Raw genomic sequence first — 115,343 nt, 5'->3', positions numbered from 1 at the left:
GGGGCTTTACGAAACCCGCCGGAATTTCCTCGGACTCTCGGCGCGCACATCGCAACGGTTCGACCAGACCTTCGCCCTCATCCAGCGCACGCAGATGATGGAAAAGACCCTGCGCTCGCAGCTCTCACCGCAGATGTCGGCGGCGCTCAGATTCTCGCGCACGCTCAACCAGCAGGTCCAGTAGGGGCGGGCGAGGGCGATGCTCGAGGTCTTCACCGTCGGGGGCGGCGAGTATCTCGTCAACACCTTCAACGCGATCGCTGCCTGGACCGGCTCGGGCGGATTCAAGGCGCTGATCCGCGTCTGCATGGTCATGGGGCTGATCTACGCCCTGCTGATCACCGCGATGGATCTCGACTGGCGCGCGTGGTTTCGCTGGTTCGTCCAGTCGACACTGATCTACCTCGTGCTCATGGTGCCGACCGTCACGGTCAAGGTCACCGACCGTATCAATCCCGGCCTTGCGCCCGCGACGGTCGCCAACGTGCCGATTGGCCTGGGGGTCATGGCCTCGTTCACCAGCCAGGTAAGCGATTACCTCACGCGCACCGCCGAGACGGTCTTTGTCATGCCCGCCGCGCTCAACTATTCGACAGGCGGGTTCGTCTATGGCGCGCGGCTGTGGGACAAGGTGCGCGGCTTCGAGATCCGCGACCCCATCTTCAAGGCGAACCTTGACGGCTATCTCAAGCAATGCGCCTACTACGACATCCTGCTCGGCACCAAGAGCCTTCGGCTCCTTTCCGAATCCAATGATCTCTGGGCCGACCTCGGGGTCAATGCCGCCACCAACCGCGGTATGAAATTCCTCACCGATACCGGGGGCGGGGCGGTCGATATCGAGGGGAGGACCTGCGCCGAGGCCTGGGTGCTGCTCGACGCGCAGTGGGATGGGGCGATCAACGCCTATGCGCTGCCGTTCGCCCATTCGATGTATCCCAAGCTCACCCAGGCGGCAGCCGGCGCACGGCTTGCCGCCGACGTGCCCGTGGTCGCACAATTGCTCACGGGTACCGCCATGACCCGGAACCAGTTCTTCAAGCAAAAGAGCATGGTCGATGCCTTCGAGGCGGCCCAGCTTGATTTCGGCAATGCCGATGCCGACGCCTTCGCCCTGCAGCGCGCCGATGCTCAGACCCGCAATGCGATGACCACGGCTGCCGAGCAGGGGCTGATCTGGATACCGGTTCTGGGCGTCGTGCTCACGCTCGTCTTCTACGCGCTGTTCCCGGTGGTGTTTCCGCTGTTGCTGTTCCCGCGCACCGGCATCGCGACGCTCAAGGGCTATTTCGCGGGGTTCTTCTACCTCGCCGCCTGGGGCCCGCTCTACGTCCTCATTCACATGTTCATCATGGACCGGCTCGCCAGCCAGACCGTTGCCAGCACCGCTGGCGGGGTGAGCCTTGTCACCTGGGCCGGGATCGACGCTGTCAACCAGGACGTGGCGACGATGGCCGGGTTCCTGATGATGTCGGTGCCGGTCCTTGCGCTGATGGTCATGCGCGGCACGCTCTCGGTCGCGCACAACATGGGCGCGCTGCTGTCGCCCGCACAAGGCGCGGCCGATGCCGCCGCGCTCGAACGAACCACCGGCAATTATGCGTTCGGCGATGTCAGCTACGGCAACCTCAACGCCGAGAACCGGCAGATGGCGCAGTGGAACCTTGCTCCCAATCTCATGGCGGGGGCGCCGCAGGCGAGCCTGCGCGGCGAGGACGGACGCATGTACCGCACCTATGGCGATGCGCACACGGTAATCGATGCAAGCGGCGCGATTTCGCAGCTGCCGTTCAAGGCGACGATGACGCGTGGTTATGCCAGCGACTTGCGCAACCAGGGCCAGTGGTATCTCAACGAGGCCGACCGGATCGAGAACGGCACGTCGACGACCTGGTCCAGTTCGCGCGGCCGGTTCGGCAGCGAAGTCACCGCATCGAGCCAGGTCACCGGGTCGCGCAGCGAAAGCGGCTCGCGCGCCTCCGACACGCACAATGTCGGCGGCAATGTCCTCATCGAAGGGTCGTCGGGCAAGTCGACCCGCGAGGTCACCAATGATGACCTGATCTTGCGGCAGGGAAATAGTCGTTCAAGTAGCGACTTTGCCAACCGGGTGTTTGGCTCCAGTGTGTCCCTGACCGGCACCGGAACGATCGGAACGCCGATGCAGGATGCCGCTGGAAGTGGACTCGCTGCATCTTTGTCGGCAGCCATGTCCGGGCGCAAGGAAACTGGTGATAGCGCGAGCGCCGGAACTGAACGTTCTGCCACGAACCAGGTTACCCGTGGCACCGACAAGTCCGAGGATGTCGGCAGCCGGGTCGTCATCAGCGGCAATGCGGGCGATGTGCAATCGAGCGGCACCTACAGTCAGGATTCGGACTACTCCGATGCGAGCCAGTCGCGCACCAGCAGTGGCGGGACCGACTGGCGGGTCGCCGAGGCGGAGGAACGCCGCGCCGCCGCTGCGCGCTACCGCGAGATCGGCGGTCGCATGATGTCGGAAGCGAGCTATGCCGAGAGCCATGGCTTCCAGGTCTCGAGCGACATGTCCAACCTCATCCAGGAACGCTACGAGACGCTGCAGCGCGAACATCCCGAGTGGCACTTGCCCGACATCTCCAATCCCCGCCTCGACTATCGCGATATCGCCCGGCGCGACCAGGCGATCAGCTTCATCATGGACGACCTGATGAGCGACTTGCGCAGCCGCCGGATCGACGAACTGGCCGATGTCGCGAAGATTGCGGGGCAGGGCTCTCTCGGCTCGGCTGCCGATCTTGGGACCCCCGCAGGCGTGCCGCTGCCAACGGGAAGCTTGAGCGAGAGCAGGTTGATCACGCAAGAGTTTGCAGGACCGGTTGATGGGGCCACCATAGCGCGCGAGCTCGGACTTGGGATCAAACGCGGCGCGCGGCTCGACCGGATGGACGGATCGCTGGTCCCGGCGATGAGTGCGGCCGCGGAAGAGGCGAGGGCGCTTGGCCTGCCAAGGCCGGTGGTCACCTCAGGGAACGACAGCAGCCAGCATGTCTCTGGCTCTGCGCACTATGCCAATCGCGCGCTCGACTTCAGGGGCAACAACATTTCCGACCAGCAGGGCGAGCAATGGGCCGCGCGGGTGCGCGAGCGCCTCGGACCATCCTATGCCGTCAATTTCGAGCGGTTCCCCGACAATCCAGCGCGCGATCACCTGCATGTGGCCAGGCGGTCGAACTAAGGACAAGTCAGCCAATCAGATTGGACATATACGCCAAGAAGACCGCCACGATGCACATGACTACGGCGAGAGCGATCGTGAGAGGGCCTGTTGAGCGACCGTTCGTCCCCTCAAATGTCGGGAGAGGTTGCCCGGTCACATAGTCGAAATGACCCGGTCGGGGATGGATCGGATGTCCATCGAGTCCGTAGCGATCATGGTCCATGGCGGGTCTTCCTTATCCCCACATGGATAGCCCGATCGGGCTCGATTTTCAATCGCATGGCCGGGCAAATCAGCGCCCCACGCCCCTGCCGCTCCATCCTCCTCCCGCAGCGCGCATGCGCTGGATTGCAGCGTTTGGACGCCAACGGCAAAGCCCGACATTCCACCTGCTGTTCCCTGAGCAGGCACTCTCAATGTCAATTTAACCTTGCAATCGTGGAGTTAAACTCCATAAATGCAAGGATGATTGACCGGCGAATTCAGGAAGAACTGCTCGAACGCCTTGGCGAAAGCCCGGTAGTAGCATTACTTGGACCGCGCCAGGTCGGCAAGACAACGCTCGCACATGAAATCGGCGAGCGAATGCCCTCGATCTATCTCGATCTCGAATCCGACGCCGATCGTGCACGTCTTGCGGAGCCTGAACTCTACCTTGAAGGACACGCAGACAAACTCGTTATCCTCGACGAAGTCCACCGATTGCCAGGCCTGTTCCAGAACCTGCGCGGCCTCGTCGATCGAGGCCGCAAGCGAGGACAACGCGCCGGCAGATTCCTGCTGCTGGGCTCAGCCTCGCTTGATCTGATGCGCCAGTCAGGAGAAAGTCTGGCTGGCCGGATTTCCTATCTGGAAATGACGCCGCTTGATATCCTCGAAAGCGGTGCTGACACGCAGGACGAACTCTGGGTGAAGGGCGGCTTTCCGGACAGCTTTCTGGCATCAAGCGACAGGGCCAGCGGACGCTGGCGCAAGGATTTCATCAAGACCTATCTGGAGCGCGATATTCCGCAATTGGGGCCACGCATCGCCGCTGAAACGCTGCGCCGGTTCTGGACCATGCTCGCACATCATCAGTCAGGCCTGCTGAATGCAGCAGATTTTGCACGATCCCTGGGCGTCGATGGCAAGACGGTCGCGACATATCTGGACCTGATGGTCGACCTGCTGCTGGTGCGCCGACTGCCCCCCTGGCACGCCAATGTCGGAAAACGCCTCGTCAAATCGCCTCGGATTTACGTGCGCGACAGCGGTCTCGTGCACAGTCTGCTGGATATCGCCAACCTCGAAGCCTTACTTGCTCACCCCGTGGCGGGGGCAAGTTGGGAAGGATTCGTGATTGAAAACCTCATTGGCGCTGCACCGGAACGGACACTTGCAAACTTCTATCGAACATCGGCCGGCGCTGAAGTCGATTTGCTGCTCACTTTGCCGTCAGGCAAAGTCTGGGCCGTCGAAATCAAGCGCAGCCTGACACCGAAAGTGGGCAGAGGCTTTCACAACGCCTGCGAGGACATCGGGCCGGCACGGAAACTCATCGTCTATCCCGGAACGGAAAAGTTCCCATATGCGGACGATATCGACGTAATCCCGCTTCACGACCTCGCAAGCGAACTGATCTCATCCTGAGACCCAGATTGTATACTCAGCTCGGCGAATGAGTTGAGTTGGCCTTGTCGTTTCTTGATGCAGGTGGCTCTGAAATCGCCATCAACCACCGCCATCCAATCGCTCCCAGTACTCGACCTCGATCCGGTCGAGATCGACGACCTTCCCGCGAATACTTACCCTGCCTTCGAGATCCTCGGGCACCTGATCATCGACGAACCCGAGGCGCCAGACGACACCTTCGTCATCGCGCAAGAGCGGCCCGCGCGGTGAAGCCTCGATTGTTCCGACATGGACATTGGCGGCGCGCGATTTCGGTTGGTGCATGGTCTTGTTCATAACGATTGGAGAATGACACGCGCCCGGAAACGGCGAGTCACGGCTCTTCTAGGGCTGAAGCACCATCGACGCCACCCTTTGAACGAGAAGGGCGAAGCACACCCTACGCGATCCGAAGCGAGCATTACGCGATTCTCTCCACCGCCCCGCCCGGTCGGCACGGCCCGGTGGGAGGCGACCCGGACCGCGCCGTTCCGGTCAGGCGCGGCGCAAGGCCTGCCGGGCGGAAGAGGTTGGGGAAAGAAACGCGCATCAGAAGAACCCGGTACGCCGCCCATAGGAGAGGTCGCTCGGCGCTGAATCGCCAAGCGCTGAACGGCGCACGCTGAGCGTCACGCTGCGCTCACCGCGGGCGCGCAGATGCAGGTCGCGCAGCTCCAGGCCATTGCGCTCGGCCCAATCGCGCGCGTCGGCCTCGCTGGCAAAATCGCCGATTTCCTGGTGGTCGTAGGACATGGCTTGAGGTCTCCTTGGTAGGTAGGGGGATTTGGGGGCAGGGGCGAATCTCACAGGTCGAGCCCCAGCGATTTTTCGGGAACGGGAAGCTGGTGCACTTGCGGTTCGGGCCGGGGACCGAGCACCGCATCGAGCTTGGCTTTGAGCTCCGGGCTCATCTTCAGGTCCGGCAGTTGCCGGGCATCGGTCGGGTTCGCGGGCGGCTTGTCGACGTCGATCCGGCCTGTTGCCTCGAGCGCCGAAGTCTTGTTGCCCGGCGTGCGGTCGAGCTGGAATTTGAGCGCAGCCAGGTCATTGGTGACGACATGCATATCGTCGGTGGCGCGCGTGTTGAGGACGTTCTGCGTGCGCTGAGTGGCGAGGTTGCGCTGGCTTGAGGATATGACTTCGATCGCCCGCGCCATGGTCACGCCCTGCGCCATATGGGCATTCAGGGCATAGCCAAGGTCAAGGCGGCGCAGCATCGGATCGCCGGCGGGCAGGGTGACCTGCTGCCTGTCGCCAAGCTCCAGCGTGACCGCATCCTTCGTTGCTGCCAGCACCGTGGCATAAGTCGACTTGGCAATGTCACGGCTCGCATCCTTGTCGCGCCAGAACACGGTATCGCCGTCGTGCAGCCTCAGGTCTTTCTGCTCGTAGAGCCCGAGCCGGTCGAAGCGGTGCTGCGGATCGAGCCGATCGGGATCGATGAGCTTTCTTGCGTTTCCGCGCTCGAGCAGAACCTTGCCGTCGCGGCGCACTTCGCGGACGGTGTATTCGCCTTTGCCCAGCCCGAGCTCGCGCACCTCCATGCGCGCTTCGAGCACCTGCCCCGCGCGGTAGGTCGAGGCAAAGCGCATTTCCTCGCGGGTGGTGTTGGCGCTTTGCAGCACCTTGAGCGCCACGCCTTCGCCCTTGAGCGTGCCTTCATTCAGCAGGCCGGCCTGGACCAGCGTATTGATTAGCGCGCGATCGTCACGCCCGGCAGTGAAAATAGCGGTCTGCGCGCGCTGACCGGGCGGCAGGGAGAGCCAGAGATCGGCTGCCGCCGTGACATGGTCCTTGCCCGCTTCGGTGACCTTGCCGTGCGATGCCAGGAGGTCGAGTGCAAGGCTGGCATGACCTTCGTTCGACAATCCCGCGACCGCGAGCAGCAGCGGCGAGTTCTTCTGGCGAATGTTCTCGTCCATCCGCACCGTCGTCTGTCCGGCGCTTTGCGAGACCGCGAACATCTTGCCCTGTTCAATCGCCGACAATTGCTGACGGTCGCCCATGAACGGCGCCTTGGCGAGATCGAGCCGCTCGGCGATAGCGATGACCGAGAGCATGTCGCGCGAGGAGACCATCGAGGACTCGTCGGTTATAATGACCGTGTCCTTCAGTTCAGCCTTCGCCGCCTCAAATCGCTCGCCTTCGCCGCGCGCTGCGGCCGAACCATAGGTGCTGACGAACCGCGCGATCGTATAGGCCTCGATGCCGGCCGCCTGCATCTCGTCGACCGACATGGCCTGCGAACCGCCGCCGCGCAGGTCAGCAACCATCTTGTTCTGGAAGGCCAGGCCGACAAGGCGTACCCCGTCTTCGGCCAGCACCTTCGCCACTGCACCAAGCAGGGTCGACTTGCCCGCGCCGGCCACGCCCTGGATGTTGAGAAACCGGTCCTCGCCCGACAGAACCGCCACCCCCGCCGCCAGCTGCCCGGCATTGAGTTGCCAGTCCTCGGCCCCTGCGCGTTCCATTCCGAGGTCACGCGCGGCCATTTGCAAGCGTTCGACCGCCACGTCGGGCGCCATGAACGCGCAGCCCTGTCCGGCCCCGGCATCGATGCGGTCGAGGATCTGCTGCTCGCGCGCCAGCGCTTCAGGCGTCGTCACGAGATCAAAATGCCCGTCGAGACGGTCGGACTTGCCGGGAATGAGGTGACCGCTGTCGATCAGCTGCCCGATGCGCTCGATCACCGCCTCGCCTTCGAGCCCCCTGATCTGGAAGCCCAGCGCGGCGGAGAGTATCGCATGCGGACTGAACGCCGCCTCGCGTTCGGAAAGGTGCCGGATCGCCGAGGCGGTCGCATGCTGCGCCTTGATTGTCTCTGCCGACAGAAACAGCGCGGCGGGGCCGGATGCAGCAAGGTCGCTGGGCGGCCTTAGAGCAGCCGATATGCGCGTCGTGACTTCGGCAAAGGCCTGGCTTGCGGTCTCGCGCATGGTGGGGCGAGCTTGCGTTGCAGCGCGCTCCTGCGCTGCGGCAACCAGCGGCTTGCCATCGAACCCAAGTTCCGCCGCGCGCGCCTGCCAGCCCTCGACCAACGCTTGTCGGTCAGTGACAGCGAGCTTCGGCTCGCGGGTGTAAAGTGTGATCTGTTTCTTCGTGGCGAGCCTCGTTGCGCCTGTCTCCGCGATCTTCGCCTCGATCTCGGCAGTACGCGTAGAGAATGCCTTGATGACCTCTTTGGGCACCCCCTTGATCTCGAACGCGCCGTGCTTGCCCGAGGCCTCGGTCTCGTAACCCAGCTTCTGCAACCGGGCGCGAAAGGCGGCGTGGTAGAACTGCCCGATAGTGGTGTTGTTCTTCCAGATCTCGCCGTTCCACAGCGCCTTCCAGTTGCCCTTCAGATCGCGCGTCAGGTTGGCAACGACGGCGTGGACATGGCCTTGCGGATCGAGTGCGCGGCTCGTGTCGTGAGCGAACAGGGCATAGACAAGATTGCCGGTCTTTTCCGGTTCGCCATTGCGGTTGCGCTCGTAGTTGCGCGCTTCGGCGAGGCGCTTTTCGACAAGCGCGCTCATCGTCGATTTGACGGCTGTAAGATGCGCACCGAGGATACGCTTGTCGCCGGTCACCAACGCCAGGATCGAGGCGGACTTGGGCATCGAGAAGGTGAGATCGAGTCCCAGCCTGCGCCCCTCGACCTGCCCCACCATTTGGCCGCTGGGCAGCCGGCCACCGAGGATTGCCTCGAACGCATCTCGCCCAACTTCGCCCACAAGCCCGAGCAGGCGCGCGCCTTCGCCGCCCCAGACCCCGCTTTCCGCGTTCTCTTCAGCCGTGTAGTAATTGTCGTTCGCGAAATAGTCGGCAGCGCCGCCCGCCGAGCGAACCGGTGCGATCGAATGCATGGCCCTTAGAACCCAAGGTCGTCATCGGCGTCGAGGCCGGGCAATTGGGCTTCGCCCGGACCGCCTGCGGAACGTTCAACGCTGCGCTGTGGTTCGAGCGCCTCGGAGAGCTCGCGCGCCGTTTGCGAGACCTGCTTGCCCTTGGCGTGCGGCTTCACATTCATGGGTGAGCGGGGGGCGGTCTCATCGCCGCGCTGCGTCGCGGACGGTTCAGCATCCGGCGCGCCCGGACGATAGCTCATCGCGCGCGACAGGCTGCTGGCAACAGGTGCATTCGCGCCGCTGTCCTGGCTTCCCAATTGGGCCGGTTCGTCCTCGTCCGCGCTCGAATCACGGACTGGCTCGCGGTGGTCGTCCGGTTCCATCTCCGGCTCGGGTTCGGGCGCATCGCGGGTCTCGCGCCCGCCGGCTTCCGGATCGGCTGCGTCCTCCTCTTCGGCCTCTTCAGCAAATTCGATCGGCTCGACATTTTCGCGCAGCACATAGCCTTCGGCGACGGTCGGGTAATCCTTCCAGGCAAGCCTGATCCGTGCCGCATCGAAGCCTTCGGGGAAGACCAGGAAACCGCGCAACGACGGCAGCTTCATGATGTCGTCAGGTAGCACCAGAGGCTGGACTTCGCTGCGCGGGGTGATCGTCGCGGCATCGCGAATGTTCGAATATCCGTAGCTGTATGCCTCATCCATCATGCGCACTTCGCGGTGGCCGATGAAATCCGAACAATGCTCGGCTGTGTCGCGATCGGCGGCGGCAAGGATGAGCTTGGTGCGCGCGAGCGATGCAAGGTTCTGTGCGCCTTCCTTGCCATAGGTTTCGGCAAGCTTGGCGAAGCTGTGGATGCCAAGCACGAAGGCCCCTCCGAACCCGCGCGCGGTCTGCAGGCCGTCCTCGATCGCAGGCAGGCGGTGGAGCGCATGGACCTCGTCGAAGAAGAACCAGGTGCGCAAATCGCGCGTGCGCGGCAAGCGCATCAGCGTGTGCACGGCAAGGTTCATCCAGAGCGAGAGGAGCGCGCGATTGAGGACCAGTTCGTTGTGCGAGGAAGTGATGAACAGGATCGATCCGGGCTGGTCGTAATCGCGGATCCAGTCGCAAATCGAGAAGGGTTCCTTGCCTTCAGGAAGGAACCGCAAAGCCTGCGCATTGGTGTTGAACACCGCGCGGATCGATTCCGCCATCTTCGCCGCTTCGGGCGCGGTCAGCGGATCGGCGACGGTATTCTCGAGCAGCTTGTGGACCGCCTTGAGGTCGGCCATCATCAGTCGGCTCGCGAGCGCCTGGTTGGTCGCCTTACCCAGCTTGATAAGGCGCATGCAGGTCTCGACGAAAAGCGTGCGCGCAGCCAGCATCCAGAAGGGTTCCGCTCCGCCGCCATCGGCGGGCAGAAGCGCGGCGGCAATGCCGGTAAAGTCGGCATGGTTCTTCGCTTCGGCAAAGACCGACCAGGACGGGCAGCGCTCGTCCATAGGATTGAGGATCGTGTCGGTCTCGGGGTTGTAGAAGGCCTCGACATAGGCGCCGGTGAGATCGAAGACGACGGCCCGGTCGCGGCGCTTGCGCATCTGCGCGATCAGCGCGCGCATCTGCGTCGTCTTGCCGGTTCCGGTCGAGCCGATCATCATCGTGTGCGCCTGTTCGGTGCGCCAGGGGAAGGGCACACCGGCGAGCGAATAGGCATGATGGATGCCCGCTGCCTTGCGCTCGACAAGCGGCATAGCAAGCACCTCGTCCATGGTCCTTCTCGGCAAGCGTTCGGCGACTTCCTGAGCGAGCGCGGCGCGGTTGTGATCGTTGATGACGGATGCAAGATCGGTCGCATCGACGAGCATCGCGCCGCGCTGATGGCGCTCCTCGAGGATCGACTTTCCGCGCCGCCGGGAGAAGTCGACGAACCACACCGCAATCGGCACGGCGACGAAAAGCGAGATAAACAGCGAGCCCCATATCGCGCGCATCATCCTCTCCCAGGCGACGACGACATCGGGGTGCGAGGCGACCATGCCGATGGGTGCGGGAATGACCTCTCCCGAGGGCAGGGTGAGGTTGATCACCTTGGCATTGGAGAACTCCATGAACTGCCATCCGGCAGCATAGATCCGCATGCCAATCATCTGAATTTCGTGTTCGTGAAGCCGCAGCGCCAGGACCACCGAAAGCACTGCGAGGAAGGTGAAGAACCAGACGAGAAACGGCAGCCGCGCGGAGGCGAACCACATCAGGAATTCGTGCGTGATGAGCTGCGATCCTCGGGTAAAATCGCCGGCATTGCGCGGCATGTTGCCGCGCGCAGAATGATGCTGCAGCTTGCCCGGGCGGCGGCGGTCGGACCAGGTGTCAGGCCGCGCCACAAAGCGCCTCCATCCTGGCTTCGGCTTCGGCGAGAAGTTCGCCGTGCACGTCGGCGTATTGCCGCTGGATGATGAGGTCGAGCGCGAGGAAGAGATACTCGAGCGAGAACTGCCTCCGCCGGTCCAGTTCGGAAGCGCCCGCGACGCCATCGAGAAAATGCTCAAGCGCGATTCGCACGAGATTGGACCGGGAAGTCTTTTGCGCTTCGGCAGCGGCCTTGGCCGCCTCGGCAATCGGCTGCGGCAACCGCACCGAAATCAGAACCGTATCTGTCATCGCCAACCCCTTCGAAAAGGGCCTGGCGGGAATTGCGCGACTAGGAATTTAGGCTATCGCAAAGGGGGTGGCAAGCGAAAGGTCACAGGTAGCGGGCGTATCACATCGTATTACGCCCGAAATGGCGGAGTTCAGCCGCTTACGGTTGTGTCGGCCAGATTGTAATACGCCAGAATACAAGCCATACCGTGCGTAAACATGCCGATTTCTGCCATTCCCACAACGGCAAGGCCGTGTACGGTCTGCAAAACATCCAATCAATCCCACCCATGCCGTCGCTCGCGGGGTTGTCAGCACTTATGAGGATATGGGGAGGGGCCTTCACGGCAAGAAATGGCGCTGGCACCGGCGTAGTTTACTTCGCCAGTTCGCCGGAAATTTGCGCCTCATGATGCACAAGGGCTTGCCAAAGGCACAAGCCCGGGCAAGGCTTGTGGTCGGGAGGTTTCAGCACCACCCAGGAGTATGATCATGGCCAGAAGAGGAAGCCTTGAAGCCGAACGTCAAGCCATTGCAAAGGATCGCGACGCGCTGGCTGCGCGTGAAGCGAAACTGCGCGATAACGAGCAAAAGGCGAGCATCGAGCTGATGCGCAAGAGCCCGCTTGGCAAGGCGCCGTTCGAGCGGGTCGAAGCGTTCTTCGCAACGCTCGGCAAGCTCGGGCTCGACGAGGCGGAAAAGCGTTTGTCGGCAAGCTGAAACCGGTCTCGGCAAGAGACCAGCGCCGCCGGGCACTCGATGTGTCCGGCGGCGCTTTTGCTTCCCGAAAACGAACAAGCCGGAGAGACCCACATTGGATCCCTCCGGCTTGATCGCGATCGGTGCATCAGAACGGGCAGTCATCGTCCCAGTCGGCGTCCATCAGAACGCTCATGAAGCTGGCGGCGCGCGCGATGTTCTCCTCGTCGAAGTCGTCGGCCATCTGGCCCTGGACCGTATGGACGATGCGGTCGATGAGGTGCATCGGCAGCGCGTTGTAATCGCCTTCCTCGACAACGCGGAACGAGCCGTCTGCGTCCTCGATCACGTGGCAGTCGAAGAAGCTGTGCGCGGCGCGCATGGTTGCGGTGCGAATGGCAGCGTCGTAACCAAAATGATCGAATTCCGGAATTTCGAAACGGGAAACGAGAGCGTTCATAAAAACCTCCTCTGAAAGAGACGTTGAAAAGAGGTCTCGAGGCAGGATGATCGCGCTTGGCGCGGGTCACGGAACGGGCCGCAGGACCGCCGCGCCAGCGGGGGTGGGGGAGCCGATTTTTTCGGGTTCAAGGCGTAGCCGCAGGGGCCCGTGAAAATTGGGGGAACCGCCCTTCTTGACGCGTGCCAATGGCGGTCATCACGCTTGGAAGTCTGCGAGAAGGAATACCCCCCTATCCATCCAGTCCGGCCGATGCGAGCCATGCCGTCCCGCCAGCAGGCCATAGGCCGTCACTGGCGGGGCCAGCATGCGAGCGAGCCGGGCAGGGGAGAGCTCAACCGACAGCAGAAAAGGGCATCCGGCGGTGAGGCCGGACACCCTTTTACGAGAACCGTGGAGTTGATGGGTCGGTCGCTCAGAACGGCGGGAGATCGTCCCCATTGGCGACCCGCTTTGCGGTTTGCTGTCCGCCTTGCGCCGCGACCTTCGCCTGGCGCTGCACGGGTTCATTATCGGCACCCACTTCGCGCACGATATGGAGCGGAATGCGTGCCTCGCGCAGACGGTCGGCAAGGTTCGCCTGGATACCGCCGCCGCTGCAGACAATCGCCTCGACCGGCTTGAACGCGAGCATTCGGGCGTTGCGCTGATAGGGCGCGGAAGCACCGCGCGATGCATCGGGCTTGCACAGGATCACCGGCACGCCCCGACGCGATGCCCAGGAAGCCGCGATGACATCGGCGCCCTTGTTCTGCGCGGTGGTCGCCAGCACCATCGACGGGATACGTTCATGCACTGCATCGAGGTAGTCGCGCACCTGGCCGATATCAGCAAATTGCTGTCCGCCCGAGAACACCACGACCGGACCCGAGGGCGCAAACTGCTCGCGGCGCTGTGCGCGCTGAGAGGCAAGGTAATCGCGCGCTTCGATCATCGAGGCGTTGTTTTTCATCGAGACCCGCGAACCACGCACCGGCGAGAAGGGACGGCCGGTTTCGACAAGATAGATCGAAGCGGCATGATCGCGCATGCACTCCATCGCGTCGCGGCACTCGGCCAGGCTCCTGGCCTGCATGGTAAGGTCTTCGACGTCGGTGGCGTAAACCTCGCTGGGATCGTATTCGCGAAGCTTCTCCTGGAGCTTTTTCGCCATGGCATCCTCACGGTCGTCGAGGCGTTTCGCCACTACATGAAAGCTGTTGGCGATGCCCCAGGCGACTTCGCTCGCGAAGTCCTCCATGCGGGTGTCGCGAAACAGGTCGAAGACCGTTGCCAGCATCATCTCGATCGCCGCCTGTGCGGCATCCGGATCGGGCATTTCGGCCGAGCTGGGTTCGTCTGCGACCGATAGCCGGGAGAGCTCGGCCTGCTCCATGAAGGCCCGGGCATAGTCAGGCGTTGCGATCTCTCGCGCATAGTGTTCGGCAAGATCGGAAAAGTTCGAGAAACGAGTTGTCATGATATCCTCCGAAGGATCGATCTCTCTCATCACCGCGATGAAAGATGTGCCTTGAAGGACGCCGGAGTCAGGCAGTCACAGGACGGCGGGGCTTGGGCCACGCCGCCGCGAGCAGCGGGCGTGGGGGGAGCCGGTTTTGTGGCGCACAAGGCGCACGCCGCAGGGCACGCAAAATCGGGGGGCACCCGCGATCCTTGACGGCCGCCAGCTCCCAGGCGTCATGCTTTGGCGATGCCGATTTCGCTCGGCCACCGAGATGAGAGAGTGGGAAGGTTTTGCCCCCGAACCGCGCGCGCGTTCGGGGTGAACGGCAAAACACCGCATCGACTGCGACCCGCCTTTCAGGCCTCCCACAGGGCGCCTATGTGCCCGCTCGGTGGAGGCAGGCGGGATCGCCCTGGCCAGCGCCGACGACGGCGCGGCCAGCAACAAGGGACGGACCCCTTGCCGGAGCAAGTCCGTCGTCTCGCGGGCCCCGTGCTTGTCACGGGTGCGGGACGGCGACGGAGCCGGAGGCAAGAGTGCCGGCGGCCCAATACGGGAAGCGCCGCACCCGCAGGAGCGCGGCTGCAAGGCGCGCGGGACCGAGTGCGGCAATCTTGACAGGGCCGCTCAACTTTGTCGAAGCAGACGCATGGAATTTGACGATCAGATGCGGCGGTTCTTCGGGACAGAGGACCTTGGGAATGTTTCCGCCGATGCGATGGCGAGCGGGATCGAGCGCATGCAGGTCGAGTTCGGGCTGGAGGCCGACAAGGGACGCAGGTTCGCCATGTGGTCGCTGCTCTACATGCTGGGCTCGGCGCCTGATCTCGATGCGGCCTTCGCGGACGCTGGCGACCGCGATGCGGCACGGCGGTTCATGGACCTGCTCGATCAGGCAAATGCTGGCGAGGAGAGCTGATTGCATCCCGTGCAGATCAGGTTTGAGGCCGATTTACCCTGCGACTGAGCGAGTGCGGGGATTTGCAGGGTAAACGCCGTATTCCAGATGGGTCGCTTCGGACGACACTGGTTGGCTCAATTGCCATGCCGAGGCGAGATTAGCCGCTCGTAGGTCTTGAGGAGGTGAGCATCAGTCATCGAGGCGACGTAGTCAGCAAGACGGCATAATTGCGATATCTAGGTAGCTACACCAAGCACGAAGCGGGCACGCTCGCGGCGCAGCATCTCATATCGCGAGACGCAGGTTATCCCGAGCCCGATACACGCATTCGGGATCTTGATCTTGCGTACCGATTCCGAAGGCACCTCGTGGGTCACCACGATGAATTCGTGAGCCCTTGCATGGGCGATAAGCCAGTAGTCTGCAACCTGGAGGAAGGTGGCGATTGCAGCTGGTTCGTAATTCTGTCCCGTCGCCCAGGCTGACACTTCGCCCAGGGCAGGCAAGACCACATCATCCGGGGCGAGAAAGAACGGTCGGCCTCGCGCGGTTGCCCAGTCGGCAAGTTCGTCGCCCGCGCCTACCAATTCGTCGCTGACTTTCTCGATGCTTGCGACGACGCCCGCTTGATTTTGCTCGACAAGCCAGTCCCAGAAGGCCGGGCAGAAGTCGAAACCGTAGTGAAGGTTCTTGCCCTGGATGAAGACATTGGCGTCCAGGAGGTAGCGGCTCAAGGCAACACCCCCACTTCATGGCCGATATTGTTGAATGTCTCAGTCTTGGCGACACCCAGCATACGGAAGGCATCGCGATAGAGGGTCTGTCCTTCGAGCGTGCTCTCAACGAGTGCGCGCGCGAAGCGCCGGCTGACGCGCGAAAGGGTTGTGCGATAGAAATCGCCGCCGCCGCCGCCCCGCTCCGCAATAGCGCGCAACCGCGCTCGCTCTGCCGCCCAGGCCGCATCGTACGCGTCCCGCGTCAACCAATTCGCATCAAGCAGACGTCGCAGGATGACGAGACTGCTGACCTTGTATCGGCGTGCAAGACGGGAGATTGCATGCTCGAGCGGTTCGTCTGCAACCAGATCGGCGCGCAGCACAGCCAGCGGAACAAGAAGTTCTGCGGCAACGGCATTGCACCAGACTTCCTCGCGTCGAAATCCAGCGACCGGTGCGGCACTGGCATTGGAGATGGCAGAAGCGCCGAGCCAGAGGTGCGCCAACTCGTGGGCAAGCGTGAACATCTGCGCAGACTTGCTGTCCGAGCCGTTGATGAAAACAAGCGGTGCCTGGGGATCGACGAGGGCAAAGCCCCGGAATTCCTCAGGGTCGAGTCGCCGGTTGTTGTTGCTCAGAACAACTCCGCTAACCATGACCAACGCGCCGATGCTATCAGCGTGCCCGATGAACAGGCGCAAGGCGTCTTCCCAGGTTCGACAAGCCGCTCGCGCTTCAAGATCGAATGCAAGTGCCTCGGCCATGCGAGCGGCGACTGCAGCGGGTCGCTCGTTCAGCGTGGCGCTGCCGACAAACGCCAGTTCAGGCAGACGCACCGTCCGGGCATAGTCCTTGAACCAACCCTGCCGTTCCTGGCACGCGTAGACCATGTCGATGAGGTTTGGGCTCGGGCGGTGCACACCACGACCGTCAATGGTCCGAAAATCCGGAATAGGCAGTTGTTCCTGCGGGGGAGCAGGCAAAAAGAGGTAACCTACGGGGACATGTACTGCGGCAGCGAAGGATTGCAGCTGCTTGATCGTGGGTTGAGCCTCACCAGATTCCCACAATGCCAGTTTTGGGAAGCGGTGATCCAAATCCTCAACGCTCAAGCCGGCACGCTCTCGCGCCCATGTGAAAAGTTCTGGATGAACTGGCGCCCGCGTCATAGTGACTTAGTAGTCCTGCATCGGAGGCCACCGCAAGGCGGCATCGGATTGCATCGGATCACCTGATGACCGTGACGGTTACGCCGGCAGCGTCGGCGACCGTGCGCCACTGCTTGTCGGCGGTGAGGGCGGGAAGTGCGTCACGATGCGCGAGCGCCAGGCAAAAGCGATCGCCAAGCGACAGGCCGGCCTCGGCCGTCGCCGCGCGTAGCCGTCCGGCGATCGTGGCAAGCGCCTGATCGGCTTCGACGATCGCCATCGGCAATGGCCTCAGCATGTCGTCGACTTGATCGGCTGGCATGCCTACGTGAATGAAGTGGCTGACGACCTCGGCGTAATTGACGCTCGACATCCGCGCGTCTGCGATGGTTTCAGCAACCTTGCCCGCGCCCGGCTCATCACGGAGCAGGGCGAGCAAAGCCGATGCGTCGAGCACGACATCGCTCATTCGCCGGATTCCTCACGCCGACGGGCGAGAAAAGCGTCGACCGAAGCGTCGACATTTTTTCCGGTATACTTCTTCGCCAGAGCCTGTGCGTGCGCGATCGACTGCGCGACCGTTCTCAAGATCACACCGTCTTCGGTTTCCTCGACGAGCAACGCACCGCCGCCAGCAAGACCGAGGCGCTTGCGGATATCGGCCGGAAGGCTCATCCGACCGTTGGGAGTGATCATCACTTGCACTGTCATGGCACTACTCCTTATCAGCCCTCAGCCGGGACCAGACCGTAGAATTAGGGCACTTGTCGCACTTTATGCCATAATTAGAAAAATGTGTCATGCCGTTTCCTGTAGGTCAGGCTTGCCCTGCGTGTGTCGGCCATTGAACCCATTTACCCCATAATCAGATGATGGCTCGGCTTGCATTATATATGAGGTATATATCTTGATTCGTTCATAATTGCCTAGTATATCGTGCAAATGTTGGATCTGGCCACTCTCGGAAAATTGATCGCGCAGCACCGCAGCACGCAGCGGCTGACACAGGCCGAGCTTGCCCGGCGCGCGCGTATTGGGCGATCGACGCTCGATGCGCTGGAAAATGGCCGCTTGGCGGAACTGGGATTCGGCAAGATCGCACGAATTCTGTCCGCGCTTGGGCTGACCTTGAAGCTGGGTGAAGCCAATCGGGGACGGCCAACCCTCGAGGACCTTCTCTCCGAAACGGATGATCAGGCATGACGATCAAGGTCTGGACCGATGGCCGAGGGGCAGGTCTGCTCGGGGCCAAGGGGGCAAGGGGAACGGCGTTCGCCTATGCCTCCGGGGCCGGGTCGGCAGACGCGGTGTCAATCACCATGCCGGTGCGCCTTGCCTCATGGGACAGCGAGTTCGGACTTGCCCCGATATTCGAGATGAACCTGCCCGAAGGCGTGCTGCGGGAGCGGCTGCGCATGGCTTTCGCAAAAGCCACCGGGACATTCGACGACCTCGACCTGCTTGCGATCGTGGGGCGCTCGCAGGTGGGCCGGCTGCGCTACACGGACGAGCATGCCGAACTGGATCAGGCCGTCCCGTTCCAGTCGGTCGACGAGCTTCTGGCCAGTCGCCGGGACGGCAACCTGTTCCAGTATCTCCTTGAGCGGTTTGCAGCCTATTCGGGCGTGAGCGGAGTACAGCCCAAGCTGCTCATCCGCGACGAGGTCGCCTGGGGGGCAGGGCCCGAGGCAGGCGAGCGCACGAGCATTCAGGGCGCGACGCACATCGTCAAATTCTGGGAAGACCAGTATCCACAGCTCGCTGCGAACGAGTTCTTCTGCCTCAAGGCCGCAGAACGTTGCGGCCTGCCGGTTCCACGTTTCCAGCTTTCGGACGACGGGCGCGCGCTCGTCATCGATCGGTTCGATCTGCGCAGCGACGGGCGATACCGCGGTTTCGAGGATTTTTGCGTCCTCAACGCACGGGCGACAGCCGAGAAATATCGCGGCTCTTACGAAACCGCTGTCCTCAAGCGGTTTCGCGAATTTGCCTCGCCCGACCAGGTCGCGACGGGTTCGGAAACGATCTTCCGGATGATCGCGCTCAATGCAGCGTTGCGCAACGGCGACGCGCACCTCAAGAACTTCGGGATCGTCTACGACGATATCGAAGGAGAGGTGGCGCTGGCGCCGGTCTACGACCTTGTCACCACCACGGCATATATTCAGGCTGACCAGATGGCGCTGACGCTCGACGGTTCGACCAGGTGGCCAACGGAGAAGCAATTGCTGGTATTCGGCACGAACCGGCAGATTGGATCGCCCGCAGCGATCAAGGCCATGCTGGGCGCGATCGCCGAAGCAGTGTTCGAGACAATGGCGCAACTGAAGCGTCACATGCATGCGGAGCCGGAATTCGAGGAGATTGGCACCCGGATGCTGGCGCAGTGGGAAGAAGGAATCCGGACCAGTTTGGTCGTCTAGCAGTTAGCTACATCGGTGGGTTGCCCGCTAGTGCAGGGTTTCGCCATCGCGGTTCTGTGCAGGTTCCTTGGTCATTTGCTCGCCCAGCCATTCGATCGAACCTGGGGCACGAAGCCATGCAAAGCCTAGCCTCTCGGCGTACCACGCCGCTTCGCTCTCTTGCCTTGGCGAGTAGTAGTCTGACAGCGCGTACCACGATTTTTGGTCAGCAAGGTACCGCGCTACATGGCGGTTTGAGAGAATGGCAGTGGCGGCGGACTTCCGGGCGGTCTCGCTGTCGCCATTCTCCTTGAAGGCGAGCAGCACGCGGGTGAATTCCAAGAACGTCGAAGTCTCTTGCCCGTGTTCGACGAGCAAACGGCGGGCGGCGGCATCATCGTCCATCCACATCAGCCAGGTCAGAAGAAGGTAACGCAGGCCTTGATTGTCGTTCGGGTTGAGTTCGAGCATTTCGTGCAAGTGGCCAATTGCTTCGTCGCGCGAACCGGAGAACCAGAGGTCCTCGGCTAGGGCATAGCGTGCTCGCATATAGGGCCGGGTCTCCAGAACGAGCCAAAAGTTGCCTTTGTCCTCGGCGAAGCTGCGCTCGCCGATGGCGAGTTCTCCTGCACAAACCGCACGCATGAGATATTCGCGACGCGCTTCCGGGCTCAGATTGCGCAGATTGGAGAGTTCGAGCCAAGCGTCAGCGCAAAGCGGAGAAATGCCGAGCGCCTTGCGCGCAAACATATTTCGGCGTGCTCGGTCAGGTTCCTCGACAGCGTCATAGGCAAGTTCTTGTGCCTGATAGAGCTCCTCGCGGGAACTGCCTTTGGCGCCCGTGCGGACGAGTTCACGCATTCCCTCGCAATCTGGAAATCGGACGAGGTCCGGTCCGGACGATGATTTTGCCCTGCGCTCATTCAAGGTTGCCACAACCCCAATGCATACATCTTGTCAGAGTAAGTCAATCAGATAGTTCCGACAAACGGGCGAAGTCGTCTTGTGATTCCAAGAGACCGGAAGAGCCCCTGCCGAGGTGCCGGCACTAGATTGATAATACTTCTTATGTTAAATATCAACGGGTTATGCCCGCGAGCCGTGCTGGAGAAGCCGGCGTTCCAGCAAACTGGCGAAGTCGCGGCGGCTGTCGGCAACAACCGCAATCGTAACCAGATCACCTTGGGCCGTATAGATGATGCGATATGGCCAGACCGAGAGCTGCCGCCAGTCAGTCATCCCCAGCGCGTCCAGTTCCGGTGGGACTGGCCCACGCAAGGGATACTCGATCAGGCTCTCGATGGCATCGTAGAGCGTGTCGAGAATCGCATCGGCTCCGTCCGGACCGCCGGCCCCGCGCTGCTTCAGACGGTGATTGTAGATCGCCTGCAGGTCGCCTTCGGCTTCTGCCGCCAGCTGAATGCGGATTGGCGTCGACATCAGCGCGCCGCGCGCGCCCGAATCCGATCCTTGAGGCCTTCGAGCGGCTGAACGCGGCCTTGCGCCATATCGTCGCGCGCCATCGCGAGAAGCTTGAGGAGCGCCAGCAGTTCCTGGGTTTCCGCATAGCTCGCGACATCCTGCAGGACCGCTTTTGCCTCGCCATTCTGCGTGATCACAAGCGGCGGTGCGCCGTCGGCAAGGTCACGCATGACTTCGGCGCTGTGGGCTTTCAGATAGCTGATCGGCTTGACGCGGGTTTCGAGGCCCATTGCCCACTCCATACCATATTCAGTCTAAATATAGTCCAACATCTGCAAAACGCAAGCTGTGCTGCCGTCACGCGTTGCTACGCAAGGTCAGGTAAATCCAGCGGCGGCAGTCCGGTCGAGATAGCATTGGACCCGATGGCTATATCCATGCCGGACGAGCTCTTCAGCCGTGGCGTCGCCGAACGAAGGCAGAGCTTGCGATCGGTACCAGGCATAGGCTGCCTGAACGCTCCCGGCCCATGGAACGGCCCTGTCGATAATCCCGCACATTTCGGCGAGGCGTGTTTGCTCTGTGATCCCACGCGCAAAGGCATGTGGCGGAAGTCCAGAAACAGCAGCCAGTTCGGACATGGTGATCCGAAGCGCAGCCGAGAGTCTGCCGGGCGAGACACCATGTTCGTCGGAAACTTCACTCAGAAAGGCCGACGTGCTCATGAATTTTCCCGAACTCCGGCTATAAGCGGCCTGCAACGCGAGCCGCGCGATGATAGTTGGGGGAAGGATATGGCCAAGTCCGTCGAAAGCAGGGGTCGCCCGGTCTCGATCCGGATGACCGACCACGACTTCGCACTCATCGATCGCGCCGCCAGCTTGCGAAACTGTTCGCGAGCCGATTTCGTTCGGGAAGCAGCGGTACGTGCGGCCGAAGACGCGCTGATGGAACAGCGACTCATCCGGATGAGCAACAGAGGATTTGGCGCGTTCGTCGCAGAGCTCGCTCGGCCAGCGCAAGCGGTTCCGCAGCTTGTAGAGATACTCAAGAGACCGGCACCTTGGGACAAACGTTGAGGATAATCGCACTGATCGAATGACCCCGGAAGCGCCGGAAGCTGTAGCCGAAAATCACGCCGCAAATAGCTCACCCTGTCGCGGCATCCGTGATGGCGAAACCGTCGGCGCCGATGCGGGCCTACGCAGCAGGCGCAGCACGGCGGGCTTGACCACATAGACCGCATGGCGCCCGCCGCCGCGGTTCTTGTGGTTGGTCGCATAACCCGCATAGTGGCGCGTTACGAGACCGGCGCGCACGAGATCCGATGTCGCCCGGCTGACATTGGCGCGGCCAACCGAGAGGACCTGTTCCTCGACCGCAGCCTCGATATGAGGTTCGTCGATCTCGGGCCGACCTGTCAGCTCGTCCTTGAGGCCCGCCTCGACGCGCTCTCGCAGCGCAGCGCGTCGCGCGGGCTGCTCGCTCATCGGCAGGAGCTGGGTGCAAAGCCAGTCGCGCAGCAGGACCGGCTCCCCTGCCCCGGCGCTAGACGGACCGGCCACGAAGGGACCCGCCTGCCCTCGCCCGTCGGCCACTTCGGCAATGAGCTGGAGAACCAGGAAGGCATAGCGCGGCCGGTTCGATGCCTCGGCCAGGACCGCGTAGATGCCTCCAACGCCTGAAATCTGTGCCTGTCGTTCCATGGATCAGTATTGAGCACAAAACGTGAATCCTGTGAATCCCTCTTGACCCGAAAGATGTCGTTTGTCGCTTGTGACACTTTGCCTGCGGGCGCGCAGGAAGTCTCGCCAACCGGGTGGAAATTCCTATCATGCCCCAGGAGATTCGAATTTGGGGCATTCCGTGGCCAAGACAACGACCCGCTGGACTGTTCGAAATTCATCGAGGAAGCCGTCATCTGGCGGCTGTTCGATCTGACACTCGACGAAGCAAGGACAGGCTTCGCCGATATCGACCCTGAAAGTCTTGAGACTCTGATCGATGAGGCAGTATTCGCTGCCCGTGGTCGTCCCTGACACTCTATCCGCGGGCAAAGTGTCACGAATGACAGCGCCGGTCTCACCACACCGGTCAGGCAAGAAAAAGGGGGCCGACTTGCGCCGGCCCCCGTGGAAAGTTTGGGAGAGGATGCCTGAAAGGCAGGGCCAATATGGGTTGCACCCTGCAATGCTGCAAGTGCGAAAACATCGCGCGCTATTGAATATTGCGTACACGGCTGAAGCGGCGCTGCCCGAAGGACAGCGCCGCCTCCTGGCCTGGCGTCAGAGGAAAAGGACTTCCTCGGCGACGATCTCGACCGCGTAGCGCTCGATGCCTTCCTTGTCGGTCCACTTCGAGTAGTGGAGGCGGCCCTGGACTTCGACCAGATCGCCCTTCTTCTTGTGCTTGGCGACCGAGGCCCCGAGCCCGTTGAAAGCCGTGATGCGGTGGAATTCGGCGAGGGTTTCGGTGTAGCCCGCTTCGTTCTTGACCGTCTTGCCATCGACCAGCTTGGGGCGATCGGTGACCAGCGTGAAGCCGGTGATTTCGGTCTCGCCGGCATGGCGGGTTTCGGGCTGGCTGGCGATGCGGCCGATCAGAATGACGAGGTTCTTCATGGGTAATCTCCTGCTTGAATTCGGCGGAACCGCCCGCCGATGAACACGATCGGCGGCGCGCAAAGGCCCGGGCTGCACCGAGCGCCAAGCATCGCGCAGGCGTGAGGGAAACCGGCAAAAGCGAGGAGTGGTGCGGCAAGCCCGCAAGGGCTTCACGGTCCGCTGCCTTTCCGGTTGCCGGCCGGGACGGGCGCCGCAGGGTTCATCGGCAAGGAAGGGCGGTTTGCGCCAGTTCAGGCAGGTTGGAGGACGGACATGCAGCTTCGTTTCTGATCGGGCACGTTCTTGCCTACCCCTGCCCCCAAGGGGACAGGGCCGGTCACGGCTGCGTGGTCGCGCATTTTGAGTTGGCGAGGCGCGCGGGAGAAAAGATCGGTGCGGGCCCAACCCCCACCGCTTCCCACCGCGCTGGCGCGGCCAGCCGGGGGATGTCGCTTCCAGGGCCCGATGGCGGTCTGGTTAGAGGTCCAGCCTGCCGACACATCGACAGAGAACCGTTCGAGGGAACGCAAGGCCGTGATGGAAGTCGCAGGAGTCAGCTCCATGATGGCGGCGACGGCGGCATTGCCCACGGGTAGCGCTGCTCCTGCAAGCAAGCCCCCTACCCTGCGTCCAACCGTACAGACAGCATGCCACGTCTGCCCCACGCTCCCTGGCCCCGATCGTCACCCGAAGGGCCGGCATCCATGCCGGCGAGCTTGGGCGGGCGGCGGCGCGCCCAGCGTCGACGCGCGCCCTAGCGAGTAGAGTGGGTCGCCCCCAGCCCGCGCGGGGCGCGGGCGCCGGGGTGCCCCTCCCCCTGCCCTGTCTCGATCCGCATTCCTGACATCAGCGGCCAGAGCACAAGATCTTCCCCTTCGCATTCCGCGCTAGCGGAACCGCTGCACCGCAGGACACCAGAGAATCGTCCGGAGCGTCAGGCTCGACGCCCTGGCGGGCACAGGGTAGATTGCCGCGGAGCGGAAAGGACCCCTCGGGGCCGATTCCGGGCAGTGAACCCCGACAGGAACGAGACAGATGGCAAACGATCCTCCCATGCCCACTGCGCTGCAGGTCGCCGAGGCCGTCGCCAGGGTGCTCGGCGCAAAGCTCGCTGACCTCTCGGCGGAGCGGATCGACCTCGACCGCGAGGAAGCCGCGCTGTGTCTGGGGCTCGCCGAAGGCGTGATTGACAGTCTCAAGGCCGAAGCCGACGACGCGGAAACTGCGTGAACCGGCAATCGCCCAGCCCTTTATGGGCACTGCCGGAGGCAGGCCTCCCAAGGCTTGCCGCCGAGCAAGCGTGGGCATAAACTGAACCCGGCGGGTCCATGCGGGATCCGCATAACCAACAAAGGAGATGCGCGAGAGGTCGAACGGGCAGCGTCGATCGCGAGGAATTGGAGAACTCACCCATGATCCAGCGATACCGTGTGCTCGGGCAAGTCGTTCCCGAGGAAGAACGCCTGCAGCCCCTTCTGGCCGAAGCCTATGCGCGCAAGCTGCCGGTGCTGTGCGAATGCCGGCCCGGAACCGAGCTTCCGCTCTACATAGCCCACCGCAATGAGCGCTACGTACTCGCGCGCTGGCCCGGCTCGGGCGCGCGCCACGCCACCGCCTGCGACCATTACGAAGCCCCCGATCACCTCACCGGCATGGGCCAGGTGCGCGGAAGCGCCGTGATCGACGACGAGAAGAGCGGCGAGACCAGCCTCAAGCTTGGGTTCCCGCTCTCGCGCGGTGCAGCACGGCTTGCGCCCGCCGCGCTCACCAACGACAAGCCGACGGTCAAATCGACCGGGCAGAAGCTCACCATGCGCGGGCTGCTGCATGTGCTGTGGGACCGCGCTGAGCTCACCCACTGGCATCCGAAGATGGCGGGCAAGCGTAGCTGGTTCATCGTGCGCCGCGCGCTTGTCGAAGCCGCCACCGGCTGCAAGGCGAAGCAGGAGGCGCTGCCCCATATGCTGTTCGTCCCTGAGACCTTCCGGCTCGAGGACAAGGAGGACATCCGCGCCCGCCGCCGCGCGGCGCTCGAGCGGGTCTACCGCTCACCCGACGAAATGATGGTGGTGATCGGCGAGATCAAGGAGATCGTGCCCGGCCATGGCGCCGAGCGCATCGTCCTGCGCCATGTCGGCGACATGCCCTTCGTCATGAACCCGGACATGGCCCGGCGGTTCCACAAGCGGTTCGCTGGCGAACTGGCGCTGTGGCAGGCGCAGGACAGCGTCAGAGGCAACGATGGCCATCTGGTCATCGCCGGTTCGTTCGCGCGCCGCCGACAGGGCACTTTCGATCTGGTCGAGGTCGCACTGATGCCGGTGACCGGCGAATGGATGCCCTACGAGACCAGCGACGAGCGCTACCTCATTGCCCGCGCGGTCGCCGACAAGCGCCGGTTCGTGAAGGGCCTGCGCGTCAATCTCGATGCCGAGGCGCCAATCGCGAGCCTGGTGCTCAAGGACACCGGCGAGCAGGCCACCGCGATCCATATCCATGACCGCGACACCGAGGCCGGCGAACCGCTCGAGGCGCTGCTCGCGAGTGAGGGTGTGGCCCATGTGTTCTGGAAGGAAGGCGAAGCCCTGCCCCAACGCGTCGCCCGGCCACGCCGGGGTCCAGCGCCGAAGCAGGAGCAAGTGCTCGCCTGAGGTACGATCAGTCGAGCTTGTCGCCAGGTCCGCGGCGAGGATGGAGGTCGAACCGGCGACCACCGCGCGGCGCGGCCCGCAGGGCGGCAAGCCGCGCTTCGACCCGGGCGGGATCGACGAGAACCTCGATTCGGTCGAGGCTGACGATGGTCCAGACCGCCTCATCGGGATGTCCTTCCATATGCACCGACCAGGCCAGCGGCAGCTTGTCGGGATAGAGCCAGAGCAGCAGCAACGGTAGCGCCGCCAGATTGGGCACACCCTCCTCGTCGGCGATGGCAAGCTGGCCCGCGACGTGATCGAAGCGGGCATTGAGGCCGAGCGGCATCGGGTGGCCGACGATCCCGAGGATCGTGTCGCGCGCCTGCGGGCCGAACAGGCCGTCGAGCTCGGGACCCGGCTCAGCGGCGGGGTCGCTGGCGAGATCGTGAAGGAAGACGAGCACGGCGACGAAGCGTGCGGCTTCCTCGCGCGTGCAGGCAAGCTCGAGCGTGAGCCGGACAGGAGGCATGGCAATGTCCTCGGGATTGGCCGCACGGGCCCCTGCCCCGCAGCCGGAGGCGCGGGAGCGAACGGAGCCGGCGGTCAGAATGGGACGTAAATGCGGCGGCGTGGTCGTGCCCGCCACAAGCGGTCAGTGGTGCTTGCCGGTCAGGCGATGACCAGCGGCGGGACCGTGATCTCGGCTTGCGCCATCGCGCGCTTCAGCTCGCGCAGCCGCGTGAATCTGTTGATCCAGGACGGCGGGAAGAGGAGGTATTCATCCTCGCTCGCCGTGTAATCGCGCATGGGCCCCGAGCCGTCGAAGACGACGATCTCGGGCAGAAAGGCCCCGAGACATCCTCCCGACCAGCGGCGGAACACGAGGCCGTGTTGGGCGCAGAATTCGTCGATGTCGGGAATCTGTCCGCCGTTAAGCTCGGTGCCGTAAAGCTCGAGCGGTTCGCCCTCGACGATGGCCGCCGGGTCGAACGGCTCGCCGTCCCATTCGACGCGCAGGTCGTAGCTGTCGGCAATGACCGCGAAATCGGCAAGGGCCTCGCGCGGCATTGTGCCGCCGATGGTGATGTGAACTGGGGCTCTGTCGCCCATGGCCAGGTCCTTTCACGTTCGGTTGATCCGACCGTGAAGACCCCCCTCCCCCTCCCTTGACCGGTTCAGGGAGGGGATGGCCGATGGCCAGCCTGTCCGGCATGCGGCGCCAGCCGCAGGAAACGGCACCCCGAGAGCTCAGTGCTGCGTGACAGGAGCCAGATGCGCATCGGTGTCGAGCTTCAAGGCCTGATGCCAGATCGCGGTCTTGAAGAAGTGCTCCTCGCGCTCAAGTCCCTCGCCTGTGCGCACCTCTTCAAGCAGGCCCATCCAGCATAGAGGGCGCAGCACATGGATGGACAAGGCCGCCCTGGTGCGGATCGCGTCAAGCAGGCCATCCGACTTGTTGTGACCATAAAGCACCTCGCACAAGCGATCCTTGCTCAATCCGCGCTGGGCTTCGACGTTTATGACATTGAGGAAGATGTCCCAGTTGCCGAAGGGTCGGTCGCCGAAGCGGGTGTAACCGGTGTGGTCAGTCGCAAACAGGAACTGCCGGGCAAGCAGTGTCCACAAGACGGCAGGGTCAGCGCGCAATTGCCGAGCGGGCCGGGTCATATGCAATGCGCCCTGCCTGTGCCGGGCGAGTCGGGTGCTCAGCAGCAGCTCGTGCATGATGGCCAGCGGCGGGAAGTCATCTTCGTTGAGCACTTTGTTGACGGCGTAGAGGTCTTCGGCCGTGTACAACGGCCATGCGAACGCTTCGGCCGCCCATTCGACGAAATAGCGCTTGAAGGCGCGCGATGGAGTCAAGCCGATCGGGCCGTTTGCATCGATGTAGTCGAGGGTCAGGCAGACCGCCCGAAGCATCGGTGACAGGCGCCACAGTGCCGAAGGATCGGTGGGCTGGTGGAGTGGAATCATGCGGGGAGTTATCAGGGAATTCGGAGGAATTGGGAATGGATGGCTACGCCGACGGAGCAGCCGTTCCCGGTAAGAAGCCAGTCCACTGAAACCTGCCGTTCGCATCACGATGGGTCAGTTCACTACCCACCTCGAATTGCGCGAGCTTCATTGGTCCCAGAGCGGCTTCAGGATTTCACCACCCGCTCGCCGAAGTCCCACACAATCCAAGCATAGCCGCAGCGAGGGAACGCCGGGCATCATTTCTGCGGCATTGACCAGCAAATAATCCTCCGCCGGATCGCCGCAGGCGGAACAGACCTCAAGCGACTTCATGTGGTCGATCGATAGCCGGGCGATCTGGCCGAGCGCGGGCTCGACGCGGTCGACGATAGAGAACCATTGGTCCGAGTGCGGCACTATCCGTTCGAGATTGTTCTTGGCATCGTCGGGGAAGTGGTGCCGGAGCCAAGCCAGCGCTGTGTCTCGCCGCTGGTCATTGTGCACGAGCCGCTCATATAGCGCCACGAGCTCCGCGGTCGTCTGCCGACTGATGGCGCGCAGCGCCCCTCTGTAGTGAACGAAATTGACGGCATAGCGCAGGCCGCCTGTGTGGAATTCCCGGATCGTGCCGATGCAATAGTCGCGCAGATCGTCGATCGTGGAGACCGTTGTCAGCGCTTCCATTTCGTCCTGATCGTAATGCCAAGGGTTAACTCGGAAGTCAGTCTTCCAAAGCTCGAGATATCCGGAGTCCCGATAGGCCCTTGCGATTTCGTCATCCCATTCCGGGCGAGTTTGCACCAATTGGTCGAGATCGTTGAAGTTCTCGATAGTGGAATCGAGCCGCCGTGCCGCCTCCAAAATCGCGTTCTGGCTCTCCTGCATTTCCGCGATCGGATTGGGCCGCGCGGCCCAAGCGGCGATTTCATCTGCCGAAACCGGCTCGGTCACGTCTTCGAGCTCGATAAGTAAGGTGCTCCGGCGCAGTTCATCCGGCGTGCAATAATCCGCATCCGCGACGAGCCGAATGCCGGCATGGGCATAAGCCCGCGCGACAAGGCGCGAACAAAATAGCTGGCGATTGCGCGGCCCTCGGTCGGTGAGGACCGATCTCGCGGCCTCGATCTTCGAATAGCGCGTGCCGATCTCGGAGCGCGCGAAGTCGAGGACGGCGTCAAGCCGGGCCGCCCTCAGCGGTTCACGCAATCGAAAGACCTGCACCCGGTCATCCGCTGCGTAGAGCTCACGCTGGATATTGTGAGCCTGGACGCCGAAATCGGACGAATCGATGATCGAGCCACTCTGCACGCAGATCATCGCATGCGACACCGCGCCTTTGCTCGCCAGCCGCACCAGCCTGCTGGTCTTGCCCGCATCGGCTGTCAGCACGATGTCTCCGGGTTCGAGCAGCTCGACCTTGATGCGCTTCATGTGTGGGGCGGGCTCACTCATCTTGGCGACCTCGCCTCAAAACGGAAGTTCGCGCTTTTCGATACGGTGCCGGGAAACCTCGAACTCGTCGACATCGAACGTGACGCCCTTGACGTGATGCACGCTCACTTGCGCGGTATCGATCCGCAGGAAATCTTCTCGAAAGTCCGCGTCCTCGTCGAAAAAGTGACTATGCGGATCCGTCCTCGAGGAAGTTCCAAAAAAGCCGTGATCTTCCTCCTCTGCGTCGGCCGCTTCTTCCGGCTCGGGAGGCGTTTCTTCCCAAACCCAGTAATCGGGCTCGGGTCCGTCCTCGGTCTCGTCATACTGGCGTGCACTCAGCTCCGTCCCCTCTGGAAATTCCAGTTCCGTGACTTTGGACGCATGGTTGAAAAGCACGACATTTTGATGCTCGCCGGGGCGCTGCACCGAGCGGAAAAGAATGCCGTCGAGCCCCGGCGCTGGGCGCCTCGCAAGATAGTCTGCGATCATCTGGGTGATCAGATATTCGGTCGGCTCGTCATCGGGCATGACCGGCATGGTTATGCGATCGCTCAACCGTCCGAGGAACTTGGCGAGCGCAAGCTGTTGGACATAGGCGGGGTCGAAAATGCTGCCTTCGGCATAGACCGAACGAAGGGCCTCCACATCGAGCAGGCGCGCCGGGCAAACAAGCTCGAACCGGCCGACCAGTGCGCGGCTGCCCACCGGCGGACGCACCTCGGCCAGCGCGACCCCCGGATCGGACGCGCCGTAGAACACCGAAATACCATACGCGTTCATTCGCCCGGCGCGGGCAATCCGGCTCGGAGGCGGTCCCAGATGGAGGTCGGGCCGGACGAGGGCTTGGTCCAGCCCCTCACTGTCATGGAATACGCGCGCTCGGAAGAAGCCTCGGGTCTCGGCTTCCGGTCCCGCGGTAACGATCACCGGCCGGCCATCGCGCGTGGTGCGCCCGTCGAGATCGGCGAAAATTCGGCTCAGGAATTCCTCGGCTCCGTGATTGAAGAAACGGGCTTGTGACTTCAGTGAGCGCTCGATGGCCCGGAATTCGAACGCGAATTCGTGGTCCGCAATTGCCTTCTCTTCGTAGTGGCTGTCGGCGTCGAACTCGCATTCCTCGCCCATCTGCGCGGACTCGAAATCCGAATATTGTTCCTCGAGAATGTCGAGCACGTCCTGCGCCGGCTCTTCGTCGATCGAGGCTGCTTCCTCGATTGCGTAAAGAACCGGCTCGCCATGCCGTTCGAAATCGTAAGCCAGCTCTTTGTCGCGCAGGAGCATGGATTCGTACATGTCCGGGTCGGGAGAAGTTCGGTAGTAATGCCGCTCGAAGGCGCCATCGATATGAGCGGCCAAGTCCTCGATCGGGATGCACGGCTCCTCGTCGTCCTTGCAATAGCTGCAGGCCGCGACTTCGCCGTCGCGTTCGATCAGCTCGCTGAGATAGGCATCGCCCACGCAATGATGGCAGATATTCCGGTCATCGTTTTCAGGCACATCTCTCCGTCCTGTCCAGCCTCAACATAGCACCCTCATTTAGTTAGATTGCTGAGACGGGCCAGAATTTCAATGTGGATAGGCGCGATCAGTTTCGCATCTGCTTGCCAATGACTGATATGGGCCGGTCTAGCAAAAGATACAGCGCTCGATTGTAACGTAGATGCTATGAAGTCGCTGGCGACCATTTTAGAACAAACCAGATACGATCACGGGGTTAACCCCGCATTGATCTGGGGGGCATTCCCATCTAATGTGGAAAAATGCTTTACACGCAAAGCCAAATTCGGGAGCTGCTCTCCATCTCAGTCGACGCCCTGCGAACTTGGCGGGACGCCATCCCGGCATTGACTGCGCATAAGGGACACGCGCCAAGCTTCACACCTGGGGACGTCGTCGCAATGGCGATCATCGCTGAATTGATTAAAGATTTTGGCATGCGCGTCGGCACGGTTGGCGACCGCTTCGATCAATTGCTCAACGAGTGTCACGGTAGGTCATGGCTCTCACTGGAAGCTTGCGCTGTTCTGATCGGAGCTGAGAGCATCAGTCTTGTTGACGCCGGTGCGCCCTCGCGTCCGTCACCTGACTCTTCGACCTTGTACGTTCCATGTAGACAGATCGTGTCGCGCTTGCGGTCGGCACTGACTGCTAACGAAGCTGAACTTGCTCAAGGCTATCTGCAGTTCCCCCCCACTGCCATCGGTTCGCAAACCGAACGACGTGGAAGACGAGCATGACCGACACTTTGGCATCCACGTTAACGCCGGAGTGGAAAGACCGCTTGGGGCTTACGCATCGGCGCTCCCCTGAACTCTACGAGTCGGCGGATGCAGTCAATGACGTCCCGCATGCGCCGGCCATCCGAGCAGCGCTCAATGACATGGGCGTTTCAGCCATCTTCTGCGTCCAAGGCGTCCCCACGGTCGCGATCCTGGAAGCCGATCATTATGATCGTGGTGCAATAATCGACCTGCACGGGTCGCTTTGGAACCAAGGCCTGGCAAGCCTGTTGCTGGTCATCGCAGAAGGTACACTCAGAGCGTTTTCGCTTGCTCGCACACCGCTCAATGATCCGGGTGAAGCTTTTGAGGCCCGTTGCCTGATCGATAGCCTTAGCCTGACAGCCGAAGCCTTGAGATTTCAGAATCTCATCTACGGTGTGGAATCCGGACGTCTCTGGAAGGACTACGGCGAGTATTTCCCCCCAAAAGAACGCATCGACCAGGTTCTCCTCGATAATCTGAATGCGTGCCACGACCTTCTGCAGAAGGCCACGCTCGCCCCCGATGCGGCGCAAGCCTTACTCATACAGACGATGTTTATCGCCTATCTTGAAGACCGGGAGATCGTAACGCCAGCCTATTTCGCTGCTGTCTCCGGCAAAAGAGTCGAGAGTTTCTCGGCGTTGCTTGAAACGGGCGACATCGATCTCTTCCGATCCTTCTTCACAACGCTCCATGCGGATTTCAATGGCGATCTGTTCGTGGCACCTTGCTCATTCGAGCCCCTGGGCGATACACCCGAAGTTGCTCCCGCCCATCTGACGATCCTGGCGCGGTTCCGGTCAGGCCGCGAAGAAATGGCGCATTCAGGCCAGCAGCGGTTTTGGGGCTATGACTTCCGCTATATCCCGATTGAATTGGTCAGCGCCGTTTACGATCGCTTCCTGGGTGAGCGCGAGGCTGAACGCCGCGCCAACGGCGCCTACTACACGCCCATGTTCCTCGCGGACACCATCGTTTCACAAGCCTGGGAGATGTTGCCGGATACGACACGGACGACCGGAAGCTTCCTGGACCCCGCTTGCGGTTCGGGCGTTTTCCTTGTCCGCTCGTTCCAGCGGCTGTGTGAGCACTGGCGCGCCAAGCACAAGACGCAAACGATTTCCTGGAAGACGCTGTTATCCTTATTGAGCCAAATCCATGGCTGGGATTTGAACAGTGGGGCCGTTCGGGTCGCGGTATTCTCACTCTACGTCGCCCTTCTTGAGGAGGTGTCGCCCCGAGACATCCGTAAACTCATCACTAGGGGAAAACTTCTCCCGGAACTCTGGGGCAAGACCCTTGTCTGCCGCGACTTTTTCGAAGTGTCACCGGACAACGCCCAGTACGAAGTCATCATCGGCAATCCGCCATGGACCAGTCGGCGCGGCGCGGCACGATCGTCCGTGCAGTGGAGCAAGAAGGCGGGGCATCCGATGCCCGGCGGCGAGGACGCTTGGGCATTCAGCTGGAAAGCACTATCGCACCTCGCCGAAGGCGGGCTAGTCGCGTTCCTGTTGCCCGCTATGGGATTTTTGCACAACCACGCCCAAAACACGATTGAAGCCCGCGACGCGTTTTTCCAAAAATCTCAGGTCCGCCGCATCATTAACTTCGCGGATCTCCGTTTTCAGCTTTTCGAGAAGGCCCATCGCCCTGCTGCTCTGATCATTTACGGCAGCCCGAACCCAGATTGTTTCCCGTATCGTTTCGATTACTGGGCGCCAAAGGCCGACCTCAATCTCCGTATCAAGCGCGTCATTACGCTGAGCAACGCCGACAAGGCCGCGCTGGGTGTGGGTGCAGTTCTGGACAACCCGCTGATCTTCAAGCAGCGCCTTTGGATGCGCGAGCCAGACGCCAAGCTCTTTGGTTACCTCGCGAGGCTGCCCAAATTGGGAGCTTTCGTCAGCGATTACGGCAGCCTGAGCCGTCGCCGCGAAGAGCCGGGCGATCGCTGGGTTATCGGGCAAGGGTATCAGCCTTTCAATGAGAACAGCGAAAGCAACGCCCCGCCGCTCGCCAGCGAGTATGTTGGCCGACTGCCCGACCTGCCAATTTCAGCCTATTCACGCTTGGCCCAGACGGCAGAGGGCTTGCAGCCAGCCGGGTCATCGACGGTTCGCAGGCGCGGATTCGAAGCCGGATTCGATGGCCCTCGCATCCTTATCCCGAGAGGTGTCGAGACGTCGCAAAACCGCCTTCGGGCGGCTTACTGCGATCAGCCCCTGACCTTCCAGCATATCTTCCAAGCGATCGTTGTGCCGAATGGCCAGAGCGACCGTGCGAAGGTTCTGACAGCGATACTCAATAGTCGCATCGCGGTCTGGTACGCCTTTCATGGCACCGCTTCGTTCGGTTCGGATCGACCTGAGGTCCAACAGGCCGACCTCCTGCGATTGCCTTTTCCATCGCCCGACGATGTCCCCGATCGAACAGCGGCTGCTCAGGCGGCCCGTGAGCTGATTGCGATTGTCGACGAAGCACGCGAACGCTCCAAAGCACCCTTCTCGATACAGGTCGAAGATGGCGAGGTCCTTCGGACAATCGATCGGCTCTCATACAAGTATTTTTGCCTATCAGCTGATGAAATCGCTCTGATCGAAGATACTGTTGAGACGATACTGCCTGCACTTCAGCCCCATGAGGGCCACTATCCAAAACTGTGGGGCGCCCCGGGTGAACAGCAACGGGCGCAATACGCTCACACACTGGCAGCCAGCCTCGCAGATTGGTTCAAAGGAAAGAGGATCGATGCGCGACTCGTCGCTCGTGGCGCTGACCTGGCGATACTTCGTCTGCGTCTGGGCGGCCACGAAGACTATGCTGAGGACGTGACCGGCGAACTCAGCGACGTGCTTGAGCAACTTGCAGGTCACATTCACAGACCTCTCGACGGCAATTTCCAGCTCATGCCGGACCTCCGCGTCTTTGTCGGTGACTGCCTTCACCTCATCAAACCCATGCAAATGCGCTTCTGGCTGCGATCCACGGCGCTCGCCGACGCTGACGGAATAGCGCTCGACCTCCAGCAAGCAGCGGCCCTGCCGCAACAGGGAGGCGTCGATTGATGCTCATCGGCGATGCGCAGGGGTGGCTAGACAACTTCGTTTCGTTCGATGATCGCTTTCTGGAAAGGGTCGCGGCGGCGTGGCCGGTCTGCATGGCGCTTCTGCAAGAACAGCCAGACGAGGATGCTATCACTATCAACCTCGTTGATCACCTCGCCAAGGACGCGGTGGTGCGTCGGCTGTGCCATTGGGTCGAATATCAGTTTGAGCCCTTCGGGCTTGCGACGGACGGGTCGAAATACAGCAAAGGCATCATCGACCTCGCCGTGCTCTTCGACTGGGATCGGGAGAAATACCTGGCCTATGAGTGCAAACGGCTCAACGTGATCAATGGCGGAAGCCGCAGTTCCTTAGCTACTGTGTACGTCACTCAGGGCATGATGCGTTTTCTCACCGAGCAGTATGCTGAGCAGCTGCCCGTTGGGTGCATGCTGGGGTATGTGCTCGACAGCGACGTGCCCTTTGCGCAATCCCGGATTACGGACGCTATTGGCAACCATATTCCTCTCGCACTGACTGTGGGACCTACACCGCTTGCCGGGATTGAATCGATCGCGCGCTTTTTCACAAGACACACCCGCCCAAGCGGATCTCAAATTGAACTTCGCCACGCGCTACTTCCAAAACCGTGAGCAGACGCGCCAACTGCCTTACGTCCGCTTTGCGGCGCTCCGCGCACGATGTCCAATGTCCGAAATCAAGGCGCAAAGCCGTCAGGCCAGTCTTCCGTTCGCAACGTCCGCTATCCCAATTTTCGTTCCTAAGAGGAGTTGATCCGGACGCCCCCCACCCCAACCAGTCGACCCCTCGAAATTCTCCAAAGCCTCGCCTGCAAATGAAGAGGCGGAACGCCGGGCGGGGTGTGTGCCGGCGTTCCGCCTCGGGCCGCGTGGGGCGGTTGCGGCCTTTGCATGAGGACGGGGACCCGCGGTTGGGTCCCCGTCCTTTCGGAGGAGCGGTTGAGGCTCAGGCGTCGACCATCGGCGGCAGGGCGCCCTCGTCTTCGCTGGTGCCGCTGTCCTTTGCGCTGCCGCGACCGCGCTTCGCCGGGGGCGTTGCGGTGCTGTCGCCGAGACCGTCGCCGGAGCTGTCGGTATCGGAAGCGGCATCGTCGCCAGCGAACATGTCACCTTCGCTGTATTCGGCGGTGCCGAGCTGGCTGTTGCGGCGGCGCGGACGCTGCCAGGCGACCGCCATGGTGCCGTCTTCACGCGGGAACACCGCGATGTAGAGCGGCTGCGTCATCGAAGGGTCGTCGATCTTGCCCTGGTAGAAGATCTCGCCGGTCGAGTTCGAGGCGAGTTCGAACAGTGCGCCAACGATGACCCAGCGGCGCTGGTCGTTGAGCGCGACGATCTCGTACTTGGGCGCACGCGGGTTGCTGGAACTCACCGGCCGGAGGCCGATGGTGCGGGTGATGGTGAGCGTTTCGACGGAGCCGATCAGCTGGCCATTCGCGTTTTTGCGGATTTCACCGATATTCATGGGGACGTTCTCCTTGAAGGATTGATTGCGACCGGACCCCTTGTCCGATCACCCTTCTTCCATCCCCCTTCCCTCCCGGCCGTCAGGCCGAGACCTGCGGGCCTTGCCCGCAGCACTTCCTGGGAGAGGCACGGAGAGATCACCGGGAACCGCCCCGCCCTGCCCCCAGCAATCCGACAATCAGCGTGCTGATTGGCCGGGTCTGATCGTGAGGGTTGCGGAGCCGGTCGATCTCGAGGCGCGAAGCAAGCCCCTCGGGCACCTCGGCATAGTCCCGGACGATCGACAGCAACGCGGAAGCGCTCGGGATTTCCCGGAAGGTGGTGCCGCGCCACAGGCGCACGTCGGGATCGGGCTCGCCGTCACTTGCGGCGAACACGGTGACGAAGAAGGTATCGAGCCCGGGGTCCCAGCCCAGGGCAACCTCGAAGAGGTCGGCGTGGTGGGAAAGCGGCTTGAGCGAATAGCGCGACATCCGGATCAGTAATCGGTTGCGAGCATCACGGTGACCACACGGTAGCTGGTCTGCGCATCCCACGGTGTTTCGGCACCCCACTGGAACGTGCCGTCGTTCTCATAGACATCGACTTTCCAGAAGATCTTGCGATCGAGGAAGGTCACGACGCCGAAGTCCCTCTCGCCGTTGGGGTCGTTGCCAGGGTCGATCGGGGTTTCACGAACGAGGCGAAGCAGGGCGGCCTGGTTCTGGAACTGGCGCACCTGTGCGACGGCGGGATCGTCCGCGTCGCCGGCAAGCAGGTCGACGAGATTGCGGGTGAACACCATGCGGGAGTTCGCAAGCGTTCCGGCGCGCGCGGCATCGTTGAGCCGGGCGATCTCTTCGGCGCGAGACTGTTCGGCGGAAAGGCAGGATGCCTGGGCAGGCTGGGCCATTGAAAAATGCTCCTCTTGCGATTGATCGCACAGCCCGATCCCCCTCCCCTCCTTGCCGGCGCTTGCCGGGTCAGGCGGGAACGGGCTCGTCATCGTTGCTTGAGATGACCACACGGGTGACGATACGCGCGGGCGAAGCGCGGCTCGCCAGGACGACGCGGAACGGCTGCAGGGGATTGCCGGTCTTCACCACGGCAGTATCGGCGGCCATGCGTTCGGCGACCTGGCTCGCGACACGGTTGGCGTTCTCGATACTGCACAGCCGCGCGCGCTTGGGCGAGCGGGTGGTCACGGCGGGTTCGCTCATGACACGTGCGGAGCTGCTGGAGGCGGGACGATAGTCCAGGCACGGCTCATCAGGTTCGTGATCCGCACGCCCACGCCATCACTCATGCGGCACAGCCGCGTCTTCTTGCCTGAAGCAACCACGCGGAATGTTCGTTCGCTGTGCCCATCGGTGAACGTCAGTGCTTCTGCGAGTACCAGCGTGTCGCCAGGCCGGGGCTTGCGGCGCGAGGTCAGCGCCAGACGCTGGCGGCAATGCTCGCGCCACTGCGCGGCGTGTTCGTTCCGTGGCGGATCGAGCAGATCGAGGATCGAGGCCGGACAGTCGTACCGATAAGGGCCCATGGATTCTTCCATGTCCTTGTAGGCGAAGACGTAACCGTCACGCGCCTTCGGGTTCCAGCGGATGAGGCAGATCGCCGCGAAGACGAGTGAGGTGCCATCGGCCTCATAGCTCTGGCAGGCAGCATACCATGCGCCCGAACGGACCGAGGACTTGAGCACCCGCAGACCCGTGGTCCGGCCTTTGTCCGGGTCGGGTGGGAATGTGAACTGGGCATCGAGATATGCCTTGGGCGTGGCATGGGGCGCCATGCCCGATGCGGTCATCGAGAGCCAACCCATCGGGGCCTCCTATACGAGTTCGGTTTGACGGGGTTCGAGTTCGAGGCGGGTCTCGCGAACCACAGTCGCGCGGAAGCGGACCGGATCGGCGAGCACCGCGATGTCACAGTAGTGGTTGCGCTCGCCGATATAGTCCTGCCGTCCCTTGCAGCGGCGGAACATCACCTCGCGGCCTGCGCCCATGCAGTAGAGCGCGACCTGGACATAGATTGTGTCGGCATGAAGCGTGATCTCGCCCGAGACGGCGATGCCGCCCGGATTGGCGCGCAGATCATAATCGTCGGGACCAAGCCCCAGCTGCCGTGCGGCAATCCTGAGCGCCGAACGGGCTTCGCGCTGGAACACGCGTTTGGCTTCCGGGTCGTAGCCCACGCCCCGCCGGGCGAGCGCCACCAGCGCGGGCTTCGACTTCAGCTCGTCGATCCGCTCGATGCACTGGCGGCGCAGCGGCGCATCTTCGGCGAAGGTCGCATCGGGCGCGTGCCCAAGCGCAATGCGTCCGACATGGCGGGCAAGCAGAATGGTCGCCGGATCACGCGCCGGGTCAATCCCGGCATTGCGCGCGTCCTGCATTGCATCGATCACTGCCTGGGTCGCGGTCGGTATCGTTGCCAGCCCATCGGGCTGGAGCGCCCGGCGGTAGCGGAAATCGAGATCGTAGTTCATCGCATGGCTCCCTTGCGCCGGAAAGGCGCATGGGTTGCCCACCCCCTCTCCTTCCCGCTCGCCGTGCGAGCGAAGCTGGTGAGAGGAGCGATGTGCTCGCTGCGCTCAGGCCGCCTTGCGCTCGGGTTCGGCAAGCGCGGGATCGAACTGGCGCAGCCACTGGACCGCCTGCTCGGCCTTGGCCGCGGCGTGGAGGATCGCGGTCTTGTCGCCGCGCATGATCCTGACCCAGTGATCGATGTATGAAGCGTGGCTGTCGTGCAGCTCGTTCGGCAGGCCGTATTCGGCGCAAAGGATCGCCTGCGCCAGGCTCGCCACAACTTCCTCGAAAGCATACGCCTGATCGCCGAAGCGCTTGCCGAACTGGCGATTGAGCCGCTTGGCGTGGCCTGAGGCGTGAGATAGCTCATGGCATCGGGTCGAGAAATACGCCTCGATCGAATGGAACGCCTGTGGCTGCGGCAGCGTCACCGTGTCGGTCGCAGGCGTGTAATGCGCGCTGCCGCCTCCATGGACGACCCGGATCGGAATTGCATCGAGGAAGTCACGCACGCCGGCAGACAGTTCGCCGATGGCTTTGGGGTCCGGTGGCTCCGGGTAGTAATGCGCGGGCAAACTATCGATCTGGCTCGCATTGAACACGTGGTTCCACTTCATGAACCTGATGGTCTTTTCGGTGGTCTCGCCGGTCTGCCGGTCGGTGTCCGTCTTTTGAGCGGTGCTGTAGAAGACGCTGTAGGAACCGCTCTCGCCCTTCCGAACCTGCCCGCCAAGTTCGGCGGCTTGTCTATATGTCATCCAGTAGGGACTGGCGTAACCGCAAGCCTCGGCCACCGCCCATAGGAAAAACGTGTTGATCCCCGTGTAGGGAACCCCGTTGTGGCGCAGTGGGCGGGTACTGGTCGCCGACCAGGGCTTGAGCCAAGGCGCGGTGCCCGAGGCGATCTTCTCGAGGATTAGGTCGGTGATGACCTGCGCGACATCGGGCCGGGGTTTGCGGGTCATGGCCGTGCCTCCCCGGCAGTGGCAAGCAGTTTGAGGTCGGTCCCTTCGCCTGACCATGTAAGCTGCAGCGTGCGCCCTTTGGGTATCCGCCAGGCCACGCGGTCGGCAAAGGCCATGCGGATTCCGGCGAGGATTGCCGCATCTTCGCCTTCGAGGATGGCATGCGCGCGGACGGCAGCATCGTGGCGGAAGCGGGTTTCCTGGGTGTCGTAGCTGTCCGCGTCGGCATCGTCCGAAGGGCTGAATGCCGCGTCGATGATGAACTCTGTGAGATCGCCCGGATCGAGCGAAGATGTGCGGGCGAGCGCGATCCGCGCATAGTCGGGATCGCTCCAGGCATCGTCGTTTTCGAGGATGGCAAAGTCGCTCGGCACCGCAAGACGGCGGCCATGCTGATCGGCAAGCTCGAGCGTGATCCTGTCGGGACGGAAGGTCAGCCCGTCATCGTCCGAGCGGGTCTGGAAGCCATCGTCCTGGCTGAAGGACTCCCCGGTGCGGATGTAGCACGAAAGCGCATCGTACCAGGGATAGCCGGCGAACTGGCGCAGGGGCGTGTAGAAGGTCAGCGGCTGGGCGCCCGCCAGACAATGCGGCTCGCCGTCGACACCGCCGCGCGAGAAGGCGAGCGCGCGTTCAATGGTGACCGAATCGTAGGAGTCCGCTTCGTCGTAGATCGCTGCATTGGCCGCGAGCGGCTCGAACTTCGGAATATCGCGATAGGTGTCACGCGCATGGACCGTGTGCAGCGGCGGCAACTCGCGGGAGGCTTCGGGATAGTCTTCGTCGTTGACCTTGGCTTCCAGCCAGTCCTCGAAACTGAGACGATGGAAGGGCTCGGCGCGGATGGTTGCGAAGATCGCCTCGCGGCACTGGGTCACAAGGCGTTCGAGCGCGGCGTTGCGGTAGATTTCCTTGCGCGCGGGCAGCACCAGCACGAGGTCGGGTGCATCGAGAATATCGACCCGGGCGCTCCACTGCGCGTGATGGACCTCCTTAATCTGTGGCAGTGCGTGGATCAGCGTCACACCGTGGAAATTGACCGTCGGCATTTGGCCTACATGGCGTTGCCGGAACACACCGATCCGCACACCGTCGCGCTCGATGACCGAATGCGCGCCTTCAAGGAAGTCCGCGCTTGGCAGGCCCTCGCCGTTGTAGCTGACAGGCAGCGGATAGAATCGTGCAGCTGCGGCCACTGCGCGTTCGAGCTTGCCATCGGGGAACGCTGCGAAGTGGAACGCGATCTGCGTTCCGGGCGGGCCATCCCAGGGCAGGACATCTATGTCTGCCTCGCCGGTCCAGGCGTCGCCTGATATGGCCAGCGAGAAGGCGCCCGCTGCGCTGGTAGAACTGACCACCGTGTCCAGCCCTGCCAGGCTGAAGAAGCCCATGCCGGCCGGATCCTCACGGGTCTGGCATTCATCCGACCAGTCTGACTGGCCGAGTGAGACGAGATCGGCAGGATTGGCGATGCCGGCCCCGTCATCGGTGACGGTGATAATGCAGGCGTCGCCGATATGCTCGGTGGTGACGGCAACAAAAGTGGCACCGGCGCGGCGGGCATTCTGGAACAGCTCGTTGAAGATGTCGTCGAGGGTTCCGTTGAATATGCGAGTAACCTTGGAAATCACTTGCGGCGAAACGCGTGCCCGCAGCTTTGTCTGAATGGTCATGGGAAGAAGTCCTGTTGTTGGCGCGACAGGCATGACGCCGCAGGCCCCGAAAGGCCTGCGGCGGCGTTGCGTGAAGGGATGGGATCAGGCGTCGACGGTCTCGCGCGGCGCGGCTGCGTCGGGTTCGCCGTGGTCTTCCGAAGCGGCGTCTGGTGCCGCTTCCGGCTCAGTGGGATCGGACACATCGTCCTGCGGTTTGGCTTCGCCATCTTCGGGCTCCGCCTCCCCTTCCTCGGATTCTCCGAGCACCCGGAAGCGCATCGCTTCGGGCACCCAGGCCAGCGCCGCCTGCTTGACCTCGGGCGCGACGATGGTCTCACCGGCGAACAGCTTCTCGCAGGATGCCGATAGGTCGCCCTTCTTCGCGCCCATGAAGCTTGCCGCCATGGTCGGCCCGCCCACTTCGGTGACGTGCGCGAGCAGTGTCTGCTTGCTCACCCGGTCAAAGTAGTTGGCCGAGGTGGGCCGCCAGTGATTGGCGACGCTGATCTCCATCAGCGATGCCAGGTGATCATGGAGTTCGATCGGTTCGGGGCCGGACTGACCGGGTTTGCGCGCCACGCCCATGCTCGCTTCGAGCGTGCGGGCAACGCACCAGGCCAGCCATGCGGCCTTGGCTTCGTCATCGAGCGCGCTGAATGCGGTGAACCTTTCAACGGTACGCTCGTGTTCGGTCCAGGCGGTATCGAGCGTCTCGCGCATGTCAGCCATCAGCGTGTGCGCAGGGGACTCCGGATAGCTGGCGAGGTAGAGCGAGGGTGAAGGCGCGCGGATTGTGGTGCCGAGCGCCTGCGCGCCGTAGGTCAGCCCGGCATCGGCAATCGCGAAGATCATGTAGTCGAGCGCGATCGCCGGGTTGGCTGCGAGATTGACCGAGAGGATGTCGCGGCGCTGCACGGCCAGTTCCTCGACCAGTTTCTGCGACAGCGGCTTGGGCGCCGATCCGGCATCGCTTCCTTCTCCCAGCGAACCACCTTCTCCAGTGGCATCGCTGCCACGCGCCTTGCGCTTCTCGAGCGGCTTGTCGCTGTAGAGGCCATGGGCAATCGCGGGCTCGCCGTTCTCGCGCACGATGACGAAGCAGCCGAGATTGGCCTTTATCTCCTCGGGGATCACCGGGGGTTTGTCGTGGAGAGCATCGTATGCTTCGGTCGCCGCTTCCCAGCGCGCCTGGAACTCGGCAACTGCGGCCTCGTCGTCTTCATCGAGGCCCTCGCTCTCGGCTTCGAGCGCTGAGATCGTCTCTAGCAGGCGGTCGGCTTCGGCCTGTTCCTCGTCGGTGAGCGGTGCGGGGTCGAGATGAACCTGATGCAGATCCTCGGTCGCCGCGTAAGGGACCCGGCTTTCAAGTACTGGCCGCACCCAGGCATAGCCCGAGGTCTCGGCGACCTCAGTGGCAAAGGCCTGGAGTTTCTCGCCGGCGATGCGTTGGGCAATCTCGGCATCGATCCAGGTCTCGTTCGAATCCTCGGTGAAGAGGTCGCGTTCGATCCGGCCACCGGCAGCGAGGTATTCGGCTTCGCCGGCCAGCCTTGCCATCGGCGAGGACGAGCGCACCGCGCTGTGGGTGATCATGCGCCTGATCGAATCGGGCTGGTTGCCCTGCCAGGAATCGGCCAGTTCGTTCCACACCATCATCTGACGCTCGTGATTGGGCGTGGTCGCGTAGGCCTTGGCGACATCAAGCGTGATCTGGCCTTCTTCGAGCGCCGTGAAGATCGGATCGGCGAGATCGGCCAGGCGCAGACGGCCTTCGATGAACCTGCGGGTGCGGCCGAAACGCTTGGCGATCGCGTCGAGGTCGCTGCCCTCGTTGACGAAGTGCTTGTAGGCGCGGATCTCGTCGGTCGGCGTCATGTCGAGGCGGATGACGTTCTCAATCAGCGAAAGTTCGGACTGCTCGGCGCTGTCGGTGTCGATGACCTTGCACGGCACCTCGTGGGTCTTGGTCACCTTGCCCGCCTCAAGCAGCGCATTGAGCGCGCGCAGACGCCGACCACCGGCGGTCACATCGAAGAACCCGCGTCTTTTGGCGGGCACCACGATCAGGTTCTGCAGGAGGCCCTTGGCCTCGATATTGGCGGCAAGCTCCTCGATGAAGAGGTTGCTATCGTTCTTGCGGACATTGGCTTCGGACAAGCGCAGCTTGCCGAGCGGGATCATCTGGATATCGTTCACGGGAGGGCTCCTCATGGCCGGAATGGATCGAGCCGAACGGCTCAACCCCTCCAGCCCCCCTCCCCTTTCGACACTTCAGGAACGAAATGGACGCCCGGGTGGAAGCAACGCGGGCGGTGCAGGTGATTTTCAGGTTGTGCGGTGGATAGCCCCCGATAGCGTAGTCGTCACATCGTCAGGGAAGTTCGAAAAGCCGGAAGGTCCCGTCCGGGAAGACCTCAAGGACATGATTGACCATCACATCTGCAGGGACCCCGCATTTTGTGAGGTATCCAAGGGCTTCCTGCAAAAGGCGAAGGGCCTCATCTCGGCGAACGCTAGGCAGGATGATAAGACCGGGGTGTATCTCCTCGCGTGACACCAGCTTGCGGAAATCGATGGCGTTCTCGGTGACGATGACCCGATCTTCGGCAAGGCAGCGGGAAAGGACAACGTGATCAGGCTCGCCGAGGCGGCCCATGTCTCTTGGATGCATTGCACTATGCTCGCCCGTTTCGTTGAGAACGCGGGCGAGCAGTGGAGACAGGCACTCGTCGATAAAAAGGTTCAAGCCGCTTTCGCCCAGGGCCGCCCGCCGGGCCGCCCCACCAGCGGATGGGTCCGGGCATAGAGCGCGGCAGTCTCAATTGCCTCGCGGCTCAGGTGTGGATTGTCATCGAGAATATCCTCGACGCTATCACCACCTTCGAGCCTGCCAAGAACCGAATAGACTGTCATGCGCGTGCCGCGCAGCACCGGAGTGCCGCCCATGATTTCTGGGTCGGTGACAATGTGGTCTTCGCGCGCCTTGCTGTAGCGCTCGGCACGTTCGGCGAGATCGGAACCGACGAGCGCGGGAATATCGACGACGACTGCGGGCGCGATTTCGAGCGGCTCGCTCGTCATGCTCGCCACCGGACGTTCGGAGAGCCTGCGAACAAGATCGCGCTTGGTGGCAAGCGAAAGCGTGACCGGAAGGCGCGTGACAATCGCCGCGTAGGGCACCGCGTGGAGCGGCAGCATACGCCGCCGCCCGCGTGCCTTGGCGCGAATCCCGGCAAGGACCCGCTCTTCGATCGCCTTGTCAACAGACCGCACGGATACATCGGCAAGAGCCGCCACTTCGCGGGAAGAAAACTGGCCAGTCATTTAATTACTCCCTAGCTAGGGGATAGATATATGCATTGCGCGAAATTTGCAAGGGGCAAGGACGCAGGGCTTTGCTTTGGTCGTGGCCATTTCAGCAAGGAGGTTCCCCGCCCAATCGGCCAACAACCGCCGCCAGCACCGCCTCCGCCTTCTCTAACGGCACGAACACGCGCGTCTTGTAGGCGATGATCTCGGTGAAGCAGCCGATGGCCTTGAGCCCGGCGATCCGGCCGGGTTCGACATCGGCGATCTCGATCCGCCGCGCGCCGTTTACGCGTGAGGTGCGAATCGTGAAATTCTTCGGATGCGGCGCTTTCCAGCTGCCACCACCAAGGATAGCCTGAACGATCTTGCCGGGATCGACCTGGGCCTTGCGAGAAACTCCAAGCCGCTCGAGCGTCGCATCAACGAACAGGTCGTGGACGTGGCGGCCGAGCCAGGAGGCGCCGGTCTGGTCGACGATGCGGTTGACCGTGAGGTCTTCCTTGGGCAGCGCGCCCCAGATCGGCAGCAGCAGGCCCGTTGCGAGATAGACCGTTTCGGTGACCAGCTGATTCTCGGCGGCGGCGTACTCTGCCTGCCAGCGCGCTTCGAAGTCAGCCCCTTCAATATCTTCCCATGCGGATTCGGCGAGCCGCTCGGCGAGAATATATTCGCTGCGCAAGGGGCGCACAAGTTCGAACCGGCGGATGTAATTGCCTTCGTCGTCCATGTGCGAGGGCGCGGGACTGCACAGCGCAACCTTGTCCGAACGCGCGTTGTGCAGGAACCGCGGTTTGTCGTGGTGCGCCGCGATCGCCATGACGCGTTCGAGCGAGGTGAGCTTGCGGCGCTGGGTGAGCGAGAGTTCAAGCAGGTGCGAAGTCGCGCCGGTCACCGGATCGGTACGGATCACCGTGTCGGACAGGACTTCGCAGGTCTCCACCGCGATAGTCTCGACCCCGATGTCGAAGGTGCCCGCCTCGCGGGCGGCGGCGGCGCGGGTTTCGACAAGCGTGAGGAACTCGTCGAAGATCGCATTCTGTACGGCGATCTTCATCGCCAGGATGCGGTTGAGCCAGCGCTGGATCGGCGGCAGGTTTTCGCTGAGCACCCCGTCACGGTCGGTCAGTTCGAGACCGCTGATCGTCTCGAACTCCTGCAGGCTGGTGCTCTTGAGCTTTCCGGTGGCGAGCAGGCCATACCAGTCGTGCAAGGCATGCTTGGCGTAGTTGCTTTCAAGGTTGTCGGATGCATCGAACATCCCCTGTCCCCCGGTCTGACGCTGACCGCGCGTCAGCGCGCCAAGTGCGTCGAGCCGCCGGGCGATCGTGCTGGTGAAGCGCGCCTCGCCCTTGCAGTCGGTGGTAACCGGGCGGAACAACGGCGGACAGGCCTGATGGGTTCGATGCGTGCGCCCGAGGCCCTGGATTGCCCTGTCGGCGCGCCACCCCGGTTCAAGCAGCAAGTGGACACGGCGCTGCTGGTTCTTGACGTCGAGACTGGCGTGATAGCTGCGCCCAGTGCCGCCGGCGTCGGAAAACACGAGGATGCGCTTGGCTCCGGTCATGAATGCGCTGGTCTCGGCAAGGTTGGTGCGCGGCGAACGGCTTTCGAGCCGCTGTTGACCGGAGCCGTCGCGAGCGAGGCGCTTGGTGCGCCCCGTCACCTCGGCAACCGCAGTGACGCCGTAGTGTTCGAGCAGGGCATCGAGCGCGGTCGGGATCGGCGGCATGGCGCAGATATATTCGAGCAGCTCGTCGCGTTTGGCCTCAGCATCGGGGTTGATAACGGGGTTGCCAGCCTCGTCATACATCGGGCGCGAGCGGACATCGCCGAGCTCGTCGACGTACTCTTCCATCTGCCGGGTCGGAAAGGCGCGACCGAGGTAATCAACGACGTATTCTTTGCAGTCGGTTGTAATGTCGAGCGTCTCGCGCTCCTCCGGTTCGAGCTCGTTCAGCCGCCGGTTGAGGATCGATTCCGCCGTGCTGACCAACTGCACGACCACGCTTTCATCCTGTGCCAGATGCTCGTCGATCGCAGGATAGATCGAAGGCAGCTTCATCGACAGCAGGACCTGGCTGAAGAAGCGTTGCTTGGTGCCTTCGAACCGGCTGCGCGCCGCAGCCTTGGCACCGCTGTTCAAGGTGCGATCTTCAAAGCCATCGACGATCCCGGTGAGTTCGAGCGCAGCTTCGAGGTTCTGGTGGATGATCGTCCAGGCTTGCGAATAGGTATCGTAGATGGCGATCTGCTCAGGGGTGAGCTCGTGGCGCAGGATATCGTACTCGACACCGGCAAAGCTCAGTGCCCGGGCAAGGTATAGTCCCGATGCCTTGAGATCGCGCGCCACCAGTTCCATCGCGGCAATGCCACCGTCGCGAATTTCGCAGATGAACTGCTCGCGTGTGGCAAAGGCCGTCCCCGGCCCCCACAGACCGAGCCGAACCGCGTAGGCAAGGTTGTTGACGTCCGAAGCCCCGGTCGCTGAAGCGTAGAGCACGCGGGCGCGCGGCAGGGTGTTTTGCAGCAGCACTCCGGCGATCCCCTGGAGCGAGCCCTCCTTCTGGCCAAGCGCCCCTTCCCCACCGGCAACGCCGCCCATTTCATGGGCTTCGTCGAAGACGACCACACCTTCGAAGTCAGCGCCTGCCCAACGCACGATCTGGTCAAGCCGGGTGTCCTCCACGCGCGATGAGCGCAGCGTGCCATAGGGCACGAACAGGATACCTTCGGGCGCGGTGATTTCTTTGCCGATCTTCCAGCGCGAGATGTCGAGGATGTTGGCAGGCAGCCCGCCGATCGCCGACCAGTCGCGCTGCGCGTCCTCGAGCAATGGTGCATTCTTCGAAATCCAGATATGGCGGCGATTGCCCTTGAGCCACTGATCGAGAATGCAGGCTGCCGCTTGCCTGCCCTTCCCCGCTCCGGTGCCATCACCAAGGAAGAAACCGGTGCGATAGAGCTGTCCGTCGGGGTCTTCCTTCAACGCCACTTCCCCGGCGGGATGGCTGAACCGACCCTGCAGATCGCGCGACCAGGCCTCGCCTGCATAGATGACGGTCTCGAGCTGGGCGGCCGAAAGCAGGCCCGCGGTGACCGTACGTTCGGGCAGGTGCGGCACATATTGGGGTTTTGGCGCGGCTATCGAGGCCATGGCGGCGGATTCGACGAGGTGGGTCGGGTGTTCGCCGGCTTCGGGGAGCACCATGCGAGAGGGCCGGTAATCGGCGTAGACCCCGCGCTGCTCACCCATGGGCGCGGGCTCATCGAGCACCTCGTAGGCAACTGGTCTCACCTCACTGGTCTGGGCAGCGCGGATGACGACAGGGCGCACCGGTCCAGTCTTCACCGAACGGAAGAACCCGAGTTTGGTCGCACGGGGAACGGCGGACTGCTGCGCTTCGCGCGGTGGCATGCGCGGGGGTACTGAGGAGATAGCCGCGAGCAGCTCGCCCGACGAGGGGCGGTTGATCGACGAGACCGTGCCATCGCCCGCCACCTTGTCGATCACCAGCATACGCACGGCGATACCGGTGCCGTGTTTGGCATAGCCGCCCTTGTCGAGCCGGAGCGAAAGAGCGACGCGCGCGCCTTGCAGCGTATGGCGGAACGCCTCGCCGCCTCGCGCGGTTGGGGCGAACCAGTCGGGCATGACGGAGACGATCCGGCCGCCAAGGCGCAGGAAGTCGAGCGCGGAACGCAAATGCCGGGCCGCCGTATTGGGATCTTCGCCTCGCGATTGCGAAACCGAAAACGGCGGGTTCATGAGAATGACGCTCGGTCGTTGCGCCCCGGCGAGCAGCGCGGTCAGCTTCGCGCCATCGTGGCAGGTGACCGGAACACCAGGGAACAGGCCTTCGAGCAGCTCGGCTCGGGTCGGTTCCAGTTCATTGAGCAGAAGCCGGTCGACATGGGGCTGTGCCAGCATCGCCAGGATACCGGTTCCCGCGCTCGGTTCGAGCAGGACATCGTCCGGTGAAAGCTGCGCAAGGTGAACCGCGAGCATGGCCAATGCGGGCGGGGTTGAGAACTGCTGGAAGGCGATCTGGCACTCGCTGCGCACAGTATGGGTCGGAAGCTCGCGTGACAGGGCTTCGAGCGCGCGGATGGCAGCGAGAGCGTCACAGCCGCGGATCAGCTCCGGCACGGCGAGCACCACAGCCGCTTCAAGCGCCTCGAAACTGTCGCGTTGCTGCCAGAATCCGTCTGCATCGGAGCCACCGCTGGCCTCGCTCATCGCTTCGCTGAGCGCAGCGCGGTCGATGGGAATGGCCAACAACAGTTTGGCGGCAAGCGTGCGGGCGGCGGAAAGGATGGCATCGGCGCGCGAGATCGTGATGGTCATGGAGCGGGTCCCCTCAAGGCAATGGGCCGGACTGGCCCATTCCTTCCGCCCCCCTCCCCTCACCGCTTCAGCAGATCGGCCCAGTCGTTCGCGGCGTGCGGAGGCCAGCGGGTCTCGATGGCAAGACCGGGGCGAGAATAGGCCACAAGGGCGCGGATCGCTGCGCGATGCCCTTCCGCATCGTTGTCGGCGAGCAGGATCAGGTGTTCGACTTGTCGCGGAATGGTGAGTTGATGAAACCGCTTAGCGCCCATGCTTGCCCAGGCCTTGATGCCGACAAGAGCGGTGAAGGCCGCCGCGGTCTCGAAGCCCTCGCATAGCCCGAGAACATTTCCATGTATGCCGTTGGTCCATGCGGATCCGATGGCTCGGCCAAGGCAGAGTTTGGCAGTACTGCTGCGAGTTCTTGGATCGAGGAATATCCGCTGGATCGCAGCAAGGTCACCGTCGCGGCGCATCCCGACCAGCAACGCCGGTTCGAATCGAGCCAAGGCCTCCTGCCCTCTCGGACACCGTGGATGGAAACGCAGGTCCTGGAGTACGCCGCCGATGCCACGAACTTGGCGGACATAGCATTCGGCCAGCGAGCCCTCGATGGGACGACCCTCGCGCCAGATTTTGAGGAAGGCGTTTCCCGACCTTGCAGGAGCTCGCTCGATTTTGGCCGGATTAAAATGCGGTATGCGTGTGATTCGGCCAATGGCCCGCAACACGTCCGAGCGGTCGCAACCTGCATGGCAAGTGACGAGAATTGCGCGATCACCCTGCCGAATCGACAGCGAAGGCGTTCGGTCGGCATGGGCCGGACAAAGACACATGGCGGTGTTCCCGGACCAAGTGCCGCCAAGTCGGCTAACCAGCGCTTTCAGCTCGGATGTGGGTCTGTTGCAAACGAGGGTCATGCAATCGAAGCACGATCCCCCTCCCCTCACCCCGCTTCAGGATCGAATCCCGGCTGGACTGAATGAGATTATGGCTATAGGAGAAAGAAAACGTTCAAGTCTATTTGCTGGGACCAAAATGCATTCAGAAGTCGAGCGCATAGCAGAAATGGCGCAAACTGGCGAACGCATGATCGAAAGACTGCGACGCCAAGCATTCCTGCCCGAATCGCGCAAGGAGCTTACCGTTCGATTCGGGATCGCAGAAGCCGCGAGCCTGCTTGGCTGTTCAACGAATCGTATCCGCATGGCCGAAGACGATGGGCGACTGCCTCCTCCCCCGCCAACAGAGAATGGGCGACGCCCCGGATACGGGATCAATGATCTGCTCAACATGCGCGAAGTCCTTGGCGCATCTCCGGCGCGCGCTCCGCTCGATAACCCGGCGATTATTGCTGTCCAGAATTTCAAGGGCGGTGTCGGCAAATCCACGGTAACGACCCACCTTGCGCATTATTTCGCGGTCCAGGGATATCGCGTCCTCGTGGTTGATTGTGACAGCCAGGCGACGACAACGACGTTGTTCGGCTTCAATCCGCATTTCAATATCACGCGAGAGCAGACGCTCTATCCATACCTCTCAATCGATCCTACCCAGACCGACCTTCTCTATGCCGTGCAGAAGACGCCCTGGCCCAACGTTGATCTGATCCCGTCCAATCTCGAACTCTTCGACGTCGAGTATGAACTGGCCGCATCGGGTGCCGATGGTGGCAGTGTGCTAGCCTCTCGCTTCCGCAAGTTGAAACAGGGCTTGCAGGACCTCGCTAGGGATTACGATGTCGTGATCCTCGACCCGCCTCCGGCACTTGGGACCATTTCGCTCGCGGTAATGCAGGCGGCCAATTCACTGATCGTGCCGCTGGCAGCCACGACGCCAGATTTCTGCTCTACCGTGCAGTTCCTTTCGATGATGGATCAGGTGACCGGGCAACTGGCGGAAGCGGGAATCGTCGTCGATTACGATTTCGTCCGGCTCCTGTGCTCGAAGTTCGACAGCAACGATCCGAGCCACGCGATGGTAAGGCAGATCATGGAGCAGACCTTCGGCCCTGCCCTGCTCCCCGTTCCAATACTCGAAAGCGCGGAAATCAGCCATGCCGCATTGCGCATGATGACGGTTTACGAACTGGAGCGCCCAATCGGCACGGCACGAACGCACAAGCGCTGCAAAGGCAATCTCGATGAAGCCCTCGCCCAGGTCGAAGTTCTCGTGCGTAAAGGCTGGGGTGTTGCCTCACCTGCCAGCGAGCAGGAGGTGATCAATGCATAAGCCGATATCTGTTCCATGCTGCAATGTTCATGATTTGTTCGTTGCAGTGGCACTCGGCGAAGGAGCGATCTGATGGCGAAAAAGCAAAGCGACTACCTCGCCAGTCTTCTGGCTGAGGACGAGGTGGAAGCGGAAGCGCCAAAGAGCGACACGCAGGATGCAGCGATCCCCCTTCCCTCTCGCGGTGAGCCGACGCGCGCCAGTGCGCGTGCAGGCCTTTCGCTCCTCGGACGTGAGAATGCGCTGTCGCGGGTTGCAGCCGGCGAAGTCCGGCAAGTCACACAACTGCTTTTGGATCCGGCGCGTGTGCGGGTCTGGGTTGGAAATGCGCGAATTCAAGCAAAGCTCACTGAGGAGAATTGCCGCGATCTCATCGATTCGATCGTTGCAGAAGGTGGGCAGAAGGTTCCCGCCGTTGTTCGCCACATCAAGGACGATCCGGCCCACGACTATGAGCTGATCGCAGGAACCCGGCGCCACTTCGCCATCTCCTGGCTTCGGGCACATTCGTACCCGGACATGAGGTTGCTCGCGCAGGTTGCCGAACTCGACGATGAGGCAGCTTTCCGCCTCGCCGATATCGAGAACAGGGCCCGCAAGGACATCTCGGACATCGAGAGGGCGCGGAACTACGCTGCAGCACTCGAATTGCACTATGGCGGCAAGGCCGTCCGCATGGCTGAGCGGCTCAAGCTCTCAAAGGGCTGGCTTTCGAAGATGTTGAAGGCAGCCACGATCTCTGACGATGTGCTTGTTGCATTTGCCAACCTGCACGAGCTGACGCTCAATCCTGCTTACAAGCTGGCCGCCGCTCTTGACGACAGTGCGCGCGCGACCGCCATTCGAAAGGAGGCCAAGGCAATCGCTAGCGAGAACCAGGCGGCAGTAGACATTGGCACCCCTCCCCTCCCCGGCGCAGCAACCTTGCGTCGGCTCATGGCTGCAAATGCCGTGAAGGCTCCAGCACCGGTCGATTTGCGTATGGAGATTGCCGGACCGCACGGTAGGCCTGTGGTGGCCGTGAAGGCGGTCAACCGGCAGGGGATCACCCTGCACCTGCCGATGGCAAGCGGTGCAAGCGACGATGCTGTCGCCGAGGCAGTTCTGAAGGTTCTGGAAAGCCTTCGAGAGAACGGGATTTCGGTGAAATAGTGGACGGCGCGTCTGCTTTGGTCGGCGCAAGTGCCCGGAAGTTTCCTCGAGGAAACGTCTCGTGAGTCGCGCCCGCAAGCAAGCCGTGGGCGAGCAGTTCGATTTGTTTCTGCCGTATATCGCCGATCTCAACTTCCGCGATCAGCGGGAGATGATGGAGCGTCCGTTCTTCAGCCTGGCAAAGTCGAAGCGCATCAAGCCAATTGACTATAACAGCCCGGATGGGAAGCTGTGGGTCCATGTCAGCGCCAATCCTGATTATGGCATGGCCACGATCTGGGATGCGGACATCCTGATCTATTGCGCAAGCATGCTGGCCGACATGGCAAGGCGAGGGCAGAACGATATACCTCGTAAGCTCCATATCATGCCTTATGATTTGCTCCGGGCTATCGGGCGGCCAACGACTGGGCGAGCATATGAGCTGCTTGGCCAGGCTCTCGACAGGCTCGTATCCACAACGATCAAGACCAACATCCGCGCTGAGAATCGTCGCGAGGCAACGTTCAGCTGGCTCGATGGCTGGACGCAGCTAGTCGACGAACGCACCGAACGTTCCAAAGGCATGACGCTTGAGCTCTCGAACTGGTTCTATGAAGGAGTGCTCATGAAGGGCGGCGTGCTTGCCATCGACCGTGCCTATTTCAGCATCAGTGGCGGGCGTGAGCGCTGGCTTTACAAGGTAGCGCGCAAACATGCCGGCGGGGCAGGGGAGGGAGGCTTTGCCATCTCCATGCCGGTACTGTTCGAAAAGAGCGGCGCGGAAGGGGCCTACCGTCGGTTCAAGTTTGAGCTGCTGAAGCTTGCCGAGAAGAACGCCTTGCCAGGCTACGAATTGGTCGTCGAACAGTCCGCAAGAGGAGAACCACTCCTCCGGATGCTCCGTAACGACGCGAAAGGTGAAGGGTTGACGGTATCTGCCGAAGACATCGCCGAGGGTCGATCCGCGTTCGAACAGCTCGCAGGCAATGCAATGGCAGGGGAGGGCGCGACAACCGAACAGGCCGAGAAAGTTTCCTCAAGGAAACCTCCCGAGCCGGTGAAGCCTCCAAGAGATGAGGTAGAGGTTCTGGTCGACGCTCGCTCGTTGATCAAAAGCACCGTCGCCGGGCTCTCCGACGCCGCCACACGCGGCTTCATGACGGATGATACGATTGAGCTCCTCCGCCGCGAATGCCCGGGCTGGGACCTCTATAATCTGCATGCCGAGTTCGAAGCCTGGGTGAACGCTTCAGCCGAGCGAAGCCCGGTCAATTGGCAAAAAGCCTTCATAGGTTGGGTGAAGCGACATCACGAAAAGCACCGGCACGAATTGCGCGGCTGAGGCACTCGGGCCGCCGAGCGGAGCCAACGCAGCAGTGTCGATTGCCCCAGCAAACCGGTCAAATTTCAGGTCATCGCCAGTCTGCGTTCCCGAAGTGTCGTGTCGAGAGAACCTGGCGCTAAACCCGGAGTAGACCATTCAGCTCCCACGCACCCAATTGAATCACTTTGTGACGACCTCCGGCAAAACTGATTCAAAAAATCGTGCAAGCCTGCGGCATTGCGTAGCCTTTCGACACTTCAGGAACACAAAGCAGTCTATCAACGACACTCCGGGAACCAACCACCGACACATCGGGAACAGCACTCCCGACACAACGGGAACGGATTGTCGATACAACAGGAACGGTTCGATGCGACCGACTCGCGGATTTCTGGGGCAAACGCGCCAATTCCGCGCCATCTAACTTTCTAACAGTAAGATTTAACCCCTCTAACCCATCAGAGAAGTTCAATTTCATTGATTTGATCAGTGGAAAGGCGGGAGCGGCCAGGACATACTAACAAACCACGCAAACTGCCTACCGCGTGCGATCGAGCAAACGGTCGATCTCATCCATTGCCGCATCGAACTCGGCAAGCAGAGGGGAGGGCAGGGCGCCCGACCGCTCGCTGCTCATCTGGCTAGCTTTCTCATGTTCACCAGTGGCTTCCAGCAAGACCTTACCCTTGACCGTCTCGACCCGGGCCATCCCCGCATCGACCAGCGCATCGCGAACGGCATAGGTACCTCGCCGCGTAATCCCGAATGCCACACCCATCTGCTCGAGCCCCAGCGGAGCAAATCCCGCAAGCAACATCCATACCTGCGGAGCGCGCGCCGACGAACGCAGATGGCCAAGACTGTCGTGCATGCGCATCGCCTGCCTGCGGGCAGTCTCGGCAACCTCAATCAGCCCCTGAACACTTGCTGCCAGCCTCTCGGCCATCGCGATCCGCCGCGAGCAGGAGCCAAGCTGCGGCCCAAGCGCTTCCGCGGTCACCGCACCGGGGCAGGGGAGGGGGACCCGCCAGGTGCAACAGGACGCCAACAGACGGCCCAGAAGCGCATCCAATGCCCAGAGCGGAGTGCGGATACCCGCACGCTCGATCGCGACGTCACGGTCCAGCAGCGGCAGCACGGCAGCACCACGCTCAACGGGCGCGAACAGCGCGGATTGCCGAAGGCGCCGATTGAGCTGTTCGAGCGCCGCGAACGGCAGGCATGCGTCGGACGGGAGGGGACATTCGCCGATCAACGCGTGTCCGGCCTCAAGCGCCTCAGCGGGAAGCCCTGCAGCGTCGTTATCTCTGCCATCGGACGTGAACCGGGCAGCGGGAGATATCGTCTGGCTTGCCTCGCTGAGCGGTTCCCAGGTGTGATGGCCGAGTTCAGCAAGCAGCGCGCGGACGATGGCATGCGCGGGGCAGGGGGTGAGGGGGGTCTCCTGCGGGGCGCGGCTGAGCCCCGCGAACCAGTGCTCGAAGCGCATTTCGGCGTCGGTGAATCCCGATTGCAGCAGCGCGGCAATCAGCGCCCGGCGCAGCAAGTGCATGCAAAACAACGTCTTTTCGTCGCCGGAAAGGCCTGCGACGAGCCCGTCGAGCCGCCCCAGCGCCAGGGCGCAAGTCGCCTCAGCGAGCGCCGCCTCCTCAGCCGAAGCGTCGTCATCAAAGGCAAATGCGGTCAGCGGCTCCATGCCAAATGTGTAGTGAAATGCCTAACACTACACAAGTGCCTGGACGCCCTACACCCTCACATGGGATAATTGCACTTATCACATGTTGCTTATCTATAAGAAAGACGGCAGAATCGCTTGGCGATGGCCCCAGAAACCGCCCTTGATGACGATGACAAGCAAACGGGCGAAGCGCTGGCGCTCTCGCGCGAACTGGCGCTTGTGGCGCGCCAGCCGGGCACAGGCCCCAGCCCGGACCTGCTGGCCACCTATGCCCGTGCTGCCGCGCCCAACACCTTGCGCGCGTTTCGGTCGGATGTGATGGCCTTCGATCTCTGGTGCCGGGGCAGGGGAGAGAAGGCCGTTCCCGCCACGCCCCAAGCCATCGCCGATTGGCTTACGGTCCGGGCAGGCGAGGGGGCGGCGCCTGCTTCGCTGTCGCGCTACAAGGCCTCGGTCGCAAGGCTGCATCGCCTCTGCGGCCTTGCCGATCCTACTGCTGACGAACTGGTGCGGCTCACGCTCGCTGCGCACCGTCGCGAGAATGGGATAACCCAGAAGCAGGCGCGCCCACTGCGGTTTCGGGGGGCGGTCAAGGATCCGCTCGCGGACAGCCCACGCGGGCTCAACGTCAAGGCAGTGCTAGCATCGCTCGGGGAGAGTCTCACCGACCTGCGCGACAAAGCGTTGCTCAGCCTCGCCTATGACACGGGCCTGCGCGCCAGCGAACTTGTCGCGGTGCGAGTAGATGACGTAGGCGAGGCAATCGATGTTGATGCACGGCTGCTCAGGGTTCTCCGCTCGAAGGGCGACCAGGAAGGCGAGGGGGCCACTGCCTATCTGTCTCCACGGACCGTACGTGCTCTTGCAGACTGGCTCCAGGCTGCCGGGATGGGCGAGGGGCCGGTGTTCCGGCGGGTGATCGTGCGGCGCTATGCGGCCAAGCCGGCGTGCAAGGCCGGCAATTGTGCGAACCGGGGATGGAACGCACGCTGGGAGCCCGAACGGTTTGCAGCGAAAGCCGCAATGGGCGCGCGAGTCGAATACAATGTGGGGGAGGGCGCGCTCCATCCGGGATCGGTCACGCCGCTGCTGCGCGCCATGTTGCGCCGGGCATTCGAGGCTGGCGCGTTCGCCGATTTGGATGCGACGACGTTCGAAAAGCAGGTACATGAGGTCAGCGCGCACTCGACGCGTGTGGGGGTCAACCAGGACTACTTCGCGGCCGGCGAAGACCTCGCCGGGATCATGGACGCGCTGCGCTGGAAAAGCCCGAGGATGCCATTGCTCTACAACCGCAACCTCGCCGCCGAACAGGGTGCGGCGGGGCGATTGCTGAAGCGCATGAACTGAGGATGGGGTTGTAAGCCGAGCCTCGATAAGTGGCTGTTCTGACGAGACCGGGCCGTGTCCCGGGCGATGCGATTTCGGCGGCGTTTTTGGGTCGCCGGCGGTCGGCCCCTGCAGTGCGGAGCAGGGGTTAATTTTCTTCGATCCTATGCCGACAGATATCGTCTGTGCTGCTGGAGGTTCAATCTCGCAAGAGCATTGGCCGTGGAATTGCTGGCAAGTGGACGTCTTGCAATCGTCTGGCTGGCGCCAAGGTGTCCAAAAGTTTGATGTACGGATGCGAGCGGTTGTGGATATTCGCGCGGCAGTGACCGGCAGTAGCAAGGCTGATAGCATGGCGAAATTCCGTGCCGCATTTCGTGAGAAATCCTATGCGCCTTCATTTCGTGGCCGCAATCTTCACCTTAGTGTTTCTGATCTCATGTAGCCAGCATGAGCGGCGAGGCAGTGCGACCTCAACCGGTACCGACGAAGCAGAGACCATCTCTCATGACCTTGGCCCGTTCTTTTATGCTGAGACCGAAATGTATGACAATATGAGAGCGGCTATCGGGACCAGTTCAGGGGACAATTGGGTAAGGATGATGATCGCGCATCATGAGGGAGGTGCTGCGCTGTCGCGCATTGTTCTTAGGGAGAATCCTTCTTTATGCATTGCTGATCTGGCCAGAGAGACCATGAGAGTTCAAGAGGATGCTGTCGGCGTCCTCCGGGCGCTGGAGCGCGAAGGCCCCCTTGACGTGGAAAGTGCCTTCATATTTCTAAAGCCAATTCAAGCAATGCACGATGCGACAATGAGCGTGAATGGTGCCAATGCTTCGGAAATCTGGTTGCGAAAGATGATCGCACATCATCGTGGAGCGATCGCAATGTCCGAGGTTCTTCTGAAGGAGCCCGCTATTCCCCGGGAGACGGTCAATGCTGTCCGAAGGGTCCGTAACGCACAACTGAGTGACCTGGTGGTACTTGAGAGGGCACTTGCCGAGCCGGAACTAATTGACAAATCAGATAGGAGGGACGCTACCACGACTGTTCATGTGCGGACTTGCCCCAGCAAGGCGCCCGGATGACGCGAAGTGGCATGACCTCGACCGAAACTCGTACCCGGCTGGCGCCCTCGGTGGGGGCGCAAGCGGAGTTCTCGCGCGATCGGGGAAGCGATTGATGCGCCCGGCGAGCGCCTTGGTAGCCTGCCGGGCCCACGTGACCCGTTGATCGACAATGGGCAGTCACCACGGCGGTGCCCATTCTGCCCGAGCGGGAAGCAGCGTAACTTGTTTGCAAACCGCCATGATCGTGCCCAATCTCGGAATTAAGGGTGTCATGATCGAGGGGGGTGCGAGACTCGGATCTTAATCAAGGGCGGTGTGATCCGAAATAGCAACCGCAACGACGAGCGCCAGCGTGGCGTCTTCGATGCGCCTTTGCGCTTTGATTACGCGTTCGCCCGTATGGTGCGGCCAAAGCGCAGCTTCATGCTCGGGCAGAGAGGCATCGCCGGGGGCTTCGACCAATGGGCATCACCTGATACCGCCCGTTTCACCGCTGGAGAGTTCCAATGTACCAGAAAATTCTGGTGGCTTATGATGGATTGAAGTTCAGTCGGACTGCCTTAAGACACGGGTCCGATCTCGCAAGTCTCTGTAAGTCGGAATTGCATCTGCTGGGAATAATCGCGACAACGGGAAGTAGCGGGCTTGCCGAGGCATATGGAGAAATCGATGTCTGGGGGATGGAGCGTGAAGAGCTCGAACAAGCCCTGGACATGGCAGCCTTGGAATCCGGCAGGCAGGGGATGAAGGCCATCACCCTCATACGGCAAGGCGATCCCGGGCGTGAGATTATTGCCTATGCCCATGAAATACATGCTGACCTTGTTGTTCTGGGCCATTCAGAGAAGGGCATGATCGAGCGTTGGTTTGACGGATCGGTTGGCGGCGACTTGCTCAGACACCTTCCAGGCAACTTGCTCATCGCGAAGTCATAGCATTGACGCCGGTCAAGGCGGCGGCAATCGCGGCTTTGAGATCAGATTCCATTTCAAACCAGACAGACGGCCTCTTGAGCAGTTAGGGCCATCCACGTTCAATCATCGTGTTGTTGCTTTCTGGCGTGTTGGCTTCCTGGATCATGCCACGCGTCGTCGTGCCGCATTTCACGAGCGAGGCATCGTTGTCTCTGCGACCGGTGCCGGGCGAGCGTCAGCGGTGTGCGCGACTTCGGAATCTTGTGAATGAAATTGTAGCGGGCCACATGATAGCTTGGGTCAAAACCATAGAAATTGAGCTGCATACGGGCGAGTTCCTCGGCGCGATAAGCCGCAAGGGGCTTATTGGACTCATCCGCATCGCGGCGTCGTCGTTTCTCGGCAAGACGCGCTTGGAAATGCGAGTCCATCGCAAGCGTTCGAGCGAGCTGGGCAATCGCTGTCGGATCCTGCGCAGAAGAGGCGGGCAGGGCGTGGTCGACAAGGCCGAGGCGGCATGCTGCGTCGACACCGACCGGCAGGCGGGCCTGTGTCACCCGCCAGGCATTTTCCGCCCCGGCACGGCGTGGCAGCAGATAGGTCCAGTATTCCGAACCATAGAGATTGGCCATGTCCTTGTAGTGCGGATTGAGCACTATACCCTCGCGGGCCCACACCTCATCGGCGGCGAGCGCCAAGAACACGCCGCCGGCGCCGGCGTTTCCGCGGAGCGCGGAAACGACAAGGCGGTCGGCTGTCGTAATGATGTCGCGGGCGAGATCGTCCATGGCATTGATGTTGCGCCAGGACTCATCGGCCGGGCTGTCCGCGGCCTCGATCAGGCCGAGATGGATGCCGTTGGACCAGTAGTCGGGACCGCCCATGAGCACCAGCACACTGGTGGGGCGTGCGAGCGCTTGCCTGTAGGCCTTGCGCAACTCCTCGCACTGCGCGGTGCTCATGGCGCCGTTGTAGAACGCGAAGTGGAGAAAGCCGATGGAGTCCTCTTCCTTGTAACGGATCGGCGCATAGCCGGGCACTTCCGGCAGTGCCGCACTCTCCGCCGCAAAGACATGGGTTGCAGGCAGTTTCAGCGCCTGGTCGCGCTCCTCGCGCACATGGCCGACCCACACCGCGCCATCGCGCGTGGCACGGGCGAGCGCGCCATCACAACGGGCGATGACGGTGCCGGGCGGTCCGGAAAGGCTGATCGCGCCATGGGCGTCGTAGAGGCGGATAGCGCGGCCGAACAGCACGTCGCGCACGCCAGGTGAGCCATCGGCGCTGCGGATCTTGCGAAGCACCGCATCAGTCGTATCGCTCGTCCAATCGATTGCCCGGTCGCTCTGGCGGCATTGCTGGCGGGCTCGGCCGCACACCGCCGGATCGGCAGGGTCAGGCCGGCTCGGTGTCAACACACGGGATTCGATTCGTTCCAACGCCTCGAAAACAGCGGTCACAGCGGCGTCGGCCAGCTCACGGCGGTAAATGCTCGATTTCGTCGACTTCCGCATCGGGAAGCTGACCGACGCCCAAACCGGGCCGGCGTCCATCTCGGCCTCGGCTTCAAGCACGGTGACGCCCCATTCGGTCTCGCCCTCAAGCATGGCCCAATCGAGCGCCGACGGACCGCGGTCGCCGACGATGCCCGGATGAACGATGAGGCAGCGGCGGCTCTGCCAGACATCTTCGGGGATCGCGCGCTTGAGGAAAGGGGCGAGCACGAGGTCGGGATCGAACAGCGTCACCGCCTCGCGTGTGACCGTGTCGTTAATGTCGAACTCGACCGAGACCTCGTGCCCGCGCTCGGTCAGCTCGACATAGAGCCGCTGGGAGAGGCTGTTGAAGCTGTGACAGAGCAGCAGGATGCGCACGACCGGCCTCAGCAAATGCGGGGGAGTTGCTCGCCGGACAGCCAGTCGACGATGCGTCCGCCGCCAAAGCCCGTCGTCATCTCGACAAAGCGATTCTCGTCAGCGACTGCCTCGCCAATGATCGCGGCCGCGCACCCGAGCGGATGAGCGCGCATGGCCGCGAGCACGGCCTCGGCCGACTCGGGCGCTACGACGGCGACGAGTTTGCCTTCGTTGGCGACGTGAAGCGGGTCAAGCCCCAATAGCTCGCAGGCGGCGGTGACCTCCGGCTTTACGGGAACCGCCTCCTCGGCGATGCGAAAGCCGACTCCGGATTGCTGCGCGAGCTCGTTGAGCGTCGCCCCGAGCCCGCCCCGGGTTGGGTCGCGCATGACGCGCAGGCCCTGGCCGCCAGCCGTGACCATGGTGGCGACAAGTCCGTGCAGCGCCGCCGAGTCCGAGATGATCTCGGTCTCGAAAGACAGGTTCTGGCGTTTCGACATGACGGCGACGCCATGGTCGCCAATCGTGCCGGACAGGATCACCCGGTCGCCAGGCAGGGCCTTCTCGGCCGAGAGATCGAGGCCTGGCGGTACGACCCCGATGCCGGTCGTCGAAATGAACACGCCGTCGGCCTTGCCGCGCTCGACCACCTTGGTGTCGCCGGTGACAATCGGGACGCCGGCAGCGCGCGCGGCTGCGCCCATGCTGTCGGCGATGCGCTTCAGCTCGGCGAGCGCCAGGCCTTCCTCGAGGATGAAGCTGGCGGAAAGATAGAGCGGTTGCGCGCCGGCCATGGCCACGTCGTTTATCGTGCCATGCACGGCGAGCGAGCCAATATCGCCACCAAGAAAGAACAGCGGCGAGACGACATAGCTGTCGGTGGTCATCACCATGCGGCCTTGCGCGACGTCAAAGGCGGCCTGGTCGTTGCCACGCCGGAGCCAGTCGTTGTCGAAGGCCTCGTGGAAGAGGTCCGCGACGAGCTGCGCCATGGCGCGCCCGCCGGCGCCGTGGGAAAGGTCGACCCGGCCGTTCCGGATATCGAGCTTGCGGCGGTAGGCCTTAGGGCTCATGACGCCTCGCGGTCGCGGAAGCGACCATAGGTCCAGTGCGCCGCACAGGCGCCTTCGGCGGAGACCATGCAGGAGCCCATCGGTGTCTCGGGCGTGCAGACCGTGCCGAACAGCTTGCAGTCGGTCGGTTTCTTGACACCACGTAGGATCGCGCCGCACTCGCAGGCCGGGTTGTCGGGCGCGGGAAGGTACTCAATGCCGAAGTGGCGCTCGGCGTCGAAAGCCGCATAGGCATTCTTGAGGCGCAGGCCGCTATAGGGCACCAGCCCGAGACCGCGCCACTCGAAGCTCTTGCGTAACTCGAAAACCTCGGCGACGTCGGCTTTGGCCCGATCGTTACCCTGGGGCCGCACCGCGCGCCTGTATTGGTTCTCGACCTCGTGCCGGCCCTCGTTGACCTGGCCGATCAGCATCAGGATGGCCTGCATCACGTCGAGCGGCTCGAAGCCGGCGATGACGACCGGCTTCTCGAACTCCTCGGCGAAGAAGGCATAAGGTTCGGAGCCGATCACGGTCGAGACATGGGCCGGGCCAATGAAGCCGTCGAGGCGCACGCGGCCGAGTGTCCGGAGATCGGGGCTCTCCAGGATGTTCTGGATCGCCGAGGGCGTCAGCACGTGGTTGCAGAAGACGGTGAAGTTCTTGAGCTTCCTCTCGGCCGCGAGCCGGATGGCAAGCGCCGTCGGCGGCGTCGTGGTCTCAAAGCCGATAGCGAAGAAGACGACCTCGCGGTTGGGCTCAGCCTCCGCGATACGCAACGCGTCGAGCGCGGAATAGATCATGCGGATGTCGGCGCCGGTCGCCTTGGCGCGTAAGAGCGACATGCCGTGCGAGCCCGGCACGCGCATCAGGTCGCCATAGGTGCAGAGCGTTACCTTTGGGCGTTCGGAAAGCCGGATCGCGGCATCGATCCGGCCCACGGGCAGCACGCAGACGGGGCAACCGGGGCCGTGGATCAGCTGCACATTGCCGGGCAGCAGGTCCTCGATCCCATAACGCGCGATCGCGTGGGTATGACCGCCGCAGAATTCCATGAAACGATAGCTGGCAGCGGGGTCGGCCGCGCGGGCGATACGCGCGCCGAGGGCGCGAGCGATGCGGCCATCACGATATTCTTCGGCATGTCTCATAGCGGCGCCTCCGCTCGGGTGGCATCGAGCGCGGCAATCTCCTGCAAGCAGGCGAGGGTGCGCTGGGCCTCCGCCTCGTCGATGACGGTGAGCGCGAAGCCGACATGGACGAGGACGTAGTCGCCGGGCTCGGCCTCCGGCGTGTAGGCGAGATTGATCTCCTTGATGACGCCGCCGAAATCCACGCGGCCAAGCCGGGTCAGGGCATCGTCTCCGAAAGCGCTCAGGATGCGTCCTGGAATTGCTAGGCACATGGTGTTTCGCCTCGCTGGCTGGACCATGCCGCCCAGGTCGCCTGGCCGAGGGCGAGCCCGCCGTCATTGGGGGGAATGGACTCGTGCCAGATCGGCTCGCAGCCCGCAGCCCTCAGAGCGGCAACGGCCGCCTCGGTCAGGCGGGCGTTCTGGAAACAGCCGCCAGTGAGCGCCACGCAGCGTTCGCCCGTCCGCTGCGCGACCGCGGCAATGGCTGCGGCAAGCCCGGCATGGAATGCGGCTGAAATGGCGCCGGCATTCGTGCCCGCGCGCAGGTCCGCGAGACAGGTTTCGAGCGCCGGCCGCCAATCGACGATTAGGGGCTCGTCTTCGCTCTTCTCACGCAAGGGAAACTCATAGCATCGGGGGTCTGCCTGTCCCTCGGCAGCCCATTCCAAGGCCGCCGCCGCTTGACCCTCATAGTCCGCGCGCTGCCGGAGGCCGGTGAGCGCGGCGAAAGCGTCGAACAGCCGCCCCACGCTCGAGGTGAGGGGCGCGTTGACCTCTCGCTGGAGCTGAGCGCATAGCACGCTCCGTTCCGCCGGCGTGAAAGCGGCCATCGGAGCGAGCGCGGTCATGGCGAACGCCTTCTCGCCGAAGGCCTCGTAGAGCAGTCCGAGGGCGGCACGGCGCGACTCGCGCATTGCGGCGTCGCCGCCCGGCAGACGGAAGCGCCGGAGATGCGCCACGCGCCGCCAGCCTGCCGGGGTCACGAGGAGGAATTCGCCGCCCCAGATCGTGCGGTCGGGGCCATAGCCGGCGCCGTCCCAGGCAACGCCCAGAACCGGCGGTACCAGTCCATGCTCGGCCATGCATGCCGCGACATGGGCCAGGTGGTGTTGTACCGCGATGTGGGGGAGCCCTGTCGCCTCGGCTGCGTGAGCCGAGGCGTATTCCGGGTGCAGGTCGCACGCTACGAGGCGTGGTTCTATGTGCAGTAGCCGAACCGAGTCCGCCACCGCCCGGGCGTGGACCGTGCGCGCCGCCGCCGTCTCAAGATCGCCTATATGCCCGCTCATGACCGCGCGATCCGTTGCGCCTAGGACGACGGTCGTCTTCAAGTGCCCGCCCATGGCCAGGATCCCGGCTCGCATGCCTTTCACGGAAACCGATACAGGCGCATAGCCACGCGCGCGGCGCAGGATGAGTTCGCGTCCGCAGACGATACGCGCTACGGAGTCATCGACTGGCCGCGCGATCGGTCGATCATGGACCAAAAACAGATCGGCGATCCCGGCCAGTCTGCGCCTCGCTTCATCCTCTCCGGTAACTATCGGCTCATTGGCGAGGTTGCCGCTGGTGGCGACTACGGGGAAGCCGAGTTCACGCATCAGCAGGTGGTGCAACGGCGCATAAGGCAAGAGCGCGCCGAGCCATGGGTTGTCCGGCGCGACCGTGGTCGCGATCGGGCTGCACTTTCGCCGCACCAACACGATCGGCCGTGCTGGGCTGACCAGCAGCGCCTCCTCGACCGGCGAGAAATCACAGCCCTCGCGGAGCATGGTGAGCGAAGGAAACATCACGGCAAAGGGCTTTACTTCGCGCCGCTTGCGCTGACGGAGTCTTTGGACGACCGTATCGCTGCGCGCATCGACGATCAAATGAAACCCTCCAATCCCCTTTGCTGCGACGATCTGCCCCCGTCGAATGGCCGAAGCGGCCGCGAGCAAAGCTTCGTGTTCGCGGGCGACAACCTTCCCGCCCGCGGTCAAGAGGGCGAGCCGCGGACCGCAGGCGGGACAGGCGTTGGGCTCGGCGTGAAAGCGGCGGTTCTCGGCATTTTCGTATTCGGCAGTGCAAGCGGGACACATCGGGAAATGCCTCATCGAGGTCCGGACCCGGTCGTACGGTATGTCCTCGATGATGCTGTAACGGGGCCCGCATTGGGTGCAGTTGATGAAGGGATAGAGGTGACGGCGATCCGCAGGGTCGAAGAGTTCGCGCAGGCAATCTTCGCAGGTCGCGAGGTCTGGCAGCACTTCTGCCGTGCGGGCGCCAGAGACCGCGCTCGCACGGATCGCGAAAGCTACGTCACCGCGCCAGTCGATTTCGTGAGTCTCGATCGCGGCTACCGCAGCATTCGGGGGTGGTGTTTCGCGGATAAGGTGGACCAACGTGTCCACGTTCCGCGAATCGCCTTCCACTTCGACCGTCAGGCCCTGGGCCGAGTTCTCGACCCAGCCAAAAAGCTTCAGCGACCGCGCTTGCTGGTAGACGAAAGGTCGGAAGCCGACACCCTGCACAGCGCCGTGGACAAGGAGACGAACTCGCTTGCGTGCGCTTGTTCCGGTTTCGGTCGGAGAAGCCGGCCGGTTCATCCGTTCAGACCTCCACCTCTACGCTCTCCAGCATGACATCCTGAGCATCTGCGTCTTTGGTATCGTCCGACACGGTCACGTCCAATCTGGCGCCTTCGGCGATCGTGCCGGTGCTCGCCCGCTCGAAATGCTCGGTGAAATGCTCGACAGAAAAGTGACTCAGTGCGCCAAGCCAGACCGAGACGCCGGTGACGCGCCGCGCATGCTCCGCTTCTGCGATCTCTCCAATCTGGCGTATCAAGTTCTCCATCAGGTGGGATTCGTGCATCGTGGTTTCCTTCCCGGTTCCATGTCGTCGATAATCTCCGATCCCAGGCGCTGGACCACTTTGGCAACTGCCGCGCTGGCGGGGGGCGTTAGCGGCGCACCGAGGTCGAAACACTCACCCTCGATCGCGTAGACGATGCAGCGCGCCGGCAACTTGCCGAGCGCTCGGGCGAGTTCGACCGCCTCCGCAAGGCCGAACCCATGCGTCGACAGGCCACCCAGGCCTTGCGGCAGTGCCGCAGCGCTGACGTCGAAGCGGTACACTGTGCCCGCTGGCGCGCCGGACTGACAGGCATCGATCAGATAGGCAGCCGCTGCACCGTCAAGGCGGGCTAGCAACGCTGTTGCCTCGCCGTCGTGCTCGGTCACTTCGACGTTGTCCGGTGCCATCTGGAGCAAAAGACGAGCAACCTTCCGGCCCGCCGCGTCGTCGCCTCGCTCAGGATTGCCGATACCGAGCACGATCTGGCGGGAGACGGAGTTCGACATGGCTTATCCTCGATCAAGATCGAGCCGCAGGAAATGGGCCGAGCAGGAGATACAGGGGTCGTAGTTGCGAACCGTCTGCTCGCAGCGATGGCGAAGCTCGTCATCGGGCAAATCGAGAAAATCGCCGATGTAACTCGCGAGATCTTCCTCGATGCTGGCCTGATTCTGTGAAGTCGGCGGCACGATCCGGGCTTGGGCGATGAGGCCGTCCGACTCGAGACGATAGTGGTGATACAAGAGTCCGCGCGGCGCCTCGGTCGCGCCGTAACCGCTTCCGGCGCATGGTTCGACCGGTACGGCCGGCCGGTCAGGTTCCTCATAGGCAGAGATGATCCTGAGCGCTTCGTCACAGGCGTAGAGGACTTCTACGGCGCGCACCACGATGCTGCGGTAGGGATTGGAGCAGTTTCGCTCCAGGCCGGCTTCACGCGCTGCGTCCTGGGCAAGCGGCGAGAGGCAGTCGAAGTTGAGGTTGTATCGGGCGAGAGGCCCCGTGAGATACGTGCCGCCGCCCTTGAAGCGCGAGTGAAGCGCGGTTGAGCGTTCGACATGCGTCTCCTCGAAGTGGTCGTCGTACTCGGCGGCCGCGATGTCGAGTCCGCGGTTCGAGCTGATGCGCCCCTCATTGAAGGGATATTCCTTTCCATGACGCAAGGCGACGAAGGTATAGTCGCGTTCGCGCTCGGGAAAATCGAGGCTAGAGCTCCAGCGCACCGTCTCCAGCGCCGCGTCGCGTGCCCATTTCAGCTTTTCCGCGAGTGGGGCAAGCTCGCGCTTGCGAGGTGCACGGTAGAAGCCGCCAATCCGCACATTGATTGGATGGATCTCGCGCCCGCCGAGAAGCGTGACGATTTCGTTGCCAGCTTGCTTGAGGGATAGGCCGCGACGAACGACGTCGCCGTGATCGCGCGCCATGTCGATGGCACCTTCGTATCCAAGAAAGTCGGGAGCATGCAACATGTAGATATGAAGAGCGTGACTCTCGATCCACTCGCCGCAGTAGATGAGGCGTCGCAGATCGCGTAAGGATCCGGTCACCGTGATGCCGAGCGCGTTCTCCATCGCGTGGACCGCGCTCATCTGGTAAGCCACCGGGCAAATGCCGCAGATGCGCGCCGTAATATCGGGCGCCTCGTTGAAGGCGCGGCCGCGAAGGAATGCCTCGAAGAAGCGGGGCGGCTCGAAGATGTTGAGTTCGGCGCTCGCAACCTTCCCGTCGCGCACCACCACCTTGAGTCCGCCTTCGCCCTCGACCCGGGCGAGATAGTCGACCTTGATGGTCCTACGGGCCATGACGTTCGCTCTCTTCGCGGAAGGGCTCAGCGTTGGCGTTAAAGCTGCGATAGACGCGCTGCAGAGTGCATTCATCCATGCCAAGCTCGGCGAGCCGCTGGCTCAAGGGTGGCGCATTTGGCGTCTCCTTCGGCCCGTAGCAGCCATAGCAGCCACGATCGTAGGAGGGGCACAGCGCGCCGCAACCGGCGTGCGTCACCGGCCCTAGGCACGGCGTCCCATGTGCCACCATCACGCAGACGTTGCCCTTGAGTTTGCATTCGATGCAGACGCTGTGCGATGGCGTCACCGGCTGACGCGTGGCGAGGTAAGCCGAGATCACCTCGAGTGCCTGACGCTTGTTGATCGGGCAGCCGCGAAGCTCGAAATCCACCGGTACGTGATCGGCGATCGGCGTCGAGCTCGCCAGCGTATTGATGAATTCGGGGCGAGCGTAGACCACCGAGGCGTATTCTTGAACATCGGCGAAGTTGCGCAGCGCTTGGATACCGCCCGAGGTGGCGCAGGCGCCGATTGTTACCAGCACGCGCGAACGCTGGCGTACGTCTCGAATGCGCTGCGCGTCGTGGGGTGTGGTAATTGAACCCTCGACCAACGAGATATCATAGCGGCCAACGATCGTTCCACGGGTAGCTTCGGGAAAGTAGGCAATCTCCACTGCGGCTGCCATGGCGAGCAGTTCGTCCTCGCAGTCGAGCAAACTGAGCTGGCAGCCATCGCAGGAGGCGAACTTCCAGACCGCGAGCCGAGGCCTGTGTCTAGCGGCGACCATAGCGCTAGGCCTTGATGATGTTGCTCAGAAAGCCCGCAAGCGCGACTCCGGCGGCGACGACGAGATTCCAGACAATGAGGCCGCCGGTGAAGTTGCCGACCGTAAAGATATTTTCCATGGGCACGTTCATATGGAGGACGTAAGGCATCGCCACAGGACCGAGCCCTGGTATGAGACCGAAGGCGAGATAGCAGGCCGTCCAGGCGATGCTTACCCAGGCCATCGAAATCTTCATGGTGCGTATTGTACTCATGGTCGTTGTCCTCGTTCAGCTGTTTGCGTTGCAGCCCCAACAATTGCATTGGCACACCACGATGCCACCCCTGCGAAATCGGGTAAGCCTCAGATCTCCTTGAGCGCCAGGAGTTGGCTCACCCGGTCGTAACGGAAGACGGGGCCGTCCCGACAGACAAAGACGGTCCCGAACTGGCAGTGACCACACGAGCCGATGGCGCACTTCATATTGCGCTCCATCGAGAGATAGATGGCGTCGTCAGCAACTCCGGCGTCGCGCAAGCCGGTGATGACGAAGCGCATCATCACCTCGGGGCCGCAAACCAGTGCGATCGCGTGCCGCGGATCAAACGCGGCACGCGGGATCAGTGTCGTGACGACGCCGACATGGCCGCGCCAATCACTGATTGCATGATCGACTGTCACCTCGATGTCGATCTCGTGCCGCCGGAGCCACATCTCGAGCTCTCGCCGGAACAGGATATCGTTCGGACTGCGCGCGCCATGCAGAAGCACGATGTGACCATAGCGTTCGCGCTCGGCTAGGAGGCAGTAGAGTACCGGGCGCACGGGTGCGAGACCGAGCCCGCCTGTCACGATCATGACGTCCCGTCCGGCCGCTTCTGCCATCGGCCAGCCCGCGCCGAACGGCCCGCGCAAACCGATTGGCTCGCCAGGGCCAAGCCGCGCAAGCGCCGTGGAGACGGGTCCAACGGCCCGGATCGTGTGAACGAGGCGGCTAGGCTCGGCGGGATCGCCGGAGAAGCTAATCGGAACCTCGCCGACCCCAAAGGCAGTGAGCATATTGAACTGGCCGGGTGCAAAGAGGAGACCGTCCGCTTCTTCCGTTTCTATGTCGAGTGTCCAGACGTCCGGACCGTCGCGTCGGCGGCGGCGCACTCGCGCGAGCCGCGGTGCCATCGGGTCGGCGGTGGCCGTTGCTACGCGCATGGTTTCAACGGCCGGGCGCAGTAGACGTCGAGGGCCTGCAATCGCGAGGTCTGCAATCGCTGAATCAGCACCGGCATGAAGCGCTTCATCAAGTCGTAGCCGAGATCGTGGTCGGCCTCACATTTCTGGCGCAGGCAGGCAGCGTCCAGGGCTATCGCGCGCGTAAGTTCGAGCGCCTTCGCGTCATAGCTCCAGCGATAGGGTGGGATCAGCCAGGAGACGCCGACGACCTCGCCCGGCCCGAGAGTCTGGAAGGTCACGGCGCCGCGCTCCGGCGCGTGCAGTTCAAGGGAAACCCGTCCGTGTCGGATGAGGTAGAATTCGTTGGCCGGTTCACCCTCGTGGAACAGATACTGGCCTGCCTCGTAGCGGACGTTCTTCGCGCAGCCGCAGATCAGCGCACAGAATCCTAGGTCGAGCCCCGCGAAAAAGGGATGCTCCTTGATGATCCGTTCGAGCCCTTCCATGGTCTCGCTCCTCACTGCGGCTCGATTTCGCGGATCGCATTCACCTCTTCGGTGATGTCGATTCCCACTGGACACCAGGTTATGCAGCGTCCACAGCCGACGCAGCCCGATGTTCCGAACTGGTCGAACCACGTGGCGAGCTTATGGGTCATCCACTGACGGTAGCGAGAGCGTACTGTCGAGCGCACGCTGCCACCGTGGATGTACGAGAAATCCATTGTAAAGCAGGAATCCCAACGCCGCGAGCGCGACGTTTCGACTCCAGCCAGGTCGCTCGACTCCTCAACCGACGTGCAGAAACAGGTGGGGCACACCATGGTGCAGTTGCCGCAAGTGAGACATCGCTTGGCCACCTCGTCCCAACGGGAATGGCTGAGATTTCGCAGAAGAAGTTCATGCATGTCGTCTGATCGCATCTCCCGTCCCATCGAACCGGCTGTCCGCGCGACGATGGCCGTCGCAGCGCACAGGTCGTCCGTCGTGGCCGGACTGTTGTGGGGCAACTCGGCCAGGATCGCGCATCCAGCGTCCGTTCCAGCCTCGACCAGAAAGCGGTGTTCTTCCTCGCCGAGCATCTCCGTGAGCGCGAGATCGAAGCCGGCTTCGGCCTTGGGGCCGGTATTCATCGAAACACAGAAGCAGGTTCCACCGGCAACCGCGCAGTTTACCGCGACGATGAATGCATCCTCGCGCCGTGCGCGGTAATGCGGATCGACCTGTGTGCTCTGCAGAAAGACCTTATCCTGTATGGCGATCGCGTGGAGATCGCAGGCGCGGACTCCAATGAAAGCGAAACGCTCGTCAGGATCCGGTTCTGGGACAATACGCCTCCCGCCCGCATCGCGTTCAGCGCGCCACAGGCGCAGCACTGGCGGGTGCAGAAACTTCTTCCATGAATGCGGCCCCACGGCGTAGCCGAACAGGGCGTCGTTCTCGCGACGCGCAAGCCGGTAGCTCCCACCTTCCTGTGTATCGGTCCAGCCCTGCGGAAGATCGGTGATCGATGCTATATCATCATAGATGATTGCCTGGTCGCGGATGGTCGGGCCGACCACGCGGTAGCCGCGGCGCCGCAGCGCGCCGAGGAGCCCCTCTAGACCCTCTGTCGTCAGCACGGTCGGTTGGGCGGTTTCCATCGGTTTCGTCGCATTCGGCACCCTTGAGCGCTATTCCAGTGGTCTCCCTGCCGACCCGGCTGGACCTGAAATATCCGGCCGATCGACCCGTAATTCAATAATGAACAACTCCAATATCAGCGGCATCTCGGATCGACTTTAACCTCCATCAAGGAATCGTATTCTCAGATGGTCGGCGTCGACCTCGTGTGACTGCACGTGCGCGGCTGATGCGAACAGAACAGTAATTGGCGTCAAAGTGGAGACGTGTCTCATCGGTTGCATAAACTCCCCCTCAATCGAGCATTGTGGTCCGGGCTGCGCTTTCAGCAGCACTCCGCGGGTTTGGGGATTGCGCCGTGCTCCTGCGGCCTTGAACCTCATTCATCGGCGCGCCGCCGCGCGCATTCAACCATCGTTCAACCCCACGAGAAACTTGCCGATATATTCGGGGCTGTCGCGCAGAAGCGCCGAGGTGGCCTGCACCGCGTCCGCGCCCGCAAGCAGGTATTTACGACCATTCAGTTGACTTTGAAGGTAAACCGCCCGGTCACAGTGCGATTGTCATGCCCAGCGGCCGACCAATCGACCCGGTACCTGCCCTCGACCAACGGGCGCCGAAATCGCAGCATTATGGATTTCCCGTCCCTTCTCATCTGTGTGCCGACGATCGCTATCTTGGTTGGGGCGTGGTCCTGCATGAACCACGACCTGTGGGTATGATCATCGCCCACCATTCCCTTATGGGCGGAGCTATGCGGTGCGCCGGTCATGAAGACTTCCGCCCGCACGGATGCGGGGTTGATTGGCTCGTTGAACGTGAGCACGATCCGCGACGGATTCGATACCGTGGTGTCGGCATGCGGCATTGAGCCTACGAGACGTGCCTCTGCGAGCAGGGCCTTAGGGGCCAAGGCAGCCGCCAAGGCCACAGCCCCGGAGGTGATGAAAAGCTTTCGCATCGGGAACTCCACAACCTCGCTCAAGAGTGTACTTCGTGAAAGGATGCTTCAGCCGGACGTATTCCACACTGGGTTGGCTCCAGGCCTTCTTTCGGCGGTACGGTCTGTTGGGCCGCGCTCAAGGGCTTTGGTCGGATCCGGCGCCGTTGAGCGCGATTCCATGAACATGATCATCAGTCGGGGAGATCAGGAAATCCAGCTTGTTGAACCGCAACTCATTACAGCAGATTTTTAATATCAGCTGCACCTTGGATCGACCTTAACCTTCATCAAAGACTCGCAGTGTCCACAAGGCGAAATTTACCAACAATGATTCGCGCAAACGAGAAGAGGAGATCGGAAATGCCGGAGGCGAGCGTGTCGTGCAACGCGGAAGCGCAGCGCAAGCAGATAGAGGAGCGGGCATATGCCCTGTGGGAGAGCGAAGGAGGAGCCCATGGCCGCGACTTCGATCATTGGTGCCAGGCCGAGGCCGAAGTCATGGCTGGCGTTGATTCTGGAGCCGGCTCAGACCCATCGAATCCGGCAGCACGCTCGACCAGGAGCAAGAAGAAGTAGGCTTCAGGTGTCGCTGGGGCCAGCCCCGCCCCCAGCGACACGCCAATAACCAGACCGCGAAGTTCATAACGTCGCGGCTATTGAGATAGCGGCGAGTTCGGACATTGCCACTCAGCCGGTGAGGTCAGGGGTTCTTGGCACGATTAAACTCGACCTCACAAGCGAAGGTGCAAACCTGAGCACAATCGGGATAGCCGTCCACACAACACTCATCGGCGCGCACCGAGCGTGCGCGCGAACGAGATTCTGCCCGCGCCCACTCGGCGGGCGGCTCCTGGCAGCGCTGCCAAAATATCCTTCGACAGATCAACTGTAATGCCGGGAGCGGTGGATCGTCAAATAGTCATAGAAGACGGACCGCAAGATGAAAGCAGAAGGGACAACGGCATCGGACGAGGGAGGATGTGGGCCTGCCGCATTTCCAACCGCGTGAGCGGAGGCAAAGCAAGGACCGAGGGGCAGCCGAATGTCCTCGCCAGCCGCCGTTCGCAACTTTCACGCTGAGGTTCAAACGGTGATTTAGACGGAGACCTCGAGATGAGACAGCTGAGACATTTGCAAGGTCAGCCGCTGGTTCATGACGCCATGGCTTTTGTGCTCGCCGGAGGCCGTGGCAGCAGGTTAATGGAGTTGACCGACAACCGCGCCAAGCCTGCGGTACAATTTGGCGGCAAGTGGCGGATAATTGACTTCGCACTTTCTAACGCGATCAACTCAGGCATTCACCGCATCGGGGTCGCGACGCAATACAAGGCGCATTCGCTGAACTCTTACATGCAGCGCGCCAGGAACGTCCTGCATTCCAAACGCCACAAGAGCATCGACATCCTGACCGCCTCGCAGCGCTTTGGCGAATGTGGCGGGTACGGCGGCACAGCTGACGCCGTTTTCCAGAACATCGACTTCGTTGCCAACCATGCGCCGAGATATATGGTGATTCTGGCTGCCGACCATGTCTACAAGATGGATTACGAATTGATGCTGCAGCAGCACGTCAATTCGGGTGCGGATGTCACCGTCGGTTGCCTCGTCGTTCCGCGCATGGAGGCAACCGGGTTTGGCGTTATGGCGGTGGACGACAATGACGTCATAACCTCATTTCTCGAAAAGCCCAGGATCCCGCCGGCTATTCCCGGCGAGCCGGAAAAGGCGCTGGCGTCAATGGGCATCTATGTCTTTGATACAGACTTTCTCTTCGATCAGCTCCGCCGAGACGCCGAGACGCCCGGCTCCAGGCACGACTTCGGCGGTGACGTCATTCCCCACATCGTGAAGCACGGCAAAGTGGTGGCACACCGGTTCACCACGTCCTGCGTTCGCGCAGCAGGGGAGATGGAAGGATACTGGCGTGACGTTGGCACGCTCGACGCCTATTTCGACGCCAACCTCGACCTCACCGAGGCGGATCCGAAGCTGAATATGTCTGATTGTGACTGGCCGATCTGGAACGATCCTGTCGTTGCCCCTCCTAAGTTCGTCAGCGATGCGCAGGGACGGGGCGCCAAGGCGGTTTCGTCGCTGATTTCCCATGGCTGCGACATTTCCGGCGCCGTCGCACGGCGCAGTCTGCTTTCAACCGGTGTGGCGATGGGCCGCGATTCGAGCGTGGAAGAGGCTGTGGTGCTGCCTTACTGCGAGATCGGTCGCGGAGCGCGGCTCAGACGCGTGATCGTTGATTCGGGTGTGCATATCCCCGAAGGGCTCGTCGTCGGAGAAGAGCCCGAACTCGATGCCAGACGGTTCCGCCGCACTGAGAACGGGGTGTGCCTGATCACCAAGCCGATGATCCAAAGGCTGAATAGCTGTCATGGCATCGACCGTCTTGCCGACCGTTTCGGAAGTAGTGCGATTCATCGAGATCAGGAGGCTGCCTACCGGTCTCATGCTCAGGTTGTTGCACTGGGTGAGCCTCATGATGGCTTGGCAGGCTGTTCTGATGAAAGCGGCGGGCTGGGCTGTGGGCAGATGCCTGAACGCGCTTTGGTGTGAGTTCGGGAACCCCGAACGTATGGCCATCAGTCACGATTGCGCTGGCGAATGCGCCACATGAGTGGTCTTTCGATGTCATCCTCCCTTGATGCCTTCATCACCAGAAAGCACATCGCCTATTTCACGATGGAGCTGGCGGTCCGGCCGGAAATGCATACCTATGCGGGCGGGCTAGGTATTCTTGCCGGTGACACCGCCCGTTCCTGCGCCGATCTGGGGCTCCCGGTCGTCTTCGTGACGCTGCTGAGCCGCGCAGGCTATTTCAAACAGGTTATCGATGCCGATGGGCGGCAGACGGAGCAGCCGGATTGGTGGGATCCGGAACGCTGGTGTACGCCGCTCAACGCCATGGTGGCTGTCGATATCGAGAGGAAGCCGGTTTGGATTCGGCCCTGGCTCTATGTCCATACCTGTCCGCATGGCCACCAGATCCCGATCCTGCTTCTCGACACCGACCTCGATCAGAATGGGGCAGACGATCGTACGCTGACGCATAACCTCTATGGCGGGGACGAGGACTATCGCCTCAGGCAGGAGATCATCCTTGGGATCGGCGGCATCCGGATATTGCGGGCGCTCGGTTTCGATCTCCACACCTACCACCTCAATGAAGGTCACGCCGCGCTTTTGACCCTCGAGTTGCTCAACCGCTCGCGGGTCGCGCCCGAGGAGTTGATCGCTGGCGAATCACCGTTCGACATTGCGGAGGTTCGCGCCAGTTGCGTGTTCACGACGCATACGCCCGTGGAGGCAGGCCACGATCGTTTTTCCTATGAGCTGTTCGAGCGGCTGCTGCCCGGTTTTGTCGACCTCGATGAGCTAAAGCGCCTCGCAGGAGAGGATCGGCTCAACATGACTCGCCTGGCTCTGAAACTTGCAGGCTATGTAAACGGCGTCGCCCGCCGCCACGCCGAAACGACCGAACACATGTTCCCGGGATACCGGATCCATGCGGTCACCAATGGCATCCATCCCGGAACCTGGACGCATCCGGCCTTCGCGCAGCTTTACACCACACACCTCCCACAATGGCAGCACGAGCCCGAGATCCTCGTTCGTGCTCTTCAGCTGCCGGATGACGAAATCTGGCGTTGCCACCAATCCGCCAAAGGCGATCTCATCCGGCAGGTGAAGGAAAGCGCTGGCATTGCGCTCGATTCCGAGATCCCGATCCTCGGTTTCGCGCGCCGGATGACGGGATATAAGCGTCCATTGCTCCTCTTCGAGAACCTCGACCGCCTCATTGACGTGGCGTCGCGGCACCCGTTTCAGGTGGTGCTGGCAGGCAAGGCCCATCCGCAGGATGCCGATGGCAAGGAAGCGATCCGGCAGGTCCACGCGCTTGCCCGGCAGCTTCGTGGCAGGCTGAACTGCGTGTTCCTGCCGGATTACGACATGCAGATCGCCATGACGCTGGTCGCCGGCGCCGACGTCTGGCTCAATACACCGCTACCGCCCATGGAGGCTTCGGGTACGAGCGGGATGAAGGCGGCGCTTAACGGGGTTCTGAATTTGAGCGTCCTCGATGGCTGGTGGATAGAGGCCTGCGTCGAGGGTGTGACAGGTTGGTCAATTGGCCAGGACGGTGATGGTGCTCGGCAGCACGCCACCGCGCTTTATGATCAGCTCGACCACACCGTGCTGCCGCTCTACAGCGCCGATCCGGCGCGGTGGCGCTGGATGATGAAGCAGGCGATCGGCAACATTGCCTATTATTTTAACAGCCAGCGTATGATGCGTCGCTACGCTGCCGAGGCCTACCTTCGCTAGTCGCGGGCTTCCGGAAGGGCGGATGATCGCTGTTCGGCCTTCTCGCCGCCTTGGGGTACGAGGTCCCGACCGCAATTCATGCAAAACGGCTTTGGTGCGCCCTGCCGGTGTTTTGTCGCGCCCGGCCCACATTCATCGCAGGCCATGATGACCGCCGACGCCTTGGCTAGCTCAGCGGCATCGAGCCTGACCAGCCTCGAGACATCCACTCGGCAGACACCCGGTTCACGAAGCAGAAGCTTATAAAGCCCGTGCGGGGTCCATACCCAGAAGGAGGTAGGAGGTAAGCGTCGCACAGGACATCCAGCCACGCACTTGGCTGCCGCGTCCCGGGATGGCTTCGCGTACATGCAGCACGTCGCCGCGTGCGCCCCAGAGAAGAAATTTGCGGGCCTGCTCTGAAGTGATCGTGGCTGTCAGCAGCCGATGCCACCACGGCTCAAAGAGCGTCCATTCGCCAGGCCCTGCCGGGCGAATGGCGAAGACATGCTTATGCTTCTTGTTCGCGTATCGGTGCCACCATTGTTTCTGGAGACCGGGCACGAAACAGACGTACCAGCCTGCCGGCTTCAGGGGGACTGGCGATCCGTACTGGTCCAACTCGAGTTGGAACACCTCCAGGTCACGCCCCCTCGAGTTGCTGGGCTGCTCGGACTGTCTTGTCGCCATGGGTCGATCGTCCTTTCGCATTGGTCGCGCGCGACCGCATCACGTCACAGCGTTGGAACCGCCGATTTCTCATCCTCGGCCCCCTGGTGCAATTGTGGAAGACTCGCTGCGCGCACCCACCGTCATAATGTCATTACCATCCGGCCATCGACTTTTCCCGCCTTGAGGTCACCGAACACCTGGCTGATGTCATCGAGTTGTGCCTTGTGTATGTGGGCGCGGACTTTTCCCTCCGCTGCAAACTCAATGGCTTCGGCGAGATCCTTGCGTGTGCCGACGATCGAGCCGCGGATCGTGATGCGCTTCAATACCACATCGAAGATCGGCGTCGGGAATGCCCCTGGCGGGAGACCGGTGAGGGTCACGGTTCCCTTGCGGCGCACCATCTGCAGTGCCTGCGCGAAGGCGGGAACCGAGACGGCCGTCACCAGGACGCCATGCGCGCCGCCGCCGGTCTCCTTGACGATCCTGGCAGGCGTATCGGGCGCTTGCGCATTCACTGCCAGCTCGGCGCCGAGCGAACGGGCGAGGGCGAGCTTCTCTTCGGTCACGTCGAGGGCGACGACATGCAGACCCATTGCCTTGGCATACTGGATCGCAATATGACCAAGCCCGCCGACGCCGGAAATGGCGATCCATTCGCCCGGCCTTGCCTCGGTTTCCTTGATACCCTTGTACGTCGTCACGCCGGCACAGAGGATAGGTGCCAGTTCGGCGAAGTCGCAATTATCTGGCAGACGTCCCACGAACGGTGCGGCACCGATGACATATTCGGCAAAACTGCCATTCACCGTGTAGCCGCTCATATGCTGCGATTCGCAGAGTGTCTCCCAGCCGGTCTCGCAGTACTCGCACTGGCGGCAGGCATCGTGGAGCCAAGCCACGCCGACTGCATCGCCTTCCTTCAACCCAACGACGCCAGGTCCGATCGCTGCCACGATCCCCGCACCCTCGTGACCAGGGATGAAAGGCGGCGTCGGCTTCACCGGCCAGTCGCCGTTTGCTGCATGAAGGTCGGTATGACACACGCCCGTGGCGATTACCTTCACCAGCACTTCGCCCGGCCCGGGCGTCGGAATGGGGATTTCCTCGATCTTCAGAGGCTCACCGAAGGCGTGTACCACAGCCGCTCTCATTGTCTTTACCATGGTCGTGTCTCCATATCTGGTACTGATCGGAGCCGCAGGTCGAGACGTCCCTTGCCTTTGGCATTCTTACCCTTTGCGATTCGGTTGAAGTCGGCGAACCTCATTGAGCCACTCCCACACTTGCCGCGAGTGCCGCGACACCCGGCAATTTCCGTCCCTCAAGCCATTCCAGAAAGGCGCCGCCGGCGGTTGAAACGTAGCTGAAGTCGCCTGCGACGCCGGCATGTGTCAGCGCCGAAACCGTATCGCCGCCGCCGGCGACGGAAAGCAGGTCACCTGCTTTGGTGCGCGCCGCGACAAGCCTCGCGATGGTCGTCGTGCCATGGTCGAAGGGGGGCGTCTCGAATGCGCCGACCGGGCCGTTCCAAACCAGCGTGTTCACCGTGTGCAGATGCTGTTCGAAATCGGCGATCGTGTCAGGACCGACGTCGAGGATCATGTCGTCGGCTGCCACCTCACGCGCCGGAACCGTGCGATGCGGCGCCCCCGCTTCGAAGACCTTCGCCACCACGACATCAGTTGGCAGAATCAGAAACGAGCCGGTTTTGGTCACGAGACTAACGATGCGCTTGGCCGTTTCGAGCTGATCAGCTTCATAAAGCGATTTGCCGACATCGATACCTTCTGCCGCCAGGAAAGTATTGGCCATCGCCCCGCCTATGACCAGGATGTCGACCTTTTTTAGCAGGTTTTCGATCAGGGCGATCTTGGTCGACACCTTAGCGCCACCGATGATGGCCAAGACTGGCCGGTTGGGCTGGTCCAGCGCCCTATGCAGATGGAGGAGTTCGTCCTGCATCGCTCGTCCGGCCGCCGAAGGCAGAATGTGTGCCACACCTTCGGTCGAACCATGTGCACGGTGCGCAGCCGAAAAGGCATCGTTCACATAGAGATCGCCGAGTTCGGCCAGCGCTCGCGCAAAATCCGGATCATTCGCTTCCTCGCCAGCATGGAAGCGGGTATTTTCGAGCAGGACGACATCGCCATCTTTCAGCTTCGATACGGCGGCCTTCGCCACATCGCCGATGCAATCATTACCGAATGCCACGGTGCGGCCGATGGCTCGGGAGAGCGCGGGGGCAATGGGCTTCAGCGACAGCTCCGGCACGGGTCTGCCCCTGGGGCGGCCGAAATGGGACAGTACGATGACGCGTGCACCCCTTTCGGCAAGCTCCCGGATTGTGGGCACCTGCCGGTCGATCCGGGCCGTGTCGGTGATCCTGCCGTCGTGGACCGGTACATTCAGATCGGCGCGCACAAGTACACGCTTGCCCTTCACATCAAGGTCGTCGAGAGTGGGGTACTGATCGGCCATGTTCGGTGATCGCTCTGGTTATCTTGGAGGTGGCGGGAGCCGTCCGTGAATAGGCATCCAATAAGGGATAGTAGTTCTCCCGCGTCCTTGACGAAGGTTAAAGAAGGGCCGGCGCTGTCCCATCCCCGCAGGTTGCGCCGAATAGATCCAGGGAAGGCGATACCTGTCTCTGCGGCAAGCAGCCCTTGTTGTGTCTCACAGGCCGGTGACGCCGCGTCCGGCATGCCGACAGGGGTGTCGAAGAAGCAAAGCCGTGGTTTGGTGGGCACGCACGAGCACTTCGGGATCGTCCAGCCGATCGGCGGACATGCGCCCGCGAACTTCCGCGACCGAAGTGGCCCCATGCCCCTGCGTCCACTCGGTGAGCCCCTTGACCAGCCGGGCCAGATGTTCCGGTCCGTGGCGCAGCAGCGCCGAGACAGTCTGTACGACGTCAGCGCCGGCGAGCAGGTATTTTATGACATCGTCGGTCCGCTCCACTCCCCCGCTGGCGGCCATGCAGAGCGCTGTCTTTCCGCTCAGCAGGGCGATCCACATCAGCGGAAGGCGGATGTCTTCCCGCGTCGACAACTCCAGATTCGGCTGGAACGTCATTGTCTCGAGATCGATGTCGGGCTCATAGAGCCGGTTGAACAGGACGATGCCGTTTGCTCCGGCCTCGGCCAGGCCGGCGGCCAGGTGAGGCAATGCGGTGAAATAGGGACTGAGCTTCACGGCGATGGGAAGGTGGACTGCAGCGCGGACGTCGCGCACGGTCTCGACCAGTCGCCGCTCGACATCAGCCGAGGTTTCAGTGGGATCGGTCGCAACGTGGTGGAAATTGAGCTCGAGCGCCGCCGCCCCCGCCGCCTGCAGATCCGCTGCGATGCCGGCCCAGCCCTCCCGCGTCGTGGCGCTCAGGCTGGCGACCAGCGGCAGTGCGACGGCCTCTGCGGCGCGCCGGATTGTCTCGAGATGCGCCGCCAGGGGACTGCGGCATCCGCACCGGGGCGGGAGATAGCTTGTGACCTCCGGATGGCTTTCCGCGCCGACCATGGCGGCAGCTTCCAGCGCCTCTTCCTCGTCGATGAGTTCTTCCTCGTACAGCGAGGCGGTCACGATCGCCGCCGCCCCGGCATCCTCGAGGCGCTTGATGCCGTCGAGGGTCGCTGACAAGGGCGACGCGCCGGCGATGACTGGATGCGCGAGGTCGAGGCCGAGATAGGTCGTCCCGAGCGTCATTGCGCCGCTTCCCCGGTCTCGTTGCCATCGTGGAGAGCGACGCTTTCCTCCTGCCAGAAGGGATGGAACCGCGTCCCATCACGCGCCGCGATGTCCTCGTAGAGCCGGTAGCGTTCATCGACCGCCGCCTGGGCCTGGCGCAGCAGCACGCGGGCCTCCTCAGGCCGGGTCTGTGTCAGGATCCGGTAGCGGAGCTCCTGGTAGGCGAAGTCCTCGAGCGGCAGCCGGGGCCTGGTGCTGTCGAGGCGGAAGGGGTTCATGCCCGCCTGGCGCATCCTGGGGTCATAGCGGAACAGCGGCCAGTATCCGCTGGCGACCGCCCGCCGCTGCTGCTTCATGCCGTCGCGCAAATTGAGCTTCAGCCCATGCGCGATGCACTGGCTGTAAGCGAGGATGAGCGACGGTCCTTCGTATTCCTCCGCGTCGCGCAGGGCCTGGATCGTCTGCTCCGGGCTGCCGGCAAGTGCGATCTGGGCGACGTAGACATAGCCCGACGCGATCGCCTGCAAGGCCAGATCCTTGCGCGGCGTGCGCTTGCCGGCCGCGGCGAACTTGGCCGCGGCCCCGACGGGGGTCGCCTTCGAAGCCTGGCCGCCGGTGTTGGAATAGACTTCGGTGTCCAGCACCAGGACGTTGACGTCGCGCGGCTGCGCCAGGACATGATCAAGGCCGCCCGCGCCGATGTCGTAGGCCCAGCCGTCGCCGCCGACGATCCACAAGCTGCGGCGCACGAGGTACTCGGACAGGGCAAGGAGATTCCGCGCCAGGCCGTCGGTCGCGTCGGCCAGCGCACGGCGAAGCTCCTCGACCCGCGTCCGCTGCGCCACGATCTCACTGTCTGTGCGCTGAGGAGCGTTAAGGATCTCTTCCGCTAGGCGGGTACCAATGCGGTCGGCGAGCGTGCGGACCAAGGAGCGCGCCATCTCCACCTGCTGATCGACAGCGAGCCGCATGCCATATCCGAACTCGGCATTGTCCTCGAACAAGCTGTTGTTCCACGCGGGTCCCCGCCCGTCGGGGCCGGACCGCCAGGGCAGCGCCGGCAGGTTGCCGCCATAGATCGACGTGCAGCCCGTCGCGTTGGCGATCTGCAGGCGGTCGCCGAACAGCTGTGACAAAAGCTTGAGATAGGGCGTCTCGCCGCAGCCGGCGCAGGCGCCGGAGAACTCGAACAGAGGCCGCACGAACTGCAGCCCCCGCGAGAGATGCAGGTCCACGTCCTGGCGGGCGAGCTCCGGCAGGGTATCGAAGAAGGCGAGGTTGCGCCGGCCCGGCTCGATCTGCGACTGCCGCTCACTGAGATTGATGGCCTTGACGCTCGCGTCGAGCGGGTCGTGGGCTGGGCAGTGGTCGACACAGAGGCCGCAGCCAGTGCAGTCCTCAACCGCGATCTGCAGGGTGAAATTCTTGTCTGGGTAGCCGCGCGCGTTGACGGGCGCGGAGAGAAAGCCCTCCGGGGCGCCCTCGAGCAAGGCGCCGTCATAGGACTTGGCGCGAATGACGCTGTGCGGGCAGACGATGCTGCACTGGCCGCACTGGATGCAGAGGTCCGGATTCCACACCGGCACCTCGAAGGCGATGTTGCGCTTCTCGTACTGCGTCGTACCGCCGACATAGCTGCCGTCCACCGGGATGGCGCTGACCGGGATTTCGTCGCCGCGGCCAGCGAACTGTAGCGCCGCGATGCGTCTCATCTGGTCCGGCGCATGGGGTGGCACGAAGACATGCAGTTCTTCGGTCGAGGTCACCGAGGCTGGGACAGTCACTTCGTGAAGATGATCGAGCGCGGAGTCGACCGCGGCGAAGTTCTTCTCCAGGATCGCGCGGCCCTTGTCGCCATATGTCTTCTCGATCGCCGCCCGGATGCGGCGGACGCCTTCCTCGCGCGGCAGCACGCCGCTGATCGCGAAGAAGCAGGTCTGCAGGATGGTGTTGACCCGCGGGCCCAGCCCCAGGCGCTGCGCGACCCCGCTCGCATCGATGACAAAGAGCCGCAGGTGCTTATCGAGGATGTGCTGCTGCACCGGCCGGCGCAAATGGTCCCAGAGCTCGGCCGGATCGTAAGGCGCGTTGATGAGGAGTGTCGCTCCCTCGCGGGCATGGCGCAGGACATCGAGCTTGTCGAGGAACTCGAACTTGTGCACGCCGATGAAGTCGGCCGATGAGAGCAGATAGGGCGCCGCGATCGGCGTGTTGCCGAAGCGCAGGTGGCTGACGGTCTCGGCGCCGGATTTGTGGCTGTCATAGACAAAATACCCTTGCGCGTGGCGCTCCGGGTCCTCCGCGAGGATCTTCACGCTGTTCTTGTTGGCTCCGACCGTTCCGTCCGCGCCGAGACCGAAGAACAGCGCCCGGGTCGTGCCCGGGGGCTCGATCTCGAAGCCGGTCTCGACTGTGAGACTTGTGCCGCAGACGTCGTCGTTGATGCCGATGGTGAAGCCGGTGCGAGGGTCATTGCTTTCGAGGTGATCGAACACGGCCTTGGCCATCGCCGGGGTGAAGTCCTTCGAGGAGAGGCCGTAGCGCCCGCCAACCACCAGCGGCAGGTCCTTGCGCGCGCCCCGGGCGAACGCGTCGGCCAGGGTTTGCGCCACATCGAGGCAGAGCGGCTCGGCAGGCGCGCCCGGCTCCTTGGTGCGGTCGAGCACGGCGATCTTGCGCACGCTCGCCGGCAGCGCGTCCAGAAAGGCCTCGGCCGACCATGGTCGGTACAGCAGCACCTGGATAAGCCCCACGCGTTCGCCCTGGGCGGACAGGCGCGCGACGGTCGCGCGCAGGGTCTCGGCCGCCGAACCCATCACCACCACCACGCGCTCGGCCTCGGGATGGCCGTCATAGCGGAACAGCCGATAATGCCGACCGGTCACCTCGGCGAAGCGGTCCATGGCGCGCTGAACGATGGCAGGCGTTGCAAGGTAGAACGGGTTCACCGTCTCGCGGGCCTGGAAGAAGGTGTCCGGGTTGTGGGCGGTGCCGCGCGTTACCGGCCGCTCCGGGCTCAGCGCCCGCTGGCGGTGGGCGCGCGCCAGCTCGTCGTCGATCATTGCCCGGATATCATTGTCTGACAGCATCGTGACCGTGTTGACCTCATGCGAGGTGCGGAACCCGTCCATGAAATGGAGGAAGGGAACGCGGGATTCGAGCGTGGCCGCCTGCGCCACCAGCGCCAGGTCATGCGCCTCCTGCACCGATGCGGCGCCGAGCAGGGCAAAGCCGGTGCCGCGCACGGCCATGACATCGGAATGATCGCCGAAAATCGAGAGCGCCTGGGTGGCGATGGAACGGGCCGCGACATGAAAGACGGTGGGCGCAAGCTCGCCCGCGATCTTGAACATGTTCGGCATCATCAGGAGCAGGCCCTGAGAAGCGGTGAACGTCGTGGTCAACGCGCCTGCCTGGAGCGAACCATGCACGGCGCCGGCAGCGCCACCTTCCGCCTGCATCTCCTGCACGATCGGCACCGCGCCCCAGAGGTTCGTCCGGCCCTCCGCCGACCATTCGTCGGCGAGCTCGGCCATGGGCGAGGCTGGTGTGATCGGGAAGATCGCGCAGACGTCATTGACGCGATAGGCGACATGCGCGACCGCCGCATTGCCGTCCAAAGTCATCCGTTCCATGGGCGCTTCCTCTTTCCAGGGCCCTATACACGCAGGCGGAAGCGATGCGGTGCGAGCGGCTCGTCGGTCGGCCCAAGTGGCGCATCCGCCGGCACGGGTTCGGGCTGCATCTCGATGGCGTGGCAGGGGCACTGCTCGAAGCAGATCCCGCAGCCGGTGCAGAGATCGGGCTCGACCCGATAGCCGCGGCCCCGGCCGAGGCGCAGGATCGCCTGCTCCGGACAGGCCGCGAAGCAGTTGTCGCATTCGAAGCAGTTGCCGCAGGAGAGGCACCGGCCCGCCTCGAACCGCGCCTCGGGCTCGCTCAACCCCTGCACGACCTCGTCAAAGGTTGTCCGCGCCGCCAAGGATCGTTGCGGCTCGCTGCTCCGGGCCGCCTCGAGGAACACGGGCAGGTCGAGCATGTCGAAGGTCACGGTCGGATGCTTTGTCGGCCGTTCGTAGCGCACGCCCTGCAGCCAGGCGTCGATGTGGCGCGCCGCGCGCTTGCCGTGGCCGACCGAAATCGTGACCGATTGCTCGCCCGGCACCATGTCGCCTCCGGCGAAGATGCCCGGGTGTCCGGTCATCATGTCGGGACCGACCTTGACCGCACCATTCGACGTAAACTCGATCCCCGGCACCTGGCCAAGAAAGCCGCTGTCGGTCTCCTGGCCGAGCGCCAGCACGATCGCGTCGGCCGTGAGCGTCTCGAACTGCCCCGTGGGCTGCGGCCGGCCGTTCTCGTCGAGTTCCATCGTCTCGACGGTGAGGTCGGGGCCGACGATCTCCTTGATCGTCGTCAGCCATTTGATCCTGACGCCTTCCTCGACTGCCTCGTCGGCCTCGAAGGCGTGTGCCGGCATGTGGGCGCGGTCGCTCCGGTAGACGATCAGCGCCTCCTCGGCGCCGAGGCGCTTCACCGTGCGCGCAGCATCCATCGCGGTGTTGCCGCCGCCATAGACGACGACGCGGCGCCCGAGGCGGGGCGGCTCGGCGGCGGCGACCTTATGCAGGAGCGAGACGGCGTTGAGGACCCGAACCGCGTCACGAGCAGGAATATCGACATGCTTGCCGATGCCGGCACCGATGGCGATGAAGACCGCATCGAAGCCGCCGGCCGCCTTCTCGGCCAGCACGTCCTCGACCTTGTGATTGAGGACGATCTTGACGCCCATGGTCTCGATCCGCCCGATCTCGCGCAGAAGGTCGGCGCGCGGCAGGCGATAGGCCGGGATGCCGAAATGCATCATGCCACCGGGAAGGGGGCCAGCTTCGCGAATCTCCACGGCGTGACCGAGACGGGCGAGGTGATAGGCAGCCGAAAGGCCGCTGGGGCCTGCGCCGATCACCAGCACCCGCTTGCCGCTCGATTCCGCGTCGACGGGATAAGGCCAGCCCTCGGCGGTCGCCCGATCACCGAGAAAGCGTTCGACCGCGTGGATGCCGACGGCGTCATCGAGTTCGGCGCGGTTGCAGCTCTTCTCGCACGGGCGGTAGCAGACCCGTCCGTGGACTGCCGGCAGCGGATTGTCGCGAACCAGTGCCTCCCAGGCCGCACGGTATTTGCCCGCTTGCGCCAGATCGAGCCAGGCCCGGATGTTCTCGCCAGCGGGGCAAGCCGCGTTGCAGGGCGGCAGATGGTCGATCCATTGCGGGAGCTGTTGTCGCGTCGCTCCTGTCCCGACGGCCACGGCGTGCGTGCGGGTTGCGTCGGGTTGCCTCAACATTGATGCATCCTCTACTCTCTATGACGCGCCGTTTTCCGTTCGCTCCTCATCGATCTGCTTGGCAGCCGATGCCGAAGCATATGGGGATGAGGACGAACCCGCATCTTCGAGCCCACACTAAATGTCTGCGGCGGACGCCTTCAAATGCACTCCCACAAAATCAAGCCAAGCGCGGCGGTGCTGTCTTTGATCCGCGTTAAAGACCCACGTCGCAAACGGTGGAAATCTTGATTTTGGTGACCGGAGGAACATTCGAGAGGTTAAGATGGATCTTTTTCGCGTCGAGGCCGAAGAGGAAAAACAAGGCGAGCAAAAAAGCACGGGCACGTGGCTTATCGCGGCGGGCAGCTTGTTTGGGGCTATGTCTCTCGTACCGGAGAGCTATGCCGTCAAATCGGTCAATGTGCAGCTCGACACGGCTTGGGGGCCTGAACGGGTTATCGGGTGGATGCCGAGCCGGCCCGTCTTGAACAGAAGCGGCGGGCTGCCCTGTTAGGTGACAGTCCATGGGCAGGGCGTGGTCTAATTACCAGTCCGGATGAAACAAGCGCTTACGTCCGACCGCCCTGCCAATACAGGAAGCGCGTGCCAACGCTGCAAGTCCGGCATGTTGTGACGATTGACGGGAACACGCGAGGTGCGCGCGAGGTGTCCATTTCGTTCAATAGGTTAGAGGATTGACGCACGCATGTTGTGCTCAACCAGTGTCCTATTCTGCGTCCCGAACGTGGGTCAGCACCGATGGGTGGATGGACAGGACCGGTCAGGGCCGCCTTCGTTTTCCGGGGCGTTCGTCCGTGCACGATCATATTCCGCAGGACGGGGGGCTGACGTGCAAGAACCTGGAGCGTGAAATCGCAGATGGCCGCTGGGTCGTTGTACCCTTCGCAATGGTACGCCTCACCACCTGCTGTTCGATCACGGTGGCCACCGAGTTCATCGGTCAGGTGGAGTTTCCGCGCTTCACACCAAGAGAGGAGTTGATCCCGACGACCGCTTGCCGAGCTCATGGCGAAGGCCGGAGACGGCGATTTCCTGCGCAGTGTTGCTGAGAGCGTGCCGCAGATTATCATGGAGGCCGACGTCGATGACAATCTCATGCGCAAAGAAAGCGACGCTTTATTGCGATCCATGAGGTGCGCATAATGTCGACGAAAACGGCAGTTCTTTCAATGGATTGTCGAAGATCGCATCCGCCCCAAGCTGATGTTCGATCTCAAGCAGCCGATTGTACTTGGCAGTCCGCTCGCCGCGACATGGAGCACCGGTCTTGATTTGTCCGCCGTCCATCGCGACGGCAAAATCGGCGATGAAGCTGTCTTCGGTCTCGCCCGACCGGTGCGAGATTATGTATCGCCATCCCGCGCTGCGGCAGAATTCTATTGCATCGATCGTCTCGGAGACCGTGCCGATTTGGTTGAGCTTGATGAGGGCCGCGTTGGAGCACTTCTCGTCGATACCGCGTCGGATGAAGTCGATATTCGTCACGTAAATGTCGTCGCCGACGATCTGGATACCCTCGCCGAGTTCAGCCGTCATGCGACGAAATCCGGACCAGTCGTCTTCGGCCAGCCCGTCCTCGATCGAAACGATCGGGTATTTGCTAACCCAGCTTTCATAGAGCTCAATCAGTTCTTTCGAATTTTTCCGGCCTTGGCCCGAACGCTCGAGATTATAGTTTCCATCATGGAACGACGTTGCCGCCGGGTCGAGCGCGATGCAGATGTCTTCGCCGGGGTGGTAGCCGGCTCGTTCGATTGCCCTGACGATCAGTTCGCACGCGGCTTCGTTGTTGGCCAGTTTTGGAGCGAAGCCTCCTTCGTCGCCAACAGCTGTCGTGTGGCCGTCGGCCGCAAGCAGCGCTCGCAGGGCATGGAACGTCTCGGCTGCATATCGCATTGCTTCCCGGAAGCTCGGCGCGCCCACCGGCATGATCATGAACTCCTGAAAATCCAGGCTGCTGTCAGCGTGCCGGCCGCCGTTGAGCACATTCATCATCGGGACCGGCAGGCGGACAGGCCTACCGGCGGCAAGGTATGCGTAGAGGGGTTTGCCAGCTGCTGCCGCTGCAGCGCACGCGACAGCCATCGATACACCGAGGATGGAATTGGCGCCGAGGCGTGCCTTGTTCGGCGTTCCATCGAGGTCGACGAGAACACTGTCGATTTCGATCTGGGCGCAGGCATCGCGGCCGACGACGGCATGAGCGATCTCGGTCTCGATATGCTCGATTGCTCGCAGCACACCTTTGCCGGAAAATCGATTGGGATCGCCGTCGCGCTGTTCTACGGCTTCGTTCATTCCGGTGGAAGCGCCTGATGGCACGCTTGCCGTTCCGTGAGCGCCCGATTCAAGCTCGACGGTGACTCGAACGGTCGGATTTCCCCGTGAATCGAGGATTTCGAGTCCATTCAGATTCGCTATTTTCGTATTCATACAATTGATCTCCGGCCAGCGAGGCGGACAAGTGGTCAATCCGGCGATCTCTGACCCGAGATCGACCGGATCGGAAAATCGAGTACGGCGTTTCGCGGAGTGGTGCGCTTGTTCCCGGACGACTCGAGGCGTCACTGCCAAGCGTCCTCCAACAGATCTTGTGGAGCACAGATGCAGCTCTTCCCATGTGCAGCGGCTACCGCCGTTCACGGTCAAAATTGGCATCGCTTGGCGCAAAGTGTCCTTGACTGAGGTTAAACATCGACACTTCGGCATCCGGGTCGCGGCGTCCGAGACTAGGTAGCGCAGTTGACTCCGCAGCCCATCTTCTTTTGCGAAGGGGATCGGCCTCTGTGAGCGGAGGTCCATCTCTGAGACAGAGCGCGCCAGCACGCCTTGGCGCTTCAGTTCCCCGCGAGACGCCAGCCCCTTAACATTCATCAAAGACCGCCCCATCTGGCGACTGCTAAATTCGCTTCAGGTTATGCATGGCAGCGACTCTACGCGTCGGAGAACTTTGGTGGGCAAGCAGCATTGGCAGGACTGGATCAATGGGCTGCTCGGCTTGTGGATCTTCGGCTCGCCCTGGCTCCTGTCGCACTCGATGGTCACCGAGGTACCGGTGGCAGGCGGGATTCTCGGCATGTGGAATCTTTCGGTTGTCGGTCTCGCGGTTGTCGTGATCTGCGCGATCGCGCTTTACCGGTTCAACACTTTGGCTGAATGGATAAACCTTCTCTCGGGCGCGTGGCTGGTGGTGTCACCATTGGCTTTAGGCTTTAGCGCGTCGGCCGCTCTCACCTGGAATTCGGTGGTCTCCGGCTCGCTGATCGTAATCTTCGCTGGGTGGTGCCTTTACGATGCGCGAAATTCCAGACTGTAGATGTACCCCATGGTTCAATCAGGAAGCTATCCGAGTAGCGGATTGTCCGGATTTTGGTGGGGTGCCCAAGGTTTTGGGGCTGATGATGGGCGCTATCTTCACGCATCATAGCGAGCCGCGCGCGACCGACCAGAGCGATATTCGGCTTCCACTGGGAGCGCTTCGGGCCACGCCGTCAGGCCGCTTGTCGACATCCCCCGGCCAGGTCGCCTTGGGCGCGCGCTTCGCTTCGTCCGGATCCCGTCCACGATTGCAGCAATTCCTGATCGATTCCCGCTAGGTCCATCAGCTTGTCGGGTTCCAGGATGCTGAGGCGCCGGTAACTGAATTTGAGGATTCCCTCCTTCCCGAGATCCCGCAGCACCCGGTTGACGTGAACGCCGGTCAAGCCTGTCGCATCCCCGATATGCTCCTGCGTCACTGGCAAATGCATTTCCTCGATCTGGTACCCAGGCCATCCTGCCCGGGAACGGACAAACAACTCAAGCAGTAGGCGGGCAATCCGTTCGTGTGCCGAACGCCGGCCGACACTGGTGAGGTGATCGAATGACAGGCTGCGTTCCCGCGCCATCAGCAAGGCGAGCCGCAGACCTAGGTCTGGTTGGCGCTGCGACAAATGGCCCAGAGCATTGTGCGGAATGACGCAGACCACCGCATCCGTCAGCGCTTGCGCACCGAAGGATATTGTCGCGCCGAGCGGTGAATGAAAACCGAGTACGGCACCGGGTAATGCGAAATCGAGAATCTGCCGCCGTCCATCGGCCAGGATTGTGTAGCGGAACATCCACCCATCGACGAGATTGAAGATCGCGTCACAAGGTTCGCCGAGGTTGAGGAGATCCTGACCCGCCTTGAGGTGTCGGTCATTGGTCCGGTACCCGGAAATAAACTCCACCGTGCTATCGCTGTAGCCGGAGCAAAGACCGTCAACGCGGGCCTGGCACGTTTCGCAATCGACGCGAGCGCTTCTGGGTGCCTTCATGATACTCGCCATTGCTGCGTCTCCCGGAATTGAAGCCAACCCAAATATTGACGCGACCAGTGCGTCTCATCGACAAGACCGGTTGCACATCGACGTTGAGACGCGTGCGCTTTCCGGTGCGGATTACCTTCAGGTCACCCCGGAGCTACAGACGTCAGGGGGGCAGAACGATTACAGTGATTCTTTGGCGAGTTCGCCAAGGGGGGGTACGCAAAGAGCGGTGAATAGATTGCATCCATGGCCGCATCTGACACCGCCACAGGCACGAGAATGAGCCTGCCATCCCGGTCCGAAGCGAGGGTCCTCATCTTCATCCCCGGCCTTGCCGAGGTCATCGCGCGGCTACCCGGTTGACGCATCAAAAGCGAAGTAGTCGAGCCTTTGAGCTCGTCCGCTCCCCTCTACCAAGATTTTGACCGGCACAAGAAAGTTTAATCCAAGGCAAAGATTTGGTCCGCCGTCGCGGGCATCTGTAACCTGAGCAGCGCTAGGTCGGGCAGAAATGCAGATTGGAATCGTGATCTTGGGCCGATCGAGATGGACGTGGCGTTTTCATTCGAAGAAGACTGAAATGCGGCAGATGGAGCATCAGTCCGGAGCTTTGGGCGTCGCTTGCAAGACCGATGAAGGGCAGTGGCAATGGAATGGTTTTTGCAGAACTGGTTTTGGGTACTAGTCGGTGTCGCCTTTGTTGCTTTGCATATGTTCGGGCATGGTGGCCACGGCGGTCACGGAGGACATCGCGGCGACCGCTCTGACGGTCGGAGTACTGATCACGGATCAGCGGAACGGCGCGACGCGGATGCATCTTCGGCGCATCGGCATTAGGAGACGCGCGCCGGACGCAGGTCTTCGCCCCCCGAGGAACTAATTGGAGCGCGCGATGTTGAACACGAAACTGGTCGCTTGGTCATTGGGCATCTGGACAACCATCACGTTTTTGGTTTGCGTGATTTACGGACTGGTCACGCCGCAAAGCCTGCGCATGAGCGGATTTCTGGAAATGATGTTGCCCGCTTTCAAATGGCTCACCTGGTGGGGTTTTTTGCTCGGCTTGGTCGAGGCCTTCCTTTATGGTGTCTACGCCGGTCTCGTCTTTTGTCCGATTTACAATTTGCTGCACAGAAGATGGGGCCCGCGACCAACAATGATGCCGCTTGATGCATCGTCCAAAAATTGAGCCTGTTGGGACGCCCTGTTCTTCCCGGTCGCGATTGCGTCATATGGTATTTCCACCAGCAAATTTCCGACCTGCGAGGCCGATGACGTTGGCGCTGTTCAATTGGGGCTGCTTGAACCAGCTCCGAATACAGCGGGGGACGGGGGCTCTGTTGCGGCGAGGACTAAGTATAGTTCACATGAACCAAGCTCGATTTCGAGCATATGTCGATGAAGTCCGGGATCGCACTGCTCCGGTTTCGGAGGGCATCACCGAGATTGAACAAGTAAATCTGGTCGAGACGACCCGCGCAAGCAGCCAAAAATCAGTCTGTTCGACGTCGGGATTGCAGCGCGCTGCGTGTATGGTCTGGCGCGACCGCCTTGAATCCGCATCAAGACGAAGAGTTCTGCGATAGGAGAATGAAATATGGCATCACAGCAAGGAAAGATCCGGGTCGCGCTGAACGGTTACGGTGTAATCGGCAAGCGAGTCGCTGACGCGGTTGCGAGCCAGCACGACATGGAACTTGTCGGCATCGCAGACATCGAGACAGACTGGCGGATGAGGACGGCCCTTAGGAAGGGTTTCAGGCTCTTTGCGTCGCTCGAGGATCGCGGCGAAGCCATGAAGAGGGCGGGCTTGGACGTGTCCGGCACGCTCGACGACCTCCTGAACGAGACCGACGTGGTGGTCGACTGCACTCCGAAGCCGATCGGAGCGCAGAATGCCGAGCATTACCGTACGCGGGGGGTGAAGTTCATCGTACAGGGTGGCGAGAAGCACGAGGTGACCGGGCATTCGTTCGTAGCGGAGGCGAGCTATGAAAGCGCACTGGGGCAGAGAGCCACCCGGGTTGTCTCCTGCAATACCACCTCTATCGTGCGCACCTTGACGGCTCTCAAGCACGCCGGCCTCCTGAAAAGGGCAAGGGGTACCGTCATGCGGCGCGCGACAGACCCATGGGAAAGCCACAAAGGCGGGATAATGAACACTCTCGTTCCAGAAAATGAAATACCGAGCCATCAAGGCCCGGATGCCCGGACGGTCGACCCCGAGCTTGATGTCGTGACGATCGCCGTGAAGGTGCCCGAAACCATCGCGCATCTGCACAGCTGGTCCGTGCAGTTGACGCGCAACGCGTCAAAGGAAGAGATTATCGACGCATTCCGCCAGTCTTCGCGCATTGCGCTCATTCGGATTAGCGATGGTTTGACGGCGCTTAACACAGTCAAGGAATTGATGGCCGACGTCGGACGGCCGCGCGAAAACCTCTACGAAGTTGCGCTATGGGAAGACCTGGTGACGGTGCAGGGCGATGAGGTCTTCTATGCCTACATGGTCGATAATCAGGCGATCGTAATTCCCGAGACAATCGACGCGATCCGTGCACTTACCTGTCGTGAACGCGACGCAAGCGCTTCAATCGCCTTGACCAACGCCGCGCTGGGTATCGGCGCGCTGTTGTCCTGAGACCTCACGCCTCGCTTATTGCAAGGCTGCACTTCCCATGGGCCTTGCAGGCGTTGCGCTAGAAACTTGCTGGTGCGCTTCTGGCCCCCTTCGATAGGGCAACTGCTAGGTGGTCAGTTCAGCGCCCGGCCTGGTGCCTATCTCAATGCGGCGCAGCCTTATCTACCCCTTCGCGGAGACGGTGGTCTGGCCCAAGATGCAGATCTACGCCATTTGGGGATGAAAGGAAGTTCGATTCAAGCCGGCTGGACCAGCATCTGCCCGGTGGTTGTCGGATACGGCGGCAAAACGCAATTCTTTGACCAGCATGCCTCGACTTTTAGTCCAGACACCAAAGTGCGGGAATCATGGATCAAACTGAGCGTTTCACGCTAATGGTCAGCGCAGGTGCCATCTGGGTGCGCCTATGCCGCAGGAAGATCATCAAAGCCGATCACAAGCTCGTCGACCGCGAGCGCGCCGGAGCCCAACCTGATGTCGATCCCCGCCACCCGGAGTTTCTGGGCCGCGGAACCGCTGATGAAACCCAGGATGAGCCGATGAACACCGGTTTTCAGGATCTGATCACACATTGCGTCGGGCGTGTCATCCTCCCTTGCGCGGAACTCGCGAGAGCCGTTATCGGGATCGATGATGAGGAGGCCGTCGCATTTGCTGAAGAACGGGCACAGCACGGTTCCCTCATGCGAATGCGTGACCAACAATGCCGTCCGGGACGACGGTTCTGGACGAGTCAAAGCCGAGCGTGACATCCCTTCCTCGCTTGCCAAATATTCCCGGTTTGGAAGAACAGAGATGAGACGAGTCTCAAGCTGCAATCCTTAATCCCGATCAAATTGGATCATGGGTGCCGTGGCAGCGACGTACAGGCCTCCAGGATCGGCCATTGCCGGCATGGTGGCTGGCACCTTCTCTCGAGCGAATGTGCCGGCGGGTCGTACCGGCAGGCCTCAACTTGGTCGTTCGCGCCGTTCGGGCAGCCGCTATTCCTGCGCCTTGCCGACCCTGAGCAAATCCTTGAACTCCATCGGGAATGGAAAGACGATCGTGGAACTGCGCTCACCTGCGATGACGTTGAGCGTGGAGAGATAGCGTAGTTGCATTGCTTCGGGCTGGCGTCCAAGGATCTCTGCCGCCTCAAGCAGTTTCTGCGCGGCTTGATGCTCGCCTTCGGCATTAATGACCTTGGCGCGCCGCTCGCGCTCCGCTTCGGCCTGGCGCGCGATCGCACGAACCATCGATTCGTCGATGTCGACGTGCTTGATCTCGACATTCGAGACCTTGATGCCCCAGGCATCGGTCTGGCCATCGAGTATTGCCCGGATGTCCGTGTTCAGTTTGTCGCGCTCAGCGAGCATCTCATCAAGATCGTGCTTGCCGAGGACAGAGCGCAGCGTGGTCTGAGCGAGTTGGCTCATGGCGTAGATATACTGCTCCACCTGGATGATGGCGCGCTCCGCGTCGACCACATGGAAATAGATGACGGCATTGACGTGAATTGAGACATTGTCACGCGAAATAAGGTCCTGGGTTGGCACGTCGAGGACAATTGTCCGCAAGTCAACGCGGGCCAACGTCTGTATGAACGGAAAGACGAGGATCAGCCCCGGGCCTTTGACGCCGGTGAAGCGGCCGAGGGTAAAGACCACAGCTCGTTCATATTCGCGCAGGATACGGATCGCGCTCGCCAAATACACTGCGACGATGGCGATTCCCACGATCCAGACGATAGAGTTGCCTGTCAGGGCGATCGAATCGGCTGTCATCATTTGCTCCTTCTGCAAATTGCCCAGGGGGCGGTCAGTGCCGTATGGGGCCATGTGAGCTAATGCCGGTACGGGGAGGAATCTTTGATGGAGGTTGAACTCCGGAACTTTGCGCGATCACTTTCTGAGCCTGTCTCCCCTTTGGTTTTGGTGGCGAATTTGGCCGAGCAGCAAGGGAGGCCTTCCCTTTCGTCCCGCATTTTCACATAGATCACATCAGTGGATTGGAGGCGCCGAGACCTGGTCGGGAGATGTGCCATCCGATGGGCAAGGCCACTGCTTTGATCTGCTGCGGGAAAATCTTCGATTGGTGCGCCGTGAGGTTCCCGCAAGGTTCGCTGCGCGGCAGCTTGGGGCAGCTCGGAGTGCAAGTTGTGGTCAGCGCTGCCGATCCATACGAGTTGGCGGCGATACAATAACCTCTGTCCGGTTCGCGCACATTTGGCATGCTGTTGAAAGACCCGCTGTCGTTGTCAGCAAGACAGGCGCAAAGCCGCCCCCGATCGTCCGCATATTCGTCGTCTGTCCTTGGTACAGCCTCGCTGCAACCAGGAGAATACGCCCTTCGTAAGTGTAGAGGCGCACATCGATCTTGCGCCGCTGCTTCTCGCCGTCGAATTCGATAAGGCGCTCGCTTGGAGCGACATAGGCCTGCGCCACATAGTCGCCCTGGCAAATCTCCTGCCAGACCGTTCTCGTCAGTTTGTCTCCGCGATAGGCGGCCCGGCTGCCGAAACCCGACGAGGGCTTGAAAAAGAATTGCTTTCGATTGCTCCAGAAGCGATCGGTGCGATCGGGCGTGACACGTTCGGTGGCTGGAACGCCTGCGGATAGAATCCGGATCAGGGCCGGATCTACCCCCCATTCAGCAAGCAAGGTTGAATCGGAAAGGAGCGTCAAATTGCGTTTGTCGGCAAACAAAGCGTGGTTGTGGGGATTGGGCGTCACGACAACCGAAGCATCATCATAAGCTGCGCGCAGCGCCGCATGTTCGGGTTGTTCGAGCGAAAAATCCGTCAATCGGTTGTAAACGAGATCGATACGCGTACCGCTTCGCCGAAGGCAGCCGTCGCGATATTCCAGTTCTGACGGGTCGGCGATCCAAACCTCGTGGCCATGACGCTGCAGTAACCGCTGCATCAGGAGAAATTCCGGGTAGAGATATTGTTCTCCCGGACGATCATCGACGATCGCGATCGTCGCGGGAGATCCGGTCTCGTGCTGGTGACGCCATTCTTTTGCGAACATCTCGGCAATATCCGTGTCGAAAGCCGTCATATCCATAAATTCCGGGGTGATAGCATCACTACAGCAAGAACGTTGGGCGCGCGCGAGCGCGGCATTCAGGATGGCCCCGCCGGCATTGGTGTTGATTTCAATGAGCGCCGGCCCGTTGCGTCCGAGGTGAAAATCATATCCCATGAAAACCCCTCTCGGTCCGAAGTCGCGCACAGCGCCCGCCGGCGTCCAGGCAAGTACCGCCGCGCCATAGGCGGGATGACGAATAACGGCCTCGATCGCCTCGACAATGCGCTGCATTTGGACGAGTTCGGCCGCGTCAAGAAATACTGCGACATCGGCGAAAAGATGGGGGCGCGACTCGATCAACCTGCTGTAAAACGCGGCATCGCCCGTCTCCTGTATCAGAGCCGCGGCTAAGGCTGCTCGATCCAGCGTCATGCAAACGCAGCCGACGTTCAGCGGCGCGGATGGCACAAGCGAGGGTTCCGAGTTCCTTGTCATTCTTATAAGATCCTCTGTCCGGGATGAACTGATGCCAGATCAGTCCCTTCGGGTTAAGTTGCCATGGCGGCTTCTCCCCGGCCAGCGGAGGCGGCCTGTTTGTCCTGGTGGGACTCCTGCCCGAAACGTGGTAGTTTGTTGATCAGTCCGCCATCTCCGCTTCGTGTGCGACTGACGTTTTTTTGCAGTATGTGCATCGGTGCCGTTCCTCAGCTGTCGCCGTCCGCCGGGGATACCCGGTCAGGCCAGTCCTGATGACGACGAGATGTTCGCGGGCATGGCGGGTATCTGCCGGCTAACGCCACCGGGAAGACTGCAGCAGCCGAACTGTAATTTTAATGTGAGCTGCGCGTCTATTCATAGGCTTCTGGTCATGCCCTTCGTCTCGTGCTTTGGATTGGAGCATCATCGGAGGACATGTCAGGTACCGAGGAGGTTAGGTGATCTCGCGTATATCATTGCCGCCTAGGTGATGGTTGCTGCTTGGACGTCTGAAATCGACATTTTCCTGCCCGGAAGGAGGTTCCGATGCCACATTTCCAAACCAATGGCAGCTCAGGCCGCGCACCGATCCGAGCCTTCTTTCCCGATAGTTTGCCACCCATGAGAAGGGCTGAAAAGCAGCGCTCCGAGATTCTGGCCTGCCTCGACGATGATCCAAACTGCCACGTCGTTGCCCGACATGCGCTGGCGCTGGCGGCCATCTTCGGTTTGCCGGTAACATTTGCGCACGTTTCAGAATCGAAGCGCAACGCCGAATTGCCTGCCGATCCTCTTGATTGGCGCCTTCACCTGAACGAATGCGGCGAGCGGCTTGACCGGATCATCACTGAGGTACGCGGCCCGGAGATGGACATCGGCCGGTTGCTGCTAACCGGGTCCCCCGCACAGCAGCTCAACGGCTGGGCGCAGGACCATGCCGGGGCACTGCTCGCATTGGCGACGCGCAGCTATGAGACAGAGGGCTCCACGGGACTGGGTAGCACCGTGCAGAAAATTCTCGATCGGGCCTTGGCTTCGCTGCTGCTGATTCCCGGCGAGGCTGATGGCGCCGAGACGGTAGCCTATCGAAGGCTGGTCCTTCCGCTCGATGGTTCTCCGCAAGCGGAAAGCGTGCTGCCGGTCGCCGTAAGCATAGCGCGCGCGCAAGGAGCCGAACTGATCCTGACCCATGTCGTTGCCAAAGCCGAAACCATCGACCATGGTCTGCCTCATGCGGGTTCTGGCGAGCTATGCAGCAGGCTCAAGGATCATAATGAGGCGCGTGCGCGCAGCTATCTGGAAAGACTGCGGACACGGCTCTTGAACGAAGGCCTTGCCGTCCGGGCCGTCGTGGAATCAGATGGTGATCCCCGTAATCGGCTGCGTCGTCTTGCCATTCAGCACGATGCGGACCTGCTCGTCGTCTCATCGCATGGCCACAGCAACCTCAGCGATGTCGCATGCGGCAGTGTCACTGAATATCTCGCGAAACACGCTCCGTGCCCGGTGCTGATCATTCGCCCAAATTTCCATATAAACGCGGCAGAACGTATTCTTGAGGGCCCGAGTCTCGTGTCTTCGGGACGCAGTCAACTCGCGCAATAGTGGCAGACGTTTCACCAGAATCCGTGGCGCTCCTTCACGCGGCTGAGGAGCTTAGCCAGACACACCGCATCTCGACTGCCAACCCGCGACCGATTCCGGCCTGGTCCCAGGTTGGCGCGGTCGCTCAATGGCTGCATGATGCGCGTCTGGCATGCACGACCGCTGCTCCCGAAGCGAGCAAGGCTGCCGAATGGCTGCTGGACAACGACTATCAGGTGCACCGTGCGCTGCGGCAGATAGAACAGGATCTCCCCGCAAGCTTCTACGAGCGGTTGCCTGCTTTGGCTGACGATGGGGGCGCAGCCTCGCCACGTGTGTTTGTCCTCGCGCATCACCTGCTGCGTCTCACACGAATGCAGATCTCCTCGGGGACTCTGGTCCGATTTCTGCAGAGTTATCAGCGACAATCACCGCTGTCGATCGCCGAACTGTGGGCTTTTCCCACGATGCTTCGTATCGCCTGCGTCGAGATTCTCGTTTCCACGCTCACGCAAATATTTTGCGATTGCCTGACCATGCCATTTCGCCCGTCACACTGGGCGACCGAACCGCATGCGCTCGAGGCGACGGAGCAGGTCGGGCGCGCGATCGCCAATCTTGGGCTCATCGAAGCGATTTCCTGGGAGGATTTCTTCGATCAGGTCAGCTGTGTCGAAGAGATTCTCCGAACCGATCCGTCAGGCTTCTATGAGCGAATGGATTTTCAGAGCCGCGACCGGTATCGGCGCGTCGTCGAGGAACTTGCGCGCTATGCTGCGAAGGGTGAAGCCGAGGTTGCGCGGGGCGCAGTCGATGCGGCGAAGTCGGCGCAAGCCGAGCTGCCGCAACGTCACGTCGGCTATTGGCTTGTCGGGGACGGGCGCGCTGTGTTCCGGCGTCAACTTGGCGCGCGTCTCCCCTTGGCTAAGCGCTGGCGAAATGCAGCGCTTCAAAATCCCGGCCTGTTTTACTTCTCGGCGCTCGTCGTTTTCTGGGCTGGCGCCCTGTTTCTGCCCGCGTCTTACCTGTGGTGGATCGATTCCAGACTTCCTGGCTGGCTCGGCGGTCTCTCCCTGACGCTCATTCCGGCGTCGGTGCTGGCAATCACCCTGCTTCACTGGGCGATCACGCGGATTTTCCCGCCGCGCGTGCTCAACAAGCTCGATTGCAGCGAGGGGTTGCCGGGAGATTGTCCGACCTTGATCGTAATTCCGACGATTGTTGCGCGTGCGTCCGAGGTGCCAGTCTTCATTGAACAGATGGAGACTCATTGGCTCTCTAATCTTGATCCGATGCTGCAAATTGTTCTGCTGGCCGATCTCGCTGACGCTGATACGGAGCACACCCCCCTCGATGACGACATCGAACAGACGCTCAGCGAGGGGGTTCGCGCGCTCAACGCGCGATACGCGGGCACTGGCGGCGGTCCGTTCCACCTGCTGCTGCGACCCAGGCGCTATAATCCGGCCGAGGGCTGCTGGCTCGCCTGGGAGCGGAAGCGCGGGAAGCTCGAACAGTTCAACCGCATGCTGGTGGACGGCGACTCTTCGGCTTTTTCCCTTCATGTTGGCGATCGTCCCGTTCCCACGGGCGTACGGTTCGTCGTTACCGTCGATGGTGACACGATCCTGCCGGCCGGATCGGTGTCCAAGCTGGTCGGCGCGCTTGCGCACCCGCTCAACCGGGCGCAGATAGACCCCGCAACCGGTGCGATCACCAGCGGCTATTCGATCATCCAGCCGCGGGTGGAAATATCGCCGCAGAGTGGCTCGCGAACGCTGTTTGCGCGTCTGTTCACGGGTGATACGTCGATCGATATCTACAGCCGCGCGGTCTCGGACGTCTATCAGGATCTGTTCGGGGCCGGAATCTTTGTCGGGAAAGGTATTTACGATGTAGAGGCCTTTCACCGTAGCGTTGACGCTCGCGTTCCCGAGAATGCCATTCTCAGCCATGATCTGTTTGAGGGTGCGCACGGCCGGGTTGCGCTTGCGACCGATATCGTTCTCTACGAAGGGTTCCCGCGCAGCTATCTTGAATATGCGCGCCGGCTGCACCGTTGGATTCGCGGAGACTGGCAGCTCTTGCCATGGCTTGCTCCCAAGGTTCCAACGGCTGAGGGGACAAAGGTCGCAAACCGCCTCTCGGGCATTGATCGCTGGAAGATCGCCGACAATCTTCGCCGTAGCCTTGTGGCACCAGCCACACTTCTTCTGGCCGTCGCGGGGTGGCTGGTGCTTCCGGGGCAAGCCTGGTTCTGGACATTGCTTGTCTTCTTCACACCGGCCGGACAGCTATTCGCCGATCTGGTCAGCGGGCTCGCGCGCGGACAGCGGCGCGGGTCGGCGCACGGGCTGCTCCCGCAACTTCGTGACCAGGCGGGGCGCTGGCTTCTGGCCATCGTCTATCTGCCTCACGAAGCTCTCTTGTCGCTACGGGCAATCGGGCTCACGCTCTGGCGGCTGCTTGTCACCCGTCGCAAACTGCTCGAATGGACGACTGCAGCCCATGAGGCGGCGCGCCTGCGCGCGCACCGCACCCGGGCGCGAATTTGGCGCCAGATGTGGCTCGGCCCGACGGTCAGCGTTGGACTTGCCATGGGATTGGTGGTGATGCGGCCGGACACACTCCTGTCGGCACTCCCGCTCCTCATCATCTGGATAGTCGCACCCGAAATCACCTGGTTCATTGGACAGCAGCGCCAGGAGGAGCGCGAGCCGATTTCACCTGGCGACACAATCTTTCTTCGGATGCTCGCGCGCAGGACCTGGTTTTATTTCGAGACTTTTGCCGGTCCCGAGGACAATTGGCTGCCGCCTGACAATTATCAAGGCGCTCCTCACGAGGAGCTAGCCCATCGCACATCTCCGACCAATATCGGGATGCTGCTTCTTTCGACTGCAACGGCCTGGGATCTCGGTTACCTGGGACGAACAGAACTGGCTGCCAGGACCGCGAACCTGTTTGGATCGCTCGCCCGCATGGAGCGCTATCGCGGTCATTTCTATAACTGGTATGATACCAGAACGTTGGCGCCGCTGGAGCCACGCTACGTCTCGACCGTCGACAGCGGAAATCTCGCAGTTTGCCTAGTTGCCTATGCGGAGGCGCTGCATAATGCGTGCGAGGGAAACCGCCTCGAAGCCCAACGCTGGGACGGCCTCGTCGATGTGCTCGACCTGCTCGACGAAACGGCCGCGGGATGGAACGGCGAGGCTTTGCGGCAATGGACAAGTGACATCCGCGCCCGCATCATGTCACTGAAACAGGCGCCGGAAAGCTGGACCAACGGGCTTCGCGAACTTTGCGAGACTCGCATTCCGCAACTCGAGCACGCCCTGGCCAAAGTGATCGAGGCTGCGTCTTCACCGCCAATGGATGTGTTGCGCGACATGCACGGATTTCTCGACAGGCTTCGCTATCAGTCACGCTCTATGTGGAACGATGCTGAAACAAGCGCGCCCCCTGCCAATGACCTGATTCATCTCGCAGACCAGGCGCGCGAATTGGCCTATGCCATGGAATTCAAGCCTCTTTTTGACGAAGATCGGCGCCTCTTCCGGATCGGATATAATGCGAGTTCCGGCCGAGCCGATCTACATTATTACGATCTCCTTGCATCGGAAGCCCGTCTTGCCAGCTTTTTCGCGATCGCCAAGGGTGATGTGCCCGTTGAACACTGGTTTCATCTTGGTCGTGCCCTGACGCGGGCAGACGGCGGACTTCTGCTGATCTCCTGGAACGGCTCGATGTTCGAATATCTGATGCCGCGCATGTTGCTCAGTTCGAGAACACACACGCTGCTCGGCGAGAGTGAACGGCGTGCCGTTGAAATCCAGCGGCGCTATGGGGAGAGCCACCGACTTCCTTGGGGCATTTCCGAGTCCGCATATTCCGCGCGAGATCCCGAGCATCACTATCGGTACCAGGCCTTCGGAGTGCCCGCACTTGGTCTGAAGCGGGGACTTGGTCGCGATATGGTAATTGCTCCTTATGCGTCGGCTCTTGGGTTGCCCGTCGCGCCAACTCAAGCTGTGGCCAATCTGAAAGAGCTCGTCCGGCTTGGCGCCAGCGGCCGCTACGGTCTTTTCGAAGCGCTCGATTTCACGTCCGATCGAGTGTCGCAGGGCAAATTCACCGCTGTCCATGCCTACATGGCACACCACCAGGGAATGATTCTGAGTTCCATTGGCAATGTGTTGCTCGACGATATTCTTGTGCACCGCTTCACTGCGGATCCGAGAATGCGGACGGTCTCGCTGCTGCTCAGCGAGCGCGTTCCGCACGAAATTCCTGCAGAGATGGAGCGGCTCGAGGAACGCGACCGCCCCCTTGGACGAGGGGCGCCGCTGCGGATTCCCGCAGCCTGGACGTCACCGCCGGCCACTGCCTTTCCGCAGGTCCACCTGCTGGGGAATGGTCCCCTGTCGAGCTGGATCTCGGAAGCCGGCGGCGGGGGCCTGCGCTGGCACCACAACGCGCTCACGCGTTTCGTCGCCGATGGCACGCGGGATGCCAACGGCTATTGGATCTATCTGGCCGACGATGAGAGCGGGGCCTTGTGGTCGGCGGCGCGACAGCCCACGGGCGCGCTGCCCGAGGAGTACCGCGTCACCTTTCATCCCCATATGGCGGAATTTCACCGACGCGATCACGGGATTGCGCTAAACCTCGAGGTGGCGGTCATCGCGGGCGACGACATCGAGGTTCGGCGCCTCACGCTTGTCAATGAAAGTCCCCAAGCGCGAGGATTGCGTGTGACGAGCTACGGCGAAGTCGTCCTCGGTGCGCCAATGGATGACGAGCGGCACCCCGCCTTCAGCAAGCTATTCGTTGGCAGCGAATATCTCGCCCACTTGGGCGGTTTGTTGTTCCGCCGGCGCGCCCGTGCGCCACATGAGACACCGCCCCTGCTTCTGCACTTCGCGGTCGATGCTCAAGGTCCGGTCCAGCCGTTGGGCTATGAATCCGACCGCAATCGGTTTATTGGCCGAAACGGAGATATGCGCTTCCCGCCGGGCGCGCGGATGGCTCTTTCGAACAGTTCGGGTTGGACTTTGGACCCGATCATGGCGCTGCAGCTCGGGGTTAAACTACAGCCCTATGAGACGCGCGAACTCTGCTTCCTGACTGTGGCAGCCGCAACCAGAGAGGGCGCGGTTGACCTGGCGGAACGCTATTCGACCCTGGCAGCGGTCAACTGGGCATTGCACGACGCCCTTGGAGCGAACGCGCGCGCCCTTGAGCGTGTCCAGATTGAGTCCGCCAGCCTGCCGGCGCTACAGGCGCTCGCGTCGCTCCTTGTCTATCCGCATGGAGCGCTGCGCGGTGATGCCGCCACGCTCAACGCCAACCGCTTTGGGCAATCACACCTGTGGGGAATGGCTCTGTCCGGCGACCTCCCGATCTTGTTATTGCGAACCACAGGGACCGGCGGCTTGCTGGCGCAACAACTGATCGGCGGCCATCAGCTATGGCGACGCCATGGGCTTCAGGTCGATCTTGTGATCCTTCAGACTGGTGGGTCGGCTTATGTCGAGCCGATCCGGGACGACGTTGTTGCTCTGCTCCGGCAGATCGGTGCAACGGAAATGCTTGGCCGCAAAGGCGGCATTCACCTTCTCTTTCGTGACCAGATCGGACCGGACCAAGTGAAACTGCTGGAGAGCGCTGCCTGCGTTATCCTTGATGAGGAGAGGGGGGCACTGGAGGACCAGCTGTTTCCGGCGTTTGAGGCGCCCCCATCGCTGCCGCGCTTTTCGGCAGCGCTTCCGTTCGATCGGACTGCCGTTGATGTGCTGGAACGCCCTAAGGATCTTCGCTTCGACAATGGGTTCGGCGGTTTCACGCCGGATGGACGAGAATATGTCATCCACCTCGATCCTGGTGAAGCCACGCCCGCACCTTGGTGCAATGTCCTCGCCAACGATGAGTTCGGCACACTGGTCAGCGAAGCCGGCGGGGGCTTCAGTTGGGCTATCAACAGCGGCGAGAACCGCCTGACGCCCTGGACAAACGATCCCGTGTCGGACCCGCCTGTCGAGACCCTCTATCTGCGTGATGAAGAAACCGCCTCGGTCTGGACCGTGACGCCTGCGCCCGCAGGGCATTCGTCGGCTTGTCAGGTGCGGCATGGAGCCGGCTACACGCGATGGACGCAGAAGTCGCACGGGCTGGACCAGGAAATGCTGGTGTTCGTTCCCTTGGATGCTCCGGTGAAAATCGTCCGGTTGCGGCTCTGCAACCTTGAGAACCGGCACCGGCGTCTGACCTCGACCTACTATGCCGAATGGCTGCTGGGAGCGCTCCCAAGCATCGCACGGCCCCATATCGCATGTGATTATGATCCAGCCGCGCAGGTGCTTCTGGCCATGAATCGCTGGAATGAGGATTTCGCGGAACGGGTTGCGTTTCTCACCTCAAGCCGGCCTCCCCATGGGTACACAAGCGATCGTCGCGAATTTCTCGGGCCGGAGGGCGACCCATCTGACCCGGACGCACTGCGACGCTGGGGCTTGAGCGGCAAGCTCGTGGCGGGAGGCGATCCGTGTGGCGCCTATCAGGTTCATCTGGAGCTCGCTCCTGGCGCGAGCGAGGAAGTCATCTTCGTCCTGGGGCAAGGAGCAGATCACGCCTCGGCAAGAGAACTGGCACGGCGCTGGAGCTCGTCCCATGCGGCCGAGCAGGCGCTGCAAACGCTTGAGCGTCACTGGAACGGCATCCTGGGTGCTGTCGAAGTGTCCACGCCCGACCCAGCCTTCGATCTCATGGTCAATCGCTGGCTTATTTATCAGAGCCTGTCGTCGCGTGTGCTCGCCCGAACCGGTTTCTATCAGTCCAGCGGTGCAATCGGCTTTCGCGATCAGCTGCAGGACGTGCTGGCGCTGCTCCACATCGAGCCAGAACGAACCCGCGCGCATATTCTCCAATGCGCCGGGCATCAGTTCACGCAGGGCGACGTCCTCCATTGGTGGCACCCGCCCTCGGATCGAGGGGTGCGGACACGTTGTTCTGACGACCTCATTTGGCTGCCCTATGCGGTCGGCACCTATGTGCAGGCGACGGGCGATCTCACCATCCTCGATGAAGAGATTCCCTTCCTGGATGCGCCGCCGCTCAAACCTGAGGAGGAAAACCGCTACGCCCGCTTTGATGCAGCGGGCACCCTGCGGCCGCTGATTGATCATTGCGAACGGGCCCTGGAGCATGGGCTGACCGCAGGTTCCAACGGGTTGCCGCTCATGGGCGCCGGCGATTGGAATGACGGAATGGACCGATTGGGTCGCGAGGGCCGTGGCGAGAGCATCTGGCTCGCTTGGTTCGGCTCGGTCACTGCGGACCTGTTTGCCGATGTCAGCAGGCGCGCCGGACGAGGAATGAGCGCATTGCGTTGGGCCGAGCGGGCGCGGGAACTGCGAGAACGTGCCGAAGAAGCTGGATGGGACGGCGCATGGTATCGGCGCGCCTATGATGACGAAGGACATCCGCTCGGTTCGGCGACCAATGACGAGTGCCGGATTGATTCCATTTCTCAGTCCTGGGCGGCCTTTGCGGGTGCTGAACCAGAGCGCGTGCGGCAGGCATTGGACGCTGCGTGGCGGGAACTGGTGAGTTCGGAACACAAGCTGGCGCGCCTCCTCTGGCCGGCTTTCGACAAGGGCGCGCGCGATCCGGGTTATATCAAGGCCTATCCGCCGGGCATTCGCGAAAACGGAGGGCAATATTCGCATGCCGCCGCCTGGCTTGGCATGGCGTTTGCCGAACAAGGGGAGTCCGACAAGGCGTTCGCCATCTTCGATATGATCAATCCCGTTCGACGCTCCGACGAGAAGGCAAAGGCGGAACGCTATGCGCTCGAGCCCTATGTCGTCGCGGGCGATATCTCTGCCGCCGATCCCCATAGCGGGCGCGGCGGCTGGAGCTGGTATACCGGGGCGGCAGGATGGGCGTGGCGTCTAGCTGTCGAGGGCATTCTGGGCTTGAGACTTGTCGATGGCCACCTGACGATTGCACCGTCCATTCCTCCCTCGTGGGGCGGCTTCCGAGCCGTTTTGCGCGGTCCCGCCGGTACGATTTCGGTGCATGTCGACGATCCCGATCATCTGGGGCGTGGAAACGTGGAACTCACCGTTAATGGCGTGCGCCGGGGGACAGACGGTATCCCATTCCCGACAGATGGCGCTGAGATCGAAGTCAGGGCGCGACTGGCGACTTGAGAATACCGCGCCGGCCGATCCTGTGACCGCGCCTTTGTCGTGCAGCGCGGAGCAGCTGTAATCTGTTGGAGTCACCAACGAAAAGTCCTGGCGACAGAGAAGGCAGGAGGCTTCACCGGATCGCAGGAGACAAATGGAGACCACAAATGGAAGCAGCCAGTGAACAGCGCCCGCCGCTCACGATCTCGGCCTCGCCGAGGTGCTATTGCGGCGTTGTTTCGATCGAAGTCAAAGCGGGGCAAACATGAGTATTGCCGCGCAACTGCTGCTCGGCGCACTGGTGGTGGCGGTGACGATGATCGCGCAGGCGGGCTTTGTTGCCGCGGCCTTCGCCGCATCAGACCGCCTCGCGCCCCCGCGCCTTCGGAGTAGCCGGCTCGCAAGCATGCTGATGCTCGCGGCCGCAACGATCTGGATGCTGGCCGCACTGACCTTCGCGGCATGGTTGTGGGCCGGTCTGTTCCTGTGGCTCGGCGCTTTCGGCTCGCTTGAGCCGGCGCTCTATTTCGCCACCGTGTCACTCACGACATTGGGTTTTGGAGACGTCGTTCTTGCTGAGGATGTCCGGCTCCTGTCTGCGGTTGTCGCCGCCAACGGCCTGATCATGTTCGGCCTCAGTACGGCGTTCCTGATCGAATTTGTCAGCGATGTGCGCGAGGAGGAGGAAGAGCGGATCATTGAAAAGGATCCGTAGGGGGAGGAGGGTCCGAATTTCGGAACGCCCTCACAGAACAGAATAATTTTCGCGCCACCAACATGTTTCCTCACACTGTAGAGCCGACAGCCGCCACGGGACAAAATGCGGAGGCTCTCGAGGCGAAGCCGTCACAGGCGCCCGGATCGGGCAATCGCGCGCGAGAGGCGCAGCGTATACCATAGCGCGAGGAAATAGCCGACCAGAGCTAGCAGGGGCATGCCCAGGATGCGCGGGCCGATGCTATGCTGCATGAGCAGCGACGAGGCAATGTATAGTCCGAGGGTTACGAGAGCCAGCGCAAGCCGGTTGCCCGTGCGTTCCAGACCGGCTTCGGTGCGCTCGATCTGCGGCAGATGAATCTGAAGCGCGGGATGAAACCCCTCCCGCCGGACCTCGGAAAGCCACGCCGCAGCGGCGCCTGGCAGGTCATAAACCGCAAGGCCAGCCTCAAATCTCAGTCGCGAAAGCGCTGCATGTGACGGACCCTCGGCCAGGGCCATGATTGCAGCGTTGCCCCTTTCAATGAGGGTATCGAGAACGTTCATCGCCGGGTCGAGCGTATGCAATGCATGCTCGACAAGAAACAGGGCTCGCATGAGGACAATCAGATAATGGGGCAACAGTACAGACTCCTTGTTACCCAGCCGCGAAATACGAAGGAACAGGTCCGCCATCGACCATTGCCGCATCGGAAGCGACGCGTATTCAGTCAGGAGCTCCTCTAAGCCGTGGACGATTGCCTGCCGTTCACCGGAGATCCGTAGCAGTCCGAGTTCGACTGCCGCATCAAGCATCCAGTCGGCATCCTGATGAACAAAGGCTTGAACGAACAGCGCCAGCCGCCGCCGCGTCGCATGGTCGAGCTGGCCGGTCAGTCCGAAATCATGAAAGCAGATTGTTCCAGCGTCCATGAAGAAGAGGTTCCCGGGATGGGGATCGCCATGGAAGAAACCCAATACGAAGATCTGGTGCAGATAGATTTCTACGAGGTTGGCGGCGTAGCGAGGCCCAGAGTCGGCCAAGGCTGCATCGGAGAGCAGGCGGCCTGAGGAGAATTCCTGGACAAGCACGGTTTCGGAGATGAGGTCATCGATAACTTCGGGGACGTGGACCGTATCCCAATCCGCAAATGCATCGGCGAAACGGCGAACGGCTCGTGCTTCGAGCCGGAAGTCGGTCTCGCGGCGCAGATTTGTCCAGATCTCATGCGCCAGGCGCACTGGCTCGAAGCGCGCGATTCTGGAGGACATGGCGCACAGCAGGCGCAGCAGCCCTATCAGCGCGCGCATGTCACGATCGATCTGCGACCTGATCCGCGGGCGTCGCACCTTGATGATCGCTTCGCGGCCGTCCGGCATTTGGGCACGGTGCACCTGCGCGATCGATGCGGCGGCGAGCGGGGTCTCGTCAAATGAACTGAACAGGTCGTGGATTGGCTTGCCGAGGCCAGTCTCGATCTCATGCCTGGCGGCAGCCTGCGGGAATGGCCTGGCGTCCGCCTGAAGCTTGCTCAGCGCTGCAATGTACCGGTCGGGCAAAAGGTCGCGGCGCAGGCTGAGCCCCTGGCCGACCTTGATAAAGGTCGGGCCCAGGCGCTCAAGGGTCGCGCGCAGCCGATCAGGCAGCGTAGAACGGTTGTCCGTGCCGCCTCGGAGTCGTTCGTAAACTGCAACGATCAGGAGACCGAACACCGCTCCACCGATGCGCAAGAACCTCGCAGCTAGCATCATCGGTGCCCGCCTCTTCGTTCGCCACCATGGCCGCCTAAACGCGTCCTTCCAAATCGGTGCGCACAAATCCATGCTTTGCTCGGGGAAAAGGTCGCGTCCAGGTCAGATGCTCATAGACACTCGCCCAGTAGAGACCGAATGCGCCGCCGAACAACAATTCCTCGAGCGGTATTCCGCCAGGCACCAGCCCCGAAAGTGCCGGCAAATTCCAGACATGTTCGATGTAGCCGGGCGCGCCGAACCGAAGGGCAATCATGAAGATTGCGTAGAGGGCGAGGAAAAGCAGACCGCCATAGATCGTCTTGGCGCCAAGATCCGGGCGGCACAGAACTGCGGCTCCAGCCCCGGCCGCCATGGCGATCACGGCCGGGTAGATTGGATTCCACCCCAGCGTGAGCAGCGGCAGGAAGACCACAACCGGCACCGCCAGCGCGAAGCGATGGAACCGGTGCGGGCCATGCGGCGAAACCGGGCGTGTGACCCGCCGTGCCGCCAGATTATAGAGCACCGCGCCGATCCCGCCGATGCTGAATGAAAAGATGATGCTCTCCAGATCAAAGCCGGTCCTTTGTGCGAGATCGAAGAGGCTCGGTGGAGACCAATAGGCCGGCACGAACAGCGGCTCGCTCAAACCGAAGGGCGCGGTACCGAGCGCAGCCCGCAGCATCAGCGTCCTGTGCTCACGAAATGAGCCGTAGATGACGATAAATGCCAGGAGAAAGGCCAGTGCCCAAAATAGCCAGATGTAGTGATAGCCGATCACGCGCGTTGCCGGAATTGCAACGGTGCGTCTACCGGTTCGCTGCGATCGTAATCGGTGATGTAGTCGCGGGTCAGGGGGACCGCGTCCCGGCGATGGGCCAGTTGCAGCTGGAACACCATCAGCGGCCCGTGGCGGAACAGCATTTCGCAGGCCGCAAGGTAAAATTCCCACATGCGGCAGAAACGTTCGTCATAGAGTTCAGCCGCCTCGGCGCGCCGTGCCTGGAACCGTTCGTGCCAGTGCCTCAGCGTATCGGCATAATGCACCCGCAGGATCTCGATGTCGGTGATCCACAAGCCCGACTTTTCGACGGCTGCCACCACCTCCGACAATGCCGGGATATACCCGCCGGGGAAGATATATTTGCTGATCCAGGGATCGGCGCCTCCGGGCGGCTCCATGCGCCCGATCGAGTGGATGAGCGCAACGCCATCGGGTTTGAGTGTGCGTGCCACCGATTTGAAGAAGGTGGAATAATCCGGCGGTCCGACATGTTCGAACATTCCGACCGAGACGACCCGGTCGTAAAGACCCATCTCCTCACGATAATCCCGGAGTTCGAACCGGACCTGGCGGGAGAGGCCCGCCGCCTCGGCGCGCGCGCGTGCAGCCGCGAGCTGTTCGGTCGAGAGCGTGACGCCCGTTACATTCGCCTTCGCCGCCTGCGCAAGCTCAAGCGCGAGCCCGCCCCAGCCCGAACCGATATCGAGCACCTCGCATCCGGGCTCGAGCAGCAGCTTTGCGGCCAGATGCCGTTTCTTGGCCGCCTGTGCTTCCTCGAGCGTCTCGTCCCCGGTGGGGAAATAGGCGCAGGAATATTGGCGATCGGAATCGAGAAACAGATCATAGAGCGCGCCCGAGAGATCATAGTGATGCGCGACGTTGGCGCGCGCGCGGCGGTGATGGTTGCGCGGGCCTCGGTTGCGGCCGGTCCTCGCCCGCAGGCGCTGGATCGGATGGCGATCGAACGCCTCCAGCCCGTCGATCGCCAGCTGGAGAAGGTCGTGAAGCGAGCCACGCTCCAGCGTCAGCGCGCCCTCCATATAGGCCTCTCCGAACGCGAGCGAGGGATTGAGCGCGAGGCGCAGAGGCAGCTTCGGGTCGCGCAGGCGCACGGCCACTTGGGGGCCGGGACGATGGCCGAGGAATTCATGCGATCGTCCACGATGATCGATGACGGTCAACTGCCCCGTTCGGATCATGGAGTGAAGCAACCGCGAAAGTAACGGAAAGGAACGCGCTGTTCCCGGTGACGAAACGAAGTTCTGCATCAGTGATCATCCTTCCCAGCCAAGACGAGGCCTAGTCACAGACGGCGGACGAGAGGATTCCTTACACATTCGCCGCGGCAGATCGTCAGGGGGCTTCGCGCAGCTGGCGCAATCGCTGGGCATCGCTGCACTGGCAATCCAGGAACCCGTGGATGACACAGATGTGGCACATCTGTTCGAGCCGCTGTTTGAGCGCCTGGCGCGCGCGATGCAGCCGGACCGTGACATTGTTGAGCGTGATCCCGAGACTAACGGCAACCCTGTCCCGGGGCTCGCCGAGCAAATCGACACGCCAGATGACCGCGGCATATTCCGCCTTGAGTGTCGGCAGCAGCTTGTAGAGGCATTGACAGACCGCGTCGTCGATCTCCTCGTCGGGTTCGATCAGCGTTTCGGCCATATTGGCGAGCACAACGGGATCCACGCCATGCTCGCGCCGCCGCCGTGTTGCCGCCGCGCGCTGATGGTCGACGATCGTTGTCGCAAGCACCCGTCCGAGCCAGCCGCGAACCGTGCGGACATCGCGCAGATCGCCCGAGCGTTCGAGCGCTTTCAGGATGAAACGCTGCAACACTTCCTCAGCCTCGTCATGACTGTGGAGACGACGGCGCAGGAACTTGAGGAGATCGCGGCGGCTTTCCACCAGTGCCCTTCTGACCGCCGCGACCATTTCGGACGGCTCTGCTGCTTTGTGTCGTGCGTCTTTTGCGGGGTCATCAACCATCAAGAACCTCCATTTGTTAGACGGCGGAGCGCGCCAAACATTACGCACAAATGCGAGAAGCTGTTCGCTGTAATGTTAGGCGCGAGCCATCGTCCTAACCAACGCAGGCCGGTATTTTACCGGCGGCGGGCGAGCGGCCTCGGGATCCGCTCGCCACACGGCAAGATCCCCGATGCAAAGAGGCCTTCGATGAAGTTTCTACCCGCCATCCTCACGGCCATGGCCGTTACCCTCGTCCCGGTGGGCGCCTACGCCCAATCCACACAGAGCCATACGCCAGGTATCGGCCACAGCGTCTTCATGCGCGGGACCGTTGTGCGCGCGGCGGGCAACGACCTTGTCGTCTGCATCGGTAGCGCCGATGGTGCCGAGCCCGGTCAGGAGCTGACAGTCTATCGCGTATCCGAGCATCCGCATGGGCCCAAAGGGCCACCGAGCTATCGGCGGACCGAGGTCGGTACTGTGCGGATACAGCAGATCATCGACGAGCATTTTGCAAATGCCACTGTGACGTCGGGAACGGTCGAGCGCCACGATATCGTCGAATTGCGGCGGCCCTGACACCGCCTCGGAAGGTTGCGAAGCCGGCTTGGAGAGCAGGGTCGCGATCGCGCGAATCTGACAAAGGTTGATATTGGCAAGGAGACAATCATGAACGCGGAGCCCGTCTATATTCTCGGTTTTGACGACCCGGCGGCCGGCGATGTCGCCACGGTCGGGGGCAAGAATGCGTCTCTTTCGAATATGGTGCGGACCATGCGCAGCGCCGGTCTTGCTGTCCCCGACGGGTTCGCCACGACAGCGCACGCTTTTCGCGACTACATTGATGCCAACGGCATCGAATCGTCTTTGCGTGCGCAGATTGCTGCCTTCCAGTCGGGAAGGTCGCCACTGCATGAAACAGGCGAGACGATTCGTCGCCTGTTCCTTGAAGGCGAGTTTCCGACAGCGATGGCCGAGGCGATTCGCGCGGCCTATCAGGGTCTCTCACGCGCCGCAGGCGTCCATGAGCTGGGCGTGGCTGTGCGCAGCAGCGCGACGGCCGAAGACCTGCCGGATGCCAGCTTCGCCGGCCAGCAGGAGACATTCCTCAATGTTCGCGGCGAACGCGAACTCCTCGATGCCTGCCGCCGCTGCTTTGCATCGCTGTTTACCGATCGCGCGATCAGCTACCGTGAGGCGAAGAACTTCGATCATTTGAAGGTCGCTTTGTCGATCGGCGTGCAGCGCATGGTCCGTTCCGACCTCGCCGGATCCGGTGTAATGTTCTCGATCGACACGGAGACGGGCTTTCCGAGAACGGTCGTGGTCAGCGCCGCCTGGGGGCTGGGCGAGACCGTCGTTCAGGGAAGCGTGAATCCCGACAAATATCTGGTCTTCAAACCGCTGCTCGATGAGCTGCGGGTGCGCCCGATCATCGAGCGCACATTGGGCGAAAAGGAACGCAAGCTTGTCTATGCACGGGGCGGCAGCGCGCGCACCGTGCTTCGCGATACGACAAGGCGGGAGCGCGAGTCCTTTGTACTCGACGATGAAGAAGTGCTCCAGCTGGCGCGTTGGGCCATGCTCATCGAAGACCATTACGGCCGGCCAATGGACATGGAATGGGCCAAGGACGGCGAGACGGACGAATTGTTCATTGTCCAGGCGCGTCCCGAGACGGTGCAGTCCAGCCGCCAGACCGCCAGGTTGAGAACCTATCGCCTGAAGGAGAAGGGCAAGACGTTGCTCACCGGCTCGGCGATCGGTGAGGCGATCGCGACCGGTGCGGTATGCATCATTCGCAGCCCTGCCGATATCGACCGTTTCAGGGACGGTGCGATCCTCGTGACCGAGATGACCGATCCCGACTGGGTGCCGGTCATGAAGCGCGCTGCGGGCATTGTCACCGATCATGGCGGTACGACGAGCCACGCGGCGATCGTCAGCCGCGAACTCGGTGTGCCGGCGATCGTTGGCACCGGTAACGGCACCGATGTGCTGAGCGAAGGTCAGGCGATAACCTTGTCCTGCGCAGAAGGCGATCGTGGCCACGTTTACGAGGGCGCGCTCGCCTTCGATGCCGAAGATATTGATCTTGCCGCGATACCCGATACCCGCACCGCGATCATGGTGAACCTTGCAAGTCCGGCGGCCGCATTGCGCTGGTGGCGTCTGCCGGCAAAGGGCGTCGGGCTAGCCCGTATGGAGTTCATCGTCAGCAATGCGATCAAGGCGCATCCGATGGCCTTGCTGCACCCCGAGCGCGTCACCGACGCTTCCGAGCTGCGCCAGATTCGCGCGCTGACCTCGGGGTTTGCCAATCCGGCCGAATTCTTCATCGAGACGCTCGCACTTGGCATCGCCAAGATCGCCGCGGTTTACCACCCATATCCCGTGATCGTGCGGTTGAGCGACTTCAAGACGAATGAGTATGCCCATCTCCTGGGCGGAGCCGCCTTCGAGCCGAACGAAGAAAATCCGATGCTCGGGTTCCGGGGCGCCTCGCGCTATTATGATGAACGCTATCGCGAAGGCTTTGCGCTTGAATGTCGCGCGCTGAAACGTGTTCGCGAGGACATCGGCTTTCGCAATGTCATCGTCATGGTGCCTTTCTGCCGGACACCTGCAGAGGCGGATCGTGTGCTGGAAGTGATGGCGGAAAATGGGCTCGCTCGGGGCGGCGCCGACCTCGAAGTCTACATGATGTGCGAGATCCCGTCGAACGTCATCCTTGCCGAGCAGTTCGCGACGCGTTTCGACGGGTTTTCGATCGGCAGCAACGATCTGACCCAGTTGACGCTTGGCGTCGACCGCGACTCGGGCGATCTTGCACCGTTGTTCGATGAACGAAGTGAAGCAGTCACCCGCTTGATCGACGAGGCCATCGTCAAGGCCCATGATGCCGGAATCAAGGTCGGCATCTGCGGACAGGCTCCCAGCAACTATCCCGAGTTCGCGGCTTTTCTCGTGCAGGAGGGTATCGATTCAATCTCGCTCAATCCGGACAGCTTCGTGGCGACGATCCGCCATGTCGCCGAGGTCGAGCGAGCACTCGCGTCCGGAAGCCGAACCGACACTGCGACCCGCAGCACTGAAACCGCGCAATAGAATGAGGCCATGACCCTCTGCGGGCGAACTCACCCTGCGCTGCCCAACGGCTTGGCGTTCTGGATCGTGCAGCAGTGTCGGATCGCTTTCTGCACGAATCCCACAGACCTCGGCGCCCTGGGGAGCAAGCGTCCACCACGCGGACGATGAAGGTATATCGACGTGAATCGCACACGAGCTCGACCGCGCAGGATTCCCGGCAAGCAATACAGCCGGTGGAGCGACGGTGCGAACCATGCTGTGGAGGCGTTGCGGTCCCGGATTTTCGATTTCGCGTGGGCGCTATGGACAGCGCTGTTCGCGCCGGTGATTCCGCTCTTGTGGCTTGCCGGCTCGCCGCCACGGCTTGTCCGCAAGCTCACGCGGATCTGGGCGCGGGGCGTGCTTGTCGAACTCGCCTGGATCGTCGGGCTCAACTATGTCGAACAAGGGCGCGGCCACATTCCGCATGAACCCTGCCTCATCATCTGCAACCATCAGTCGACCTGGGAGACGCTGGCGGCGCTCGTGCTGTTTCCCGATGTCGCGATTATCGCGAAACGAGAGCTGCTGCGAATCCCGGTGCTGGGTTGGTTCCTGCGCCGGTCGCCGATGATTATCATAGACCGTTCCGACGGTGCGGCGGCGCTTCGGACAATGATAGAGGAGGGCGCTGCCGCGCTCGCCGACGGGCGATCGGTGCTGATCTTTCCGGAAGGAACGCGCAGATGTCCGAGTGAACCGATCCAATTCAAGCGCGGCGTCGATCTGCTCTACAAGAGGTTGGGCGCGCCGGCTTTGCCTGTCGTCGTCGATTCGGGGAAGTTCTGGGGTGTCGCTTCTCGTCGCAAACGGCGGGGCACGATTACGGTGACCTATCTTTCCCTCATCCCGGCCGGGTTGAGCCTGGCCGATTTCGCTCGCCACGGCGAGCAGCAGATGCAGGCGGTGCATGCGGCTGCATCGCTGGTCGAATAGGGTCGATGCATGTTATTCTCTCTTCGCTGGGAGCGGTCCGCCGATTTAGAGAAGCGGACTGAGCAAACGGGCGACATTCTCGACAGTCTTCGCGAGCAACGGACGCTGACTCCATTGCTCCGGTGCCAGGCGCTCGCCTCTCGCGATATTGAGTGCCTGTTCCGCCTGAAGGCCCGCAGTCGCGGTCCTATCGTAGATGATCAAGCTGGCTTCACCGTTCAACAGGAAGGAACGTATATCGATGTTGCTTGAACCGATAACGGCGATTTCGTCGTCGATGGTGAGGTGCTTGGCATGGAGAAAGCCATCATGGAATAGGTGAATGGCG

At 62.2% G+C, this 115,343-nt stretch carries 99 protein-coding genes (2 of these 99 running past the window's edge); 34 read left to right on the top strand and 65 right to left on the bottom strand.

The window, feature by feature from the left end; genetic code table 11:
• The 3 genes from IEX64_RS07050 to IEX64_RS07040 all read left to right on the top strand — a co-directional run.
• Window positions 1–184 carry the end of a conjugal transfer protein TraH gene (locus IEX64_RS07050; RefSeq protein WP_188818940.1) on the top strand. Its footprint begins 1,256 nt before the window's first position, so the window shows 184 of its 1,440 coding nt (coding positions 1,257–1,440); its start codon lies off the left edge, out of view; it ends in the stop codon at window positions 182–184.
• Window positions 185–199: 15 nt separating this feature from the next.
• Window positions 200–3,217, top strand: coding sequence for a conjugal transfer protein TraG N-terminal domain-containing protein (locus IEX64_RS07045; RefSeq protein ID WP_188818939.1), 3,018 nt, complete (start codon window positions 200–202; stop codon window positions 3,215–3,217).
• Window positions 3,218–3,556: 339 nt separating this feature from the next.
• Complete coding sequence (locus tag IEX64_RS07040) at window positions 3,557–4,828, top strand: ATP-binding protein (RefSeq protein ID WP_229710125.1); 1,272 nt, start codon at window positions 3,557–3,559, stop codon at window positions 4,826–4,828.
• An 81-nt stretch (window positions 4,829–4,909) separates the two neighbouring features.
• On the opposite strand, the gene IEX64_RS07035 is transcribed toward IEX64_RS07040, so the two are convergent.
• The 5 genes from IEX64_RS07035 to IEX64_RS07015 all read right to left on the bottom strand — a co-directional run bounded on the left by IEX64_RS07035 (window position 4,910) and on the right by IEX64_RS07015 (window position 11,322).
• A complete protein-coding gene (locus IEX64_RS07035; protein WP_229710124.1) occupies window positions 4,910–5,134 on the bottom strand; it encodes a DUF5818 domain-containing protein in 225 nt (74 codons plus the stop codon).
• 264 nt (window positions 5,135–5,398) lie between these two features.
• The gene (locus tag IEX64_RS07030; RefSeq protein WP_188818937.1) at window positions 5,399–5,602 is read right to left on the bottom strand and encodes a hypothetical protein; all 204 of its coding nucleotides are present in this window, start codon (window positions 5,600–5,602) and stop codon (window positions 5,399–5,401) included.
• 50 nt (window positions 5,603–5,652) lie between these two features.
• The gene (gene mobF, locus IEX64_RS07025) at window positions 5,653–8,697 is read right to left on the bottom strand and encodes a MobF family relaxase (RefSeq protein WP_188818936.1); all 3,045 of its coding nucleotides are present in this window, start codon (window positions 8,695–8,697) and stop codon (window positions 5,653–5,655) included.
• Between the two features lie 5 nt (window positions 8,698–8,702).
• Window positions 8,703–11,045 (bottom strand): type IV secretion system DNA-binding domain-containing protein, encoded by a 2,343-nt coding sequence (locus IEX64_RS07020; RefSeq protein ID WP_188818935.1) that lies wholly within the window; start codon window positions 11,043–11,045, stop codon window positions 8,703–8,705.
• The gene (locus IEX64_RS07015; protein ID WP_188818934.1) at window positions 11,032–11,322 is read right to left on the bottom strand and encodes a ribbon-helix-helix protein, CopG family; all 291 of its coding nucleotides are present in this window, start codon (window positions 11,320–11,322) and stop codon (window positions 11,032–11,034) included. The genes IEX64_RS07020 and IEX64_RS07015 overlap by 14 nt, the downstream gene beginning before the upstream one ends.
• Before the next feature lie 471 nt (window positions 11,323–11,793).
• Between IEX64_RS07015 and IEX64_RS07010 the strand changes: the two genes are divergently transcribed.
• Complete coding sequence (locus tag IEX64_RS07010) at window positions 11,794–12,021, top strand: hypothetical protein (protein WP_188818933.1); 228 nt, start codon at window positions 11,794–11,796, stop codon at window positions 12,019–12,021.
• Between the two features lie 127 nt (window positions 12,022–12,148).
• On the opposite strand, the gene IEX64_RS07005 is transcribed toward IEX64_RS07010, so the two are convergent.
• Both IEX64_RS07005 and IEX64_RS07000 read right to left on the bottom strand, forming a co-directional pair.
• Window positions 12,149–12,460, bottom strand: a complete 312-nt coding sequence (locus IEX64_RS07005) for a hypothetical protein (RefSeq protein WP_188818932.1) — start codon at window positions 12,458–12,460, stop codon at window positions 12,149–12,151.
• 415 nt (window positions 12,461–12,875) lie between these two features.
• A complete protein-coding gene (locus IEX64_RS07000) occupies window positions 12,876–13,919 on the bottom strand; it encodes a DUF2493 domain-containing protein (RefSeq protein WP_188818931.1) in 1,044 nt (347 codons plus the stop codon).
• A 634-nt stretch (window positions 13,920–14,553) separates the two neighbouring features.
• Between IEX64_RS07000 and IEX64_RS06995 the strand changes: the two genes are divergently transcribed.
• Window positions 14,554–14,823: a hypothetical protein gene (locus IEX64_RS06995; protein WP_188818930.1), complete on the top strand. Its 270-nt coding sequence runs from the start codon at window positions 14,554–14,556 to the stop codon at window positions 14,821–14,823.
• A gap of 218 nt (window positions 14,824–15,041) precedes the next feature.
• Here IEX64_RS06995 and IEX64_RS06990 read toward each other — a convergent pair whose 3' ends face one another.
• From IEX64_RS06990 to IEX64_RS06975, 4 genes are all read right to left on the bottom strand, one after another.
• Window positions 15,042–15,539, bottom strand: coding sequence for a DUF4411 family protein (locus tag IEX64_RS06990; RefSeq protein ID WP_188818929.1), 498 nt, complete (start codon window positions 15,537–15,539; stop codon window positions 15,042–15,044).
• The gene (locus tag IEX64_RS06985) at window positions 15,536–16,633 is read right to left on the bottom strand and encodes an ImmA/IrrE family metallo-endopeptidase (protein ID WP_229710123.1); all 1,098 of its coding nucleotides are present in this window, start codon (window positions 16,631–16,633) and stop codon (window positions 15,536–15,538) included. The genes IEX64_RS06990 and IEX64_RS06985 overlap by 4 nt, the downstream gene beginning before the upstream one ends.
• 115 nt (window positions 16,634–16,748) lie before the next feature.
• Window positions 16,749–17,138, bottom strand: a complete 390-nt coding sequence (locus IEX64_RS06980) for a type II toxin-antitoxin system VapC family toxin (protein WP_188818927.1) — start codon at window positions 17,136–17,138, stop codon at window positions 16,749–16,751.
• Entirely contained in the window at window positions 17,135–17,380 is a 246-nt protein-coding gene (locus IEX64_RS06975; protein WP_188818926.1) for an AbrB/MazE/SpoVT family DNA-binding domain-containing protein, read from the bottom strand. The genes IEX64_RS06980 and IEX64_RS06975 overlap by 4 nt, the downstream gene beginning before the upstream one ends.
• A 231-nt stretch (window positions 17,381–17,611) precedes the next feature.
• Here IEX64_RS06975 and IEX64_RS06970 point away from each other — a divergent pair, with 231 nt between their 5' ends.
• Together IEX64_RS06970 and IEX64_RS06965 are read left to right on the top strand one after the other, a co-directional pair.
• Window positions 17,612–17,872 carry a helix-turn-helix domain-containing protein gene (locus tag IEX64_RS06970; RefSeq protein WP_188818925.1) on the top strand — a complete coding sequence of 87 codons (261 nt, stop codon included), beginning with the start codon at window positions 17,612–17,614 and terminating at the stop codon, window positions 17,870–17,872.
• A complete protein-coding gene (locus tag IEX64_RS06965) occupies window positions 17,869–19,092 on the top strand; it encodes a type II toxin-antitoxin system HipA family toxin (RefSeq protein WP_188818924.1) in 1,224 nt (407 codons plus the stop codon). The genes IEX64_RS06970 and IEX64_RS06965 overlap by 4 nt, the downstream gene beginning before the upstream one ends.
• A gap of 27 nt (window positions 19,093–19,119) precedes the next feature.
• On the opposite strand, the gene IEX64_RS06960 is transcribed toward IEX64_RS06965, so the two are convergent.
• From IEX64_RS06960 to IEX64_RS06950, 3 genes are all read right to left on the bottom strand, one after another.
• Entirely contained in the window at window positions 19,120–19,932 is an 813-nt protein-coding gene (locus tag IEX64_RS06960; protein ID WP_188818923.1) for a tetratricopeptide repeat protein, read from the bottom strand.
• Between the two features lie 225 nt (window positions 19,933–20,157).
• On the bottom strand, window positions 20,158–20,511 hold the full coding sequence (locus tag IEX64_RS06955) for a type II toxin-antitoxin system RelE/ParE family toxin (protein ID WP_188818922.1): 354 nt from the start codon (window positions 20,509–20,511) through the stop codon (window positions 20,158–20,160).
• Window positions 20,511–20,783, bottom strand: a complete 273-nt coding sequence (locus tag IEX64_RS06950; protein ID WP_188818921.1) for a type II toxin-antitoxin system Phd/YefM family antitoxin — start codon at window positions 20,781–20,783, stop codon at window positions 20,511–20,513. The genes IEX64_RS06955 and IEX64_RS06950 overlap by 1 nt, the downstream gene beginning before the upstream one ends.
• A gap of 135 nt (window positions 20,784–20,918) precedes the next feature.
• Between IEX64_RS06950 and IEX64_RS24705 the strand changes: the two genes are divergently transcribed.
• Window positions 20,919–21,572 (top strand): type II toxin-antitoxin system TacA family antitoxin, encoded by a 654-nt coding sequence (locus tag IEX64_RS24705; protein ID WP_308422591.1) that lies wholly within the window; start codon window positions 20,919–20,921, stop codon window positions 21,570–21,572.
• Window positions 21,573–21,626: 54 nt separating this feature from the next.
• Here the strand turns inward: IEX64_RS24705 and IEX64_RS06935 are convergent, their stop codons facing one another.
• Entirely contained in the window at window positions 21,627–22,199 is a 573-nt protein-coding gene (locus IEX64_RS06935) for a hypothetical protein (RefSeq protein ID WP_188818918.1), read from the bottom strand.
• Between the two features lie 42 nt (window positions 22,200–22,241).
• Here IEX64_RS06935 and IEX64_RS06930 point away from each other — a divergent pair, with 42 nt between their 5' ends.
• Entirely contained in the window at window positions 22,242–22,532 is a 291-nt protein-coding gene (locus IEX64_RS06930) for a ribbon-helix-helix domain-containing protein (RefSeq protein ID WP_229710122.1), read from the top strand.
• 246 nt (window positions 22,533–22,778) lie between these two features.
• Here IEX64_RS06930 and IEX64_RS06925 read toward each other — a convergent pair whose 3' ends face one another.
• Window positions 22,779–23,114: a single-stranded DNA-binding protein gene (locus IEX64_RS06925; protein ID WP_188818917.1), complete on the bottom strand. Its 336-nt coding sequence runs from the start codon at window positions 23,112–23,114 to the stop codon at window positions 22,779–22,781.
• A gap of 1,017 nt (window positions 23,115–24,131) precedes the next feature.
• On the opposite strand from IEX64_RS06925, the gene IEX64_RS06920 reads away from it, so the two are divergent.
• Together IEX64_RS06920 and IEX64_RS06915 are read left to right on the top strand one after the other, a co-directional pair.
• Complete coding sequence (locus IEX64_RS06920; RefSeq protein ID WP_188818979.1) at window positions 24,132–24,326, top strand: hypothetical protein; 195 nt, start codon at window positions 24,132–24,134, stop codon at window positions 24,324–24,326.
• 182 nt (window positions 24,327–24,508) lie between these two features.
• A complete protein-coding gene (locus IEX64_RS06915) occupies window positions 24,509–25,747 on the top strand; it encodes a DUF1173 domain-containing protein (protein ID WP_188818916.1) in 1,239 nt (412 codons plus the stop codon).
• A 7-nt stretch (window positions 25,748–25,754) separates the two neighbouring features.
• Here the strand turns inward: IEX64_RS06915 and IEX64_RS06910 are convergent, their stop codons facing one another.
• The 5 genes from IEX64_RS06910 to IEX64_RS06890 form a co-directional block, all read right to left on the bottom strand.
• A complete protein-coding gene (locus IEX64_RS06910) occupies window positions 25,755–26,258 on the bottom strand; it encodes a hypothetical protein (RefSeq protein ID WP_188818915.1) in 504 nt (167 codons plus the stop codon).
• Between the two features lie 140 nt (window positions 26,259–26,398).
• Window positions 26,399–26,839 (bottom strand): hypothetical protein, encoded by a 441-nt coding sequence (locus IEX64_RS06905; RefSeq protein ID WP_188818914.1) that lies wholly within the window; start codon window positions 26,837–26,839, stop codon window positions 26,399–26,401.
• A 138-nt stretch (window positions 26,840–26,977) separates the two neighbouring features.
• Window positions 26,978–27,703: a hypothetical protein gene (locus IEX64_RS06900; RefSeq protein ID WP_188818913.1), complete on the bottom strand. Its 726-nt coding sequence runs from the start codon at window positions 27,701–27,703 to the stop codon at window positions 26,978–26,980.
• Window positions 27,704–27,850: 147 nt separating this feature from the next.
• Window positions 27,851–29,137 (bottom strand): YiiX/YebB-like N1pC/P60 family cysteine hydrolase, encoded by a 1,287-nt coding sequence (locus IEX64_RS06895; RefSeq protein ID WP_188818912.1) that lies wholly within the window; start codon window positions 29,135–29,137, stop codon window positions 27,851–27,853.
• Window positions 29,138–29,152: 15 nt separating this feature from the next.
• Window positions 29,153–30,616 carry an RES family NAD+ phosphorylase gene (locus tag IEX64_RS06890; RefSeq protein WP_188818911.1) on the bottom strand — a complete coding sequence of 488 codons (1,464 nt, stop codon included), beginning with the start codon at window positions 30,614–30,616 and terminating at the stop codon, window positions 29,153–29,155.
• Between the two features lie 401 nt (window positions 30,617–31,017).
• Here IEX64_RS06890 and IEX64_RS06885 point away from each other — a divergent pair, with 401 nt between their 5' ends.
• From IEX64_RS06885 to IEX64_RS06875, 3 genes are read left to right on the top strand one after another with little or no spacing between them, the layout of a single operon-like run.
• On the top strand, window positions 31,018–31,356 hold the full coding sequence (locus IEX64_RS06885) for a hypothetical protein (protein ID WP_229710121.1): 339 nt from the start codon (window positions 31,018–31,020) through the stop codon (window positions 31,354–31,356).
• Entirely contained in the window at window positions 31,353–34,451 is a 3,099-nt protein-coding gene (locus tag IEX64_RS06880; RefSeq protein ID WP_188818909.1) for an HsdM family class I SAM-dependent methyltransferase, read from the top strand. Before IEX64_RS06885 ends, IEX64_RS06880 begins: the two co-directional genes overlap by 4 nt.
• Window positions 34,451–35,083 carry a hypothetical protein gene (locus tag IEX64_RS06875; protein WP_188818908.1) on the top strand — a complete coding sequence of 211 codons (633 nt, stop codon included), beginning with the start codon at window positions 34,451–34,453 and terminating at the stop codon, window positions 35,081–35,083. The genes IEX64_RS06880 and IEX64_RS06875 overlap by 1 nt, the downstream gene beginning before the upstream one ends.
• Before the next feature lie 334 nt (window positions 35,084–35,417).
• Here the strand turns inward: IEX64_RS06875 and IEX64_RS06870 are convergent, their stop codons facing one another.
• From IEX64_RS06870 to IEX64_RS24855, 13 genes are all read right to left on the bottom strand, one after another.
• On the bottom strand, window positions 35,418–35,936 hold the full coding sequence (locus IEX64_RS06870; RefSeq protein ID WP_188818907.1) for a DUF736 domain-containing protein: 519 nt from the start codon (window positions 35,934–35,936) through the stop codon (window positions 35,418–35,420).
• Between the two features lie 139 nt (window positions 35,937–36,075).
• Complete coding sequence (locus IEX64_RS06865; RefSeq protein WP_188818906.1) at window positions 36,076–36,411, bottom strand: hypothetical protein; 336 nt, start codon at window positions 36,409–36,411, stop codon at window positions 36,076–36,078.
• A 5-nt stretch (window positions 36,412–36,416) separates the two neighbouring features.
• Window positions 36,417–36,830 (bottom strand): DUF3768 domain-containing protein, encoded by a 414-nt coding sequence (locus IEX64_RS06860; RefSeq protein ID WP_098105964.1) that lies wholly within the window; start codon window positions 36,828–36,830, stop codon window positions 36,417–36,419.
• 70 nt (window positions 36,831–36,900) lie between these two features.
• Window positions 36,901–37,137, bottom strand: coding sequence for a hypothetical protein (locus IEX64_RS06855; RefSeq protein ID WP_098105963.1), 237 nt, complete (start codon window positions 37,135–37,137; stop codon window positions 36,901–36,903).
• Window positions 37,134–37,739: a DUF6927 domain-containing protein gene (locus tag IEX64_RS24400; protein ID WP_229710120.1), complete on the bottom strand. Its 606-nt coding sequence runs from the start codon at window positions 37,737–37,739 to the stop codon at window positions 37,134–37,136. The genes IEX64_RS06855 and IEX64_RS24400 overlap by 4 nt, the downstream gene beginning before the upstream one ends.
• Before the next feature lie 9 nt (window positions 37,740–37,748).
• Window positions 37,749–38,405: a hypothetical protein gene (locus tag IEX64_RS06845; RefSeq protein WP_188818905.1), complete on the bottom strand. Its 657-nt coding sequence runs from the start codon at window positions 38,403–38,405 to the stop codon at window positions 37,749–37,751.
• Between the two features lie 105 nt (window positions 38,406–38,510).
• Window positions 38,511–39,410 (bottom strand): ArdC family protein, encoded by a 900-nt coding sequence (locus IEX64_RS06840; protein WP_188818904.1) that lies wholly within the window; start codon window positions 39,408–39,410, stop codon window positions 38,511–38,513.
• On the bottom strand, window positions 39,407–41,083 hold the full coding sequence (locus IEX64_RS06835) for an ATP-binding protein (RefSeq protein ID WP_188818903.1): 1,677 nt from the start codon (window positions 41,081–41,083) through the stop codon (window positions 39,407–39,409). Before IEX64_RS06835 ends, IEX64_RS06840 begins: the two co-directional genes overlap by 4 nt.
• 84 nt (window positions 41,084–41,167) lie before the next feature.
• The gene (locus tag IEX64_RS06830) at window positions 41,168–43,261 is read right to left on the bottom strand and encodes a ParB/RepB/Spo0J family partition protein (RefSeq protein ID WP_188818902.1); all 2,094 of its coding nucleotides are present in this window, start codon (window positions 43,259–43,261) and stop codon (window positions 41,168–41,170) included.
• A 175-nt stretch (window positions 43,262–43,436) separates the two neighbouring features.
• Complete coding sequence (locus IEX64_RS06825) at window positions 43,437–43,811, bottom strand: DUF5615 family PIN-like protein (RefSeq protein ID WP_188818901.1); 375 nt, start codon at window positions 43,809–43,811, stop codon at window positions 43,437–43,439.
• Complete coding sequence (locus tag IEX64_RS06820) at window positions 43,808–44,389, bottom strand: DUF433 domain-containing protein (protein ID WP_047824584.1); 582 nt, start codon at window positions 44,387–44,389, stop codon at window positions 43,808–43,810. Before IEX64_RS06820 ends, IEX64_RS06825 begins: the two co-directional genes overlap by 4 nt.
• Before the next feature lie 91 nt (window positions 44,390–44,480).
• Window positions 44,481–48,719, bottom strand: coding sequence for a strawberry notch-like NTP hydrolase domain-containing protein (locus tag IEX64_RS06815; RefSeq protein ID WP_188818900.1), 4,239 nt, complete (start codon window positions 48,717–48,719; stop codon window positions 44,481–44,483).
• 59 nt (window positions 48,720–48,778) lie between these two features.
• The gene (locus tag IEX64_RS24855) at window positions 48,779–49,537 is read right to left on the bottom strand and encodes a DUF7146 domain-containing protein (protein ID WP_444544066.1); all 759 of its coding nucleotides are present in this window, start codon (window positions 49,535–49,537) and stop codon (window positions 48,779–48,781) included.
• Window positions 49,538–49,739: 202 nt separating this feature from the next.
• On the opposite strand from IEX64_RS24855, the gene IEX64_RS06805 reads away from it, so the two are divergent.
• The 3 genes from IEX64_RS06805 (at window position 49,740) to IEX64_RS06795 (ending at window position 53,409) form a co-directional block, all read left to right on the top strand.
• Window positions 49,740–50,933, top strand: coding sequence for an AAA family ATPase (locus tag IEX64_RS06805; RefSeq protein ID WP_047824590.1), 1,194 nt, complete (start codon window positions 49,740–49,742; stop codon window positions 50,931–50,933).
• 72 nt (window positions 50,934–51,005) lie between these two features.
• On the top strand, window positions 51,006–52,085 hold the full coding sequence (locus IEX64_RS06800; protein WP_188818898.1) for a ParB/RepB/Spo0J family partition protein: 1,080 nt from the start codon (window positions 51,006–51,008) through the stop codon (window positions 52,083–52,085).
• A gap of 61 nt (window positions 52,086–52,146) precedes the next feature.
• Entirely contained in the window at window positions 52,147–53,409 is a 1,263-nt protein-coding gene (locus tag IEX64_RS06795; protein ID WP_188818897.1) for a replication initiator protein A, read from the top strand.
• Window positions 53,410–53,929: 520 nt separating this feature from the next.
• On the opposite strand, the gene IEX64_RS06790 is transcribed toward IEX64_RS06795, so the two are convergent.
• The gene (locus IEX64_RS06790) at window positions 53,930–55,087 is read right to left on the bottom strand and encodes a hypothetical protein (protein WP_188818896.1); all 1,158 of its coding nucleotides are present in this window, start codon (window positions 55,085–55,087) and stop codon (window positions 53,930–53,932) included.
• Window positions 55,088–55,210: 123 nt separating this feature from the next.
• Between IEX64_RS06790 and IEX64_RS06785 the strand changes: the two genes are divergently transcribed.
• Both IEX64_RS06785 and IEX64_RS06780 read left to right on the top strand, forming a co-directional pair.
• Window positions 55,211–56,419 carry a site-specific integrase gene (locus IEX64_RS06785; RefSeq protein ID WP_188818895.1) on the top strand — a complete coding sequence of 403 codons (1,209 nt, stop codon included), beginning with the start codon at window positions 55,211–55,213 and terminating at the stop codon, window positions 56,417–56,419.
• 368 nt (window positions 56,420–56,787) lie between these two features.
• Window positions 56,788–57,486: a DUF305 domain-containing protein gene (locus tag IEX64_RS06780; RefSeq protein WP_188818894.1), complete on the top strand. Its 699-nt coding sequence runs from the start codon at window positions 56,788–56,790 to the stop codon at window positions 57,484–57,486.
• Between the two features lie 282 nt (window positions 57,487–57,768).
• Here IEX64_RS06780 and IEX64_RS06775 read toward each other — a convergent pair whose 3' ends face one another.
• Window positions 57,769–57,930 carry a hypothetical protein gene (locus IEX64_RS06775; RefSeq protein WP_188818893.1) on the bottom strand — a complete coding sequence of 54 codons (162 nt, stop codon included), beginning with the start codon at window positions 57,928–57,930 and terminating at the stop codon, window positions 57,769–57,771.
• 44 nt (window positions 57,931–57,974) lie between these two features.
• On the opposite strand from IEX64_RS06775, the gene IEX64_RS06770 reads away from it, so the two are divergent.
• Window positions 57,975–58,403, top strand: coding sequence for a universal stress protein (locus IEX64_RS06770; protein ID WP_188818892.1), 429 nt, complete (start codon window positions 57,975–57,977; stop codon window positions 58,401–58,403).
• 98 nt (window positions 58,404–58,501) lie between these two features.
• On the opposite strand, the gene IEX64_RS06765 is transcribed toward IEX64_RS06770, so the two are convergent.
• The 14 genes from IEX64_RS06765 to IEX64_RS06700 form a co-directional block, all read right to left on the bottom strand.
• Window positions 58,502–60,256, bottom strand: coding sequence for a hydrogenase maturation protein (locus IEX64_RS06765; RefSeq protein ID WP_188818891.1), 1,755 nt, complete (start codon window positions 60,254–60,256; stop codon window positions 58,502–58,504).
• An 8-nt stretch (window positions 60,257–60,264) separates the two neighbouring features.
• Window positions 60,265–61,311 (bottom strand): hydrogenase expression/formation protein HypE, encoded by a 1,047-nt coding sequence (hypE, locus tag IEX64_RS06760; RefSeq protein WP_188818890.1) that lies wholly within the window; start codon window positions 61,309–61,311, stop codon window positions 60,265–60,267.
• Window positions 61,308–62,441 carry a hydrogenase formation protein HypD gene (gene hypD / locus IEX64_RS06755; protein ID WP_188818889.1) on the bottom strand — a complete coding sequence of 378 codons (1,134 nt, stop codon included), beginning with the start codon at window positions 62,439–62,441 and terminating at the stop codon, window positions 61,308–61,310. Before hypD ends, hypE begins: the two co-directional genes overlap by 4 nt.
• Entirely contained in the window at window positions 62,438–62,695 is a 258-nt protein-coding gene (locus IEX64_RS06750) for a HypC/HybG/HupF family hydrogenase formation chaperone (protein WP_188818888.1), read from the bottom strand. The genes hypD and IEX64_RS06750 overlap by 4 nt, the downstream gene beginning before the upstream one ends.
• Window positions 62,686–65,013 carry a carbamoyltransferase HypF gene (hypF, locus tag IEX64_RS06745; RefSeq protein ID WP_188818887.1) on the bottom strand — a complete coding sequence of 776 codons (2,328 nt, stop codon included), beginning with the start codon at window positions 65,011–65,013 and terminating at the stop codon, window positions 62,686–62,688. The genes IEX64_RS06750 and hypF overlap by 10 nt, the downstream gene beginning before the upstream one ends.
• Before the next feature lie 4 nt (window positions 65,014–65,017).
• Window positions 65,018–65,281: a hydrogenase maturation nickel metallochaperone HypA gene (locus IEX64_RS06740; RefSeq protein ID WP_188818886.1), complete on the bottom strand. Its 264-nt coding sequence runs from the start codon at window positions 65,279–65,281 to the stop codon at window positions 65,018–65,020.
• Window positions 65,263–65,769 carry a hydrogenase maturation protease gene (locus IEX64_RS06735; protein ID WP_188818885.1) on the bottom strand — a complete coding sequence of 169 codons (507 nt, stop codon included), beginning with the start codon at window positions 65,767–65,769 and terminating at the stop codon, window positions 65,263–65,265. The genes IEX64_RS06740 and IEX64_RS06735 overlap by 19 nt, the downstream gene beginning before the upstream one ends.
• Window positions 65,770–65,772: 3 nt before the next feature.
• Window positions 65,773–67,062 (bottom strand): Ni/Fe hydrogenase subunit alpha, encoded by a 1,290-nt coding sequence (locus IEX64_RS06730; protein ID WP_188818884.1) that lies wholly within the window; start codon window positions 67,060–67,062, stop codon window positions 65,773–65,775.
• On the bottom strand, window positions 67,052–67,834 hold the full coding sequence (locus IEX64_RS06725) for an NADH-quinone oxidoreductase subunit B family protein (RefSeq protein WP_188818883.1): 783 nt from the start codon (window positions 67,832–67,834) through the stop codon (window positions 67,052–67,054). Before IEX64_RS06725 ends, IEX64_RS06730 begins: the two co-directional genes overlap by 11 nt.
• A gap of 4 nt (window positions 67,835–67,838) precedes the next feature.
• Window positions 67,839–68,087, bottom strand: a complete 249-nt coding sequence (locus IEX64_RS06720) for a hypothetical protein (RefSeq protein ID WP_188818882.1) — start codon at window positions 68,085–68,087, stop codon at window positions 67,839–67,841.
• Between the two features lie 89 nt (window positions 68,088–68,176).
• Window positions 68,177–69,019, bottom strand: coding sequence for an FAD/NAD(P)-binding protein (locus IEX64_RS06715; protein ID WP_188818881.1), 843 nt, complete (start codon window positions 69,017–69,019; stop codon window positions 68,177–68,179).
• Complete coding sequence (locus IEX64_RS06710; protein WP_188818880.1) at window positions 69,010–69,486, bottom strand: cyclic nucleotide-binding domain-containing protein; 477 nt, start codon at window positions 69,484–69,486, stop codon at window positions 69,010–69,012. The genes IEX64_RS06715 and IEX64_RS06710 overlap by 10 nt, the downstream gene beginning before the upstream one ends.
• Before the next feature lie 11 nt (window positions 69,487–69,497).
• Window positions 69,498–70,622 (bottom strand): 4Fe-4S dicluster domain-containing protein, encoded by a 1,125-nt coding sequence (locus IEX64_RS06705; RefSeq protein ID WP_188818879.1) that lies wholly within the window; start codon window positions 70,620–70,622, stop codon window positions 69,498–69,500.
• 500 nt (window positions 70,623–71,122) lie between these two features.
• Window positions 71,123–71,587, bottom strand: a complete 465-nt coding sequence (locus IEX64_RS06700; RefSeq protein WP_188818878.1) for a copper resistance protein CopC — start codon at window positions 71,585–71,587, stop codon at window positions 71,123–71,125.
• Window positions 71,588–71,905: 318 nt separating this feature from the next.
• Between IEX64_RS06700 and IEX64_RS06695 the strand changes: the two genes are divergently transcribed.
• From IEX64_RS06695 to glgP, 3 genes are all read left to right on the top strand, one after another.
• A complete protein-coding gene (locus IEX64_RS06695; protein ID WP_188818877.1) occupies window positions 71,906–72,121 on the top strand; it encodes a DUF2934 domain-containing protein in 216 nt (71 codons plus the stop codon).
• A gap of 537 nt (window positions 72,122–72,658) precedes the next feature.
• Window positions 72,659–74,110: a glucose-1-phosphate adenylyltransferase gene (gene glgC, locus IEX64_RS06690; RefSeq protein WP_188818876.1), complete on the top strand. Its 1,452-nt coding sequence runs from the start codon at window positions 72,659–72,661 to the stop codon at window positions 74,108–74,110.
• A 72-nt stretch (window positions 74,111–74,182) separates the two neighbouring features.
• Window positions 74,183–75,880, top strand: a complete 1,698-nt coding sequence (gene glgP, locus IEX64_RS06685; protein ID WP_188818875.1) for an alpha-glucan family phosphorylase — start codon at window positions 74,183–74,185, stop codon at window positions 75,878–75,880.
• Between the two features lie 791 nt (window positions 75,881–76,671).
• On the opposite strand, the gene adhP is transcribed toward glgP, so the two are convergent.
• The 5 genes from adhP to IEX64_RS06660 all read right to left on the bottom strand — a co-directional run bounded on the left by adhP (window position 76,672) and on the right by IEX64_RS06660 (window position 85,559).
• A complete protein-coding gene (gene adhP / locus IEX64_RS06680; protein ID WP_188818874.1) occupies window positions 76,672–77,697 on the bottom strand; it encodes an alcohol dehydrogenase AdhP in 1,026 nt (341 codons plus the stop codon).
• Between the two features lie 100 nt (window positions 77,698–77,797).
• On the bottom strand, window positions 77,798–79,012 hold the full coding sequence (locus IEX64_RS06675; RefSeq protein ID WP_098105950.1) for a phosphoglycerate kinase: 1,215 nt from the start codon (window positions 79,010–79,012) through the stop codon (window positions 77,798–77,800).
• Window positions 79,013–79,207: 195 nt separating this feature from the next.
• A complete protein-coding gene (locus tag IEX64_RS06670) occupies window positions 79,208–80,233 on the bottom strand; it encodes a dihydroorotate dehydrogenase-like protein (RefSeq protein WP_188818873.1) in 1,026 nt (341 codons plus the stop codon).
• Entirely contained in the window at window positions 80,230–83,850 is a 3,621-nt protein-coding gene (gene nifJ / locus IEX64_RS06665) for a pyruvate:ferredoxin (flavodoxin) oxidoreductase (protein ID WP_188818872.1), read from the bottom strand. The genes IEX64_RS06670 and nifJ overlap by 4 nt, the downstream gene beginning before the upstream one ends.
• Window positions 83,851–83,873: 23 nt before the next feature.
• Window positions 83,874–85,559, bottom strand: a complete 1,686-nt coding sequence (locus IEX64_RS06660) for an NAD(P)-binding protein (RefSeq protein WP_229710118.1) — start codon at window positions 85,557–85,559, stop codon at window positions 83,874–83,876.
• Between the two features lie 265 nt (window positions 85,560–85,824).
• Here IEX64_RS06660 and IEX64_RS06655 point away from each other — a divergent pair, with 265 nt between their 5' ends.
• Window positions 85,825–86,055 carry a hypothetical protein gene (locus tag IEX64_RS06655; RefSeq protein WP_067738222.1) on the top strand — a complete coding sequence of 77 codons (231 nt, stop codon included), beginning with the start codon at window positions 85,825–85,827 and terminating at the stop codon, window positions 86,053–86,055.
• A gap of 623 nt (window positions 86,056–86,678) precedes the next feature.
• Here IEX64_RS06655 and eno read toward each other — a convergent pair.
• Window positions 86,679–87,995: a phosphopyruvate hydratase gene (gene eno, locus IEX64_RS06650; RefSeq protein WP_188818871.1), complete on the bottom strand. Its 1,317-nt coding sequence runs from the start codon at window positions 87,993–87,995 to the stop codon at window positions 86,679–86,681.
• Window positions 87,996–88,515: 520 nt separating this feature from the next.
• Here eno and IEX64_RS06645 point away from each other — a divergent pair.
• On the top strand, window positions 88,516–88,878 hold the full coding sequence (locus IEX64_RS06645; RefSeq protein ID WP_168176344.1) for an SPW repeat protein: 363 nt from the start codon (window positions 88,516–88,518) through the stop codon (window positions 88,876–88,878).
• Between the two features lie 175 nt (window positions 88,879–89,053).
• Here the strand turns inward: IEX64_RS06645 and IEX64_RS06640 are convergent, their stop codons facing one another.
• Complete coding sequence (locus IEX64_RS06640; protein ID WP_229710117.1) at window positions 89,054–89,872, bottom strand: Crp/Fnr family transcriptional regulator; 819 nt, start codon at window positions 89,870–89,872, stop codon at window positions 89,054–89,056.
• A gap of 627 nt (window positions 89,873–90,499) precedes the next feature.
• On the opposite strand from IEX64_RS06640, the gene IEX64_RS24745 reads away from it, so the two are divergent.
• The 3 genes from IEX64_RS24745 to IEX64_RS06625 all read left to right on the top strand — a co-directional run bounded on the left by IEX64_RS24745 (window position 90,500) and on the right by IEX64_RS06625 (window position 92,492).
• Window positions 90,500–90,688, top strand: a complete 189-nt coding sequence (locus IEX64_RS24745) for a DUF2933 domain-containing protein (protein ID WP_188818870.1) — start codon at window positions 90,500–90,502, stop codon at window positions 90,686–90,688.
• 55 nt (window positions 90,689–90,743) lie between these two features.
• Window positions 90,744–91,040 (top strand): DUF5676 family membrane protein, encoded by a 297-nt coding sequence (locus IEX64_RS06630; RefSeq protein ID WP_188818869.1) that lies wholly within the window; start codon window positions 90,744–90,746, stop codon window positions 91,038–91,040.
• A gap of 408 nt (window positions 91,041–91,448) precedes the next feature.
• Entirely contained in the window at window positions 91,449–92,492 is a 1,044-nt protein-coding gene (locus IEX64_RS06625) for a type II glyceraldehyde-3-phosphate dehydrogenase (protein WP_188818868.1), read from the top strand.
• A 404-nt stretch (window positions 92,493–92,896) separates the two neighbouring features.
• Here IEX64_RS06625 and IEX64_RS06620 read toward each other — a convergent pair whose 3' ends face one another.
• The 3 genes from IEX64_RS06620 to IEX64_RS06610 all read right to left on the bottom strand — a co-directional run bounded on the left by IEX64_RS06620 (window position 92,897) and on the right by IEX64_RS06610 (window position 95,938).
• Window positions 92,897–93,310 carry a NifB/NifX family molybdenum-iron cluster-binding protein gene (locus tag IEX64_RS06620; protein ID WP_188818867.1) on the bottom strand — a complete coding sequence of 138 codons (414 nt, stop codon included), beginning with the start codon at window positions 93,308–93,310 and terminating at the stop codon, window positions 92,897–92,899.
• A 165-nt stretch (window positions 93,311–93,475) separates the two neighbouring features.
• On the bottom strand, window positions 93,476–94,258 hold the full coding sequence (locus tag IEX64_RS06615; RefSeq protein ID WP_098106006.1) for a slipin family protein: 783 nt from the start codon (window positions 94,256–94,258) through the stop codon (window positions 93,476–93,478).
• 378 nt (window positions 94,259–94,636) lie between these two features.
• Window positions 94,637–95,938, bottom strand: a complete 1,302-nt coding sequence (locus IEX64_RS06610) for an ATP-grasp domain-containing protein (RefSeq protein ID WP_229710116.1) — start codon at window positions 95,936–95,938, stop codon at window positions 94,637–94,639.
• Between the two features lie 591 nt (window positions 95,939–96,529).
• Between IEX64_RS06610 and IEX64_RS06605 the strand changes: the two genes are divergently transcribed.
• The 3 genes from IEX64_RS06605 to IEX64_RS06595 all read left to right on the top strand — a co-directional run bounded on the left by IEX64_RS06605 (window position 96,530) and on the right by IEX64_RS06595 (window position 106,477).
• Window positions 96,530–97,588, top strand: a complete 1,059-nt coding sequence (locus IEX64_RS06605; RefSeq protein WP_098105940.1) for a universal stress protein — start codon at window positions 96,530–96,532, stop codon at window positions 97,586–97,588.
• A gap of 23 nt (window positions 97,589–97,611) precedes the next feature.
• Entirely contained in the window at window positions 97,612–105,783 is an 8,172-nt protein-coding gene (locus IEX64_RS06600) for a GH36-type glycosyl hydrolase domain-containing protein (RefSeq protein WP_229710115.1), read from the top strand.
• A gap of 244 nt (window positions 105,784–106,027) precedes the next feature.
• Window positions 106,028–106,477: a potassium channel family protein gene (locus IEX64_RS06595; protein WP_188818866.1), complete on the top strand. Its 450-nt coding sequence runs from the start codon at window positions 106,028–106,030 to the stop codon at window positions 106,475–106,477.
• Window positions 106,478–106,608: 131 nt separating this feature from the next.
• On the opposite strand, the gene IEX64_RS06590 is transcribed toward IEX64_RS06595, so the two are convergent.
• From IEX64_RS06590 to IEX64_RS06575, 4 genes are all read right to left on the bottom strand, one after another.
• Window positions 106,609–108,210 (bottom strand): ABC1 kinase family protein, encoded by a 1,602-nt coding sequence (locus IEX64_RS06590; protein ID WP_188818865.1) that lies wholly within the window; start codon window positions 108,208–108,210, stop codon window positions 106,609–106,611.
• A 34-nt stretch (window positions 108,211–108,244) separates the two neighbouring features.
• On the bottom strand, window positions 108,245–108,973 hold the full coding sequence (locus IEX64_RS06585) for a lycopene cyclase domain-containing protein (RefSeq protein ID WP_188818864.1): 729 nt from the start codon (window positions 108,971–108,973) through the stop codon (window positions 108,245–108,247).
• Window positions 108,970–110,175: an SAM-dependent methyltransferase gene (locus IEX64_RS06580; protein ID WP_188818863.1), complete on the bottom strand. Its 1,206-nt coding sequence runs from the start codon at window positions 110,173–110,175 to the stop codon at window positions 108,970–108,972. Before IEX64_RS06580 ends, IEX64_RS06585 begins: the two co-directional genes overlap by 4 nt.
• A gap of 154 nt (window positions 110,176–110,329) precedes the next feature.
• Window positions 110,330–110,914, bottom strand: a complete 585-nt coding sequence (locus IEX64_RS06575) for an RNA polymerase sigma factor (protein WP_229710114.1) — start codon at window positions 110,912–110,914, stop codon at window positions 110,330–110,332.
• Window positions 110,915–111,157: 243 nt separating this feature from the next.
• Here IEX64_RS06575 and IEX64_RS06570 point away from each other — a divergent pair, with 243 nt between their 5' ends.
• From IEX64_RS06570 to IEX64_RS06560, 3 genes are all read left to right on the top strand, one after another.
• The gene (locus tag IEX64_RS06570) at window positions 111,158–111,529 is read left to right on the top strand and encodes a hypothetical protein (RefSeq protein ID WP_229710113.1); all 372 of its coding nucleotides are present in this window, start codon (window positions 111,158–111,160) and stop codon (window positions 111,527–111,529) included.
• A gap of 90 nt (window positions 111,530–111,619) precedes the next feature.
• Window positions 111,620–114,058, top strand: a complete 2,439-nt coding sequence (ppsA, locus tag IEX64_RS06565) for a phosphoenolpyruvate synthase (RefSeq protein ID WP_188818862.1) — start codon at window positions 111,620–111,622, stop codon at window positions 114,056–114,058.
• A 381-nt stretch (window positions 114,059–114,439) separates the two neighbouring features.
• A complete protein-coding gene (locus IEX64_RS06560; RefSeq protein ID WP_229710112.1) occupies window positions 114,440–115,015 on the top strand; it encodes a lysophospholipid acyltransferase family protein in 576 nt (191 codons plus the stop codon).
• Between the two features lie 45 nt (window positions 115,016–115,060).
• On the opposite strand, the gene cls is transcribed toward IEX64_RS06560, so the two are convergent.
• Window positions 115,061–115,343, bottom strand: the final stretch of a protein-coding gene (gene cls / locus IEX64_RS06555; protein ID WP_013833449.1) for a cardiolipin synthase. Its footprint extends 1,184 nt past the window's final position; the window shows 283 of its 1,467 coding nt (coding positions 1,185–1,467); the start codon falls outside the window, past its right edge; the stop codon is at window positions 115,061–115,063.

The organism is Novosphingobium indicum, assembly GCF_014645195.1.
GTDB classification, from domain to species: domain Bacteria; phylum Pseudomonadota; class Alphaproteobacteria; order Sphingomonadales; family Sphingomonadaceae; genus Novosphingobium; species Novosphingobium indicum.
This window is presented reverse-complemented; position numbering and strand designations above follow the sequence as displayed.

Excerpts from the sequence above, each read along its gene's own strand:
- IEX64_RS06955 (WP_188818922.1), bottom strand. The coding sequence starts at position 20,511 with ATGTCGACGCCAATCCGCATTCAGCTGGCGGCAGAAGCCGAAGGCGAC.
- IEX64_RS06770 (WP_188818892.1), top strand. The coding sequence starts at position 57,975 with ATGTACCAGAAAATTCTGGTGGCTTATGATGGATTGAAGTTCAGTCGG.
- IEX64_RS06910 (WP_188818915.1), bottom strand. The coding sequence starts at position 26,258 with ATGCCTCCTGTCCGGCTCACGCTCGAGCTTGCCTGCACGCGCGAGGAA.
- IEX64_RS06575 (WP_229710114.1), bottom strand. The coding sequence starts at position 110,914 with ATGGTCGCGGCGGTCAGAAGGGCACTGGTGGAAAGCCGCCGCGATCTC.
- IEX64_RS06655 (WP_067738222.1), top strand. The coding sequence starts at position 85,825 with ATGGATCTTTTTCGCGTCGAGGCCGAAGAGGAAAAACAAGGCGAGCAA.
- IEX64_RS06905 (WP_188818914.1), bottom strand. The coding sequence starts at position 26,839 with ATGGGCGACAGAGCCCCAGTTCACATCACCATCGGCGGCACAATGCCG.
- IEX64_RS06790 (WP_188818896.1), bottom strand. The coding sequence starts at position 55,087 with ATGGAGCCGCTGACCGCATTTGCCTTTGATGACGACGCTTCGGCTGAG.
- IEX64_RS07000 (WP_188818931.1), bottom strand. The coding sequence starts at position 13,919 with ATGACAACTCGTTTCTCGAACTTTTCCGATCTTGCCGAACACTATGCG.
- IEX64_RS06785 (WP_188818895.1), top strand. The coding sequence starts at position 55,211 with ATGGCCCCAGAAACCGCCCTTGATGACGATGACAAGCAAACGGGCGAA.
- IEX64_RS24745 (WP_188818870.1), top strand. The coding sequence starts at position 90,500 with ATGGAATGGTTTTTGCAGAACTGGTTTTGGGTACTAGTCGGTGTCGCC.
- IEX64_RS06900 (WP_188818913.1), bottom strand. The coding sequence starts at position 27,703 with ATGATTCCACTCCACCAGCCCACCGATCCTTCGGCACTGTGGCGCCTG.
- IEX64_RS07035 (WP_229710124.1), bottom strand. The coding sequence starts at position 5,134 with ATGCACCAACCGAAATCGCGCGCCGCCAATGTCCATGTCGGAACAATC.
- IEX64_RS06710 (WP_188818880.1), bottom strand. The coding sequence starts at position 69,486 with ATGGAAGGGCTCGAACGGATCATCAAGGAGCATCCCTTTTTCGCGGGG.
- IEX64_RS06880 (WP_188818909.1), top strand. The coding sequence starts at position 31,353 with ATGACCGACACTTTGGCATCCACGTTAACGCCGGAGTGGAAAGACCGC.
- IEX64_RS06695 (WP_188818877.1), top strand. The coding sequence starts at position 71,906 with ATGCCGGAGGCGAGCGTGTCGTGCAACGCGGAAGCGCAGCGCAAGCAG.
- mobF (WP_188818936.1), bottom strand. The coding sequence starts at position 8,697 with ATGCATTCGATCGCACCGGTTCGCTCGGCGGGCGGCGCTGCCGACTAT.
- IEX64_RS06590 (WP_188818865.1), bottom strand. The coding sequence starts at position 108,210 with ATGATGCTAGCTGCGAGGTTCTTGCGCATCGGTGGAGCGGTGTTCGGT.
- IEX64_RS07015 (WP_188818934.1), bottom strand. The coding sequence starts at position 11,322 with ATGACAGATACGGTTCTGATTTCGGTGCGGTTGCCGCAGCCGATTGCC.
- IEX64_RS06805 (WP_047824590.1), top strand. The coding sequence starts at position 49,740 with ATGCATTCAGAAGTCGAGCGCATAGCAGAAATGGCGCAAACTGGCGAA.
- IEX64_RS06625 (WP_188818868.1), top strand. The coding sequence starts at position 91,449 with ATGGCATCACAGCAAGGAAAGATCCGGGTCGCGCTGAACGGTTACGGT.
- IEX64_RS06925 (WP_188818917.1), bottom strand. The coding sequence starts at position 23,114 with ATGAAGAACCTCGTCATTCTGATCGGCCGCATCGCCAGCCAGCCCGAA.
- adhP (WP_188818874.1), bottom strand. The coding sequence starts at position 77,697 with ATGGTAAAGACAATGAGAGCGGCTGTGGTACACGCCTTCGGTGAGCCT.
- IEX64_RS24855 (WP_444544066.1), bottom strand. The coding sequence starts at position 49,537 with ATGTGTCTTTGTCCGGCCCATGCCGACCGAACGCCTTCGCTGTCGATT.
- IEX64_RS06615 (WP_098106006.1), bottom strand. The coding sequence starts at position 94,258 with ATGACAGCCGATTCGATCGCCCTGACAGGCAACTCTATCGTCTGGATC.
- IEX64_RS06980 (WP_188818927.1), bottom strand. The coding sequence starts at position 17,138 with ATGAGCGATGTCGTGCTCGACGCATCGGCTTTGCTCGCCCTGCTCCGT.
- IEX64_RS06730 (WP_188818884.1), bottom strand. The coding sequence starts at position 67,062 with ATGGCCCGTAGGACCATCAAGGTCGACTATCTCGCCCGGGTCGAGGGC.
- IEX64_RS24400 (WP_229710120.1), bottom strand. The coding sequence starts at position 37,739 with ATGGGTTGGCTCTCGATGACCGCATCGGGCATGGCGCCCCATGCCACG.
- IEX64_RS06975 (WP_188818926.1), bottom strand. The coding sequence starts at position 17,380 with ATGACAGTGCAAGTGATGATCACTCCCAACGGTCGGATGAGCCTTCCG.
- IEX64_RS06920 (WP_188818979.1), top strand. The coding sequence starts at position 24,132 with ATGGCAAACGATCCTCCCATGCCCACTGCGCTGCAGGTCGCCGAGGCC.
- IEX64_RS06630 (WP_188818869.1), top strand. The coding sequence starts at position 90,744 with ATGTTGAACACGAAACTGGTCGCTTGGTCATTGGGCATCTGGACAACC.
- IEX64_RS06660 (WP_229710118.1), bottom strand. The coding sequence starts at position 85,559 with ATGTTGAGGCAACCCGACGCAACCCGCACGCACGCCGTGGCCGTCGGG.
- IEX64_RS06860 (WP_098105964.1), bottom strand. The coding sequence starts at position 36,830 with ATGGCCCAGCCTGCCCAGGCATCCTGCCTTTCCGCCGAACAGTCTCGC.
- IEX64_RS06800 (WP_188818898.1), top strand. The coding sequence starts at position 51,006 with ATGGCGAAAAAGCAAAGCGACTACCTCGCCAGTCTTCTGGCTGAGGAC.
- IEX64_RS07045 (WP_188818939.1), top strand. The coding sequence starts at position 200 with ATGCTCGAGGTCTTCACCGTCGGGGGCGGCGAGTATCTCGTCAACACC.
- IEX64_RS24705 (WP_308422591.1), top strand. The coding sequence starts at position 20,919 with ATGGCTATATCCATGCCGGACGAGCTCTTCAGCCGTGGCGTCGCCGAA.
- IEX64_RS07010 (WP_188818933.1), top strand. The coding sequence starts at position 11,794 with ATGGCCAGAAGAGGAAGCCTTGAAGCCGAACGTCAAGCCATTGCAAAG.
- IEX64_RS06675 (WP_098105950.1), bottom strand. The coding sequence starts at position 79,012 with ATGGCCGATCAGTACCCCACTCTCGACGACCTTGATGTGAAGGGCAAG.
- IEX64_RS06875 (WP_188818908.1), top strand. The coding sequence starts at position 34,451 with ATGCTCATCGGCGATGCGCAGGGGTGGCTAGACAACTTCGTTTCGTTC.
- eno (WP_188818871.1), bottom strand. The coding sequence starts at position 87,995 with ATGAATACGAAAATAGCGAATCTGAATGGACTCGAAATCCTCGATTCA.
- IEX64_RS06595 (WP_188818866.1), top strand. The coding sequence starts at position 106,028 with ATGAGTATTGCCGCGCAACTGCTGCTCGGCGCACTGGTGGTGGCGGTG.
- IEX64_RS06670 (WP_188818873.1), bottom strand. The coding sequence starts at position 80,233 with ATGACGCTCGGGACGACCTATCTCGGCCTCGACCTCGCGCATCCAGTC.
- IEX64_RS06960 (WP_188818923.1), bottom strand. The coding sequence starts at position 19,932 with ATGCGTGAACTCGTCCGCACGGGCGCCAAAGGCAGTTCCCGCGAGGAG.
- IEX64_RS06895 (WP_188818912.1), bottom strand. The coding sequence starts at position 29,137 with ATGAGTGAGCCCGCCCCACACATGAAGCGCATCAAGGTCGAGCTGCTC.
- IEX64_RS06835 (WP_188818903.1), bottom strand. The coding sequence starts at position 41,083 with ATGACCATTCAGACAAAGCTGCGGGCACGCGTTTCGCCGCAAGTGATT.
- IEX64_RS06735 (WP_188818885.1), bottom strand. The coding sequence starts at position 65,769 with ATGTCGAACTCCGTCTCCCGCCAGATCGTGCTCGGTATCGGCAATCCT.
- IEX64_RS06725 (WP_188818883.1), bottom strand. The coding sequence starts at position 67,834 with ATGGTCGCCGCTAGACACAGGCCTCGGCTCGCGGTCTGGAAGTTCGCC.
- hypE (WP_188818890.1), bottom strand. The coding sequence starts at position 61,311 with ATGAGCCCTAAGGCCTACCGCCGCAAGCTCGATATCCGGAACGGCCGG.
- hypD (WP_188818889.1), bottom strand. The coding sequence starts at position 62,441 with ATGAGACATGCCGAAGAATATCGTGATGGCCGCATCGCTCGCGCCCTC.
- IEX64_RS06935 (WP_188818918.1), bottom strand. The coding sequence starts at position 22,199 with ATGGAACGACAGGCACAGATTTCAGGCGTTGGAGGCATCTACGCGGTC.
- IEX64_RS06915 (WP_188818916.1), top strand. The coding sequence starts at position 24,509 with ATGATCCAGCGATACCGTGTGCTCGGGCAAGTCGTTCCCGAGGAAGAA.
- IEX64_RS06970 (WP_188818925.1), top strand. The coding sequence starts at position 17,612 with ATGTTGGATCTGGCCACTCTCGGAAAATTGATCGCGCAGCACCGCAGC.
- IEX64_RS06995 (WP_188818930.1), top strand. The coding sequence starts at position 14,554 with ATGGAATTTGACGATCAGATGCGGCGGTTCTTCGGGACAGAGGACCTT.
- IEX64_RS06640 (WP_229710117.1), bottom strand. The coding sequence starts at position 89,872 with ATGGCGAGTATCATGAAGGCACCCAGAAGCGCTCGCGTCGATTGCGAA.
- IEX64_RS06840 (WP_188818904.1), bottom strand. The coding sequence starts at position 39,410 with ATGACCCGCAAACCCCGGCCCGATGTCGCGCAGGTCATCACCGACCTA.
- IEX64_RS06740 (WP_188818886.1), bottom strand. The coding sequence starts at position 65,281 with ATGCACGAATCCCACCTGATGGAGAACTTGATACGCCAGATTGGAGAG.
- IEX64_RS06750 (WP_188818888.1), bottom strand. The coding sequence starts at position 62,695 with ATGTGCCTAGCAATTCCAGGACGCATCCTGAGCGCTTTCGGAGACGAT.
- IEX64_RS06965 (WP_188818924.1), top strand. The coding sequence starts at position 17,869 with ATGACGATCAAGGTCTGGACCGATGGCCGAGGGGCAGGTCTGCTCGGG.
- IEX64_RS06720 (WP_188818882.1), bottom strand. The coding sequence starts at position 68,087 with ATGAGTACAATACGCACCATGAAGATTTCGATGGCCTGGGTAAGCATC.
- IEX64_RS06950 (WP_188818921.1), bottom strand. The coding sequence starts at position 20,783 with ATGGGCCTCGAAACCCGCGTCAAGCCGATCAGCTATCTGAAAGCCCAC.
- glgC (WP_188818876.1), top strand. The coding sequence starts at position 72,659 with ATGAGACAGCTGAGACATTTGCAAGGTCAGCCGCTGGTTCATGACGCC.
- glgP (WP_188818875.1), top strand. The coding sequence starts at position 74,183 with ATGTCATCCTCCCTTGATGCCTTCATCACCAGAAAGCACATCGCCTAT.
- IEX64_RS06855 (WP_098105963.1), bottom strand. The coding sequence starts at position 37,137 with ATGAGCGAACCCGCCGTGACCACCCGCTCGCCCAAGCGCGCGCGGCTG.
- IEX64_RS06820 (WP_047824584.1), bottom strand. The coding sequence starts at position 44,389 with ATGACTGGCCAGTTTTCTTCCCGCGAAGTGGCGGCTCTTGCCGATGTA.
- IEX64_RS07030 (WP_188818937.1), bottom strand. The coding sequence starts at position 5,602 with ATGTCCTACGACCACCAGGAAATCGGCGATTTTGCCAGCGAGGCCGAC.
- IEX64_RS06715 (WP_188818881.1), bottom strand. The coding sequence starts at position 69,019 with ATGCGCGTAGCAACGGCCACCGCCGACCCGATGGCACCGCGGCTCGCG.
- IEX64_RS06845 (WP_188818905.1), bottom strand. The coding sequence starts at position 38,405 with ATGAACTACGATCTCGATTTCCGCTACCGCCGGGCGCTCCAGCCCGAT.
- IEX64_RS06865 (WP_188818906.1), bottom strand. The coding sequence starts at position 36,411 with ATGTCGCGCTATTCGCTCAAGCCGCTTTCCCACCACGCCGACCTCTTC.
- IEX64_RS07005 (WP_188818932.1), bottom strand. The coding sequence starts at position 12,460 with ATGAACGCTCTCGTTTCCCGTTTCGAAATTCCGGAATTCGATCATTTT.
- IEX64_RS06815 (WP_188818900.1), bottom strand. The coding sequence starts at position 48,719 with ATGACCATCACGATCTCGCGCGCCGATGCCATCCTTTCCGCCGCCCGC.
- IEX64_RS06605 (WP_098105940.1), top strand. The coding sequence starts at position 96,530 with ATGCCACATTTCCAAACCAATGGCAGCTCAGGCCGCGCACCGATCCGA.
- ppsA (WP_188818862.1), top strand. The coding sequence starts at position 111,620 with ATGAACGCGGAGCCCGTCTATATTCTCGGTTTTGACGACCCGGCGGCC.
- nifJ (WP_188818872.1), bottom strand. The coding sequence starts at position 83,850 with ATGGAACGGATGACTTTGGACGGCAATGCGGCGGTCGCGCATGTCGCC.
- IEX64_RS06570 (WP_229710113.1), top strand. The coding sequence starts at position 111,158 with ATGAAGTTTCTACCCGCCATCCTCACGGCCATGGCCGTTACCCTCGTC.
- IEX64_RS06780 (WP_188818894.1), top strand. The coding sequence starts at position 56,788 with ATGCGCCTTCATTTCGTGGCCGCAATCTTCACCTTAGTGTTTCTGATC.
- IEX64_RS06885 (WP_229710121.1), top strand. The coding sequence starts at position 31,018 with ATGGCGATCATCGCTGAATTGATTAAAGATTTTGGCATGCGCGTCGGC.
- IEX64_RS06870 (WP_188818907.1), bottom strand. The coding sequence starts at position 35,936 with ATGAATATCGGTGAAATCCGCAAAAACGCGAATGGCCAGCTGATCGGC.
- IEX64_RS06610 (WP_229710116.1), bottom strand. The coding sequence starts at position 95,938 with ATGACGCTGGATCGAGCAGCCTTAGCCGCGGCTCTGATACAGGAGACG.
- IEX64_RS06705 (WP_188818879.1), bottom strand. The coding sequence starts at position 70,622 with ATGGAAACCGCCCAACCGACCGTGCTGACGACAGAGGGTCTAGAGGGG.
- hypF (WP_188818887.1), bottom strand. The coding sequence starts at position 65,013 with ATGAACCGGCCGGCTTCTCCGACCGAAACCGGAACAAGCGCACGCAAG.
- IEX64_RS06580 (WP_188818863.1), bottom strand. The coding sequence starts at position 110,175 with ATGATCCGAACGGGGCAGTTGACCGTCATCGATCATCGTGGACGATCG.